General features: G+C 58.8%; 104 protein-coding genes (1 of these 104 only partly in view). 36 read left to right on the top strand and 68 right to left on the bottom strand.

Annotated elements, in window-relative coordinates; translation table 11 throughout:
- The first annotated feature begins 89 nt into the window (after positions 1-89).
- Both ACWGZX_RS20200 and tsaA read left to right on the top strand, forming a co-directional pair.
- A complete protein-coding gene (locus tag ACWGZX_RS20200) occupies positions 90-860 on the top strand; it encodes an SDR family oxidoreductase (RefSeq protein ID WP_140666293.1) in 771 nt (256 codons plus the stop codon).
- Positions 861-1,020: 160 nt separating this feature from the next.
- A complete protein-coding gene (gene tsaA, locus ACWGZX_RS20195; RefSeq protein ID WP_452625150.1) occupies positions 1,021-1,719 on the top strand; it encodes a tRNA (N6-threonylcarbamoyladenosine(37)-N6)-methyltransferase TrmO in 699 nt (232 codons plus the stop codon).
- 172 nt (positions 1,720-1,891) lie between these two features.
- Here tsaA and fpr read toward each other — a convergent pair whose 3' ends face one another.
- Entirely contained in the window at positions 1,892-2,671 is a 780-nt protein-coding gene (gene fpr, locus ACWGZX_RS20190) for a ferredoxin-NADP reductase (protein ID WP_008054100.1), read from the bottom strand.
- 122 nt (positions 2,672-2,793) lie between these two features.
- Between fpr and ACWGZX_RS20185 the strand changes: the two genes are divergently transcribed.
- Positions 2,794-3,720, top strand: a complete 927-nt coding sequence (locus ACWGZX_RS20185) for a LysR family transcriptional regulator (protein ID WP_452625149.1) — start codon at positions 2,794-2,796, stop codon at positions 3,718-3,720.
- Here the strand turns inward: ACWGZX_RS20185 and ACWGZX_RS20180 are convergent.
- From ACWGZX_RS20180 to ACWGZX_RS20170, 3 genes are all read right to left on the bottom strand, one after another.
- Positions 3,717-4,079, bottom strand: coding sequence for a diacylglycerol kinase (locus ACWGZX_RS20180; RefSeq protein ID WP_223512309.1), 363 nt, complete (start codon positions 4,077-4,079; stop codon positions 3,717-3,719). The two genes, ACWGZX_RS20185 and ACWGZX_RS20180, sit on opposite strands and share 4 nt — an antisense overlap.
- Before the next feature lie 75 nt (positions 4,080-4,154).
- Positions 4,155-4,805, bottom strand: coding sequence for a response regulator transcription factor ErdR (gene erdR / locus ACWGZX_RS20175; protein ID WP_452625148.1), 651 nt, complete (start codon positions 4,803-4,805; stop codon positions 4,155-4,157).
- 189 nt (positions 4,806-4,994) lie between these two features.
- Entirely contained in the window at positions 4,995-5,771 is a 777-nt protein-coding gene (locus ACWGZX_RS20170) for a tRNA-uridine aminocarboxypropyltransferase (protein ID WP_452625147.1), read from the bottom strand.
- A 189-nt stretch (positions 5,772-5,960) separates the two neighbouring features.
- Between ACWGZX_RS20170 and ACWGZX_RS20165 the strand changes: the two genes are divergently transcribed.
- A complete protein-coding gene (locus ACWGZX_RS20165; RefSeq protein ID WP_452625146.1) occupies positions 5,961-6,386 on the top strand; it encodes a PA3611 family quorum-sensing-regulated virulence factor in 426 nt (141 codons plus the stop codon).
- Here the strand turns inward: ACWGZX_RS20165 and ACWGZX_RS20160 are convergent, their stop codons facing one another.
- Positions 6,387-6,581: a hypothetical protein gene (locus ACWGZX_RS20160; RefSeq protein ID WP_223512313.1), complete on the bottom strand. Its 195-nt coding sequence runs from the start codon at positions 6,579-6,581 to the stop codon at positions 6,387-6,389.
- A 360-nt stretch (positions 6,582-6,941) separates the two neighbouring features.
- Here ACWGZX_RS20160 and ACWGZX_RS20155 point away from each other — a divergent pair, with 360 nt between their 5' ends.
- Entirely contained in the window at positions 6,942-8,060 is a 1,119-nt protein-coding gene (locus tag ACWGZX_RS20155; RefSeq protein ID WP_452625145.1) for an LOG family protein, read from the top strand.
- Between the two features lie 44 nt (positions 8,061-8,104).
- On the opposite strand, the gene recX is transcribed toward ACWGZX_RS20155, so the two are convergent.
- From recX to ACWGZX_RS20130, 5 genes are all read right to left on the bottom strand, one after another.
- Positions 8,105-8,572 (bottom strand): recombination regulator RecX, encoded by a 468-nt coding sequence (gene recX, locus ACWGZX_RS20150; RefSeq protein ID WP_223512315.1) that lies wholly within the window; start codon positions 8,570-8,572, stop codon positions 8,105-8,107.
- Between the two features lie 8 nt (positions 8,573-8,580).
- Entirely contained in the window at positions 8,581-9,633 is a 1,053-nt protein-coding gene (recA, locus tag ACWGZX_RS20145; RefSeq protein WP_007947175.1) for a recombinase RecA, read from the bottom strand.
- 83 nt (positions 9,634-9,716) lie between these two features.
- Positions 9,717-10,217 carry a CinA family protein gene (locus ACWGZX_RS20140; protein WP_452625144.1) on the bottom strand — a complete coding sequence of 167 codons (501 nt, stop codon included), beginning with the start codon at positions 10,215-10,217 and terminating at the stop codon, positions 9,717-9,719.
- 158 nt (positions 10,218-10,375) lie between these two features.
- Entirely contained in the window at positions 10,376-10,726 is a 351-nt protein-coding gene (locus tag ACWGZX_RS20135; RefSeq protein WP_223512318.1) for a phage holin family protein, read from the bottom strand.
- Positions 10,727-10,995: 269 nt separating this feature from the next.
- On the bottom strand, positions 10,996-11,730 hold the full coding sequence (locus tag ACWGZX_RS20130; RefSeq protein ID WP_452629039.1) for a LexA family transcriptional regulator: 735 nt from the start codon (positions 11,728-11,730) through the stop codon (positions 10,996-10,998).
- Positions 11,731-11,942: 212 nt separating this feature from the next.
- On the opposite strand from ACWGZX_RS20130, the gene mutS reads away from it, so the two are divergent.
- Both mutS and fdxA read left to right on the top strand, forming a co-directional pair.
- The gene (gene mutS / locus ACWGZX_RS20125) at positions 11,943-14,510 is read left to right on the top strand and encodes a DNA mismatch repair protein MutS (RefSeq protein WP_452629038.1); all 2,568 of its coding nucleotides are present in this window, start codon (positions 11,943-11,945) and stop codon (positions 14,508-14,510) included.
- A 142-nt stretch (positions 14,511-14,652) separates the two neighbouring features.
- Positions 14,653-14,976: a ferredoxin FdxA gene (fdxA, locus tag ACWGZX_RS20120; protein ID WP_223512321.1), complete on the top strand. Its 324-nt coding sequence runs from the start codon at positions 14,653-14,655 to the stop codon at positions 14,974-14,976.
- A 472-nt stretch (positions 14,977-15,448) separates the two neighbouring features.
- Here the strand turns inward: fdxA and rpoS are convergent, their stop codons facing one another.
- From rpoS to ACWGZX_RS20080, 8 genes are all read right to left on the bottom strand, one after another.
- Positions 15,449-16,459 (bottom strand): RNA polymerase sigma factor RpoS, encoded by a 1,011-nt coding sequence (gene rpoS, locus ACWGZX_RS20115; protein WP_223512322.1) that lies wholly within the window; start codon positions 16,457-16,459, stop codon positions 15,449-15,451.
- 106 nt (positions 16,460-16,565) lie between these two features.
- Positions 16,566-17,423 carry a peptidoglycan DD-metalloendopeptidase family protein gene (locus ACWGZX_RS20110; RefSeq protein WP_452625143.1) on the bottom strand — a complete coding sequence of 286 codons (858 nt, stop codon included), beginning with the start codon at positions 17,421-17,423 and terminating at the stop codon, positions 16,566-16,568.
- A 211-nt stretch (positions 17,424-17,634) separates the two neighbouring features.
- On the bottom strand, positions 17,635-18,270 hold the full coding sequence (locus ACWGZX_RS20105) for a protein-L-isoaspartate(D-aspartate) O-methyltransferase (RefSeq protein ID WP_172901226.1): 636 nt from the start codon (positions 18,268-18,270) through the stop codon (positions 17,635-17,637).
- A 41-nt stretch (positions 18,271-18,311) separates the two neighbouring features.
- On the bottom strand, positions 18,312-19,061 hold the full coding sequence (surE, locus tag ACWGZX_RS20100; protein ID WP_452625142.1) for a 5'/3'-nucleotidase SurE: 750 nt from the start codon (positions 19,059-19,061) through the stop codon (positions 18,312-18,314).
- A complete protein-coding gene (gene truD / locus ACWGZX_RS20095; RefSeq protein WP_452625141.1) occupies positions 19,049-20,107 on the bottom strand; it encodes a tRNA pseudouridine(13) synthase TruD in 1,059 nt (352 codons plus the stop codon). The genes surE and truD overlap by 13 nt, the downstream gene beginning before the upstream one ends.
- On the bottom strand, positions 20,104-20,577 hold the full coding sequence (ispF, locus tag ACWGZX_RS20090) for a 2-C-methyl-D-erythritol 2,4-cyclodiphosphate synthase (RefSeq protein WP_007949357.1): 474 nt from the start codon (positions 20,575-20,577) through the stop codon (positions 20,104-20,106). Before ispF ends, truD begins: the two co-directional genes overlap by 4 nt.
- A 53-nt stretch (positions 20,578-20,630) precedes the next feature.
- On the bottom strand, positions 20,631-21,476 hold the full coding sequence (gene fghA / locus ACWGZX_RS20085; RefSeq protein ID WP_452625140.1) for an S-formylglutathione hydrolase: 846 nt from the start codon (positions 21,474-21,476) through the stop codon (positions 20,631-20,633).
- Positions 21,477-21,484: 8 nt separating this feature from the next.
- Entirely contained in the window at positions 21,485-22,597 is a 1,113-nt protein-coding gene (locus ACWGZX_RS20080; RefSeq protein WP_007949355.1) for an S-(hydroxymethyl)glutathione dehydrogenase/class III alcohol dehydrogenase, read from the bottom strand.
- Between the two features lie 107 nt (positions 22,598-22,704).
- Here ACWGZX_RS20080 and ACWGZX_RS20075 point away from each other — a divergent pair, with 107 nt between their 5' ends.
- Complete coding sequence (locus ACWGZX_RS20075; RefSeq protein ID WP_452625139.1) at positions 22,705-23,601, top strand: LysR substrate-binding domain-containing protein; 897 nt, start codon at positions 22,705-22,707, stop codon at positions 23,599-23,601.
- Positions 23,602-23,718: 117 nt separating this feature from the next.
- Here ACWGZX_RS20075 and ispD read toward each other — a convergent pair whose 3' ends face one another.
- From ispD to rpsB, 23 genes are all read right to left on the bottom strand, one after another.
- Positions 23,719-24,426 carry a 2-C-methyl-D-erythritol 4-phosphate cytidylyltransferase gene (ispD, locus tag ACWGZX_RS20070; RefSeq protein WP_452625138.1) on the bottom strand — a complete coding sequence of 236 codons (708 nt, stop codon included), beginning with the start codon at positions 24,424-24,426 and terminating at the stop codon, positions 23,719-23,721.
- Complete coding sequence (ftsB, locus tag ACWGZX_RS20065) at positions 24,423-24,701, bottom strand: cell division protein FtsB (RefSeq protein WP_452625137.1); 279 nt, start codon at positions 24,699-24,701, stop codon at positions 24,423-24,425. Before ftsB ends, ispD begins: the two co-directional genes overlap by 4 nt.
- Positions 24,702-24,873: 172 nt before the next feature.
- Positions 24,874-26,163 (bottom strand): phosphopyruvate hydratase, encoded by a 1,290-nt coding sequence (eno, locus tag ACWGZX_RS20060; RefSeq protein ID WP_452625136.1) that lies wholly within the window; start codon positions 26,161-26,163, stop codon positions 24,874-24,876.
- Between the two features lie 172 nt (positions 26,164-26,335).
- The gene (kdsA, locus tag ACWGZX_RS20055) at positions 26,336-27,181 is read right to left on the bottom strand and encodes a 3-deoxy-8-phosphooctulonate synthase (RefSeq protein ID WP_007949350.1); all 846 of its coding nucleotides are present in this window, start codon (positions 27,179-27,181) and stop codon (positions 26,336-26,338) included.
- Positions 27,182-27,186: 5 nt separating this feature from the next.
- Positions 27,187-28,818, bottom strand: coding sequence for a CTP synthase (locus ACWGZX_RS20050; protein WP_452625135.1), 1,632 nt, complete (start codon positions 28,816-28,818; stop codon positions 27,187-27,189).
- Between the two features lie 274 nt (positions 28,819-29,092).
- Positions 29,093-30,406: a tRNA lysidine(34) synthetase TilS gene (tilS, locus tag ACWGZX_RS20045; RefSeq protein WP_452625134.1), complete on the bottom strand. Its 1,314-nt coding sequence runs from the start codon at positions 30,404-30,406 to the stop codon at positions 29,093-29,095.
- Positions 30,407-30,619: 213 nt separating this feature from the next.
- Positions 30,620-31,567, bottom strand: a complete 948-nt coding sequence (locus ACWGZX_RS20040) for an acetyl-CoA carboxylase carboxyltransferase subunit alpha (protein ID WP_223512337.1) — start codon at positions 31,565-31,567, stop codon at positions 30,620-30,622.
- A 153-nt stretch (positions 31,568-31,720) separates the two neighbouring features.
- Positions 31,721-35,242 (bottom strand): DNA polymerase III subunit alpha, encoded by a 3,522-nt coding sequence (gene dnaE, locus ACWGZX_RS20035; protein ID WP_452625133.1) that lies wholly within the window; start codon positions 35,240-35,242, stop codon positions 31,721-31,723.
- Between the two features lie 216 nt (positions 35,243-35,458).
- Positions 35,459-36,085, bottom strand: coding sequence for a ribonuclease HII (gene rnhB, locus ACWGZX_RS20030; RefSeq protein WP_170219102.1), 627 nt, complete (start codon positions 36,083-36,085; stop codon positions 35,459-35,461).
- Between the two features lie 11 nt (positions 36,086-36,096).
- Entirely contained in the window at positions 36,097-37,227 is a 1,131-nt protein-coding gene (gene lpxB / locus ACWGZX_RS20025; RefSeq protein WP_452625132.1) for a lipid-A-disaccharide synthase, read from the bottom strand.
- A gap of 2 nt (positions 37,228-37,229) precedes the next feature.
- Positions 37,230-38,006 (bottom strand): acyl-ACP--UDP-N-acetylglucosamine O-acyltransferase, encoded by a 777-nt coding sequence (gene lpxA / locus ACWGZX_RS20020; protein WP_452625131.1) that lies wholly within the window; start codon positions 38,004-38,006, stop codon positions 37,230-37,232.
- Positions 38,003-38,443, bottom strand: coding sequence for a 3-hydroxyacyl-ACP dehydratase FabZ (fabZ, locus tag ACWGZX_RS20015; protein ID WP_007907157.1), 441 nt, complete (start codon positions 38,441-38,443; stop codon positions 38,003-38,005). The genes lpxA and fabZ overlap by 4 nt, the downstream gene beginning before the upstream one ends.
- 108 nt (positions 38,444-38,551) lie before the next feature.
- Positions 38,552-39,607, bottom strand: coding sequence for a UDP-3-O-(3-hydroxymyristoyl)glucosamine N-acyltransferase (lpxD, locus tag ACWGZX_RS20010; protein WP_223512350.1), 1,056 nt, complete (start codon positions 39,605-39,607; stop codon positions 38,552-38,554).
- A gap of 2 nt (positions 39,608-39,609) precedes the next feature.
- On the bottom strand, positions 39,610-40,113 hold the full coding sequence (locus tag ACWGZX_RS20005; protein ID WP_008028980.1) for an OmpH family outer membrane protein: 504 nt from the start codon (positions 40,111-40,113) through the stop codon (positions 39,610-39,612).
- A gap of 45 nt (positions 40,114-40,158) precedes the next feature.
- Positions 40,159-42,549: an outer membrane protein assembly factor BamA gene (gene bamA / locus ACWGZX_RS20000; RefSeq protein WP_452625130.1), complete on the bottom strand. Its 2,391-nt coding sequence runs from the start codon at positions 42,547-42,549 to the stop codon at positions 40,159-40,161.
- Between the two features lie 75 nt (positions 42,550-42,624).
- Positions 42,625-43,977, bottom strand: coding sequence for a sigma E protease regulator RseP (rseP, locus tag ACWGZX_RS19995; RefSeq protein ID WP_452625129.1), 1,353 nt, complete (start codon positions 43,975-43,977; stop codon positions 42,625-42,627).
- Positions 43,978-44,030: 53 nt separating this feature from the next.
- The gene (gene ispC, locus ACWGZX_RS19990) at positions 44,031-45,221 is read right to left on the bottom strand and encodes a 1-deoxy-D-xylulose-5-phosphate reductoisomerase (protein WP_452625128.1); all 1,191 of its coding nucleotides are present in this window, start codon (positions 45,219-45,221) and stop codon (positions 44,031-44,033) included.
- Positions 45,218-46,024, bottom strand: coding sequence for a phosphatidate cytidylyltransferase (locus ACWGZX_RS19985; protein WP_452625127.1), 807 nt, complete (start codon positions 46,022-46,024; stop codon positions 45,218-45,220). Before ACWGZX_RS19985 ends, ispC begins: the two co-directional genes overlap by 4 nt.
- Positions 46,024-46,779: a polyprenyl diphosphate synthase gene (gene uppS, locus ACWGZX_RS19980; protein WP_223511919.1), complete on the bottom strand. Its 756-nt coding sequence runs from the start codon at positions 46,777-46,779 to the stop codon at positions 46,024-46,026. Before uppS ends, ACWGZX_RS19985 begins: the two co-directional genes overlap by 1 nt.
- A 13-nt stretch (positions 46,780-46,792) precedes the next feature.
- Positions 46,793-47,350 carry a ribosome recycling factor gene (gene frr / locus ACWGZX_RS19975; RefSeq protein WP_033056300.1) on the bottom strand — a complete coding sequence of 186 codons (558 nt, stop codon included), beginning with the start codon at positions 47,348-47,350 and terminating at the stop codon, positions 46,793-46,795.
- The gene (gene pyrH / locus ACWGZX_RS19970; protein WP_003172271.1) at positions 47,347-48,090 is read right to left on the bottom strand and encodes a UMP kinase; all 744 of its coding nucleotides are present in this window, start codon (positions 48,088-48,090) and stop codon (positions 47,347-47,349) included. Before pyrH ends, frr begins: the two co-directional genes overlap by 4 nt.
- A 211-nt stretch (positions 48,091-48,301) precedes the next feature.
- On the bottom strand, positions 48,302-49,165 hold the full coding sequence (tsf, locus tag ACWGZX_RS19965; RefSeq protein ID WP_007949329.1) for a translation elongation factor Ts: 864 nt from the start codon (positions 49,163-49,165) through the stop codon (positions 48,302-48,304).
- Between the two features lie 191 nt (positions 49,166-49,356).
- Positions 49,357-50,094, bottom strand: coding sequence for a 30S ribosomal protein S2 (gene rpsB / locus ACWGZX_RS19960; RefSeq protein ID WP_003219330.1), 738 nt, complete (start codon positions 50,092-50,094; stop codon positions 49,357-49,359).
- Positions 50,095-50,466: 372 nt separating this feature from the next.
- Between rpsB and map the strand changes: the two genes are divergently transcribed.
- The 9 genes from map to ACWGZX_RS19915 all read left to right on the top strand — a co-directional run bounded on the left by map (position 50,467) and on the right by ACWGZX_RS19915 (position 60,677).
- On the top strand, positions 50,467-51,249 hold the full coding sequence (map, locus tag ACWGZX_RS19955) for a type I methionyl aminopeptidase (RefSeq protein ID WP_046029187.1): 783 nt from the start codon (positions 50,467-50,469) through the stop codon (positions 51,247-51,249).
- A 49-nt stretch (positions 51,250-51,298) separates the two neighbouring features.
- Positions 51,299-54,001: a [protein-PII] uridylyltransferase gene (locus ACWGZX_RS19950; protein ID WP_452625126.1), complete on the top strand. Its 2,703-nt coding sequence runs from the start codon at positions 51,299-51,301 to the stop codon at positions 53,999-54,001.
- Positions 54,002-54,152: 151 nt separating this feature from the next.
- Positions 54,153-55,352, top strand: coding sequence for a succinyldiaminopimelate transaminase (gene dapC, locus ACWGZX_RS19945; RefSeq protein ID WP_452625125.1), 1,200 nt, complete (start codon positions 54,153-54,155; stop codon positions 55,350-55,352).
- Positions 55,353-55,514: 162 nt separating this feature from the next.
- A complete protein-coding gene (locus ACWGZX_RS19940; protein WP_452625124.1) occupies positions 55,515-56,249 on the top strand; it encodes a M12 family metallopeptidase in 735 nt (244 codons plus the stop codon).
- Between the two features lie 51 nt (positions 56,250-56,300).
- Entirely contained in the window at positions 56,301-57,047 is a 747-nt protein-coding gene (locus ACWGZX_RS19935) for a hypothetical protein (RefSeq protein ID WP_452625123.1), read from the top strand.
- A gap of 500 nt (positions 57,048-57,547) precedes the next feature.
- Positions 57,548-57,856 (top strand): arsenate reductase, encoded by a 309-nt coding sequence (locus ACWGZX_RS19930; RefSeq protein ID WP_238542515.1) that lies wholly within the window; start codon positions 57,548-57,550, stop codon positions 57,854-57,856.
- 34 nt (positions 57,857-57,890) lie between these two features.
- The gene (gene dapD / locus ACWGZX_RS19925) at positions 57,891-58,925 is read left to right on the top strand and encodes a 2,3,4,5-tetrahydropyridine-2,6-dicarboxylate N-succinyltransferase (RefSeq protein WP_452625122.1); all 1,035 of its coding nucleotides are present in this window, start codon (positions 57,891-57,893) and stop codon (positions 58,923-58,925) included.
- A gap of 145 nt (positions 58,926-59,070) precedes the next feature.
- Positions 59,071-60,276: an aminotransferase class V-fold PLP-dependent enzyme gene (locus tag ACWGZX_RS19920; protein WP_452625121.1), complete on the top strand. Its 1,206-nt coding sequence runs from the start codon at positions 59,071-59,073 to the stop codon at positions 60,274-60,276.
- Positions 60,273-60,677: a SufE family protein gene (locus ACWGZX_RS19915; protein ID WP_452625120.1), complete on the top strand. Its 405-nt coding sequence runs from the start codon at positions 60,273-60,275 to the stop codon at positions 60,675-60,677. The genes ACWGZX_RS19920 and ACWGZX_RS19915 overlap by 4 nt, the downstream gene beginning before the upstream one ends.
- An 86-nt stretch (positions 60,678-60,763) precedes the next feature.
- On the opposite strand, the gene tcdA is transcribed toward ACWGZX_RS19915, so the two are convergent.
- Positions 60,764-61,576 (bottom strand): tRNA cyclic N6-threonylcarbamoyladenosine(37) synthase TcdA, encoded by an 813-nt coding sequence (tcdA, locus tag ACWGZX_RS19910; protein WP_452625119.1) that lies wholly within the window; start codon positions 61,574-61,576, stop codon positions 60,764-60,766.
- Positions 61,577-61,808: 232 nt separating this feature from the next.
- On the opposite strand from tcdA, the gene ACWGZX_RS19905 reads away from it, so the two are divergent.
- The 4 genes from ACWGZX_RS19905 (at position 61,809) to ACWGZX_RS19890 (ending at position 67,055) form a co-directional block, all read left to right on the top strand.
- Positions 61,809-64,400, top strand: coding sequence for a glycosyltransferase (locus ACWGZX_RS19905; protein ID WP_452625118.1), 2,592 nt, complete (start codon positions 61,809-61,811; stop codon positions 64,398-64,400).
- A 219-nt stretch (positions 64,401-64,619) separates the two neighbouring features.
- On the top strand, positions 64,620-65,771 hold the full coding sequence (dapE, locus tag ACWGZX_RS19900; RefSeq protein ID WP_077430794.1) for a succinyl-diaminopimelate desuccinylase: 1,152 nt from the start codon (positions 64,620-64,622) through the stop codon (positions 65,769-65,771).
- Positions 65,771-66,580: a putative RNA methyltransferase gene (locus ACWGZX_RS19895; RefSeq protein ID WP_452625117.1), complete on the top strand. Its 810-nt coding sequence runs from the start codon at positions 65,771-65,773 to the stop codon at positions 66,578-66,580. Before dapE ends, ACWGZX_RS19895 begins: the two co-directional genes overlap by 1 nt.
- A gap of 97 nt (positions 66,581-66,677) precedes the next feature.
- The gene (locus tag ACWGZX_RS19890; protein WP_007947690.1) at positions 66,678-67,055 is read left to right on the top strand and encodes a hypothetical protein; all 378 of its coding nucleotides are present in this window, start codon (positions 66,678-66,680) and stop codon (positions 67,053-67,055) included.
- Positions 67,056-67,176: 121 nt separating this feature from the next.
- Here the strand turns inward: ACWGZX_RS19890 and ACWGZX_RS19885 are convergent, their stop codons facing one another.
- The gene (locus ACWGZX_RS19885; RefSeq protein ID WP_010462862.1) at positions 67,177-67,386 is read right to left on the bottom strand and encodes a cold-shock protein; all 210 of its coding nucleotides are present in this window, start codon (positions 67,384-67,386) and stop codon (positions 67,177-67,179) included.
- A 166-nt stretch (positions 67,387-67,552) separates the two neighbouring features.
- On the opposite strand from ACWGZX_RS19885, the gene plsB reads away from it, so the two are divergent.
- From plsB to ACWGZX_RS19870, 3 genes are all read left to right on the top strand, one after another.
- Positions 67,553-70,036 carry a glycerol-3-phosphate 1-O-acyltransferase PlsB gene (gene plsB, locus ACWGZX_RS19880; RefSeq protein ID WP_452625116.1) on the top strand — a complete coding sequence of 828 codons (2,484 nt, stop codon included), beginning with the start codon at positions 67,553-67,555 and terminating at the stop codon, positions 70,034-70,036.
- 111 nt (positions 70,037-70,147) lie between these two features.
- The gene (locus ACWGZX_RS19875; protein ID WP_452625115.1) at positions 70,148-70,750 is read left to right on the top strand and encodes a hypothetical protein; all 603 of its coding nucleotides are present in this window, start codon (positions 70,148-70,150) and stop codon (positions 70,748-70,750) included.
- 100 nt (positions 70,751-70,850) lie between these two features.
- Positions 70,851-71,540, top strand: coding sequence for a DUF4197 domain-containing protein (locus ACWGZX_RS19870; RefSeq protein ID WP_452625114.1), 690 nt, complete (start codon positions 70,851-70,853; stop codon positions 71,538-71,540).
- 64 nt (positions 71,541-71,604) lie between these two features.
- Here the strand turns inward: ACWGZX_RS19870 and ACWGZX_RS19865 are convergent, their stop codons facing one another.
- The 3 genes from ACWGZX_RS19865 to ACWGZX_RS19855 all read right to left on the bottom strand — a co-directional run bounded on the left by ACWGZX_RS19865 (position 71,605) and on the right by ACWGZX_RS19855 (position 77,241).
- Complete coding sequence (locus ACWGZX_RS19865; RefSeq protein ID WP_452625113.1) at positions 71,605-72,972, bottom strand: Fic family protein; 1,368 nt, start codon at positions 72,970-72,972, stop codon at positions 71,605-71,607.
- A gap of 96 nt (positions 72,973-73,068) precedes the next feature.
- On the bottom strand, positions 73,069-76,134 hold the full coding sequence (locus ACWGZX_RS19860; RefSeq protein WP_452625112.1) for an efflux RND transporter permease subunit: 3,066 nt from the start codon (positions 76,132-76,134) through the stop codon (positions 73,069-73,071).
- 6 nt (positions 76,135-76,140) lie between these two features.
- On the bottom strand, positions 76,141-77,241 hold the full coding sequence (locus tag ACWGZX_RS19855) for an efflux RND transporter periplasmic adaptor subunit (RefSeq protein ID WP_452625111.1): 1,101 nt from the start codon (positions 77,239-77,241) through the stop codon (positions 76,141-76,143).
- A 93-nt stretch (positions 77,242-77,334) separates the two neighbouring features.
- Between ACWGZX_RS19855 and ACWGZX_RS19850 the strand changes: the two genes are divergently transcribed.
- A complete protein-coding gene (locus ACWGZX_RS19850) occupies positions 77,335-77,979 on the top strand; it encodes a TetR/AcrR family transcriptional regulator (protein ID WP_452625110.1) in 645 nt (214 codons plus the stop codon).
- Between the two features lie 108 nt (positions 77,980-78,087).
- Here the strand turns inward: ACWGZX_RS19850 and ACWGZX_RS19845 are convergent, their stop codons facing one another.
- Positions 78,088-78,870: a class I SAM-dependent methyltransferase gene (locus ACWGZX_RS19845; protein ID WP_223511952.1), complete on the bottom strand. Its 783-nt coding sequence runs from the start codon at positions 78,868-78,870 to the stop codon at positions 78,088-78,090.
- 93 nt (positions 78,871-78,963) lie between these two features.
- On the opposite strand from ACWGZX_RS19845, the gene ACWGZX_RS19840 reads away from it, so the two are divergent.
- Entirely contained in the window at positions 78,964-79,584 is a 621-nt protein-coding gene (locus ACWGZX_RS19840) for an energy transducer TonB (protein ID WP_452625109.1), read from the top strand.
- 20 nt (positions 79,585-79,604) lie between these two features.
- Here ACWGZX_RS19840 and ACWGZX_RS19835 read toward each other — a convergent pair whose 3' ends face one another.
- From ACWGZX_RS19835 to ppc, 6 genes are all read right to left on the bottom strand, one after another.
- Positions 79,605-80,426 (bottom strand): isocitrate lyase/PEP mutase family protein, encoded by an 822-nt coding sequence (locus tag ACWGZX_RS19835; RefSeq protein WP_452625108.1) that lies wholly within the window; start codon positions 80,424-80,426, stop codon positions 79,605-79,607.
- A gap of 33 nt (positions 80,427-80,459) precedes the next feature.
- Positions 80,460-81,320: a DUF72 domain-containing protein gene (locus tag ACWGZX_RS19830; RefSeq protein ID WP_452625107.1), complete on the bottom strand. Its 861-nt coding sequence runs from the start codon at positions 81,318-81,320 to the stop codon at positions 80,460-80,462.
- A complete protein-coding gene (locus ACWGZX_RS19825) occupies positions 81,320-81,625 on the bottom strand; it encodes a hypothetical protein (RefSeq protein WP_452625106.1) in 306 nt (101 codons plus the stop codon). The genes ACWGZX_RS19830 and ACWGZX_RS19825 overlap by 1 nt, the downstream gene beginning before the upstream one ends.
- Before the next feature lie 291 nt (positions 81,626-81,916).
- Entirely contained in the window at positions 81,917-82,591 is a 675-nt protein-coding gene (tsaB, locus tag ACWGZX_RS19820) for a tRNA (adenosine(37)-N6)-threonylcarbamoyltransferase complex dimerization subunit type 1 TsaB (RefSeq protein ID WP_452625105.1), read from the bottom strand.
- Positions 82,592-82,678: 87 nt separating this feature from the next.
- The gene (adk, locus tag ACWGZX_RS19815) at positions 82,679-83,326 is read right to left on the bottom strand and encodes an adenylate kinase (protein WP_223511964.1); all 648 of its coding nucleotides are present in this window, start codon (positions 83,324-83,326) and stop codon (positions 82,679-82,681) included.
- A 287-nt stretch (positions 83,327-83,613) separates the two neighbouring features.
- Positions 83,614-86,244 carry a phosphoenolpyruvate carboxylase gene (ppc, locus tag ACWGZX_RS19810; protein WP_452625104.1) on the bottom strand — a complete coding sequence of 877 codons (2,631 nt, stop codon included), beginning with the start codon at positions 86,242-86,244 and terminating at the stop codon, positions 83,614-83,616.
- Positions 86,245-86,458: 214 nt separating this feature from the next.
- Between ppc and ACWGZX_RS19805 the strand changes: the two genes are divergently transcribed.
- Positions 86,459-86,803, top strand: a complete 345-nt coding sequence (locus ACWGZX_RS19805) for a pilin assembly protein (RefSeq protein WP_223511968.1) — start codon at positions 86,459-86,461, stop codon at positions 86,801-86,803.
- Positions 86,804-86,937: 134 nt separating this feature from the next.
- On the opposite strand, the gene ACWGZX_RS19800 is transcribed toward ACWGZX_RS19805, so the two are convergent.
- The 15 genes from ACWGZX_RS19800 to ACWGZX_RS19730 form a co-directional block, all read right to left on the bottom strand.
- Entirely contained in the window at positions 86,938-87,267 is a 330-nt protein-coding gene (locus tag ACWGZX_RS19800; RefSeq protein WP_223511970.1) for a hypothetical protein, read from the bottom strand.
- Positions 87,264-88,178 carry an alpha/beta hydrolase gene (locus ACWGZX_RS19795; protein ID WP_452625103.1) on the bottom strand — a complete coding sequence of 305 codons (915 nt, stop codon included), beginning with the start codon at positions 88,176-88,178 and terminating at the stop codon, positions 87,264-87,266. The genes ACWGZX_RS19800 and ACWGZX_RS19795 overlap by 4 nt, the downstream gene beginning before the upstream one ends.
- Positions 88,179-88,324: 146 nt before the next feature.
- Complete coding sequence (locus ACWGZX_RS19790) at positions 88,325-89,602, bottom strand: flavohemoglobin expression-modulating QEGLA motif protein (protein ID WP_223511974.1); 1,278 nt, start codon at positions 89,600-89,602, stop codon at positions 88,325-88,327.
- A 36-nt stretch (positions 89,603-89,638) separates the two neighbouring features.
- Positions 89,639-90,193 (bottom strand): hypothetical protein, encoded by a 555-nt coding sequence (locus ACWGZX_RS19785; RefSeq protein ID WP_223511975.1) that lies wholly within the window; start codon positions 90,191-90,193, stop codon positions 89,639-89,641.
- Between the two features lie 190 nt (positions 90,194-90,383).
- Positions 90,384-91,100, bottom strand: coding sequence for a TetR/AcrR family transcriptional regulator (locus ACWGZX_RS19780; RefSeq protein WP_452625102.1), 717 nt, complete (start codon positions 91,098-91,100; stop codon positions 90,384-90,386).
- 99 nt (positions 91,101-91,199) lie between these two features.
- Positions 91,200-92,702: a lysine--tRNA ligase gene (lysS, locus tag ACWGZX_RS19775; RefSeq protein WP_452625101.1), complete on the bottom strand. Its 1,503-nt coding sequence runs from the start codon at positions 92,700-92,702 to the stop codon at positions 91,200-91,202.
- A 114-nt stretch (positions 92,703-92,816) separates the two neighbouring features.
- Positions 92,817-93,912 (bottom strand): peptide chain release factor 2 gene (prfB, locus tag ACWGZX_RS19770; protein ID WP_192417889.1). Its coding sequence is split into 2 segments (ribosomal slippage): positions 92,817-93,839 and positions 93,841-93,912, totalling 1,095 coding nucleotides; the frame shifts between segments, so codons are not numbered across the junction.
- A 277-nt stretch (positions 93,913-94,189) separates the two neighbouring features.
- Positions 94,190-95,191 (bottom strand): diguanylate cyclase domain-containing protein, encoded by a 1,002-nt coding sequence (locus tag ACWGZX_RS19765; RefSeq protein WP_452625100.1) that lies wholly within the window; start codon positions 95,189-95,191, stop codon positions 94,190-94,192.
- 48 nt (positions 95,192-95,239) lie between these two features.
- The gene (cheB, locus tag ACWGZX_RS19760; protein WP_452625099.1) at positions 95,240-96,250 is read right to left on the bottom strand and encodes a chemotaxis-specific protein-glutamate methyltransferase CheB; all 1,011 of its coding nucleotides are present in this window, start codon (positions 96,248-96,250) and stop codon (positions 95,240-95,242) included.
- Entirely contained in the window at positions 96,247-98,529 is a 2,283-nt protein-coding gene (locus tag ACWGZX_RS19755; protein ID WP_452625098.1) for a response regulator, read from the bottom strand. The genes cheB and ACWGZX_RS19755 overlap by 4 nt, the downstream gene beginning before the upstream one ends.
- On the bottom strand, positions 98,526-99,209 hold the full coding sequence (locus ACWGZX_RS19750) for a chemotaxis protein CheW (protein ID WP_452625097.1): 684 nt from the start codon (positions 99,207-99,209) through the stop codon (positions 98,526-98,528). The genes ACWGZX_RS19755 and ACWGZX_RS19750 overlap by 4 nt, the downstream gene beginning before the upstream one ends.
- Entirely contained in the window at positions 99,206-100,468 is a 1,263-nt protein-coding gene (locus tag ACWGZX_RS19745) for a CheR family methyltransferase (RefSeq protein WP_452625096.1), read from the bottom strand. The genes ACWGZX_RS19750 and ACWGZX_RS19745 overlap by 4 nt, the downstream gene beginning before the upstream one ends.
- A complete protein-coding gene (locus tag ACWGZX_RS19740; protein ID WP_452625095.1) occupies positions 100,465-101,001 on the bottom strand; it encodes a chemotaxis protein CheW in 537 nt (178 codons plus the stop codon). Before ACWGZX_RS19740 ends, ACWGZX_RS19745 begins: the two co-directional genes overlap by 4 nt.
- Positions 101,001-102,623, bottom strand: a complete 1,623-nt coding sequence (locus tag ACWGZX_RS19735) for a methyl-accepting chemotaxis protein (RefSeq protein WP_452625094.1) — start codon at positions 102,621-102,623, stop codon at positions 101,001-101,003. The genes ACWGZX_RS19740 and ACWGZX_RS19735 overlap by 1 nt, the downstream gene beginning before the upstream one ends.
- A gap of 218 nt (positions 102,624-102,841) precedes the next feature.
- Positions 102,842-103,537 (bottom strand): tellurite resistance TerB family protein, encoded by a 696-nt coding sequence (locus tag ACWGZX_RS19730; RefSeq protein WP_452625093.1) that lies wholly within the window; start codon positions 103,535-103,537, stop codon positions 102,842-102,844.
- A gap of 174 nt (positions 103,538-103,711) precedes the next feature.
- Between ACWGZX_RS19730 and ACWGZX_RS19725 the strand changes: the two genes are divergently transcribed.
- The 9 genes from ACWGZX_RS19725 to ACWGZX_RS19685 form a co-directional block, all read left to right on the top strand.
- Positions 103,712-104,626 carry a LysR family transcriptional regulator gene (locus ACWGZX_RS19725; RefSeq protein ID WP_008072897.1) on the top strand — a complete coding sequence of 305 codons (915 nt, stop codon included), beginning with the start codon at positions 103,712-103,714 and terminating at the stop codon, positions 104,624-104,626.
- Between the two features lie 132 nt (positions 104,627-104,758).
- Positions 104,759-106,216: a gamma-aminobutyraldehyde dehydrogenase gene (locus tag ACWGZX_RS19720; protein WP_452629037.1), complete on the top strand. Its 1,458-nt coding sequence runs from the start codon at positions 104,759-104,761 to the stop codon at positions 106,214-106,216.
- An 82-nt stretch (positions 106,217-106,298) separates the two neighbouring features.
- Positions 106,299-107,450 (top strand): putative ABC transporter substrate-binding protein YdcS, encoded by a 1,152-nt coding sequence (gene ydcS, locus ACWGZX_RS19715; protein WP_452625092.1) that lies wholly within the window; start codon positions 106,299-106,301, stop codon positions 107,448-107,450.
- Positions 107,451-107,678: 228 nt separating this feature from the next.
- Complete coding sequence (locus ACWGZX_RS19710) at positions 107,679-108,716, top strand: ABC transporter ATP-binding protein (protein ID WP_452625091.1); 1,038 nt, start codon at positions 107,679-107,681, stop codon at positions 108,714-108,716.
- Between the two features lies 1 nt (position 108,717).
- Positions 108,718-109,665 carry an ABC transporter permease gene (locus ACWGZX_RS19705; protein ID WP_452625090.1) on the top strand — a complete coding sequence of 316 codons (948 nt, stop codon included), beginning with the start codon at positions 108,718-108,720 and terminating at the stop codon, positions 109,663-109,665.
- Entirely contained in the window at positions 109,655-110,479 is an 825-nt protein-coding gene (locus tag ACWGZX_RS19700) for an ABC transporter permease (protein ID WP_452625089.1), read from the top strand. The genes ACWGZX_RS19705 and ACWGZX_RS19700 overlap by 11 nt, the downstream gene beginning before the upstream one ends.
- 176 nt (positions 110,480-110,655) lie before the next feature.
- The gene (locus ACWGZX_RS19695; protein WP_452625088.1) at positions 110,656-112,080 is read left to right on the top strand and encodes a gamma-aminobutyraldehyde dehydrogenase; all 1,425 of its coding nucleotides are present in this window, start codon (positions 110,656-110,658) and stop codon (positions 112,078-112,080) included.
- 242 nt (positions 112,081-112,322) lie between these two features.
- On the top strand, positions 112,323-113,807 hold the full coding sequence (locus ACWGZX_RS19690; RefSeq protein WP_452625087.1) for an APC family permease: 1,485 nt from the start codon (positions 112,323-112,325) through the stop codon (positions 113,805-113,807).
- Between the two features lie 638 nt (positions 113,808-114,445).
- On the top strand, positions 114,446-114,454 hold the 5' end (the start) of the coding sequence (locus tag ACWGZX_RS19685; protein WP_452625086.1) for a BRO-N domain-containing protein. Its footprint extends 498 nt past the window's final position; 9 of the gene's 507 nt are visible here — the first part of the coding sequence; it begins with the start codon at positions 114,446-114,448; its stop codon lies beyond the right edge, outside the window.

The raw sequence follows: 114,454 nt of genomic DNA, 5'->3' as shown, positions 1-114,454 counted from the left end.
TATAGCGCTTCATTCCGCGCAAAAATAGTGGCTCCGCTGACGGCGGCTGACGACTAGGGTGTATTCACCCTCAGCTCTCAGGATTCGCCATGCACCCGTATTTCTCCCTGCAAGGCCGCACCGCACTGGTGACCGGCGGCACCCGTGGTATCGGCAAAATGATCGCCAAGGCTTATGTCGAAGCCGGCGCAACCGTGTACGTCTGCGCCCGGGATGCTGAAGCCTGTCAGCAAACGGCTGACGAGTTGAGCGCATTCGGGCGCTGTCACGGGGTGGCGGCCAATCTGGCGACCGAAGAAGGCGTACTTCAACTGGCTACGCGACTGGGCGAGCAGATCACTCATCTGGATATTCTGGTGAACAACGCCGGCACTACCTGGGGCGCTCCACTGGAGAGCTACCCGGTCAAGGGCTGGGAAAAGGTCATGCAGCTCAACGTGACCTCGGTGTTCAACTGCATTCAGCAGTTTTTGCCGCTGCTGCGAAAAGCCGGTTCAGAGGCGAATCCGGCGCGGATCATCAACATCGGCTCGGTCGCCGGGATTTCTTCCTTTGGTGAACAGGCGTATGCCTACGGCCCGAGCAAAGCAGCCTTACATCAATTGTCGCGGATTCTGGCGCGGGAGCTGGTGAGCCAGCACATCAACGTCAACGTGATTGCGCCGGGACGTTTCCCGAGCAAGATGACGCAGCACATTGGCAATGATGAACAGGCGCTGGCGCAGGATACGGCGTTGATTCCGATGAAGCGTTGGGGGCGAGAGGAAGAGATGGCGGCGCTGGCAATCAGCCTGGCGAGTACGGCGGGGGCGTATATGACCGGGAATATTATTCCTTTGGATGGTGGGTTTAGTCTTTAGATCGGCGGTGTGGCCATCGCGGGCAAGCCACGCTCCCACAGGGGAATGCATTCCAATTGTGGGAGCGTGGCTTGCCCGCGATGACGGACTGACAGGCACCACCGATCCTGTGGCCGCTCGGGTTATCATGCTCGCCCCCTTCCCGCCTCGACCCCAAACCATGACCTACAGCGTTTCCCCCATCGGCTTCGTGCGCTCCTGCTTCAAGGAGAAGTTCGCCATCCCGCGCCAGCCGCAACTGGCCCCGGCCGCTCGCGGTGTTCTGGAGTTGGTCGCACCGTTCGATCAAGGTGATGCGGTGCAGGGCCTGGAGCAAGTCAGTCACGTCTGGCTGCTGTTTCTGTTCCATCAGGCACTGGAAGAAAAACCCCGTTTGAAAGTCCGCCCGCCTCGCCTCGGCGGCAACAAATCCATGGGCGTGTTCGCCACCCGCGCGACGCATCGACCCAATGGCATCGGTCAATCCGTGGTCAAGCTGGACAAGGTCGAAGCCAATCGCCTGTGGATATCCGGCATCGACCTGCTGGACGGCACACCGATTCTCGACATCAAACCCTACGTACCTTACGCCGACATCATCGACACCGCCTCCAACAGCATCGCCAGCGCCGCGCCGCAGCTGATTCCCGTGCAGTGGGCGGATTCGGCGCTGCAACAGGCTCATGACCATGCTCAGCGCCTTGAAGAACCCTTGGTGGCGTTGATCGAGCAATGTTTGGCACAAGATCCACGCCCGGCCTACCAGATTCCTACGCCTGAACGGGAATATGGCGCGCAGTTCTGGGATCTGGATGTGCGCTGGCATTATCCCGAGGCCGGAGTGATACGCGTCCTCGAAGTCATTCCCGCGAAAATCTAAACGCCAATAACAAAAAGCCCGCACTGCCTTTTCAGGCAACGCGGGCTTTTCTTTGCGCTAAAGATCTACTGTAGGAGCCTGGCTTGCCAGCGATAGCGGTTTGTCTGCCTGCATTCTCGCCAACTGACAGACTGTCTTCGCTGGCAAGCCAGCTCCTACAAGTGACCTACGGTCACTTCTCGACGAACGCCCGCTCGATCAGGTAATCACCCGGCTCGCGCATCCGCGGCGAAACTTTCAGGCCGAAGCTGTTCAACACTTCGCTGGTCTCGTCGAGCATGCTCGGGCTGCCGCACAACATGGCGCGGTCGTCCTGCGGGTTGATCGGTGGCAGGCCGATGTCGCTGAACAGCTTGCCGCTGCGCATCAGGTCGGTCAGGCGACCTTCGTTCTCGAACGGCTCGCGGGTCACGGTCGGGTAGTAGATCAACTTGTCACGCAGGGCATCGCCGAAGAACTCGTTCTGCGGAAGGTGCTCGGTGATGAATTCGCGGTAAGCGACTTCGTTGACGTAACGCACGCCGTGGCACAGGATCACTTTTTCGAAACGCTCGTAGGTTTCCGGATCCTGGATGACGCTCATGAACGGCGCCAGACCGGTACCGGTGCTGAGCAGGTACAAATGCTTGCCAGGCTTCAAGTCATCCAGCACCAGCGTGCCGGTAGGCTTCTTGCTGATGATGATCTCGTCGCCTTCCTTCAGATGCTGCAACTGGGAAGTCAGCGGGCCATCAGGCACCTTGATGCTGAAGAACTCGAGATGTTCTTCCCAGTTCGGGCTGGCGATCGAGTAAGCGCGCATAAGCGGGCGGCCGTTGGGCTGTTGCAGGCCGATCATCACGAACTGACCGTTCTCGAAGCGCAGGCCCGGATCGCGGGTGCACTTGAAGCTGAACAGAGTGTCGTTCCAGTGATGAACACTGAGGACACGCTCGTGGTTCATGTTGCTCATGTACGTGGGACTCCTGGAGATTTTGCCTGCGCCAGTGATGTGCGCAATTGCATCGCATTCTAAAGGCAGAGACAATATCTGTTAAATGGATTATTAAGATAAGGGTTATCGGTTATATAGATATGCGATTTACTCTCCGTCAACTTCAAGTATTCGTCGCCGTCGCCCAGCAGGAAAGCGTATCCCGTGCTGCGGGCTTGCTGAACCTGTCGCAATCGGCGGCGAGCACCTCGATCACCGAACTGGAGCGCCAGTCCAGCTGCCAGCTGTTCGACCGCGCCGGCAAACGGCTGAGCCTTAATGCCCTGGGCAAACAGTTGCTGCCACAAGCCGTGGCACTGCTCGATCAGTCCAAGGAAATCGAAGACTTGCTCAACGGCAAGACCGGTTTCGGCTCATTGGCGGTCGGCGCGACCCTGACCATCGGCAATTACCTGGCCACCTTGCTGATCGGCAGCTTCATGCAGCGCCACCCGGAAAGCCAGGTGAAGCTGCACGTGCAAAACACGGCCAATATCGTGCAGCAAGTGGCCCACTATGAAATTGATCTGGGTCTAATCGAAGGCGACTGCAGCCATCCGGACATCGAAGTGCAGAGTTGGGTCGAGGATGAATTGGTGGTGTTTTGCGCCCCTCAGCATCCACTGGCCAAACGCGGTATCGCGACCATGGAGGAGCTGAGTCACGAGGCGTGGATATTGCGAGAGCAAGGCTCTGGCACGCGGCTGACCTTTGACCAGGCCATGCGTCACCATCACAGCGCGCTGAACATCCGCCTGGAGCTTGAGCACACCGAAGCGATCAAGCGCGCCGTGGAGTCGGGATTGGGGATTGGTTGTATTTCGCGGCTGGCGCTACGCGATGCCATTCGCCGTGGCAGCCTGGTGCCGGTGGAGACACCGGACCTGGACCTGGCGCGGCAATTCTATTTCATCTGGCACAAACAGAAATATCAGACGTCGGCGATGCGCGAATTCCTCGACCTGTGCCGCGCTTTTACCGCAGGGGTTCAGCGCAGCGACGAGATCGTTCTGCCGCACATCGCTTAAAGCAGGATGACGGCCCAGACCAACGCGATCATGGTCAACGCCACGAATTGAGCAGCGCTGCCCATGTCCTTGGCGTTTTTCGACAGTGGATGCAATTCGAGGGAAATGCGATCAATGGCCGCCTCTACTGCCGAGTTCAGCAACTCGACGATTAACGCCAACAGGCATACAGCGATCAGCAGCGCTTGCTCGACGCGGCTGACGTTCAAGAAGAACGTAACCGGAATCAGAATGACGTTGAGCAACACCAGTTGCCGAAAAGCCGCTTCACCGGTGAAAGCTGCGCGCAGGCCATCCAGCGAATAACCGGAGGCATTGAGGATGCGTTTTAGGCCGGTTTGGCCTTTGAAAGGTGACATAGAGTGGGCAACTGACCAGATAGGAATGGGAACGCTAGATCAAGCAAAGTAAAAATAACGTGAACATGTAGCCGTTTAGTGGCTCGCAATTGACTCAAGTTGTTGCAAGAGCAACGCCGCCTGAGTCCGGGTTCGCACATTCAGCTTGCGGAAAATCGCGGTAACGTGAGCCTTGATGGTCGCTTCGGAGACGCTCAGCTCGTAAGCAATCTGTTTGTTCAGCAAGCCTTCACAGACCATGGTCAACACCCGGAACTGCTGAGGCGTCAGGCTCGCGAGGCCTTCGCTGGCAGCCTTGGCCTCATCGGAAACACTGACCGCTTCAAACGCCTGAGGAGGCCAGAATACATCGCCGTCGAGCACCGCGCGTACGGCTTTCTGGATGACACTCAGGTCGCTGGATTTTGGAATGAACCCACTGGCACCGAACTCACGGGACTTGACCATGATCGACGCTTCTTCCTGTGCGGAGACCATGACCACTGGAATTTGCGGGTACTGACCGCGCAACAGCACGAGCCCGGAAAAACCGTAGGCTCCGGGCATGTTCAGGTCCAGCAGCACCAGATCCCAATCAGACTTTTCATCCAGGCGGGTTTCCAGCTCGGCAATGCTCGCCACCTCCACCAGACGAACATCCGGGCCCAGGCCCAGGGTCACGGCCTGATGCAGCGCGCTACGAAACAGCGGGTGATCATCGGCAATCAGGATTTCGTATGTGGCCATTTTTCAAATGATCCTGTTTTTCAAACGACTCAAGGCACAGCCACGGAGCTGCACCAATGGGGCACGTTCAACGCCAATAACAGCTAAAAACGGCGCATCAAACCTGGTCGCGCCCCAATCGGCGCCAAGCATGCCCAGCGAAGACTGGGTGGTCAAGCTGCGCGGCCTTATACCAAAGGCCCACAACTTCTACAGTATGGGCGACTCCGGGCCGATGGCCGGCGCGGTGTTTTGCACGAAAGGCATCAGCTCGGCGTGAGCGGGCGTTGCAACGTTCATGTCCAGCTGACGTTTCGCGTCCAGGTAATGCTGGCTGAACACGTCGAAATAAGCGTCCAGCGCCGCTGCCGCTGCGGTATCCCCCGCCAGATCGAGACACAGTGCGGCCACTTCGGCGGTGCACAAATGCTCGCTGCGGGTCGACCTGCGCAACCGGTATCGAGACAGCTTCTCGGGCAGCAGGCTCAGGATCGGCAAGCGATCAAAGTAAGGACTTTTGCGGAAAATCTTCCGGGCTTCTGTCCAGGTGGCGTCCAGCAGAATAAACAGCGGACGCTTCGAACTACCCGTGTCGACGCTGTTGGTGACCCGCTCGGGCTCGACGTATTCACCCGGAAATACCAGATACGGCTGCCACTGCGGGTCGGCCAGCAGCGCCAGCAGTTGTTCATCAACCTCGGTGCGCGACCAGATAAACGCATGGTTATCGTGTACCACATCCGCAATCAGCCAACCGGTGTTACTCGGTTTGAACACTTCCTTGTTGGTCATGATCAGGCACACACCAGAGCGCGCCTCGACTTGCGGGCGCCAGGCGCACAGGCAATGGCTCTCGATCACGCGGCAGGCACGGCAACGCGGTGCCCTCCAGCCTCGGGCCTGAATCGGCTTGATACCCTCTTCCTCTCGCGCATCGCGCAAGCGGGCCACGGCGTTGGAAGCAAAATGTGGGGGGGCAGGGTTCATCGCAGGCAGCGCCGGCAGGAGAAGAAAATCGACACGAAAAGCACTCGGCAGGGCAAAAAGTGGCGCCAGTTTATCAGAGCCGCCAGCGCAAGCCTGTACCGTCCGGAACGCGTCCCCTATAATTCGCCGCCACTGAACGCACAGTCATGTGACGGGTCGAAGCACCAGTCACTGAACCAGGAGAGTTTCATGCTGCGCCTTATCGTCCCCACCGCTGCCATTTTGCTGGCGTCGTCCTTCAGCGCTCAGGCTGCGTCCTTGAGTGAGCAGAATCTCAACAGAGAGCTGCAAAACGTCGCAACACAAAGCAGTGTTGGCACTCCACGGGCGATCAACGAAGACATTCTTGATCAGGGCTACACCGTCGAAGGCAAAACGCTGATCAACCACCTGAGCGTACAGAGCAGCCACGCCAACAAGATGCGTGCTGATCCGAAAGCCGTGTATTTCCAGCTTGGCGCCTCCGTTTGCAACAACCCGTCGTTCCGCAAACTGATGGCCAAGGGCGCGATCATGCGTTACGACTTCACGGAAGTGAAATCCAACAAGGCGGTAGGCTCCGCCAGCTATCAGGAATCGGACTGCCCGAAAGCGGCTCCGACCAAGAAAAAGTAATCACTCGGAATTGGCGCGCCGTTGTTCATCCTCGGCGCGCAGTTCTGCCAGCAATGCCTGCAAGTAACTTGATCGTCGCTTGGTATCCTCCAGGCGTCGGCAGCACTCCTCTTCGAGACTCACATGATGGGTCTCGGCCGATGACTTGAGCAATCGATACAGTTGCGTATCGATCTCCAGAATGACCCTGGTCATAGCGTCCCGCCTCCTTGCTCCTCGCCCTGCTTGAGCGAAAATCCTTCAACTTCTTGAATCGCGCGCCTGCCCTTGACGCAAAGTTGTCGTGTCATACCTGTAGCTTAGTAAATCAGAGCGCCGGAGACTCGGTCTGCGTTCAGACGAACGGTGAAATCACCTTGCAAATCGTCAATAAGCGGTTGCCAGGAAAGACTTTGCGGCGCAATGATCAAAGCAGCGTAAATCTCTGCGAGGGTCTAGATTCATAGTGTTCCCATTCACTTTCCGGGCTGGAAAGGGGCCGCCCGCGACGCGTCTTGTTATGCGAGTGTTTCCTTCATCCAAGGGAAAACAGAGCCAGTATGGAAGGAGAAATTGATGCCTTACCAACCGAATGACCTGCTAAGCCGTCATTTTGAAGAAAGCGGCCACGACCTCACCAGCAAGGTTGAAGAACAACTCAACCTGGTTTCACCCAACAGTCCCAACATCCCCATCTACCGCGACATGATCCTGACCGTGCTACGTATGGCTCAAGAAGATCACAACCGCTGGAATGCCAAGATCACCCTTCAAGCCCTGCGCGAACTGGAGCACGCTTTTCGTGTGCTTGAGCAGTTCCGCGGCCGGCGTAAAGTCACCGTATTCGGCTCGGCCCGAACACCGATCGAACACCCGCTGTATGGTCTGGCCCGAGAACTGGGCGCCGCGCTGGCACGCTCGGACCTGATGGTCATCACCGGTGCAGGCGGCGGCATCATGGCGGCGGCGCATGAAGGGGCCGGCAGGGACCACAGCCTGGGCTTCAACATCACCCTGCCCTTCGAACAACATGCCAACCCCACCGTGCAAGGCACCGCCAACCTGCTGCCCTTCCACTTCTTTTTCACCCGCAAGCTGTTCTTCGTCAAAGAAGCTGATGCGCTGGTCCTGTGCCCAGGCGGTTTCGGCACCCTGGATGAGGCGCTGGAAGTACTGACACTGATTCAAACCGGCAAAAGCCCATTGGTGCCGGTGGTATTGCTGGACGCGCCGGGCGGCAAGTTCTGGCAAGGCGCGCTGGACTTCATTCACCATCAACTGGAGGAAAATCGCTACATCCTGCCTACCGACATGAAGCTCGTGAGCCTGGTTTACAGCGCCGAAGAAGCAGTGGAGCAGATCAACCAGTTCTACAGCAACTTCCACTCCAGCCGCTGGCTCAAGCATCAGTTCGTGATTCGCATGAACCACACGCTCAGCGACCAGGCGCTCGAACACATGCAGGAGGCATTTGCCGACCTGTGCCTGAGCGATCATTTTCATCAGCACGCCTACAGCGGCGAAGAGCACGACGAAGCGCAGTTCAGCCACCTCGCGCGACTCGCGTTCAACTTCAACGCGCGTGATCATGGTCGACTGCGCGAACTGGTGGACTATATCAACCTGCCGGAAAACTGGGCTCACTCCAAACCTCATGCGCAACAGCGCACGCGAGAGCCTTCAAAGGTGACTTGAGGCAAAAAAAATGGCCCGCTATTGAAATAGCGGGCCACTTTTTATCAATCATCCATTCCCCGGCCACTGAACAAGCGGCCGATCATCTCCATGGAATATCCCCGATAACTCAGGAAGCGCCCCTGCTTGGCACGCTCCCGAGCGTCTATCGGCAGATGTCCGGAAAATTTACGCCGCCAGGTATCCTCCAGTTGCTCCTGCCAATTGATACCGCTCTCGCGTAACGCGAGTTCAATATCGGCACGTTGCAGGCCGCGCTGGCCAAGCTCCTCGCGAATACGCAAAGGGCCATAACCGGAACGGGCCCGGTAGGAAACAAAGCTTTCGAGGTAACGGGATTCCGACAGCAGGCCCTCTTCCGTCAAGCGGTCGAGTGCGGTGTCGATCATTTCAGGGAGGGCGCCGCGCTGACGCAGTTTACGCGTCAGCTCGACTCGACCGTGCTCGCGTCGTGCGAGCAGGTCCATTGCGGTTCGCCGCACCGCGACGAGTGTATCGAGTACGGCGGTCATTGGATCAATCAGATATCAGCGTCAGCCAGGTCATCAGCAGTCTCTTTGACTGGCGATGCTTTGACGTCCGGCGCCGGGGTCAGCAACTTGTCACGCAGTTGCTTCTCAAGCGTCGCGGCGATTTCCGGGTTGTCCGCAAGGAACTTGGCCGAGTTGGCCTTGCCCTGACCGATCTTGGTGCCGTTGTAGGCATACCAGGCGCCGGATTTCTCAACGAAACCGTGCAGAACACCCAGGTCGATCATCTCGCCATTGAGGTAGATGCCTTTGCCGTAAAGGATCTGGAACTCGGCCTGACGGAACGGCGAAGCTACTTTGTTCTTCACGACTTTGACGCGGGTTTCACTACCGACGACTTCATCACCTTCTTTCACCGCGCCAGTACGACGGATGTCCAGACGAACCGAAGCGTAGAACTTCAGCGCGTTACCACCGGTGGTGGTTTCCGGGCTGCCGAACATCACGCCGATTTTCATACGGATCTGGTTGATGAAGATCACCAGGCAGTTGGCGTTCTTGATGTTACCGGTGATTTTACGCAGCGCCTGGGACATCAGACGGGCTTGCAGGCCGACGTGCATGTCGCCCATTTCGCCTTCGATTTCTGCCTTTGGCACCAGAGCAGCCACGGAGTCGACGATGATCACGTCAACGGCGTTGGAGCGCACCAGCATGTCGGTGATTTCCAGGGCCTGTTCGCCGGTGTCCGGCTGGGAAACCAGCAGGTCGTCGACGTTGACGCCCAGCTTGCCGGCGTACTCAGGATCAAGGGCGTGTTCGGCGTCGACGAATGCGCAGGTCGCGCCGGCTTTTTGAGCCTGGGCGATCACGGACAGTGTCAGTGTGGTTTTACCGGAGGATTCAGGACCGTAGATTTCAACGATACGACCTTTTGGCAGACCGCCAATGCCGAGCGCGATGTCCAGCCCCAGAGAGCCAGTGGAGATAGCCGGGATCGCCTGACGGTCCTGATCGCCCATACGCATTACGGCACCCTTGCCGAATTGACGTTCGATCTGACCCAGGGCCGCAGCCAAGGCTTTCTTCTTGTTGTCGTCCATTAAAGTCCTCACGTAATCAATAAGGCCTGACGGCCAACACCTGTATAAGTAGCCAGTATTATTCCACAGCGTTTCAGGATCGCCTACCCCTGATTTGAGATTTCTGCGGCGGCATGGCGCAGCAGCCCCTCTAGCGCGGCCTTCACCGTTTGTCGGCGGACCTCATCGCGATTACCGGCGAAGTGCTGCTCTTCGCTGAACACCCGCTCGCCAACCCCCCAGGCCAGCCAGACCGTGCCCACCGGTTTACTCGGAGAACCGCCATCCGGCCCCGCCACACCGCTGACCGCCACGGCGAAATGCGCCCGGCTCTTTTCCTGCGCACCTCGCACCATCGCCTCGACCACCTCGCGACTGACCGCGCCCACGGTCGAAAACAACTCTACCGGAACGTTCAATTGCTGGGTTTTCTGCCGGTTGGAGTAGGTGACATAACCGGCCTCGAACCACGCCGAACTCCCCGGGATGCGAGTGATCGCCTCCGAGATGCCGCCGCCGGTACAGGACTCGGCCGCCGTGACGTGGGCATTGAGAACCTGCATGCGTCTGCCCAGTTCAGCGGCCAGTTGGGTGATTTCTTTCACGGTCATCTCCTGAGCGAACGGAAGTGGAATTAGAACTACCGTACACGAGCGTATCGCGCTTGCAAGGCGCAGGATCAATCAAAATGTGAGGGTGCGAAGGCTCTGATCCAGGCGTGACAAGCCTGCAAGGCAATCAGTCCACGGTCAGCGATGCCCGTTCACTGCTGATCAGGACGAGAATCGCGCGGCGGCACTTCGCAAACGCCAATCCGCTTGGCTGCCCAGCGCTCATAAAGCCCGATGGCGACGTCTGCCCCAGCCATGGCTGTGAGGCATCCAAAAGCCCCAGCGGCCCAGATCGACAAGCCAGCGGCATACAGCAGCATGATGGCCGAAATCCCGCAGATCATGCAGGCCCCCGAGCGCAATGCCAGACGCCGCAGCAGTGACCAGCCGCGAGCACCGTCCTTGTCGGCACGCCACATTTCGCCAGACACCCCGCCCACCAGTGCAAGGACAATGACGAGCCAGCTCGGCATGTCCAGCAACGCTTGTTGCTCGATTGTCATGTCTCGCCTCCTGATGTGAGTGATAAGGGGTTCTTTCAAACGGTCAGTAGCTACCCATCTGAACCGTTGAGGCCGGTTCAGCGCTGCCTTTGTTGAGCGGCTTGAGACCAAGAGTATGCATGAATGCATATACAGTCAATGCACAAATGCATTTTCTTATTCACATAGAATGCATTGACGCATAAAAACACAACAAACAAAGGCGCCGGCGGTTTTCGACAGGCGAAAAAAAACCGCTGGATGGCGGTTTTTGTCTGAAAGCGGTGAGGTTAGCGGGCGTACATACCCCACCAGAAGACGTGACCAAGAATGACAATCTGCTCTTCCTGGATTTCCTGGAAGGTATAGTCCTCATCCGGGTGTTCATCGCGGTTGAAGCTACGCAGGCGGATCCCGATCGGCAGGCGATAAAGCTGTTTCACGCGCAATTGACCGTTATGGTTGATCGCATAAAGGTCGCCATCAACGATGTCGCCAATCCCGCACTTGCCGGCGTTCACGCCAACGGTTGCACCATCGCGCAGCACGGGCAACATGCTGTTGCCGCGCACCGTCACGCATTTTGCCTGATCAAATTGCACGCCATTGTGGCGCAAACTGCGCTTGCCGAAACGCAGACTAGAGCGCTCGCTCTCTTCGATGACGAATCTTCCTGATCCCGCAGCCAATTCAACCTCGCGAAGAAAGGGGACCGACACCTCATCGTCATCGACGGGCGTATCGTCGTCCCACAGACTTATATCCTTGAGTTCGGAATGCACTGCTTCGCGCCCCTTATTGGCGCTGATCGACACATCCGTGCGGCCACGCAACTGATCAGTGCTGACGGCGAAGTACTCGGCAATCTTCGAGATGTGTTTATCCGAAGGATCGACGATCTTCCCGCCGAGGATCCGCGAGAGTGTGGATTGAGGCACGCCGGTGCGACGGTGAAGCTCCGTGGGGGAGATCCCGTGTTGATCGAGCAGCGCTCTTAAGACGGTAGAAACATTGCGTTTTTGCATACTGCGCATAGTGCGTGTTCTTTTTGCCGAAAACAAATGCTGTTTTGCATATCCGATGCATATCCAGCAGAAACGTGCCGCAGGGCTTTCATGCCTGCGTCGAGCGGACCGCCCATGGTAATCTTGCGCCCATTGCGGAAAAGCCGGGCCAATGCCCCTCCTTTGCCCTACACCTTTCAACGAGTTTTCCTGAATTTCCGATGAATAAAGCCATCTCCGATCTGTCTTCCCACACGCCAATGATGCAGCAGTACTGGCGCCTGAAGAACCAGCACCCTGACCAGCTGATGTTCTACCGCATGGGCGACTTCTACGAGATCTTCTATGAAGACGCGAAGAAAGCCGCCAAGTTGCTGGACATCACCCTGACCGCCCGTGGGCAGTCGGCGGGTCAGGCGATTCCGATGTGTGGGATTCCTTACCACGCGGCGGAAGGCTACCTGGCGAAACTGGTCAAGCTCGGCGAGTCGGTGGTGATTTGTGAGCAGGTGGGTGATCCGGCAACCAGTAAAGGGCCGGTGGATCGACAGGTGGTGCGAATCATCACGCCGGGTACGGTCAGTGATGAAGCGCTGCTGGATGAGCGCCGGGACAACCTGATCGCGGCGGTGCTGGGTGACGAGCGTCTGTTCGGCCTGGCCGTGCTGGACATCACCAGCGGCAACTTCACGGTGCTGGAAATCAAGGGCTGGGAAAACCTGCTGGCGGAACTGGAGCGGGTCAATCCGGTCGAGCTGATGATCCCGGACGACTGGCCCAAGGACCTGCCGGCGGAAAAACGTCGTGGGGTTCGTCGCCGTGCACCGTGGGATTTCGAGCGCGACTCGGCGCTGAAAAGTCTTTGTCAGCAGTTCTCTACCCAGGACCTCAAAGGCTTTGGCTGCGAGAACCTGACACTGGCCATCGGTGCCGCCGGTTGCCTGCTCAGCTACGCCAAGGAAACTCAACGCACCGCCCTGCCGCACTTGCGCAGCCTGCGTCACGAGCGCCTGGATGACACCGTGGTGCTGGACGGCGCCAGCCGTCGCAACCTGGAACTGGACACCAACCTGGCCGGTGGCCGCGACAACACCCTGCAATCGGTGGTCGATCGCTGCCAGACCGCCATGGGCAGCCGCTTGCTGACCCGTTGGTTGAACCGTCCACTGCGGGATCTGACCGTATTGCTGGCGCGCCAGACCTCGATCACGTGCCTGCTCGACGGCTACCGCTTCGAGAAACTGCAACCGCAACTCAAGGAAATCGGCGACATCGAGCGGATTCTGGCGCGGATCGGCCTGCGCAACGCGCGCCCTCGCGACCTTGCTCGTCTGCGCGATGCGCTGGGTGCGTTGCCTGAGTTGCAGGTGGCGATGACCGAGCTTGAAGCGCCGCACATCATTCAACTGGCCAAAACCACCAGCACTTATCCGGAACTGGCGGCGCTGCTGGAAAAAGCCATTATCGACAATCCGCCAGCGGTGATCCGTGACGGTGGCGTGTTGAAAACCGGCTACGACAGCGAACTCGACGATCTGCAATCGCTGAGCGAAAACGCCGGTCAGTTCCTGATTGATCTGGAAGCTCGCGAAAAAGCACGCACCGGTCTGTCGCACCTGAAAGTCGGCTACAACCGCATTCACGGTTACTTCATCGAGTTGCCGAGCAAACAGGCTGAATCCGCACCTGCTGATTACATCCGCCGCCAGACGCTGAAAGGTGCCGAGCGTTTCATTACCCCGGAACTCAAGGCGTTCGAAGACAAGGCACTGTCGGCCAAGAGCCGTGCGCTGGCCCGCGAGAAAATGCTCTATGAAGCGCTGCTCGAAGACCTGATCGGCCAATTGCCGCCGCTGCAAGACACCGCGGCTGCGCTGGCCGAGCTGGACGTATTGAGCAACCTGGCCGAACGCGCCCTGAACCTCGACCTGAACTGCCCGCGTTTCGTCAGCGAGCCCTGCATGCGCATTACCCAGGGGCGTCACCCAGTGGTCGAGCAAGTGCTGAGCACGCCGTTCGTGGCCAACGACTTGAGCCTCGACGATAACACTCGGATGCTGGTGATCACCGGCCCGAACATGGGCGGTAAATCCACCTACATGCGTCAGACCGCATTGATCGTTTTGCTCGCGCATATCGGCAGTTTCGTGCCGGCTGCCAGCTGTGAACTGTCCCTGGTGGACCGGATTTTCACCCGGATCGGCTCCAGCGATGACCTGGCTGGCGGCCGCTCGACCTTCATGGTTGAAATGAGCGAAACCGCGAACATCCTGCACAACGCCACCGAACGCAGCCTGGTGCTGATGGACGAAGTCGGTCGAGGCACCAGCACCTTCGATGGTCTGTCCCTGGCCTGGGCTGCCGCCGAGCGATTGGCGCATCTGCGTGCTTACACGCTGTTCGCCACCCACTATTTTGAGCTGACGGTGCTACCGGAGGCGCAACCGCTGGTGGCCAACGTTCACCTCAATGCCACCGAGCACAACGAACGCATCGTGTTCCTGCACCACGTGCTGCCCGGGCCTGCCAGCCAGAGTTACGGCTTGGCCGTGGCGCAATTGGCCGGTGTGCCGAGCGAAGTGATCGTGCGTGCGCGCGAGCACCTCGGTCGACTGGAAGCCACCGCCCTGCCCCATGAAGTTCCTGTGATTGCCAAGGGCAAACTGGCCGCGCCGCAGCAAAGCGACATGTTCGCCAGCCTGCCGCATCCGGTGCTGGATGATCTGGCCAAGCTGGATCTGGACGACATGACACCACGTCGTGCGCTCGAAATGCTCTATGCACTAAAGAACCGGATCTAACGCACTTGCCTACAAGCTGTTAGAATCTCGCGCGGTTTGGGATGCTGCTGGCTAATAGCCTGGCCAGCAGACTATCGCTCCCAAACCTGGCGACCCCAACGTGAAGGGGCTCCGCTGCCGCCGCCTGAGGAGAAAATTAGAAATGACCTTCGTCGTCACCGACAACTGCATCAAGTGCAAGTACACCGACTGCGTAGAAGTCTGTCCGGTGGACTGCTTTTACGAAGGCCCGAACTTCCTGGTGATCCACCCGGATGAGTGCATTGACTGCGCACTGTGCGAACCAGAATGCCCTGCCGTGGCCATCTTCTCCGAAGATGAAGTTCCGGAAGGTATGCAGGAATTCATTCAGCTGAACGTTGAACTGGCGGAAATCTGGCCCAACATCACTGAGAAGAAAGAATCGATGCCAGACGCTGAAAAGTGGGATGGCGTCAAAGGCAAGATCAAAGACCTCGAACGCTGATTTTCCGCGCGTTCCCGAAAAGGCCCCTAGCGGGCCTTTTTGCTTTTCTGAAGGTAAAAAAAGGGGCGGTTTGACCCGCCCACATTTTTCCCTATTCCCTGTGTTCCTTTTCATCGTCCTGATGAATCGCTTCCTGCGATGTCCATTCCCCTCATCCTTGAAGGGCGTGTCTGTCCGTCGACACCGTTCAGATACTAGAGAGTTCCCTACCAAGAGCAATTGGCCTGGGTCGTCAAAAACAGGTGTCATACATTCTTTATAAAATTAAATATGCATATAAATCATGTGGATAGCATGCGACCGCGTAGGAAAATGTACGACTAGCACCTTGCAAAAATAGTGAACACTTACGAAAGAGTAAGCGAAGACCTACAGCGCAAGACGACAAACCTGCGGCAATCCTCACCCACCTTACAGGCAATAAAAAACCCCGAACCAAGCGGGGTCTTTTACTGCCGATTGAGCCTGTCGCTTATTGAAACAGCGACTCACTCGACAGGCCGTTCTTCTCGAGAATCTCCCGAAGACGCTTCAGGCCTTCCACCTGAATCTGTCTGACCCGCTCCCGGGTCAGGCCGATCTCCAGGCCTACGTCTTCAAGCGTGCTGCTCTCGTGTCCGCGCAAACCGAAGCGGCGTACTACCACTTCGCGTTGTTTGTCCGTCAACTCTGACAGCCATTGATCGATGCTTTGGGACAGGTCGTCATCCTGAAGCAGCTCACAAGGGTCGGTTGGACGGTCATCAGTCAGGGTGTCCAACAGGGTTTTATCCGAATCCGGACCCAGCGAGACGTCGACCGAAGAAACCCGCTCATTCAAGCCGAGCATGCGCTTGACCTCTCCCACCGGTTTTTCCAGCAGGTTGGCGATTTCTTCGGGTGAGGGTTCGTGATCGAGTTTTTGCGTCAGCTCCCGTGCAGCCCGAAGGTACACGTTGAGCTCCTTGACCACATGGATCGGCAACCGGATGGTCCGGGTCTGATTCATGATCGCGCGCTCGATGGTCTGACGAATCCACCAGGTTGCGTAGGTCGAAAAGCGAAAGCCGCGTTCAGGGTCGAATTTCTCCACTGCCCGGATCAGGCCGAGGTTGCCCTCTTCGATCAGGTCCAGCAGCGACAGCCCACGATTGACGTAACGACGGGCGATTTTCACCACCAGCCGCAGGTTGCTTTCAATCATGCGTTTGCGCCCGGCCGGATCGCCACTTTGCGACAGACGCGCAAAATGAACTTCTTCTTCCGGGGAGAGCAATGGGGAAAAGCCGATTTCATTGAGATACAGCTGCGTGGCATCAAGTGCCCGCGTGTAATCGATGTACTTGTGTTGTTTTAGCGAAGCGGAGTGTTTGGATTTGGCACGAACGGAAGAAGGTGGAGCTGCCCCTTCATCATTCGACATCGAATCCGTCTCGATACCGGTCTCCATCAGGAGAACCTCATCGTCGATGTCAAACTCCGGCACTTCTTTACTGAGAGCCATTGTTATAGTCCTTTGGTGAGTTCGACCTCAAGCTCAAGCGACGCCTTTATCCTTGGCAACGCTGGAGCTTGTTCCCTCTACGTGACGGAACAAGCTGGCTAACAAATCAACGACGTGGCAGAAATTGCAGCGGATCTACAGGTTTACCTTGGCGGCGAATCTCAAAATGCAGTTTCACCCGGTCTGTACCCGTTGACCCCATTTCGGCAATTGTCTGTCCGACCTTGACCTGCTGCCCCTCCCGAACCAAAAGCCTGCGGTTATGTCCGTAGGCACTGACGTAGGTTTCGCTGTGTTTGATGATGACTAATTCGCCGTAGCCCCTTAAGCCACTCCCGGCGTATACCACCGTCCCATCAGACGCAGCTAAAACAGGCTGTCCCAAATCTCCGGCGATATCAATTCCTTTATTCAAACTACCGTTTGATGAGAACTTTCCAATCAAAATACCATTAGATGGCCATCCCCAGCCGGTCGGGGCGGGACCAGCAGGAGGCAACGGAGCGGGGGTCTGCTTGCTGGCGACGGACGGTGTAACCACCTCTGTAGTCGTGGTTGCGCCATTCGGCTGGCGCCGGATTACCGTGGTTTTCAGCGACGACGAAGGCGCCGAACCGGACGCATTGGCCGCCGCTGTCGGCGTTGATCCGGTGCGACCATCGAAGCGAATTATCTGACCCGGATGGATCGTATAGGGCGTAGGAATGTTGTTGCGTGCGGCGAGGGCTTTGTAGTCCCAGCCGTAGCGAAAAGCGATCGAGAACAGGGTGTCTTTTGGTCGAACGACATACTGACCTGTGGTCACTACCGGACGTTGCGGCGCAGCCTTGTTGCCTTCGACTACGCCTACGCTACTCGATTTGGTGCTGGAGCAACCGACCAGCAAGGTGCTCAAGACGAGGCCAGTCACCAGGCGCTGAAAGCTCGTTGTACTCATACGCTGCGCAATGACTGTGAGACTCACCCGCCGCTCCCTCTGTGGTGGCTGAAATTGTGGATTGCCGTGTTCCGGCTCGAGATGTCGCAAGTATAACGGGCCGAACAGGCTTTACCTTTAATGAAGCAAAATCGCTCCGCGCACACGTTTGCCTACTGACGATAAATACCGTTTAACCAATCGATGCCGCTGTAAGACACGGCCAATCGAAGAGAATTCAGCGCATAAAAACAAATGCTCAGGCCAGTGGCCCGTTGAGCAATGGCACGAAACGCACCGCCCCCAGAACACGTCGGGAAAAGCCTTGTTCTTCTCGGATGATCAGCATCAATTGCTGCACCTCACCGGAGCCGACCGGGATCACCAGTCGCCCCCCCGGAGCCAACTGATCGAGCAACGCCTGGGGCACATCAGTGGCCACTGCCGTGACGATGATGCCGTTGTAAGGCGCCAAAGCTGGCCAGCCCTCCCAACCATCGCCCCAACGAAACACCACGTTGCGCAGGTTCAGTTCCACCAGGCGCTCCTTGGCCCGGTCCTGCAAAACCTTGATGCGCTCTACGGAAAACACCCGCTCGACCAACTGTGACAGCACGGCCGTCTGGTAGCCCGAGCCGGTACCAATCTCCATCACCTTGTCCAAGGGACCTGCCTCCAGCAGCAACTCGCTCATGCGAGCCACCATATAAGGCTGGGAGATGGTCTGGTTATGCCCGATCGGCAACGCCGTGTCTTCGTAGGCGCGGTGGGCCAGCGCCTCGTCAACGAACAGGTGGCGCGGTGTCCGGCGAATGACTTCCAGCACCTTGGCGTTGGAAACGCCCTCTTCATACAGGCGCTGAATAAGGCGCTCGCGAGTCCGTTGAGAGGTCATCCCAATGCCACGGCGCAACATATCGTCATGTTCACGAGTCATTAGCGCAGCCCCTCCAGCCAGCCATCGAGACTTCTGAAGGCATCATTGAAGGTGCGATCCAGTTGCAGCGGTGTGATTGAAACGTAGCCCTGCATGACTGCATGGAAGTCGGTGCCCGGGCCGCCATCTTCTGCATCCCCCGCGGCGGCGATCCAGTAACCGGATTTGCCCCGCGGATCGACCACCTTCATCGGCGCCGCAGCGCGTGCGCGATGCCCAAGGCGTGTCAGCTGAATACCGCGGATATGGTCCAGCGGCAAATTGGGAATGTTCACATTCAGTACCGTGCGCGGCGGCAGGTCGAGATCGCCATGGGCTTCGACCAGCTTGCGTGCAAAGTAGGCGGCTGTGGGAAGGTTCTCTACTTGGCGTGAGGCCAACGAAAATGCAAACGAAGGACGCTCAAGGAAGCGCCCTTCGAGGGCGGCCGCCACAGTGCCGGAATACAACACGTCATCGCCCAGGTTAGCGCCGAGGTTGATCCCCGAGACGACCATGTCCGGTTCGTGTTCCAGCAAGCCGTTCAGGCCCAGGTGCACGCAATCGGTGGGTGTGCCGTTCAAGCTGATGAAGCCATTGGTCAGCGTTTGCGGGTGCAACGGACGGTCGAGCGTAAGCGAGCTGCTGGCGCCGCTTTTGTCCTGGTCCGGGGCGATAACCACACACTCGGTGTAATCCGCCAGCGCAGCATAAAGCGCGGCGAGACCGGGTGCAGTTACCCCATCGTCATTAGAAATCAGAATACGCATGGGCTGTCCGTCTGCCCCACCGGCACCAGATCAACGAGCTCGCGCACCAATACGGTGGCAAAGCATCCGGCCGGGAGGACGAATTCCAGTTGCAGAATGTCAGGCTCGGGATAATGCCACGTCAACCCTCCAATGGGCAGCCGCAGGATGCGACGTTCGTGACTCATACCGGCGTTAATCAACCAATCACGCAAGTCCGCTTCGCGAGCGGCGATGTCCTGCTCCAGTACATGGACAGCGCCGGTCGCTGGCGAGTCACCTTCGCCCCACTGCGGGCCGGTCGGGTGCAGATCGAGAATCGCCAGTCGCGGGTCGCTGCATTCCGCTTCACCGGCCGGAAAGAAACTGCGGCTGTCGGTGAAGGCCAGCAGATCGCCGACCTGAGCACGCTGCCAACTGCCATCGGCAACCCGTGCAGCCAACACCTGATTGAATAGAAAACTGCGTGCCGTGGAGAGCAGACGCGAGCGCACGTTGCGCTGCTCCGGCAACGCTTTGCGCGCCGCCCACGCACGGGCATCGACGACGTTACCGCCGTCAAAGCCGAAACGCTGGGCGCCGAAATAATTGGGAATACCTTGCTTGGCAATCAATTGAAGCCGCTCTTCAATCGCCGCTTTGTCACCAGCGAATTGCGTCAGGCGCAAGGTGAAGCCATTGGCCGAGTGAGCACCGCGTTGCAGCTTGCGTTTGTGTCGACCGGTCTTGAGGATTTTCAGTGTGTCGTTTTCCGCCGCCGACAAATCCGGGTCAGCCTTTCCCGGCAGTTGCACGCTGAACCATTGGCGCGTCAGCGCCTGACGATCCTTGAGCCCGGCATAACTGACGGTGCGCAATGGCACGCCCGCCGCCTTGGCGATCCGCCGTGCCGCTTCCTCGGTATTGAGACCGCGCTTTTCCACCCAGATCCACAAATGCTCGCCATCACCGCTGAGGGGGATGTTGAGCACTTCATCGACCTGAAAATCTTCTGCCGTGGCTTTCAGAACAGCAGTGCCAAGCGCCTCGCCATAGGCCCGCGGGCCGAGCAATTGCGATTCGTTCATGCGCGCAGCAACAAGGCAACGGAGTGCACGGCAATGCCTTCTTCGCGACCGACAAAGCCAAGCTTTTCGGTGGTGGTAGCTTTCACGTTCACTTGATCCAACTCAACTTGAAGATCCGCGGCAATCAGCGCGCGCATCGATTCGATATGCGGGGCCATTTTCGGCGCTTGGGCGACGATGGTGTTATCAACGTTGCCGACTTTCCAGCCTTTGGCGTGAATCAGCGCGACGACGTGGCGCAGCAGCCCCCGGCTGTCAGCACCCTTGAATGTCGGATCGGTGTCCGGGAAATGCTTGCCGATATCACCCAACGCGGCCGCGCCGAGCAAAGCATCGCTCAAGGCGTGCAGCAGGACGTCACCGTCGGAGTGAGCGAGCAGCCCGAAGCCGTGTGCAATGCGCACGCCGCCCAGAGTAATGAAATCGCCTTCAGCGAAACGGTGCACATCATAGCCGTGGCCAATACGCATAAAAAAACGCCCCGATTTTTGTCAGGGCGTGATTCTACCTGCTTTGTCAGTCATTAGGCGCTTAGTGCACGTCCATGATGTTGCAAGTGGTCGTCGATGAAACTGGCGATGAAGAAATAGCTGTGGTCGTAGCCCGGTTGCAGGCGCAACGTCAGTGGATGGCTCGCCAGTTTGGCGGCCTGTTGCAAGGCTTCCGGCTTGAGCTGGGTCGCAAGAAAATCATCACGATCGCCTTGATCGACCAGCAGCGGCAGCTTCTCTTCGGCCTCGGCGATCAGGGCGCAAGCATCCCATTCCCGCCACTTCGAACGGTCCTCTCCCAGGTAACGAGAGAAGGCCTTCTGACCCCACGGGCAGTCCATCGGATTGTTGATCGGCGAGAACGCCGACACCGACTGATAACGACCCGGATTGCGCAAGGCGCAGACCAGCGCGCCATGGCCGCCCATGGAGTGACCACTGATGCCACGCTTGTCCGACGCGGGGAAATGGGCCTCGACCAATGCTGGCAATTCCTGCACCACATAGTCATGCATCCGATAGTGCCGTGACCAAGGCTCTTGGGTAGCATTCAGATAAAACCCGGCGCCGAGGCCGAAGTCCCAAGCGCCGTCTGGATCACCCGGCACATCGGGACCGCGCGGACTGGTGTCCGGCGCAATGATGATCAGCCCCAACTCAGCCGCCATGCGCATGGCCCCGGCCTTTTGCATGAAGTTCTCGTCTGTGCAGGTCAGGCCGGACAACCAATACAGCACAGGCAGCTTGCCGCCCTGCTCCGCTTGCGGCGGCAGGTACACGGCAAACACCATGTCGCAGCCGAGCACGTCGGAGCGATGCCGGTAGCGCTTGTGCCAGCCGCCGAAGCTTTTCTGGCAGGAGATATTTTCCAGGCTCATGACCGACCTCAGAAATGAATGACGGAACGGATGCTTTTGCCTTCGTGCATCAGGTCGAACGCCTTGTTGATATCTTCCAGACCCATGGTGTGGGTGATGAACGTATCCAGCGGGATTTCGCCAGTTGCGGCCATTTCGACGTAGCTTGGCAACTCGGTACGGCCGCGCACACCGCCGAACGCCGAACCGCGCCAGACGCGACCGGTGACCAGCTGGAATGGACGGGTGGCGATTTCCTGACCGGCACCGGCGACACCGATGATCACCGACTCTCCCCAGCCTTTGTGACAGCACTCAAGTGCAGCGCGCATCAATTGCACATTGCCGATGCACTCGAAGGAAAAGTCGACGCCGCCATCGGTCATGTCGACGATGACTTCCTGGATCGGACGATCGAAGTCTTTCGGGTTCACACAATCGGTTGCACCCAGCTGCTTGGCGATCTCGAATTTGGCCGGGTTGATGTCGATGGCAATGATGCGTGCAGCCTTGGCTTTTACCGCGCCAATGACCGCCGACAGACCAATGCCGCCGAGGCCGAAAATGGCCACGGTATCACCAGGTTTCACCTTGGCCGTATTGAGCACCGCGCCAATACCGGTGGTGACACCGCAGCCCAGCAGGCAGACTTTTTCCAGCGGCGCTTCTTTAGCAATCTTGGCGACGGAAATTTCCGGCAACACGGTGTATTCGGAAAACGTCGAAGTGCCCATGTAGTGGAAAATCGGCTGGCCCTTGTAGGAAAAGCGCGAAGTGCCATCTGGCATCAAACCTTTGCCCTGGGTCGCGCGAATCGCCTGACACAGGTTGGTTTTGCCCGACAGACAGAATTTGCACTGACGGCATTCCGGGGTGTACAGCGGGATCACATGATCGCCCACTGCCACCGACGTCACGCCCTCGCCAATCGCCTCAACCACCGCACCGCCTTCATGACCGAGAATCGACGGGAAGATGCCTTCCGGGTCAGCGCCCGACAGGGTGTAGGCATCGGTATGGCAAACACCGGAGGCAACCACACGCAGCAAAACTTCACCGGCCTTGGGCATGGCAACATCGACTTCGACGATCTCGAGGGGTTTCTTGGCCTCGAAGGCAACGGCAGCGCGCGACTTGATCATGTGGATTCTCCAGTGAATAAAAACGAGACAGAGAGTGTAATACAGCGCCTTACGATGAATAATCCGGACAAAAGCAAAACATTATTGCCATACAGGGATAATCATCGATGTCCGAGAGCCGCTGGGAAGGGATCGACGAATTCGTCGCCGTGGCCGAATGCAGCCAATTCACGGCCGCTGCCGAACGCCTTGGGGTTTCTTCCTCTCACATCAGTCGACAAATCGTACGCCTTGAAGAGCGCCTTCAGACCCGCCTTCTTTACCGCAGCACCCGTCGTGTGACGCTGACGGAAGCCGGGCAAACCTTCTTGCAACATTGCCAGCGCCTGCAAGACGGCCGAGAAGAAGCCTTGCGAGCGGTCGGCGACCTGACCAGCGAACCCAAAGGCATGCTGCGCATGACCTGCGCCGTGGCGTACGGCGAGCGATTCATCGTGCCGCTGGTAACGCGCTTCATGGGGCTCTACCCGCAACTGCGTGTCGACATCGAATTGAGCAACCGCCCGCTCGACCTAGTGCATGAAGGCCTGGACCTGGCGATCCGTCTTGGTCGCCTGCAAGATTCGAGACTGGTTGCCACACGCCTGGCACCACGACGCATGTATCTGTGCGCATCACCGTCCTACCTGGAACGCTATGGTCGGCCACACAGCTTGTCGGAACTGAGCCGCCACAATTGCCTCATCGGCAGCTCGGACCTGTGGCAACTGGAACAGAACGGGCGGGAATTTTCGCAGCGGGTCCAGGGAAACTGGCGCTGCAACAGTGGGCAAGCGGTGCTGGATGCCGCGCTACAGGGAGTGGGGTTGTGTCAGTTGCCGGACTATTACGTGCTGGAGCATTTGAAAAGCGGCGCATTGATTTCACTGCTGGAGGCGCATCAACCGCCGAATACCGCTGTTTGGGCGCTTTATCCGCAGCAACGGCATCTGTCGCCCAAGGTGCGCAAGTTGGTGGATTATTTGAAGGAGGGGTTGGCGTTAAGGTCGGAGTACAGGGTGTGAAGGTTTGAAGATCAAAAGATCGCAGCCTCGTTTCACTCGACAGCTCCTACAAGATCAAGATATTGCGGTGAATACGGACAATGTAGGAGCTGTCGAGTGAAACGAGGCTGCGAACGTTTACCGACGGTTCGCCCAGCGCTGACGCAACCATTCGAGGTCTTCCGGACGCGTAACCTTGAGGTTGTCGGACCGGCCTTCAATCAGACGCGGCGACATGCCTGCCCATTCCATCGCTGATGCTTCATCGGTAACGACCGCATCCGCCACCAGACTGTCCGCCAACGCCCGATGGAGCGCGCCAAGGCGAAACATCTGCGGCGTATAAGCCTGCCAGATCACGCTGCGGTCTACGGTTTCGACGACACGACCGTGCTTGTTGACCCGCTTGAGGGTGTCGCGTGCCGGAACCGCCAGCAAACCGCCGACGGGATCATCAGCCAGTTCGCTCAGCAACTTGTCCAGATCATCACGGCTCAGATTGGGCCGCGCGGCGTCGTGAACCAGCACCCAGTCTTCATCGTCAGCACCCAACGCATGCAAATGCAGCAACGCATTGAGCACGGACCCGGAACGCTCGTCGCCGCCATCAACCCGCTGAATTCGCGAATCGGCAGCGCAGGCCAGGTTCGGCCAATAAGGATCATCAACAGCAAGACTGACCACCACCCCCTTCAGGGAAGGATGATCAAGGAAACAGCCGAGGCTGTGTTCGAGAATAGTGCGTCCGCCCAGTTGCAGGTATTGCTTGGGACGGTCTGCAGCCATACGGGCACCAACGCCCGCAGCAGGAATCACGGCCCAGAAGGCCGGTAATGAGGAGTTCATTGAGCCAACTGGTAAAGGGTTTCGCCGTCCTTGACCATGCCCAGCTCATGGCGAGCCCGTTCTTCAACGGTCTCCATACCTTTTTTCAGCTCGCTGACTTCGGCGTCCATGACCCGATTGCGCTCCAGCAACCCTTCGTTCTCAGCCTGTTGATCCTTGATCTGCTGAGTCAGCTCAGCCACTTGCGCCAGACTGCCATTACCCACCCACAGGCGGTATTGCAGGCCAGCCAGCAACAAGAGCAAGACGAGGAACAACCAATTGGGACTGCGCATCGAATATCAGGTTTCCAGTGAAAAAAGACAGCCATGCAAAAACTTTGAAGCTTCTGATAGCACGAAGCCTGGAAGAACCAGGCTTCGTGCTGATAAGGCATCAGATTAGTGGCAAATTGATCGCTGTAGCGATTTTTTCGACACAATCCGGTGTCTTTTTACCATGTAGCAATTAACCGCGGAACTCGCTGCGGCCGTTGTACTTGGCTTTACCGTTCAACTGCTCTTCGATACGCAGCAGTTGGTTGTATTTGGAAACGCGGTCCGAACGGCACAGGGAACCGGTTTTGATCTGGCCAGCCGACGTGCCCACAGCCAGGTCGGCGATGGTCGAATCTTCGGTTTCACCGGAGCGGTGCGAGATCACAGCCGTGTAACCAGCGGCCTTGGCCATCTGGATGGCTTCCAGGGTTTCGGTCAGGGTGCCGATCTGGTTGAACTTGATCAGGATCGAGTTGGCGATCTTTTTATCGATGCCTTCTTTCAGGATCTTGGTGTTGGTCACGAACAGGTCGTCGCCAACCAATTGGACTTTCTCGCCGATTTTGTCGGTGAGGATTTTCCAGCCAGCCCAGTCGGACTCGTCCAGGCCGTCTTCGATCGAGATGATCGGATAACGCTCGGTCAGACCTTTCAGGTAGTCAGCGAAACCTTCAGCGGTGAACACCTGGCCTTCGCCGGACAGGTTGTACTTGCCGTCTTCGTAGAACTCGCTAGCGGCGCAGTCCAGTGCCAGGGTCACGTCGGTGCCCAGCTTGTAACCGGCGTTGGCCACGGCTTCGGAGATCACTTTCAAAGCGTCTTCGTTGGAGGCCAGGTTCGGTGCGAAACCACCTTCGTCACCAACAGCAGTGCTCAGGCCACGGGCCTTCAGCACAGCTTTGAGGTGATGGAAAATCTCGGTGCCCATGCGCAGACCTTCCGAGAAAGACTTGGCGCCAACCGGCTGAACCATGAATTCCTGGATGTCGACGTTGTTATCGGCGTGCTCGCCACCGTTGATGATGTTCATCATCGGAACCGGCATCGAGTAAACACCCGGGGTGCCGTTCAGGTTGGCGATGTGAGCGTACAGCGGCAGGTCCTGGTCCTGTGCTGCTGCCTTGGCCGCAGCCAGGGAAACGGCGAGGATCGCGTTGGCGCCCAGGGAGCCTTTGTTTTCGGTACCGTCGAGCTTGATCATCGCGTGATCCAGCGCTTTCTGGTCGCTTGGGTCCATGCCTTTCAACAGGTCACGGATCGGACCGTTGATGTTGGCGACGGCTTTGAGCACGCCTTTGCCCAGGTAACGGCTCTTGTCGCCATCACGCAGCTCGAGCGCTTCACGCGAGCCAGTGGAAGCACCGGACGGCGCGCAGGCGCTGCCGATGATGCCGTTATCGAGAAGCACATCCGCTTCCACGGTGGGATTGCCACGGGAGTCGAGAACTTCACGACCTTTGATGTCGACGATTTTTGCCATTGTTGTAAACACTCCAAAGTTGACGAAAACGCTTTGTACCGCTCGATTTATAACTTGTGGGTCATATTGCTTTTGGCAGGCGCTGGCTTGCCAGCGAAGGCGACCTCGAAATCGCTGCGAGACTTGAGGGCCTCTTCGCTGGCAAGCCAGCTCCTACACGGTGAAATGAAGTTTACGCGGTTTCTACCGTCGGAAAACTCTTCACCAGTTCGTCCAAAGCTTTGAGCTGGGCCAGAAATGGCTCCAGTTTGTCCAGACGCAAGGCGCAAGGGCCGTCGCATTTGGCGTTGTCCGGGTCTGGGTGGGCTTCGAGGAACAAGCCGGCCAGGGACTGGCTCATGCCAGCCTTGGCCAGGTCAGTCACCTGGGCACGACGACCACCGGCGGAATCGGAGCGACCACCGGGCATTTGCAGCGCGTGGGTCACGTCGAAGAACACCGGGTATTCGAACTGCTTCATGATGCCGAAGCCGAGCATGTCGACGACCAGGTTGTTGTAGCCAAAGCTCGAACCACGTTCGCAGAGGATCAACTGATCGTTGCCCGCTTCCACGCACTTGCTCAGGATGTGTTTCATCTCGTGCGGTGCGAGGAACTGGGCTTTCTTGATGTTGATCACCGCGCCGGTCTTGGCCATCGCGACCACGAGGTCGGTCTGGCGCGACAGGAACGCCGGCAACTGAATGATGTCGCAGACTTCAGCGACGACCGCGGCCTGATCAGGCTCGTGGACGTCGGTGATGATCGGCACGCCGAAGGCTTGCTTGATGTCCTGGAAAATGCGCATGCCCTCTTCCAGGCCGGGGCCACGGTAAGAGGTCACGGAGGAACGGTTGGCCTTGTCGAAGCTGGCCTTGAACACATAAGGGATACCGAGTTTCTCGGTGACCTTTACATACTCTTCGCAGACCTGCATCGCCATGTCGCGGCTTTCCAGCACGTTCATGCCACCGAACAGCACCATTGGCTTGTCGTTGGCAATCTCGATATCGCCTACGCGGATGATTTTCTGCGCCATCAAATTTACGCCTTCTTCTGGTGTTGAACCAAAGCTGCTTTAACGAAACCGCTGAACAACGGGTGACCGTCGCGTGGCGTCGAGGTGAACTCAGGGTGGAACTGGCAAGCGACGAACCATGGATGATCCGGGGCTTCAACCACTTCAACCAGCGCGCCATCACCGGAACGACCGGAGATTTTCAGGCCGGCTTCCATGATCTGCGGCAGCAGGTTGTTGTTCACTTCGTAGCGGTGACGATGACGCTCGACGATGACGTCTTTGGCGTAGCAGTCGTGCACCAGCGAACCCGGTTCCAGCAGGCAATCCTGAGCGCCGAGGCGCATGGTGCCGCCCAGGTCGGACGACTCGGTACGGGTTTCGACCGCGCCGGTAGCGTCTTCCCACTCGGTGATCAGACCCACGACCGGATGGCCGCTGGCACGATCGAACTCGGTGGAGTTGGCATCTTTCCAGCCCAGCACGTTACGAGCGAACTCGATCACGGCCACTTGCATGCCCAGGCAGATGCCCAGGTACGGAATCTTGTTTTCGCGAGCGTATTGAACGGCGGTGATCTTGCCTTCCACGCCACGCAGACCGAAGCCGCCCGGCACGAGGATCGCGTCAACACCTTCCAGCAGCGCAGTGCCCTGGTTTTCGATGTCTTCGGAATCGATGTAGCGCAGGTTGACCTTGGTGCGGTTGCTGATGCCGGCGTGACTCATCGCTTCGATCAGCGACTTGTAGGCGTCCAGCAGCTCCATGTACTTGCCGACCATCGCGATGGTGACTTCGTGCTCCGGGTTCAGCTTGGCGTCAACCACGGCTTCCCACTCGGACAGGTCGGCGCTACCGCATTGCAGGCCGAAACGCTCGACGACGAAATCATCCAGGCCCTGGGAGTGCAGAATGCCCGGGATCTTGTAGATGGTGTCGGCGTCTTCCAGCGCGATCACCGCACGTTCTTCAACGTTAGTGAACTGTGCGATCTTGCGGCGCGAAGAGATGTCGATCGGGTGATCGGAGCGGCAAACCAATACGTCTGGCTGCAGGCCTATGGAACGCAGTTCCTTGACCGAGTGCTGAGTCGGCTTGGTTTTGGTTTCACCGGCCGTGGCGATGTACGGCACCAGTGTCAGGTGCATCAGCATCGCGCGCTTGGCGCCGACTTCGAAACGCAATTGACGGATCGCTTCCAGGAACGGTTGCGATTCGATGTCACCCACGGTGCCACCGATCTCGACCATCGCCACGTCGGCATCGCCGGCGCCCTTGATGATCCGGCGTTTGATTTCGTCGGTGATGTGCGGGATCACCTGAATGGTGGCACCCAGGTAATCACCACGGCGCTCTTTGCGCAGCACGTGCTCGTAGACGCGGCCAGTGGTGAAGTTATTGTTCTGGGTCATGGTCGTGCGGATGAACCGCTCGTAGTGGCCCAGGTCCAGGTCAGTCTCGGCGCCGTCGTGGGTGACGAACACTTCACCGTGCTGGAACGGGCTCATCGTGCCCGGGTCAACGTTGATGTACGGGTCCAGCTTCAGCATGGTGACCTTAAGTCCCCGCGCCTCCAGGATGGCCGCCAATGAAGCCGAGGCAATGCCTTTCCCCAATGAAGAAACAACACCGCCCGTGACGAATATGTAGCGCGTCATGAAAAACCCTAGAAGTCTGCGTTAAAGCGGTCCGAGCCGCCGGGGAAAGCGAAGGAAGGCCGAAGCCCCCGATCACCTGCATTAATCACAGTGCACCTTTCAAAAAAACCGCCGCGTTGGGACAGACCGGCAGATGAAACACCGGTACGTTGCTCGCTACACATTTTTTGGAATCGCCCAGCAAAGACTGCTTGGTAATCGGCAACTCCTGCAATTCAGGCGAATCCACAGAAGTTGTATCAAGAAGGGAGCGTAGTCTACCGGAAAGCCCCTTTCAGCTCAAACCTTGATCTTCGCTCGGTGGCAGCCAATGCAAATGCCAGCCTTCCTGCCCACTGCCATTCAAGCTCCGTACGTTGGCCACTGCTAGCAATTTCTCGCCGTGATAGAGCAGCGGCAATCTGCCACGGGCGAAGCCTGGGACCCCGCGTTCATTGAGCAAACGCTTCAGGTCGCGGTGGCCGCGACCAGTTAGATCCATGACCTCACCTCCCTCACGATAGCGGACTTGCAGCGGACCATCGGGGATTTGCCCGGTGAGCGTGAGCACGCCATTCTCCGGCAACACCAGCGACTTCGAAGGATCAGCCCATTGGACGGCAGGCGGCGGACTGCATAGCCAATAGCCCGACAGCCACCAAATCCGCCCCGCCGAACGATGCAGTTCGCCATCCGCCAATCGCCAGACCGGGCGAGCATCACCAGAGGCATCGCGCAAATCCTCCCAACCCGACCAATGGTCGCTGTCAGGCAATCTCGTCAGCGATGCGAGCCAGTGGCTTAGCGCATTGCGTTGGCGCGCAGCGGAGCGTTTTGCGAGGGAAGCCAACTCCAGAGAGGGCAAGCCCAGCCAGTCAAAATCATTGACCGTGGTCGCTTCGGCCAGATCGATCTGTGCCAACTCATCAAGCAATGCCTGCGCTTCGCTCAAGTGCGCAGCGCTACGGGCCATGGTCGCCACTGCTTGAGGCCAGCGCTCGGTCAACACCGGGAACACCTGATGCCGCAGGTAGTTGCGAGAGAACTGCCGATCCTGGTTCGAAGGATCTTCGATCCAGCTCAGCTGATGGGCTGTTGCATAGGCTTCAAGTTCGCCGCGACTGACGTCCAGCAATGGGCGCAGCAGATGGCCCCGGCCTAACGGACGCTGGCTCGGCATCCCCGACAAACCTCTCACCCCTGCCCCACGCAAAAGTCGAAACAACAGGGTTTCTGCCTGATCGTCACGGTGCTGGGCGGTCAGCAGCAGTTCATTGGCCTGAGTGGCTTCAACGAATGCGCCGTAACGCGCATCCCGAGCGGCACGCTCAAGGCTGGCGCCGGGCTGAACTTGAACGTGAATCACCTTTAACGGCACACCCAAGGCATCACAAACGGCCTGACAATGTTCCGGCCACGCATCAGCCGCAGCTTGAAGGCCGTGATGGACATGGATGGCGCTGAGCGCTGGCAGGGATTGGTTTTTTGCGAGATGGGCGAGCAGGTGCAGCAGGACAGTGGAATCGAGGCCACCCGAGAAAGCGACTTGCCAGGTTGCGGCGTTGCGCCACGGTGCAAGTTGCTTGAGAAGTGTTGCGCAAAGAGTCATGTACGCACCAAAACCTGTAGGAGCAGAGCTTGCTCGCGATGACCTGTGGCGAGGGGGCTTGCCCCCGTTCGACGGCGGAGCCGTCGCAAAAAAGTCGATGCGTTCTGACCGACCGAACGTATCGACTTTAATTGGGGACTACTTCGTAGTCCAACGGGGGCAAGCCCCCTCGCCACAACAAGCCTTGCTCCTACAGGATGCAGGAGCGTTCGATCAGAGACCGTAGCTCATCAATCGCGCGTAACGACGGGCCAGCAGCGCGTCATTGTCGAACTTTTTCAACATCGCCAATTGCGAGGTCAGCTCGGCACGGATCGATGCCGCCGCCGCCGCTGGATTGCGGTGTGCGCCGCCCAATGGCTCGCTGATCACCTTATCCACAATGCCCAGGCCTTTCAGGCGCTCGGCAGTGATGCCCATGGCTTCAGCGGCATCCGGCGCTTTATCGGCGGTTTTCCACAGGATCGATGCGCAACCTTCCGGCGAGATTACCGCGTAGGTCGAGTACTGCAACATGTTCAGTTGATCGCAAACACCGATTGCCAGAGCACCACCGGAACCACCTTCACCGATCACGGTGGCGATGATTGGGGTTTTCAAGCGAGCCATGACACGCAGGTTCCAGGCAATCGCCTCGCTCTGGTTACGCTCTTCAGCGTCGATACCAGGGTAGGCGCCGGGGGTGTCGATAAAGGTCAGGATCGGCATCTTGAAGCGCTCGGCCATTTCCATCAGGCGGCACGCCTTGCGGTAGCCTTCCGGACGCGGCATGCCGAAGTTGCGGCGAACTTTCTCGCGCACTTCACGGCCTTTCTGGTGACCGATGATCATCACCGGCTGGTCGTCCAGACGAGCGATACCGCCAACGATGGCCGCGTCATCAGAGAAGTGACGGTCGCCGTGCAATTCGTCGAACTCGGTGAAGATGTGCTCGATGTAGTCCAGGGTATACGGACGTTTCGGGTGACGCGCCAGACGTGCGATCTGCCAGCTGGTCAGCTTGCCGAAGATGTCTTCGGTCAGCGTGCTGCTTTTGTCCTGCAGGCGGGAGATCTCATCGCCGATATTCAGCGAATTGTCGTTACCGACCAAGCGCAACTCTTCGATCTTGGCTTGCAGGTCGGCGATCGGCTGTTCGAAATCTAGAAAATTCGGGTTCATAGGCGTCCGTCTTGGGTCGACGTCCAAGAGAGCTTGGGCCGGCCGGTTGTCTATTCGCGCCCTACCTTAAGGGAGAGGCGCGTTCAGGTCGAGATTAAAAATTCAGGTCGAGATCAGGGCGCACTCTTCATGACAAAAAATGGCACCTGACCGTCAACGGTATTGGAGGAAGACGTTGTCTCGCCCGAACTGGTCACGCAAGGCTTGAATCAACGCATCCGCCGGGTCGATTCGCCAGGTCTCGCCGAACTGCAGCAAGGCCTTCGCATCGGGGCTCGTGTACTCCATGGTGATCGGGCACGCGCCGCGGTGACGCTTGAACAATTCACCCAGCCAGCGTAGCTGATCGTTCTTCAAATCCTTGGTATGCAGCTTCAGGCGCAGGCTTTCGGCAAGGTTGGTGCGTGCATCTTCCATGCTCATCACCCGCTTGACCCGCAGCTTCAGACCTCCGGAGAAGTCGTCATTACTGACCTCACCTTCGACCACCACCATCGCATCAGTCTGCAACAGCGACTGCGCAGAATGGAACGCCTCGGCAAACAGCGAAGCCTCGATCCGTCCGGAACGATCATCGAGGGTGATGAACCCCATCTTGTCGCCCTTTTTGTTCTTCATCACCCGCAGGGCGATGATCATGCCGGCGACCGTCTGGGTGTCGCGTGCCGGCTTCAGATCGATGATGCGCTGACGGGCAAAGCGACGGATTTCACCTTCGTATTCATCTATCGGGTGACCGGTCAGGTACAGGCCCAGGGTGTCTTTCTCCCCTTTCAGCCGCTCCTTGAGTGTCAGTTCCTTGGCCTTGCGATGGCTGGCATAGACGTCCGCGTCTTCCTCGACAAACAACCCGCCAAACAAGTCGGCATGGCCGCTGTCCTGGGTGCGTGCGGTTTGTTCAGCGGCCTTGATCGCCCCTTCCATCGCGGCCAGCAACACAGCGCGATTCTGGTCAATGCTCGCTTGATAAGCCTTCGGCTCGTCATGGAAATATGGCCCCAGACGATCCAGCGCACCGCTGCGGATCAACCCGTCCAGGGTGCGTTTGTTGATACGTTTGAGATCGACACGGGCGCAGAAATCGAACAGATCCTTGAACGGCCCATCCTGGCGCGCCTCGGTGATCGCTTCCACCGGACCTTCGCCAACGCCCTTGATCGCGCCAAGGCCGTAAATAATCCGGCCTTCGTCATTCACCGTGAACTTGAACTCGGAGGCATTCACATCCGGCGCGTCGAGACGCAGCTTCATGGTGCGAATTTCTTCGATCAAGGTCACGACCTTGTCGGTGTTGTGCATGTCCGCCGACAGCACCGCCGCCATGAATGGCGCCGGGTAATGCGTTTTCAGCCAGGCTGTCTGGTACGACACCAGGCCGTACGCAGCGGAGTGGGATTTGTTGAAACCGTAACCGGCGAATTTCTCTACCAGGTCGAAAATGTTACCTGCCAGGTCGGCGTCGATATTGTTGCTCGCGCAACCTTCAATGAAGCCGCCACGCTGCTTGGCCATTTCTTCGGGTTTTTTCTTACCCATGGCGCGACGCAGCATGTCCGCACCACCGAGGGTGTAACCGGCCATGACCTGGGCAATCTGCATCACCTGTTCCTGATACAGGATGATGCCGTAAGTCGGTGCCAGTACCGGTTTGAGGCCTTCGTACTGGTAATCCGAGTGCGGGTACGCAAGTTCGGCGCGACCGTGCTTACGGTTGATGAAGTCGTCCACCATGCCCGATTGCAATGGGCCCGGACGGAACAGGGCCACCAGTGCGATCAAGTCTTCCAGGCAGTCAGGCTTGAGCTTTTTGATCAGCTCCTTCATGCCGCGGGATTCGAGCTGGAACACCGCCGTGGTTTCGGCTTTTTGCAGCAGCGTGTAGGTTGGCTTGTCGTCCAGCGGAATGAACGCGATGTCCAGCGGCGGTTGATCGACCTTGGCGCGGTCGCGGTTGATGGTTTTCAACGCCCAATCGATAACTGTCAGGGTCCGCAGACCCAGGAAGTCGAACTTCACCAGACCGGCCGCTTCAACGTCATCCTTGTCGAACTGGGTGACCAGACCGTCACCGGCCTCATCGCAATAGATCGGCGAGAAGTCGGTCAGTTTGGTCGGCGCAATAACCACACCACCGGCGTGCTTGCCGACGTTTCGCACAACACCTTCGAGCTTGCGGGCCATTTCCCAGATTTCGGCGGCTTCTTCATCGACCTTGATGAAGTCACGCAGGATCTCTTCCTGCTCATACGCCTTTTCCAGGGTCATGCCGACTTCAAACGGAATCATCTTCGACAGACGATCCGCCAGACCGTAGGACTTGCCCTGCACCCGCGCCACGTCGCGGACCACAGCCTTGGCTGCCATGGAACCGAAGGTGATGATCTGGCTTACCGCGTTGCGACCGTATTTCTCGGCCACGTACTCAATCACCCGATCACGACCGTCCATGCAGAAGTCGACGTCGAAGTCGGGCATCGATACCCGTTCCGGGTTAAGGAAACGTTCAAACAGCAGGTCATATTCCAGCGGATCGAGGTCGGTGATCTTCTGTACATAGGCCACCAGCGACCCGGCACCCGACCCCCGGCCAGGACCTACCGGTACGCCGTTGCTCTTGGCCCACTGGATAAAGTCCATCACGATCAGAAAGTAACCGGGGAAGCCCATCTGGATGATGATATCCAGCTCGAAATTCAGCCGGTCGACGTAGACCTGACGCTTGGCTTCATAGTCTTCTGTGGTGTCCTTGGGTAACAGAACGGTCAGACGCTCTTCCAGGCCATCGAAGGACACCTTGCGGAAATACTCGTCGATGGTCATGCCATCGGGAATCGGGAAGTTGGGCAGGAAGTGCTTTCCGAGCTTCACTTCGATGTTGCAGCGCTTGGCGATCTCGACTGTGTTTTCCAGCGCCTCGGGCAGGTCACTGAACAGCTCAGCCATTTCCTCGGCGCTTTTGAGGTACTGCTGATCGCTGTAATTCTTCGAACGCCGAGGATCGTCGAGGGCACGGCCCTCACCAATGCACACGCGGGTTTCGTGCGCAGCGAAGTCTTCCTGCTTGATGAAACGCACGTCGTTGGTTGCGACCAGTGGCGCGCCGATTTTCTCGGCCAAGGCCACGGCACCGTGCAGCTGCTCTTCGTCGTTGGGGCGATTGGTGCGCTGGATTTCCAGATAGAAACGATCCGGGAACACCGTCATCCATTCGCGTGCGAGGTTTTCAGCCTCGGCCGGGTTGCCGCTGAGCATGGCCAGGCCGATTTCGCCCTCTTTCGCCGCCGACAGCATGATCAAGCCTTCGCTGGCTTCGGCCACCCATTCGCGCTCGATGATGACCGAGCCATTGCGCTGGCCGTCAATGAAGCCACGGGAGATCAGTTCGGTCAGGTTGCGATAGCCGACAGCGTTCATGGCCAGCAGACTGATCCGGCTCAGGGCATTGTCCGGATCCTTGTTCGACAGCCACAAGTCGGCACCGCAGATCGGCTTGATCCCGGCACCCATGGAGGCTTTATAGAATTTGACCAGGGAACACATGTTGTTCTGGTCGGTGACCGCTACGGCGGGCATGTTCATGCCGACCAGGGTCTTGACCAGCGGTTTGATCCGCACCAGACCGTCGACCAGGGAATACTCAGTGTGCAGGCGTAGGTGAACGAATGAAGCCGGCATAGTGATCCTGTCTGTGAACGTGAAGACAACAAGGCCCGGAAATCCGGCGTTTAAAGCTACTGCGCTTGGTAAGCCTGCGTTGAACGGCAACTCGAAATGCTCATTGACTAAAGTCAACTCCGCTTTCTCGCTGCCGTTCGCCTTGTCTTACCTGCACTCGCTACGCTTTAAAACGCCGGATTGTACCGGGCCTTGGCAAAAACATCAGCCTTGCGACTAACTCTCGATCAGACTTTCCCGCGCCTCGTACGCCAGGCGGACCGGGGCGAACGAGCGGCGGTGAATCGGCGTCGGCCCCAAGCGGGCCAGCGCTTCCAGATGAACGGGCGTCGGGTAGCCTTTGTGCCCGCCGATGCCGTAACCCGGGTAAATCAGTTCAAACGCCGCCATTTCGCGGTCGCGGCTGACCTTGGCCAGAATCGATGCCGCAGCAATGGCCGGGACCTTGCCGTCGCCCTGCACTACCGCTTCAGCGCGCATGGACAGTTTCGGGCAACGATTGCCGTCGATCATCGCCAGTTTCGGCTGAATGTGCAGGCCTTCGACCGCGCGCTGCATCGCCAGCATGGTGGCGTGCAGGATGTTCAGCTCGTCGATTTCTTCGACTTCGGCCCGAGCGATGCACCAGCTCAGGGCTTTTTCGCAGATTTCGTCATAGAGTTTTTCGCGGCGGGCTTCGGTGAGCTTCTTTGAGTCATTCAGGCCGAGGATCGGTCGATTTGGATCGAGGATCACTGCAGCCGTGACCACTGCACCGCAGAGCGGGCCGCGACCGACTTCGTCGACACCGGCCACGAGGTCTTCGACTTCGGCGACCAGGGTGAAGTCCAGGCCCATCTGAATGCTGGTTTTGCTCATTGTGGTTTGCCGATCAGGTTCAGTACTGCATCCGCCGCCTGATTGGAGGCGTCCAGGCGCAAGGTACGGTGGATTTCGTCGAAGCCGCGAGTCTGTTCCTCGCCACCTTCGATCAAGGGTGAAAGTGTTTGAGCGAGGGCTTCGACCGTCGCATCGTCCTGCAGCAACTCGGGCACCAACAAGCGCTGGGCCAGCAGGTTCGGCAACGAAACGTAAGGACTTTTCACCATCCGTTTGAGAATCCAGAACGTCAGGGGTGCCAGTCGATACGCCACCACCATCGGCCGCTTGTACAGCAACGCTTCAAGGGTAGCCGTACCGGAAGCGATAAGCACCGCGTCGCAGGCTGCCAATGCCAGATGGGATTTGCCATCGAGCAAAGTCAGCGGCAGATCGCGACCGGCCAGAAGGTCTTCAAGCTGTGCGCGGCGTTCAGGGCTGGCGCACGGCATGACGAATCGCACGCCCGGGCGCAGGGCGCGCAGGCGTTGGGCGGTGTCGAGGAACAACGCGCCGAGCCGGCCCACTTCACCGCCACGACTGCCAGGCATCAGTGCAACCAGCGGACCGTCCGGCAAATCAAGCTCAGCCCGTGCGGCGGCTCGATCAGCCTCAAGCGGAATCGCATCGGCCAGGGAGTGCCCGACAAACCGCACCGGCACGCCTTTCTCTTCATAGAATTTCGCTTCAAACGGGAACAGCGTCAGCATCAGGTCGCAGCCTTCGCGAATCTTCAGCACACGCTTCTGCCGCCACGCCCACACCGACGGGCTGACGTAATGCACGGTCTTGATTCCGGCCTGACGCAGCTTGAGTTCGATGTTGAGATTGAAGTCCGGGGCATCGATCCCGATGAACACGTCCGGCTTTGCGGCGATCAGGTCGGCGATCAGCTTTTTGCGACGCGCCAGCAATTCACGCAGTCGCCCCAACACTTCCACCAGGCCCATGACCGATAGCCGTTCCATGGGGAAGTATGAGACCAGCCCTTCAGCCTGCATCAACGGGCCACCGACACCAATGAATTCCACCGCCGGATGCTGAGCCTTGAGTGCGCGCATGAGGCCCGCGCCCAGAATGTCACCGGAAGCCTCACCCGCTACCAGCGCAATACGCAGATTAGCCATGATTAACGGGTGATGCCGCGAGTCGAAGACTGGATGGAGTCACGGAATACCGCGACCTCCGGGAACTGGTCAGAGGGTTCGGCGAGTTCGGTGAGCGCTTGCTCGATCGTCAGGCCCTGGCGATAAACCACCTTATAGGCACGACGCAGTGCGTGGATCGCGTCTTCGCTGAAACCACGACGACGCATGCCCTCGAAGTTCATGCTGCGGGCCTCGGCGGGGTTGCCGAATACCGTGACGTATGCTGGAACGTCCTTGCCGATGGCAGTCCCCATGCCGGAAAAGCTGTGGGAGCCAATGTGGCAATACTGATGTACCAGGGTGAAACCGGAGAGGATCGCCCAGTCTTCAACGTGCACATGCCCGGCCAACGCAGTGTTGTTGACCAGGATGCAGTGGTTACCGATAACGCTGTCGTGGCCGATGTGGGCATAGGCCATGATCAGGTTGTGATCGCCCAGGGTCGTTTCCGAACGGTCCTGAACCGTCCCGCGATGAATCGTCACGCCTTCACGGATGACGTTGTGGTCACCAATGACCAGACGGGTTTCTTCGCCTTTGTATTTCAGATCGGGCGTGTCCTCACCTACCGACGAAAACTGGTAGATGCGGTTGTGCTTACCGATTCGGGTCGGGCCTTTGAGAACCACGTGCGGCCCGATCACTGTTCCCTCGCCGATTTCCACACCTGCGCCGACGATCGACCACGGGCCGACCTCGACGTCGTCGGCCAGAACGGCCGTCGGATCGATGATTGCGCGAGGGTCAATCAAACTCATAGCTTGCGTTCCGCACAGATGATTTCAGCGGAGCAGACTGGTTTGCCGTCGACCGAAGCCTGGCATTCGAACTTCCAGATCTGACGCTTGCAGCTCAGGAACTTGGCTTCAAGGATCAACTGATCGCCCGGCAGCACTGGCTGACGGAAGCGCAGCTTGTCAGAGCCCACGAAGTAGTAAAGGGTGCCGTCCGCCGGTTTCACGTCGAGCATTTTGAAACCAAGGATCCCGGCAGCCTGAGCCATCGCCTCGATGATCAGTACGCCCGGCATGATTGGATGCGCAGGGAAGTGACCATTGAAGAACGGTTCGTTGATGCTGACATTCTTGTAGGCGCGAATGCGCTTGCCTTCCACATCCAGATCCACGACCCGGTCCACCAGCAGGAACGGGTAACGGTGAGGCAGGTATTCGCGAATCTCGTTGATGTCCATCATTTCGGGGGGAAGCCTATGTAAAGATTGGGAGCGCGCGACTGACACGCGCCCCTCTAGCAAATCAAGCAGGCAGTCTAACGGCTGTGCATACTTGATATGGAAATGGTATCAGCCATCTGATGAAGCATTACCGTCAGGGGTCACTTCCCCTACACGCTTTTCCAGCTGTCGCAGACGCCGCGCGATGTCATCGAGCTGACGGATGCGAGCCGCGCTTTTGCGCCATTCGGCTGCTGGCTGCATTGCCGTACCGGAAGAATAGGAACCCTTTTCGGTAATCGAGTGGGTCACCATGGTCATCCCGGTGATGAAAACGTTGTCGCAAATTTCGATATGTCCCACCAGCCCTACGCCACCAGCGAGCATGCAATGCTTGCCGATTTTGGTGCTGCCGGAGATCCCCACACAGGCGGCCATGGCGGTGTGATCACCGACCTGAACGTTATGGGCGATCTGGATCTGGTTGTCGAGCTTCACACCATTGCCAAGAATGGTATCGGCCAACGCACCGCGATCAATAGCGGTGTTCACACCAATTTCCACATCGTCACCGACCAGCACACCACCAATCTGGGCAATTTTCTGCCAGACACCTTTCTCGTTGGCAAAACCGAAACCTTCGCCACCAAGCACGGCACCTGACTGAATGACCACTCGTTTGCCGATGCGTACGTCGTGATACAGCGTGACCCGCGGGGCCAGCCAGCCACCCTCACCAATCTCGCAGCGGGCACCGATGAAGCAATGAGCACCAATGGTCACACCCGCGGCAATACGCGCGCAGCTTTCGATCACGGCAAAGGCGCCGATGCTCGCCGCTGGATCAACCACTGCGTCCGCTGCCACTACCGCTGTCGGGTGAATACCGGCAGCCGCTTTCGGCTTTGGATCGAACAGGTGGGAAATACGCGCGTAGGCCAGATACGGATCAGGCACCACCAGCGCATTACCGGCAAAACCTTCGGCATCAGCGGCCTTCAGCAACAGTGCTGCGGCCCGGCTGTCTGCCAGGTATTTGCGGTATTGAGGGTTTGCGAGAAAGCTCAACTGAGCTGGGCCAGCCTCTTGCAAAGTGGCCAGCCCAGTAATTTCTTTCTCCGGGTCGCCACGTAGCGTGGCGCCGAGGAACTCGGCCAACTGACCGAGCTTTATAGTCGCTGTCATGATTACTTCAGCTGATTCATGCGCTCGATAACCTGGCGAGTGATGTCGTACTGAGGCTTGACATCAATCACTGCGCCACGCTCGAAGACCAGGTCAAAAGCACCTTTCTTGATAACTTCTTCCACAGCGCTGTCCAGTTTCGGCTTGAGCTGCTTCAGCATTTCACGGTCGGCAACGGCTTTGGCTTCGTTCAGTTCCTTGGACTGGAACTGGAAGTCACGAGCCTTTTGCTTGAACTCGAGTTCAAGGCGCTCACGCTCGCCTTGCTGCATCTTGTCGCCACCGGCCATCAGACGATCCTGAATGCCTTTGGCACTGCTTTCCAGCGTCTTGAGCTTGGTCAGTTGCGGGCCAAATTTTTTCTCGGCATCCACGGCATATTTCTTGGCCGCGTCGGATTCCAGCAGAGCCATCTGATAGTTCAGAACGGCGATTTTCATGTCGGCAAAAGCCGGACCTGCTACCAGTACGGTGGCGAGGAGAACCAATTGAGTCAACTTACGCACGATGCACTCCTACAAAATCCATTGTCGTTATTCTGGAGCAGACGCTTAGAACGTCTGGCCAAGAGAGAATTGGAACACTTGAGTTTCAGCGTTATCCGGTTCTTTTACCGGCATTGCCAGTGCGAAACTCAGCGGCCCCAGCGCTGTTACCCATGTAACACCAACACCCACGGAGCTGGCCATGTCGCTGAAGCTGATATCGTTACATTGCGTATTGGACTTCGACTGAGGGTTGGTATTGGTGGTTTGCTCGCACTTGGAGTCAAACACATTACCCACATCCCAGAATACCGAAGTGCGCAGGGAACGTTGATCCTTGACGAACGGCAGCGGGAACAGAAGCTCTGCACCACCTTGAATCAGGACGTTGCCGCCGAACGGCAGTGGATCCTGATCCGGGTCTGCAAGAGTACCCTGGTTACCAGTAACGCCCTGGCCACGGCTCGGCGTACTGCGCGGGCCCAACGTACTGTCCTTGAAGCCACGAACCGAATTGAAACCACCAGCGAAGTAGTTTTCGTAGAACGGCAAGCCGTCCGTCGAGCCGTACCCATCGCCATAACCCAATTCAGTATGCAGGCGCATGGTGTAGTTTTCAGACAATGGCTGGAACAACTGGCCACGGTAATCGAGTTTGAAGAACGACAGATCGCTACCCGGTGTGGTGACTTCCGCCGTCAAACTTTGAGAATGACCACGGGTCGCCAATACGCCTTTGTTCAGGGTGGACTCGGACCAGCCAGCTGAAGCCTTGAAGTTCAGGTATTCGTCGCCTTCACGGTTAACAAAGTCGAAAATCTCGTCGACGGTGTATTGACCGGTCTTGATCTTGTCTTGCTGTCCAGTCAGACCAAAGGTCAGACGCGATGTTTCGCTGATCGGGTAACCGACGCTCACACCAGCACCCAAGCTGTCTACGGCATAGCTTGCTACGTCGACATCAAGATCATCGTAGTTGGTGGTGCGATAGAAAGCGTTGTAACCCAGGCTCACACCGTCAGCAGTCCAGTACGGGTCGACATAACCGAAGTTATAGCGGCTCTGGTATTCGCTTTTGGTCAAGCCGATGCTGACCTTGTTACCGGTACCCAGGAAGTTGTTCTGGGTGATCGAACCACCGAGGATCAGGCCGGCACTTTGTGCGAAGCCAATGCTGGCAGTGATCGAACCGGAAGCCTGTTCTTCAACGCCGTAGTTCACGTCAACCTGGTCATCGACACCTGGCACAGCCGGGGTTTCGACGTTCACTTCTTTAAAGAAGCCCAGGCGTTCAAGACGCGTCTTGGATTGATCGATCAGGTAGGTCGAAGCCCAACCACCTTCCATCTGACGCATTTCGCGGCGCAGCACTTCGTCTTCGGACTTGGTGTTGCCACGGAAGTTGATACGGTTAACGTAAGCACGTTTGCCCGGATCCACAGCGAAGGTGATGTCGACCGTGTGGTCTTCATTATGGGGCTGAGGCACACCGTTGACGTTGGCGAAGGTGTAACCCTCGTTACCCAGACGGCGGGTGATCAATTCCGAGGTGGTGGTCATCAGCTTGCGCGAGAACACCTGGCCTTTCTGAACCAGCAGCAGGGACTTGATCTGATCTTCAGGGACTTTCAGGTCACCGCTCAGCTTGACGTCACGAACGGTGTACTTGTCGCCTTCGTTGATGTTGACAGTGATGTAGACGTGTTTCTTGTCCGGGGTGATGGACACCTGCGTCGAAGCGATATCCATATTGATATAGCCACGGTCCAGGTAGTAGGAGCGCAGACGCTCCAGGTCACCGGAAAGCTTTTCACGCGCGTACTTGTCGTCGTTCTTGAAGAACGACAGCCAGTTGGTGGTCTTCAGTTCGAACAGGTCGATCAGGTCTTCTTCAGGGAAAACGGTGTTACCCACCACGTTGATGTGCTGGATAGCCGCGACGGTGCCTTCGTTGATGTTGACCTTCAACCCGACACGGTTACGGGGTTGCGGCACTACCTCGGTGTCGACGGTGGCGGAGTAGCGACCCTGGGCGACGTATTGGCGCTGCAGTTCGTTGCGCACACCTTCGAGCGTGGCACGCTGAAAGATCTCGCCTTCAGCCAGACCGGATTGTTTGAGGCCTTTCATCAGGTCTTCAGTAGAGATCGCCTTGTTACCCTCGATCTCGATACTGGCGACCGACGGGCGCTCGACTACCGTGATGACCAGGACGTTGCCATCGCGGCCCAGCTGGATATCTTGAAAGAACCCGGTTTTGAACAACGCACGAGTGGATTCCACCAGGCGACGATCATCCGCCTGTTCACCGACGTTCAACGGCAAAGCACCAAAGACGCTACCCGCGGAGACCCGCTGGAGGCCATTGACGCGAATATCAGAGATAGTGAAGGACTCGGCGTGAACTTCGGCGATCATCAATACGGTGAGAACCGCAGTTAGCAGCAGACGTTTCATGAAGTCCTTTCTTATTCCAACTGGCAATAAACTAACTGCCGCAAAATGCGGCAGATTCGCAATTCAGCGAAGTTGTTACAGACGGCCCAAATCATTGACCAGAGCGAGCAACATCACCCCGACCACCAAACTGATACCGATCTGTATCCCCCAACCCTGCACCCGATCTGACAAGGGACGACCACGCGCCCACTCAATCAGATAAAACAACAGATGCCCCCCATCCAGTACAGGAATGGGCAACAAATTCAGAACCCCCAGGCTAATACTCAGATATGCAAGGAAATTCAGGAAGTCAGCAACGCCCGACTGGGCAGAAGCGCCCGCCACTTTAGCAATGGTTATCGGTCCACTCAAGTTTTTTACCGAGAGCTCGCCGAACAACATTTTCTTGAGTGAATCGAGGGTCAGTACGCTCATGGTCCAGGTGCGGCGTGCACCCTCTCCAATTGCCGCCACCGGGCCGTAACTGACTTCGCGAATCATCTCTGGCGGCCAATCGACCGCTTTCACTCCGCCCCCCATATAACCGGTAGGCGCCTTGCTCTCGCCGCGAGCGGCCAACGTAACAGGGACGTCGATTTGAGCACCATCACGCTCAACGCGCAGCATGATTTTGGTATCCGGATGCATACGAACGATGTCGACCACTTGCTGCCAGTCATCCAGCGCCTTGCCATCAAGAGCAAGCAACCGGTCACCGGTTTTCAGACCCGCGGCGTGCGCCGGCCCTTTCGGATCAATCTCGGCCAACACAGGAGGCAGCGCCGGACGCCAGGGACGAATACCCAACGAACGAATCGGATCCGGCTCGTCAGCACCCTTGAGCCATTTATCCAGCGCCAGTTCGCGAGGAGAGTCCGTCGTGGAGCCCTGCTCACGCACCAATAATTGAAGTGAACCACTCTCACCAAGACGACGAACCAGCTGCAGATTCACCGCCGCCCAGCCGGAAGTTGGCTCGCCATCAATGGCAATGATTTCCTGACCAGCGCTCAAACCGGCCCTGGCGGCAATACTGCCGGACTCGACTGCGCCGATGACTGGCCGCACCTGCTCGCTGCCGAGCATCGCCAACACCCAGAAAAACACCATTGCCAAGAGGAAATTGGCGATCGGACCTGCGGCCACGATGGCGATACGCTGACGGACAGATTTGCGATTGAAGGAATGCTCGAGCTGATCGGCCGGCACTTCGCCTTCCCGCTCATCGAGCATCTTCACGTAGCCGCCCAATGGAATGGCAGCCACGACGAACTCAGTACCTTTCTTGTCGTGCCAGCGTAGCAGCGGCATGCCGAAGCCTACGGAGAAACGCAGCACTTTGACCCCACAGCGACGTGCGACCCAGAAATGGCCGAATTCGTGGAAGGTAACCAGCACACCCAAAGCCACCAGGGTGCCGACAATCATATAGAGCGCGCTCATCTACTTTCTCCGCAATCCTATTCAGTGCCGCATGGGCCAACGTATTGCAGCACTTATCGCCCGTGACGACTCAACCATTGCCCGGCCAGAACTCGCGCTTTCGCGTCGGCCGTGAACACCGCCTCGAGATCTTCCACCACAACGACAGGCTCGAGGTTCAACACTTCCTCGATAATACTCGCGATTTCCGGGTAGCGAACCCGCCCGTCGAGAAACGCCGCGACAGCCACTTCATTCGCAGCATTGAGCATCGCCGGTGCACTATTGCCAGCCTCCGCAGCCTGACGCGCAAGGCGCAGACAAGGGAAACGCTCTTCATCGGGGGCCTGGAAATCCAGACGCGCAATGGCAAACAGGTCCAGCGGCGCCACGCCCGAGTCGATACGCTCCGGCCAGGCCAGGGCGTTTGCGATCGGCGTGCGCATATCCGGATTGCCCAACTGGGCCAGCACCGAACCATCGATGTAGTCGACCAGAGAATGAATCACGCTCTGAGGGTGAATCACGACTTCGACTTGGGACGGCCTGGCGTCGAACAGCCAGCAGGCCTCGATCAACTCGAGCCCCTTGTTCATCATGCTGGCGGAATCGACCGAAATTTTGCGCCCCATTGACCAGTTCGGGTGAGCACACGCCTGGTCAGGCGTAACATGCGCCAGTTCGGCCATTGGTGTCTGTCGGAACGGACCACCAGAGGCGGTAAGAAGAATCCGACGCACGCCGACCGCGCCAAGCCCACGGGCGAAATCCTGTGGCATGCACTGGAAAATCGCGTTGTGCTCACTGTCGATCGGTAGCAGTACCGAACCGCTTTTGCGCACAGCCTGCATGAACAGCGCCCCGGACATCACCAGAGCTTCTTTGTTAGCCAGCAGAATTTTCTTGCCGGCCTCGACTGCCGCCAGGGTCGGACGCAAACCCGCCGCGCCAACGATCGCCGCCATGACTGCATCGACCTCAGGATCAGAAGCAACCTGACACAGCCCCTCCTCCCCTACGAGCACACGAGTCGACAGGCCAGCCGCGCGCAAATCGTCCTGCAGGGTTCGGGCGGCGCTCGCTTGCGGCACAACAGCAAACCGTGGCGTATGACGCACGCACAAGGCCAACAACTCGCTCAGGCGAGTGAACCCGCTCAAGGCGAAAACCTGGTAACGCGTCGGATGACGAGCAATCACGTCGAGGGTGCTCAGACCAATCGAACCGGTCGCCCCCAAGACAGTAATCTGTTGTGGGCGGCTCACGGTGCGGCCATCCACAACAGCACAGCGAATACTGGAATCGCAGCCGTCAGGCTGTCGATTCGATCCAGGACACCACCATGCCCCGGCAGCAGGTTGCTGCTGTCCTTAATGCCCGATTGACGCTTGAACATGCTCTCGGTGAGGTCGCCCACCACCGAGATGAAGACGATCACTGCCGCACCGATCAACCCCATCAGCATCTGGGCAAAACTCCAGTCGCGCACTAAACCGACAATCGCCGTGATCAGCAGACTCAGCAGCAAACCGCCGTACACGCCTTCCCAGCTCTTGCCAGGGCTGACCTGCGGCGCCAGCTTGCGCTTGCCGAAGGCCCGGCCGGAAAAGTACGCACCGATATCGGCACCCCAGACCAACACCATCACCGCCATGATCAACCAGTTCCCCAAGGGCGCCTGCTTGATCTGGACCAAGCCTTGCCAGGCCGGCAACAGGATCAGTAAACCGATCACCAGTTTGCTGGCGGCGCTGGCCCAGTGCTCGCTGGAGCGCGGGTACGTCAGCACCAGATAAGTCGCCACACCCCACCAGAGCACTGAAGCGCCCAGCACCCAAGGCGCCAACCCCGGCAGGATGTACATGACAAACAGCATCAACGCGACGACAACGGCATAGGCAACGCGAATCGGCTGAGCAGTGAAGCCGGCCAGCCGAGCCCATTCCCAAGCGCCGAGCGTCACTACAAACCCGATGAACAGCGCAAAGCTGGAACCTTCAAGCAGGAAAAACCCGCACAAAGCGATCGGCAGCAGGATCAGTGCGGTGATGATTCGTTGTTTAAGCATTAAACCCGGGCTCCATTCTCGACCTGCTCGCTCGTTTTACCGAAGCGGCGCTGGCGAGAAGCGAAATCGGCCAGCGCGTTTCGCATGGCGTCGTGTTTGAAGTCCGGCCAGAACAGGTCGGAGAAGTACAACTCAGCGTAAGCCAGCTGCCACAGCAGGAAGTTGCTGATGCGGTGCTCACCACCTGTACGGATGCACAAGTCCGGCAACGGCAGATCGCCGGTGGCCAGACAGGTTTGCAGCAATTCAGGGGTGATGTCTTCCGGACGCAGATGTCCGGCCTGAACTTCCCGTGCCAGACGCTGAGCGGCCTGCGCGATGTCCCACTGACCACCGTAATTGGCGGCGATCTGTAAGACAAAGCGGTTGGCACCGGCGGTCATCGCCTCAGCTTCACGCATGGCAGCCTGAAGCTCGGGATGAAAGCGCGAGCGATCACCGATGATCCGCAGACTGATGTTGTTGTCATTGAGGCGCTTGGCCTCGCGACGCAATGCCTTGAAGAACAAATCCATCAAGGCACTGACTTCATCTGCGGGACGCTGCCAGTTCTCACTGGAGAAGGCAAACAGGGTCAACACTTCGACCTTGGCCTCGGCGCACACCTCGATCACCGCACGAACTGCATCCACGCCCGCTTTATGCCCGGCGACACCCGGCATAAAGCGCTTCTTCGCCCAGCGATTATTACCATCCATGATGATCGCGACATGGCGCGGCACCGCGGACGGCACAGTCTGCTTGGTCTTTTCCATGAAAACGCGACCCTTATACGGCCATCAGGTCTTTTTCTTTCTGAGCCAGATTCGCGTCAATTTCTGCCACGAACTTTTTGGTCAAATCATCGATCTCGCCAGTGGCGCGACGTTCTTCGTCTTCACTGATTTCCTTTTCCTTGACCAGATCCTTTAGCTGGCTATTCGCATCACGACGGATGTTGCGCACCGCAACACGGGCGTCTTCAGCGACATCGCGAGCCTGCTTGGTGAAGCCCTTGCGGGTTTCCTCGGTCAGGGCCGGCATGGAGATCAGCAACAACTCACCCAAGTTGGTCGGGTTGAGGTTCAGACCAGCACTGCCGATGGCTTTGTCGACGGCACCCAGCATGTTGCGTTCAAAGGCGACGACTTGCAGGGTACGGGCGTCTTTGACGGTGATGTTCGCCACCTGCTTGATCGGGGTGTCGGAACCGTAATACGGCACCATCACGCCTTCAAGAATGCTTGGGTGCGCCTGGCCGGTACGAATACGGCCGAAGTTGTGCATCAGCGATTCGACGGATTTCTGCATACGCTCTTTAGCGTCTTTCTTGATTTCATTGATCATTGTTGGCCTTCCTCGATCAGGGTCCCTTCAGCGCCGCCATGCACGATATTCAGCAGGGCGCCGGGCTTGTTCATGTTAAAGACGCGCAGCGGCATCTTGTGGTCGCGGCACAGGCAAATGGCCGTCAGATCCATCACGCCCAGCTTGCGATCCAGCACTTCATCGTAAGTCAGATGATCGAACTTCTCGGCATGCGGGTCTTTGAACGGGTCAGCGGTGTAGACGCCATCGACCTTGGTCGCCTTGAGCACGACATCGGCATCGATTTCGATTGCACGCAAGCAAGCCGCCGAATCCGTGGTAAAGAACGGATTACCTGTACCGGCTGCGAAAATCACGACTTCCTTGGCGTTCAGGTGGCGCATGGCTTTGCGACGATCATAGTGATCGGTCACGCCCACCATGGAAATCGCCGACATCACGATGGCCGAGATATTGGCACGTTCCAGCGCATCGCGCATGGCCAGGGCGTTCATCACAGTGGCCAGCATGCCCATGTGGTCGCCCGTCACCCGATCCATGCCGGCCGCGCTCAGCGCAGCACCGCGGAACAGGTTGCCACCACCGATCACCAGACCGACCTGAACACCGATACCGACCAGTTGGCCGACTTCCAGCGCCATGCGATCCAGAACTTTCGGATCGATCCCGAACTCTTCCGAGCCCATCAGGGCCTCGCCGCTAAGCTTGAGTAGAATGCGTTTATAGCGAGCCTGATAACCACTGCCCTGCTGAGCCATTGCGAATCTCTCCTGCGGCGTATTTTAAAAATTCTGTGCGAGCTGTTTACAGCTGCGCTCACTCTAGCTTGGCGCTGCTTCAACGCCATCGGAACATGGCTTTGTAAGCCAGTTCCAAAGGGAAACCAATTAAAAAATTGGCAGCCCATCTGAAAAGAGGCTGCGCGCGTAAGCGGGCAGCCTCTTCAGGGCGACAGTTTAAAAAACCGTCTTACGACTTGGCAGCAGCCAGCTGGGCAGCAACTTCTTCAGCGAAGTTGTCTACTGGCTTCTCGATGCCTTCGCCTACTTTGAAGTAGGTGAAAGAAACGATTTCAGCACCGGCTTTCTTGGCCAGTTCGCCAACCTTGATTTCAGGGTTCTTGACGAACGCCTGCTCAACCAGGCTCGCTTCGGCCAGGAACTTGCTGATACGGCCTTTGACCATATTTTCAACAATGTTTTCTGGCTTGCCTTTGATTTTTTCTTCGTTCAGCTGCAGGAACACAGCTTTTTCACGCTCGATCGCTTCGGCAGAAACTTCCGAAGGCAGCAGGAACTCAGGGTTGCTGGCCGCTACGTGCATAGCGATGTCTTTGGCCAGTTCAACGTTGCCGCCTTTCAGGACAACTGCAACACCGATCTTGTTGCCGTGCAGGTAACCACCAACAACATCACCTTCAACGCGTACCAGGCGACGGATGTTGACGTTCTCGCCAACCTTGCCAACCAGTACCAGGCGATCAGCCTCTTGAGCGGCGATCAGCGGAGCGACGTCAGTCAGTTTGTCGGCGAACGCTTTTTCAACGCTAGCAGCAACAAATGCCTTGAAGTCGTCCTGCAGGGCCAGGAAGTCAGTCTGCGAGTTTACTTCCAGCAGAACAGCAGATTTGCCGTCTTCTTTCAGAGCGATAGCGCCTTCAGCAGCCACGTTGCCTGCTTTCTTGGCAGCCTTGATTGCGCCGGAAGCACGCATATCATCAATGGCTTTTTCGATGTCGCCGTCAGCCTTTTCCAGGGCTTTCTTGCAATCCATCATGCCTTCGCCGGTACGCTCACGCAGTTCTTTAACCAACGCTGCAGTAATTGCTGCCATTTTCAAAATCCTCTTGGATAGGTTTTCAACCATTCCACCCGATCGAACGGGCGATCAATTCTTCCCGAACCACCGTTGTAAGCCGCTGCACGTTACAGCTCTGCAAGTGCGGGGCCGACAAACGGTTTTCGAGGTGGCAAAAAGGGGGCCAAGCCCCCTTTTTGCTTACTGAGTCAACGCCAAGGCGTCAGTTACTCAGCTGCTGCTACCGGAGCTTCTTCAACAAACTGCTCGGTGCCGCCAGCAACGTGGTTGCGACCGCGGATTACAGCGTCAGCCATCGAACCCATGTACAGCTGGATAGCGCGGATTGCGTCATCGTTGCCTGGGATGATGTAGTCAACGCCTTCCGGGCTGCTGTTGGTATCGACTACGCCGATAACCGGGATGCCCAGCTTGTTGGCTTCGGTGATCGCGATGCGCTCGTGATCAACGTCGATAACGAACAGAGCGTCTGGCAGACCGCCCATGTCCTTGATACCACCCAGGGAACGGTCCAGCTTTTCCAGGTCGCGAGTGCGCATCAGCGCCTCTTTCTTGGTCAGCTTGGCGAACGTACCGTCTTCGGCTTGCACTTCAAGGTCACGCAGACGCTTGATGGAAGCACGGATGGTTTTGAAGTTGGTCAGCATGCCGCCCAACCAGCGGTGATCGACGTACGGCGAACCGCAACGTGCTGCTTCTTCAGCAACGATCTTGCCAGCGGAACGCTTGGTGCCGACGAACAGAATCTTGTTTTTGCCCTGGGCCAGACGCTCTACGAAAGTCAGAGCTTCGTTGAACATTGGCAGGGTTTTTTCAAGGTTGATGATGTGGATCTTGTTACGCGCGCCGAAAATGTATTTACCCATTTTCGGGTTCCAGTAACGGGTTTGGTGACCGAAGTGCACACCGGCCTTCAGCATATCGCGCATGTTGACTTGGGACATGATAGTTCCTTAATAAGTCGGGTTTGGCCTCCACGTATCCCAATGACCAACCAGCAGCATCAGCTGAAGGCACCCAGGTCATCGTGTCGACACGTGTGTGGATTTAAGCCTTTCGGGGTATCCCCGGAAAGCGGCGCATTTTATACCACAAGGCTGCAAAAAACGGAACCCGGATTCTCAAAACCTGACACGCGTCTTTAATCGCCCCTTGGAATCGCTCAAGAATGCGCCAATCTATAGAGAGATGCGACGCACAGAGGCTCAGATTTGCGCTGATCGTCTGATAGAATCAGGTTTTTCAGGGCCGCGAAGATCGATCGCACACCGCCCATTTCGTTTCAACAAGCGCCATCGAGCGCAAAGAGAGCCTGTATGACCGTCACCCTCAAAACCCCAGAGGACATCGCAAAAATGCGCATCGCCGGCAAACTGGCCGCCGATGTGCTGGAAATGATTGCCGAACATGTCAAACCGGGTATCACCACCGAAGAGCTGGATCGCATCTGCCACGATTACATTGTCAACGAGCAGAAAGCCATTCCTGCCCCGCTCAACTACAAGGGCTACCCGAAGTCGATCTGCACCTCGATCAACCACGTGGTTTGCCACGGCATTCCGAACGAGAAGCCGTTGAAGGATGGCGACACGCTGAACATCGACGTCACCGTCATCAAGGACGGCTACCACGGTGACACCAGCCGCATGTTCCACGTCGGCACCGTGCCGGTCTGGGCCGAGCGCCTGTCGCAAGTGACCCAGGAATGCATGTACAAGGCGATTGAAATCGTCAAACCCGGCTGCCGCCTCGGCGACATCGGCGAAATCATCCAGAAGCACGCGGAAAAGAACGGCTTCTCGGTGGTTCGCGAGTTCTGCGGTCACGGCATTGGCAAGGTGTTCCACGAAGAGCCGCAAATCCTGCATTACGGCCGCGCCGGCACCGGCATGGAACTCAAGGCCGGCATGACCTTCACCATCGAGCCGATGATCAACCAGGGCAAAGCCGACACCAAGGTATTGGGCGATGGCTGGACCGCGATCACCAAGGACCGCAAGCTGTCGGCCCAGTGGGAGCACACCCTGCTGGTCACCGAAACCGGTTACGAGATCTTTACCTTGCGCGCCGACGACACCATCGCGCGCGTCTCGGCCTGATCCGGACTGCACCGCTCTCAGCCTTATAGATAGACAGGAAAGCCAATCGATGCCGCAGGTGGATCCCGAACTCTTCGATCGCGGCCAGTTCCAGGCTGAACTGGCCCTGAAAGCAAGCCCGATCGCGGCCTTCAAGAAGGCGATCCGCCAGGCCCGCGAGGTACTCGACGGGCGCTTTCGCAGCGGCCGCGAAATTCGCCGGTTGATCGAGGATCGCGCCTGGTTCGTCGATAACATCCTGCAAAAGGCCTGGGAGCAGTTCAATTGGAGTGCAGACGCCGACATCGCTCTGGTCGCGGTCGGCGGCTACGGTCGCGGTGAGTTACACCCGTATTCCGACATCGATTTGCTGATCCTCCTGGACAGCGCCGACCACGAAGTTTTCCGCGATTCCATCGAGCGTTTTCTGACGTTGCTGTGGGACATCGGCCTGGAGGTGGGTCAGAGCGTTCGCTCGGTGGACGAATGCGCCGTTGAGGCCCGCGCCGACCTGACGGTTGTTACCAACCTGATGGAAAGCCGCACCATCTGCGGCCCTGAACGCCTGCGCCAGCGCATGCTGGACGTTACCAGCACCGCGCACATGTGGCCGAGCAAGGACTTCTTCCTGGCCAAGCGCGCCGAGCAGAAGGCCCGTCACCACAAATACAACGACACGGAATACAACCTGGAACCCAACGTCAAAGGCTCGCCCGGCGGGCTGCGGGATATCCAGACAATTCTGTGGGTGGCCCGTCGTGAATACGGCACCCTTAACCTGCGTGCACTGGCCGGCGAAGGTTTTCTGGTAGAGAGCGAAAACGCGCTGCTGGCCTCATCCCAGGAATTTCTGTGGAAGGTCCGTTACGCGCTGCACATGCTCGCCGGCCGTTCCGAGGATCGCTTGCTGTTCGATCACCAGCGTTCGATTGCCGGGCTGCTGGGGTTCGTCGGTGATGACGCCAAGCAAGCCATCGAAAACTTCATGCAGCAGTATTACCGGGTGGTCATGAGCATTGCGCAGCTCAGCGACCTGATCATCCAGCATTTCGAAGAAGTCATCCTCGCCCCGGATGATGAAGCGCCGCCACAGCCCATCAACTCGCGGTTCCAGTTGCACGACGGCTACATCGAGGCACGCAACGACAACGTATTCCGTCGCACGCCCTTCGCCATGCTCGAAATCTTCGTGCTGATGGCCCAGCAGCCGGAAATCAAAGGCGTGCGCGCCGACACCATCCGTCTGCTGCGCGAAAACCGTCACCTGATCGACGACGAATTCCGTAACGACATTCGTAATACCAGCCTGTTTATCGAGCTGTTCAAGTGCAAGATCGGCATCCACCGCAACCTGCGCCGGATGAACCGTTACGGCATTCTCGGGCGCTACTTGCCTGAATTCGGCTTGATCGTCGGGCAGATGCAACACGACCTGTTCCACATCTATACGGTCGACGCGCACACCCTGAACCTGATCAAACACCTGCGTAAGCTGCAGTACACCCAAGTGTCGGAAAAATTCCCGCTGGCCAGCAAGCTCATGGGCAAACTGCCCAAGCCCGAGCTGATTTACCTGGCCGGCCTGTACCACGACATCGGCAAGGGCCGGCATGGCGACCACTCGGAAATCGGCGCGGTGGATGCCGAAGCTTTCTGCCAGCGTCATCAATTGCCGGTGTGGGACAGCCGCCTGATCGTCTGGCTGGTGCAAAACCATCTGGTGATGTCGACCACCGCTCAGCGCAAGGACTTATCCGACCCGCAGGTGATCCACGATTTTGCACAGGCTGTCGGTGACGAAACCCGCCTCGATTATCTGTACGTGCTGACCGTGGCCGACATCAACGCGACCAACCCGACCCTGTGGAACTCGTGGCGCGCCAGCCTGTTGCGCCAGCTCTACACCGAGACCAAGCGCGCCCTGCGCCGCGGCCTGGAAAACCCGGTGGATCGCGAAATGCAAATCCGTCAGACCCAGAGCGCCGCCCTGGACATCCTGGTGCGCGGCGGTAACGATCCGGACGACGTCGAACAGCTGTGGTCGCAACTGGGTGATGACTATTTCCTGCGTCACACCGCCGGCGATGTCGCCTGGCACACCGACGCGATCCTGCAACAACCTGCCGACGGCGGGCCGCTGGTGCTGATCAAGGAAACCACGCAGCGCGAATTCGAGGGCGGCACGCAGATCTTTATTTATGCGCCGGACCAGCACGATTTCTTCGCCGTGACCGTGGCCGCGATGGACCAGCTCAACCTGAACATTCACGACGCCCGAGTGATCACCTCCAGCAGCCAGTTCACCCTCGACACCTACATCGTGCTCGACACTGACGGCGACTCGATTGGCGACAACCCGGCGCGGGTCAAACAGATCCGCGACGGCCTGACCGAAGCCCTGCGCAACCCGGCTGACTACCCGACCATCATCCAGCGCCGTGTACCACGCCAGCTCAAGCATTTCGCCTTTGCGCCACAGGTGACGATCCACAACGACGCCCAGCGTCCGGTGACCGTGCTGGAACTCACGGCTCCCGACCGTCCGGGCCTGTTGGCGCGCATTGGCACGATTTTCCTGGAGTTCGACCTGTCGCTGCAAAACGCCAAGATCGCTACGCTGGGCGAGCGGGTAGAGGACGTTTTCTTCATTACCGACGCCAACAACCAGCAACTGTCCGACCCGCTGCTGTGCAGCCGCTTGCAGGATGCAATCGTTGAGCAGCTGAGCGTCAGCCACGAACCCGATATTAAACTGTCACGACTCAGTATCTGAATTAACAAATTTCCCTGTGGGAAAGCGCTTATGTAGGAGCCGGGCTTGCCCGCGATAGCATCACCTCGGTGCACCTGACAACCCGAGGCGCATGCATCGCGGGCAAGCCCGGCTCCTACAAAAGCCAGCTCCCACATTGAACGAGGCCCCCATGAACAACGCTCTGAACCAGTTGCAGCCTTACCCGTTCGAGAAGCTCCGCGCCCTGCTCGGCAGCGTCACGCCAAACCCGGACAAACGCCCTATTGCGCTGTCTATCGGCGAGCCAAAGCACCGCTCGCCGAGCTTTGTGGCCGAAGCCCTGGCCAGCAATCTGGATCAGATGGCCGTGTACCCGACCACCCTCGGCATCCCGGCGCTGCGTGAAGCCATCGCCGCCTGGTGCGAACGCCGCTTCAGCGTCCCGAGCGGCTGGCTCGACCCGGCGCGTAACGTGCTGCCGGTCAACGGCACTCGCGAAGCGTTGTTCGCCTTTACCCAGACTGTGGTCAACCGTGGCGAAGACGCCTTGGTCGTCAGCCCGAACCCGTTCTATCAGATCTACGAAGGCGCGGCCTTTCTCGCCGGAGCCAAGCCGCACTACCTGCCCTGCCTGGATGAAAACGGCTTCAACCCGGACTTCGACGCCGTTTCGCCGGACATCTGGAAGCGTTGCCAGATCCTGTTCCTGTGCTCGCCAGGTAATCCGACCGGCGCACTGATCCCGGTCGAGACACTGAAGAAGCTGATCGCCCTGGCCGACGAATACGACTTCGTGATCGCCGCTGACGAGTGCTACAGCGAACTGTATTTCGACGAGCAAACCCCGCCGGCCGGCCTGCTCAGCGCCTGCGTGGAACTGGGTCGCAAAGACTTCAAGCGTTGCGTGGTGTTCCACAGCCTGTCCAAGCGTTCCAACCTGCCAGGCCTGCGCTCGGGTTTTGTGGCTGGCGACGCCGATATCCTCAAAGGCTTCCTGCTGTACCGCACCTATCACGGTTGCGCGATGCCGGTTCAGACCCAACTGGCCAGCGTTGCTGCATGGAATGACGAAGTGCATGTGCGCGCCAACCGTGTGCTGTACCGCGAGAAGTACGATGCCGTGCTGGAAATTCTCGGCCCGGTGATGGACGTGCAGCGTCCGGATGGCGGCTTCTATCTGTGGCCGAATGTTGAAGGCGATGACGAGGCGTTCTGCCGCGATCTGTTTGTTGAAGAACATGTGACGGTGGTGCCGGGTTCTTATCTGTCCCGTGACGTCGATGGCGCTAATCCGGGTGCCGGTCGAGTGCGCATGGCACTGGTTGCGCCGCTGGCTGAATGTGTCGAAGCGGCCGAGCGTATTCGCGCCTTTATCAAACGCCAAAAGTAATATCACAAACTTGCCCCCTTGCAACGAGGGGGCAAGCTCAACTAGCGAACACCCTGAAACAACCCACGCAAAATACCGCCTTGATAAACTTACTCGCCAGACTTAGTATCATCACACGTTAAAAACATCACACTAAAACAATCCAGAACAAGGAAGTTCGACATGTGCAAACTATCATCCTGCATAGTATTTAATCCTGTCAGCGAACAAGCATCATACGAAGCAGCCATTAAAGTAAACCCGGACAACGCACCTAAACATGCACCCGGAGAATTCACTATTAGTGCAATAGCCAACCACACAAAACTTTGGCCAAAACATCGCTGGCTAACAATAGCTTTTATCGACAACCCACCCGAGGCACTACAAGACGCCATCGAACAACTGATTTGGCAATGGGACCCACACGTTAGTCTGATTTTCGGATTATCCAAGGAAGCCAATGCGGACATCCGGATTTCGACAAACACGACACTGAACGGCTCCAGTATTGGCACCGACGCCCTGACCGTCGAGGCAGGCCAACCCACTATGTACATAGGTCTAAAACCTTCAGACCCTGACTTCAAGGTGACTGTTTTACATGAGTTCGGTCATGCGCTGGGCCTGGAGCACGAACACCAGCACCCTCAAGCGAACATCCCCTGGAACAAACCAAAAGTCTATAAAGCTTATGCTACGCAATTCGGCTGGGATAAAGAACTGGTAGACGATCAGTTATTTACAACAAAAGGAACAGACAGTTCGCGAGTCGCTCCTTACGACAAAACTTCGATTATGCACTACCCCGTAGACAAGGAGCTTACAGATGGCATCTGGGAAGTAGGCACCTATTCGGAACTGAGTGAACAAGATATAAAATCCATCGGCGAATTCTATCCAAAAAATATTAACTGACTTCAGCCCACCTGATTCACATTCAAACAAACCAAACACGGATGTTTAATTATGAATGATGTACCCTATTGCTTCTCCGAACACTCGGTAGACCCGACTACCTCCTACGAGGTGGCAATTACTGAAAACCCAGCGAACCGCCAAAGCACTTCTTCCAGTCGAAAAAAAAGAGCAGTAGCCCGACACACCAAATTCTGGGCGCCAGGCCGTACATTGCGCATTGCTTTTTTGAACGGTGGTCAAGCGTTCAAGGATGGGGTCAAGGCTGCCGCAAGTAACTGGTTACCTCACATCAACCTCAAGTTTGACTTCGTCGAAGGTGAAGAAGGTGATATCCGTATCCGCACCGAGCCTGCAACCTATTGGTCCAATATCGGGACAGACGCGCTATTGACGGAAGATGGACCCACCATGGTGATCGGAGACTGGATGCTCCATATCCCACTTTTCAACCACTATGTCATGCACGAGTTCGGCCATGCACTGGGTGCCGAACATGAACACCTGCACCCCGAGATGACTATTCCGTGGAACAAGAAAGCTGTCTATGCAGCACATGACGTACCCGAAGACGCTAGCGAAGACAATTTCCAACGGCGTGAGGTTGACCAACGCTACTTCAATCTCCTCGACGCGAGCGAGGTCAATTACTCACCCTACGATCCGCTTTCGATCATGCACTATCCCATCCTTCAGCAATGGACCGAAGGTGACTTCCAGATTTGGCACAATTTTAGCCTCAGCGAAAAGGATAAAGCCTTTATGTCCAAGGCTTATCCGTATCCCGAAAGCGAGTGAATCCAGCGTCCCCCCTAACACCTCTCGCGACACGTCATCGCCAATCGGGTGACGACGGCTGAGGCTATACAACTCAAGGCGTCGTGCCCGCGGCGCCTTGAGCCACAAACGTCGCACCAGAAGATCCATCTGAAATGCCAGCGCTTGGGCTTGCGCCGGCGACAATACTGCCGCAACGGCGAAGGCAATCGACAGCATCGAAATGCCACATTTGTGGCTTAGACTGCACGAAGCCCCTTACACCAATGTCGCACACCGCTGCGGACCGCTCTGAAGCACCGCAATACCTGTGGGAGCCGAGCTTGCTCGCGATAGCAGACTGTCAGCCAGCAAAAATGTTAAATGCTAAAACGCCATCGCAAGCAAGCTCGGCTCCCACAGGTTTTGCGCTTCCATGGCATAATCCGTCACCATTTTTTTCCAGCACCTGCAAAGGGGGCAATTCCTTGACCGTTTCAAGCAAAACGTTGCACCTTTTCGGCATCAAAGCCTGCGACACCATGAAAAAGGCGCGCACCTGGCTCGATGAACACGCTGTCAGCTATGACTTTCATGATTACAAAGCGGTCGGAATTGACCGTGAACACCTGTCCCAATGGTGCGACGAGCACGGCTGGCAAGTGGTGTTGAACCGTGCAGGCACGACCTTTCGCAAGCTCGACGACGAACGCAAAGCCGATCTCGACCAACCGAAAGCCATCGAACTGATGCTCGCACAACCCTCGATGATCAAGCGCCCTGTGCTCGATCTCGGTGACCGAACCCTGATTGGCTTCAAGCCAGATATCTACGCGGCAGCGCTCAAGTAAGCCAGCCCGTTCAATTTTGTTAGAGGTTATTTACATGTCCACTACCCTGTTTAGCCTGGCCTTTGGTGTTGGTACTCAAAACCGTCAAGGCGCATGGCTGGAAGTGTTTTACGCACAGCCACTGCTCAACCCGTCGGCCGAACTGGTCGCGGCCATCGCGCCGGTACTGGGCTACACCGAAGGCAATCAGGCCATCGCGTTCAGCACCGCTCAGGCGTCGCAACTGGCTGAAGCACTGAAAGGCGTCGACGCTGCCCAGGCCGCGCTGCTGACCCGTCTGGCCGAGAGCCACAAGCCGCTGGTCGCGACCATTCTGGCCGAAGACGCTCAGCTGACTTCCACGCCTGAGGCTTACCTCAAGCTGCACCTGCTGTCCCACCGTCTGGTCAAGCCGCACGGCCTGAACCTGGCCGGCGTGTTCCCGTTGCTGCCGAACGTGGCCTGGACCAGCCAAGGCGCGATCGACCTGGCCGAACTGGCCGAGCATCAACTGGAAGCCCGTCTGCGTGGCGAACTGCTGGAAGTGTTCTCGGTGGACAAGTTCCCGAAAATGACCGACTACGTGGTTCCGGCTGGCGTGCGTATCGCTGACGCGGCACGTATCCGTCTGGGCGCTTATGTGGGCGAAGGCACCACCGTGATGCACGAAGGTTTCGTCAACTTCAACGCCGGCACCGAAGGCCCGGGCATGATCGAAGGTCGTGTATCGGCAGGTGTTTTCGTCGGCAAGGGTTCGGACCTGGGCGGCGGTTGCTCGACCATGGGCACGCTGTCGGGTGGTGGCAACATCGTGATCAAGGTCGGCGAAGGCTGCCTGATCGGCGCGAACGCCGGTATCGGTATCCCGTTGGGCGACCGCAACACCGTTGAGTCGGGCCTGTACGTGACCGCTGGCACCAAAGTGGCGCTGCTGGACGAACACAACAAGCTGGTCAAAGTCGTCAAGGCACGTGAACTGGCCGGTCAACCCGACCTGTTGTTCCGCCGCAATTCGGAGACCGGAGCCGTGGAGTGCAAAACCCACAAATCGGCCATCGAACTGAACGAAGCGCTGCACGCTCACAACTAAGCGTCGAATGCTCACCTGTGGGAGCGACGGTGCGACGATTCGACCTGCTCGCGAAGGGGTCCTTGAGGCCGCAAAAGCTTCGCGGGCAAGCCCGCTCCTACAGGGTCAGGCGTACACCCGCCCATGTTTACCAGGGCCCGACAGCATGATGATTTCCTCTCCCTGGCGCGCCGATTTTCCGGCCATCGCCGCTCTGCAACGGCAAGGCCAGACCTATCTGGACAACGCCGCCACCACGCAAAAGCCTCAAGCCCTGCTGGATGCCCTGACGCATTACTACGCCAATGGCGCAGCCAATGTGCATCGGGCGCAACACTTGCCCGGCGCCCATGCCACCCAGGCGTTCGAGGCCAGCCGCAGCAAGGTCGCCCAATGGCTGAATGCCGGCGATGGCGGGCAGATCATTTTTACTCACGGCGCGACTTCTGCGCTGAACCTCCTGGCGTATGGCCTGGAACCTCTTTTCAATCCGGGCGATGAGATTGCCATCAGCGCCCTGGAGCATCACGCCAACCTGCTGCCATGGCAGCAACTGGCCCAGCGGCGCGAGCTGAAACTGGTGATCCTGCCGCTGGACGCCGACGGTTTGATCGATCTGGATGCCGCCGCGCAGTTGATCGGTCCGCAAACCCGCCTATTGGCGGTTAGTCAGCTGTCCAACGTGCTTGGCGCCTGGCAGCCGTTGCCCGCTTTATTGGCGATGGCCAAGGCGAACGACGCATTGACTGTGGTCGATGGCGCTCAAGGCGTAGTGCATGGTCGGCATGACGTGCAGGCGCTGGGTTGCGACTTTTATGTATTTTCCAGTCACAAGCTCTACGGTCCCGATGGACTCGGCGTGTTGTACGGGCGCAATGACGCGCTGAAACAACTGCGCCACTGGCAGTTTGGCGGCGAAATGGTGCTGGATGCGGACTACCAAAGTGCTCGCTTTCGCCCTGCCCCGCTGGGTTTCGAGGCAGGAACTCCGCCGATTGCCAGTGTGATTGGTTTGGGGGCGACGCTGGATTATCTGGCGGCCCTCGATCAGGAAGCAGTGTCTGCGCATGAAGCGGCGTTGCATGATTATTTGTTGAAAGGTCTTGAAGCGCGCAATGGCATTCGGCTGCTGGGCAAGCCGCAACTGGCGCTGGCCAGTTTTGTCGTCGAGGGTGTGCATAACTCTGATCTGGCGCATCTGCTGACCGAACAGGGCATCGCCGTGCGTGCGGGTCATCACTGCGCCATGCCGTTGCTCAAGAGCTTCGAGCTGGCCGGGGCGATTCGGGTGTCGCTGGCGCTGTACAACGATTCCGAAGATCTGGAGCGGTTTTTTGAAGCGCTGGATCAGGCGTTGGAGCTGTTGCGATGAGCTTGCCTGTCGACGCGGTGACGGCGCTGGATACGTTTCAAAACGCGGCGGGCTGGGAACAGCGGGCGCGGCTGTTGATGCAGTGGGGTGACCGCCTGCCTGCGTTGAGTGATGTGGATAAAGTCGACGCCAACCGGGTGCATGGCTGTGAAAGTCAGGTCTGGTTGGTGGGCTCGCTGCAGGATGGCCATTGGCAGTTTGCGGCGAGCAGCGATGCGCGGTTGATTCGCGGGTTGGTGGCGTTGTTGTTGGCGCGGGTCAACGGGTTGTCGGCGGTTGAGTTGCGGCAGGTGGATTTGCCGGAGTGGTTCAATCAGTTGGGGCTTTCGCGGCAGCTCTCACCTTCGCGCAGTAATGGCCTCAACGCCGTATTGCAACGCATGCGCGAATTAGCTCTGTAGGAAGCCGGCTTGCTGGCGATCCAGACACCGCGGTGTGTCAGGGATGCCGCCATCGCTGGCAAGCCAGCGCCTACAGTGGATTGTGTTCAAACCTCAGGTTTAACCCGATCCGAGGGGCGCCGAACCCCAGCAACAATCTTATCCACAGCCTTGGTCGCCGCGACCATGCCGAACGTCGCCGTCACCATCATCACCGCGCCAAACCCGCCGGCACAGTCCAGCTTCACGCCATCCCCGACAAAACTCTTCTGCAAGCAAATGCTGCCATCGGGTTTCGGGTAGCGCAGTTGCTCGGTGGAAAACACGCACGGCACGCTGTAATGGCGGGTCACGGTGCGGGAGAAGCCGTAATCGCGACGCAAGGTCGAGCGCACTTTCGACGCCAACGGATCGTTGAACGTACGGTTCAAATCGCACACCTGAATCAGCGTCGGATCAATCTGCCCACCCGCCCCGCCGGTGGTGATGATCTGGATCTTGCGACGCTTGCACCAGGCAATCAGCGCAGCCTTCGCGTTGACGCTGTCAATGCAATCGATCACGCAGTCAATGTTCGGCGTGATGTACTCGGCCATGGTCTCGCGGGTGACGAAATCCGCCACCGCGTGCACCGTACAATCCGGGTTGATCCCGCGCAGGCGCTCGGCCATCACGTCGACCTTGGGTTTGCCGACGGTGCTGTCCAGCGCGTGCAACTGACGGTTGACGTTGCTGACACAGACATCGTCGAGGTCAAACAGCGAAATCTCGCCCACGCCACAACGGGCAACAGCTTCCGCCGCCCACGAACCGACGCCGCCGACGCCAACAATCGCCACATGCGCCGCGCGCAGGCGCTCCAGCCCCTCGATGCCATACAAACGGGCGATGCCTGCAAACCGCGGATCTTCTGTGCTCATGACCAATACCCCAAAAACCGGCGCGCATTATAGGGCTACAGCGCGAGAACTTTTAACCTTCTGGCTACAAGTGTAAGAACTTATGTGAAACGGAATTGCCCAACGTCAGACTTTTCCCTGCCTGATGTACGGTAAGTGAAAGCACGGTGTAGGATGCGCGCCCTCCAAGTCCTTTGGCAGCCGTCCTGCCGACCGTTCCTTCGTTCCACTGCCTCCGGAACCCGAAATAGCTATGTCATCGCGTAAATTTGGACTCAACCTGGTCGTGGTGCTCGCCATCGCAGCCTTGTTTACCGGCTTCTGGGCGCTGATCAATCGCCCGGTCACCGCCCCCAACTGGCCTGAACAGATCGCCGGCTTCTCGTACTCGCCGTACCAGCAAGGTCAGTACCCACAAAAAGAGCAATACCCGACCGACGATCAAATGCGTCGCGACCTGGAGATCATGAGCAAGCTGACGGACAACATCCGTACTTACTCGGTCGACGGTACGCTGGGAGATATTCCCAAGCTGGCAGAAGAATTCGGCCTGCGCGTGACACTGGGAATCTGGATCAGCCCGGACCAGGAGCGCAATGAGCGCGAAATCACTCGTGCCATCGAAATCGCCAACACGTCCCGCAGCGTGGTCCGCGTGGTTGTAGGCAACGAGGCGATCTTCCGTAAGGAAATTACCGCCGCTGAACTGAGCGTACTGCTGGATCGCGTCCGCGCGGCCGTGAAAGTGCCGGTTACCACCTCCGAGCAGTGGCACGTCTGGGAAGAACACCCGGAACTGGCCAAACACGTCGACCTGATCGCCGCGCACGTATTGCCTTACTGGGAATTTATCCCGGTGGACAAGGCCGGTCAGTTCGTCCTCGACCGCGCCCGTGACCTGAAAAAGATGTTCCCGAAAAAACCGCTGCTGCTCTCGGAGGTTGGCTGGCCGAGCAATGGCCGTATGCGTGGCGGCACCGATGCCAGCCCGGCGGATCAGGCGATCTACCTGCGCACGTTGGTCAACAAGCTCAACCGCCAGGGTTTCAACTACTTCGTGATCGAAGCGTTTGACCAGCCGTGGAAGGCCAGCGACGAAGGCTCTGTGGGCGCGTATTGGGGCGTGTTCAACGCCGCGCGCCAGCAGAAATTCAACTTTGAAGGCCCGGTCGTTGCGATCCCGCAATGGCGGGTGCTGGCGATCGGCTCGGCCGTGTTGGCGTTGCTATCCCTGACCCTGTTGATGATCGACGGTTCGGCCCTGCGTCAACGTGGCCGTACCTTCCTGACCTTCATCGCGTTTCTGTGCGGTTCGGTGTTGGTGTGGATCGGTTACGACTACAGCCAGCAATACAGCACCTGGTTCAGCCTGACGGTCGGATTCCTCCTGGCCCTCGGTGCACTCGGGGTCTTTATTGTTTTGCTGACCGAGGCCCATGAACTGGCCGAAACGGTCTGGACCCACAAGCGCCGGCGCGAATTCCTGCCGGTGGTGGGCGATTCGGACTACAGACCGAAAGTCTCGATCCATGTGCCGTGCTACAACGAGCCACCGGAGATGGTCAAACAGACCCTCAACGCCCTGGCCAACCTCGACTATCCGGACTTCGAAGTCCTGATCATCGACAACAACACCAAGGACCCGGCGGTCTGGGAACCGGTGCGCGATTATTGTGAAACCCTCGGTCCGCGCTTCAAGTTCTTCCACGTTGCGCCGCTGGCCGGTTTCAAGGGTGGCGCGCTGAACTACCTGATCCCGCACACCGCCAAGGATGCCGAAGTGATTGCGGTGATCGACTCGGACTACTGCGTCGACCCGAACTGGCTCAAGCACATGGTGCCGCACTTCGCCGACCCGAAAATCGCCGTGGTGCAGTCGCCGCAGGATTACCGCGATCAGAACGAAAGCACCTTCAAGAAGCTTTGCTACGCGGAATACAAAGGCTTCTTCCACATCGGCATGGTCACCCGTAACGACCGTGACGCGATCATCCAGCACGGCACCATGACCATGACCCGGCGCTCGGTGCTCGAAGAGCTCGGTTGGGCCGACTGGTGCATCTGTGAAGACGCCGAGTTGGGTCTGCGCGTCTTCGAAAAAGGCCTGTCAGCGGCGTATTACCACACCAGCTATGGCAAAGGCTTGATGCCCGATACCTTTATCGACTTCAAGAAACAGCGTTTCCGCTGGGCCTACGGAGCGATTCAGATCATCAAGCGTCACACCGCCAGCTTGCTGCGCGGCAAGGACACAGAACTGACCCGTGGCCAGCGTTACCACTTCCTTGCGGGCTGGTTGCCGTGGGTCGCGGATGGCATGAACATCTTCTTCACCGTCGGCGCGTTGTTGTGGTCGGCGGCGATGATCATCGTGCCGCAGCGGGTCGATCCGCCATTGCTGATTTTCGCGATCCCGCCGTTGGCGCTGTTTGTGTTCAAGGTTGGCAAGATCATTTTCCTTTATCGCCGTGCCGTCGGTGTGAACCTGAAAGATGCATTCTGCGCGGCACTGGCCGGGCTGGCGTTGTCGCACACCATTGCCAAGGCAGTGTTGTACGGTTTCTTCACCAGCAGCATTCCGTTCATCCGCACGCCCAAGCACGCCGATAGCCATGGCTTTTGGGTAGCAATTGCAGAAGCCCGTGAAGAGCTGTTCATCATGCTGCTGTTGTGGGGCGCGGCGCTGGGGATCTTCCTGGTGAACGGCTTGCCGAGCAACGACATGCGCTTCTGGGTGACCATGTTGCTGGTGCAGTCGCTGCCGTACCTGGCGGCCCTGATCATGGCGTTCCTGTCTTCGCTGCCGAAACCGGCCGCCGAGCCTGAGCCGGCACCAGCCGTCTAAATCTGTACAGATGCACTAAACGGCGGCCAATGGTCGCCGTTTTGCTTTAAGATAACCGCCATTTTGCAGGCCTTGGCGGGACTCGGTTTAACGGCCGAACTCAATACCTGTAGGAGCGGGCTTGCCCGCGAAGCTTTTGGCGTCAGTAATGACGCCTTCGCGGGCAAGCCCGCTCCCACATTTAAACCGCGCCCATATTCAAGTTTTCCGGAGTTTTCCATGACGGCCCACGCCGACCTTTCGCCGACCCTTCAACTCGCCATCGACCTGATCCGCCGTCCGTCCGTGACGCCGGTCGACGCCGATTGCCAGAAGCAGATGATGCAGCGCCTGGGCGATGCCGGTTTCATGCTGGAACCGATGCGCATCGAAGATGTGGATAACTTCTGGGCCACCCACGGCAAACACGACGGTCCGGTATTGTGCTTCGCCGGTCACACCGACGTGGTACCGACCGGCCCGGTGACTGCCTGGCAGATCGACCCGTTCAACGCGCTGATAGACGAACACGGAATGCTCTGCGGCCGTGGCGCGGCGGACATGAAAGGCAGCCTCGCGTCCATGACCGTGGCCGCCGAGCGCTTTGTCGCCGACTACCCGGATCACAAGGGCAAGGTCGCTTTCCTGATCACCAGTGACGAAGAAGGCCCGGCGCATCACGGCACCAAGGCTGTGATCGAACGCCTCGCCGCCCGTAAGGAGCGTCTGGACTGGTGCATCGTCGGCGAGCCGTCGAGCACCACGCTAGTGGGCGATGTGGTCAAGAATGGCCGTCGCGGCTCCCTCGGCGCCAAACTGACCGTTCGCGGCGTGCAAGGTCATGTGGCCTATCCGCACCTCGCCAAGAACCCGATCCACCTCGCCGCCCCGGCCCTGGCCGAACTGGCCGCCGAGCATTGGGACCACGGCAACGATTTCTTCCCGCCGACCAGCTTCCAGATCTCCAATGTCAATTCCGGCACCGGCGCGACCAACGTGATTCCGGGCGACCTGGTGGCGGTGTTCAACTTCCGCTTCTCCACCGAGTCCACCGTTGAAGGCCTGCAAAAGCGCGTCGCCGACATCCTCGACAAGCATGGCCTGGACTGGCATATCGACTGGGCGCTGTCCGGTCTGCCGTTCCTCACCGAGCCGGGTGCGTTGCTGGACGCGGTCGCGTCGAGCATCAAGGACATCACCGGTCGTGAAACCAAGGCATCCACCAGCGGCGGCACCTCCGACGGTCGCTTCATCGCGACCATGGGCACGCAAGTGGTTGAATTGGGCCCGGTCAACGCGACGATCCACCAGGTTAACGAGCGCGTACTGGCCGCTGACCTCGACGTGCTGACCGAAATCTACTACCAGACCCTGATCAAGTTGCTCGCCTGATGCTCGCCTGCCCGATCTGCAGTGAACCGCTGAACGCGGTGGACAACGGCGTGGCTTGCCCCGCCGGGCATCGGTTCGACCGCGCGCGCCAGGGTTATCTGAACCTGTTGCCCGTGCAGCACAAAAACAGCCGCGACCCTGGGGATAACCTGGCCATGGTCGAAGCCCGTCGCGACTTCTTGAACGCCGGCCATTACGCGCCGGTGGCCAAGCGTCTGGCCGAACTGGCAGCGCAATTCGCGCCGCAACGCTGGCTCGACATCGGCTGTGGCGAGGGTTACTACACCGCGCAAATCGCCGAGACCTTGCCAAACGCCGACGGTTACGCGCTGGACATCTCCCGGGAAGCGGTGAAACGCGCCTGTAAACGCAATCCGCAGTTGACCTGGTTGATCGCCAGCATGGCGCGGGTGCCGTTGGCCTCGGGCAGTTGCCAGTTTCTCGCCAGCGTCTTCAGCCCATTGGATTGGGAAGAAGCCAAACGTCTGCTCAGCCCCGGCGGCGGCTTGATGAAAGTCGGTCCGACCAGCGGCCATCTGATGGAATTGCGCGAGCGGCTGTACGACGAAGTTCGTGAATACACCGACGACAAGCATCTGGCGTTGGTGCCGGAAGGCATGGCGCTGGCGCACAGTGAAACCCTTGAATTCAAACTGACGCTTTCAAAGGGACAGGACCGCGCGAACTTGTTGGCCATGACACCCCATGGCTGGCGCGCCAGTGCCGAACGCCGCGCGGCGGTCATCGAACAGGCCGAGCCGTTCGAGGTCACTGTGTCGATGCGCTACGATTATTTCGTACTGCAGTAGTAGTCAGAGAAGCAATCTTAATTTTTTGGTCTTGAGCAACGGCTTGAGGCCGGCTAAATCCGCGAATGGATTTTTCAAACCCGCAGTGAGGACATCCATGCGCCAACCCGATATCGAGATTTACCTGAAAGACGCCGACGTCGACTACAAGGCCATCGCGGCCTGGCTCGGCACTGCTTTGGGCCCATGCACCGATTGGGTTCAGAAGGGCCAGACGTACAAGTGCAAGGCCGGCAATGTGCCCGTCACCTGGCTACCCAAAGCCGTGGGCAAATGGAACAGCCTGTTCCTGGACAGCGATCAGACCCCATGGGAAGACGACATCGCCTGCGCCCGCGCAGCCTTTGCCGCGCTGAACGTCGAAGTGCGTTGCGCGCCGGGTACGTGGGTCGAGGAAGAAGGGGAAGAAACTGCAGATCGCTGGATGCGTATCAGCGCGGATGGTGAAGAAGAGATCACCTGGAAAACTGCGTAGTCAGCGACACCACAAACCTGTAGGAGCAAGGCTTGCCCGCGATGAATGGCAACGCGGATTACCTGATACACCGCGTCGCCTCAATCGCAGGCAAGCCTTGCTCCTACAGGTTGCGTCGCGGTTACAGACCTACAACATCCTCAGCCTGCAGCCCCTTCTCCCCCGTCACCACGGCATATTCAACCTGCTGACCCTCAGCCAGCGAACGGTGCCCTTCGCCGCGAATCGCGCGGTAGTGCACGAACACATCCACCCCGTCCTCGCGTTGAATAAAGCCGTAGCCCTTGGCGTCGTTGAACCACTTCACGTTACCGGTTTCGCGCGTAGCCATGAATCAGTACCCCCCTTGTTTTTATTTTGAACGGCCGAGTATATGACAGCCGTCAAAACTCTCAACTCACTTTACTTAGCCGCTTTTTTGCCGATTTTCGATGAATCCGGCACACTGTCGCCCTCCCGAGCAACTGCTCGGTTTTATCCACTCACGCAGAAGCCGTATGACCCGCTCCCCGTTCCGCCGTCTTGTGTTTGGCACCCTGCGCCGACTGTTGTATCTCTGGGTTCGCTCGGAGACGATCAACCAGTCGTCGTTCACCCTTGACCTCGACCGCAGTCGCCCGGTGTTCTACGTCCTGCAAAACCCTTCGCTGACCGACCTCGCCGTGGTCGACACCGAATGCAGCAAGGCTGGCCTGCCCCGCCCGGTACTGCCGGTTTCAGTGGGTAATCTTGTGGAACCCGCCGCGTTCTTTTACCTGACGCCAGAGCCCGACTGGCTCGGCCGTCAGGACAAACGCGGCGCGCCGCCGACCCTCACCCGGTTGGTCAGTGCCCTGAGCCAGAACGCCGCCGAAGATGCGCAAATCATTCCGGTCAGCGTGTTCTGGGGTCAGTCACCGGACAGCGAGTCGAGCCCGTGGAAACTGCTCTTCGCTGATAGCTGGGCCGTCACCGGTCGCCTGCGTCGCTTGCTGAGCATCATCGTGCTGGGGCGCAAGACGCGCGTGCAGTTCTCTGCGCCGATCCACCTGCGCGAGCTGATCGATCACAACAAGGGCCACGAGCGCACCGTGCGCATGGCCCAGCGGATCCTGCGGGTGCACTTTCGCAACCTCAAAGCCGCCGTTATCGGTCCGGACATCTCCCACCGACGTAACCTGGTCAAAGGCTTGCTCAACCAGCCGCTGGTCAAACAAGCGATCCTCGACGAAGCCGAGCGCGAGAACATCTCCCCGGAAAAAGCCAAGGCCCAGGCCCTGCGTTACGGCAACGAGATCGCCTCGGACTACACCTACACCGCGATCCGTTTTCTGGAAGTGGTGCTGAGCTGGTTCTGGAACAAGATCTACGACGGCATCAAGGTCAACCACATCGAAGGCGTGCAGAAGGTCGCCCAAGGTCACGAAGTGATCTACGTGCCGTGCCATCGCAGCCACATCGATTATTTGCTGCTCTCGTATCTGCTGTTCCGCAATGGCCTGACCCCGCCGCACGTTGCAGCCGGGATCAACCTCAACATGCCGGTGATCGGCAGCCTGCTACGCAGGGGCGGTGCGTTTTTCATGCGCCGCACGTTCAAGGGCAACCCGCTGTACACCTCGGTGTTCAACGAATACCTGCACACGTTGTTCACCAAAGGTTTCCCGGTCGAGTACTTCGTCGAGGGCGGCCGTTCGCGCACCGGGCGCATGCTGCAACCGAAAACCGGGATGCTCGCAATCACCCTGCGCAGCTTCCTGCGTTCGTCGCGCATGCCCATCGTATTTGTGCCGGTGTACATCGGTTACGAGCGCGTGCTCGAAGGCCGGACCTACCTCGGCGAACTGCGTGGTGCGACCAAGAAAAAAGAATCGATCTTCGATATTTTCAAAGTCATCGGCGCACTCAAGCAACGCTTTGGCCAAGTGGCTGTGAACTTCGGCGAGCCGATCAAACTGGCGGAATTCCTCGACAGCGAACAGCCGGACTGGCGCCAACAGGAACTCGGTCCGCAATTCAAACCGGCCTGGCTCAACGAAACGACAAACCGCCTGGGCGAGAAAGTCGCGCAGCATCTGAACGAAGCGGCAGCGATCAACCCGGTGAACCTGGTGGCCCTGGCGTTGCTCTCCACCAGCCGACTGGCGCTGGACGATCGCGCCATGGCGCGGGTGCTCGATTTGTATCTGGCGCTGTTGCGCAGGGTTCCGTATTCGTCGCACACCACGCTGCCCGAAGGTGACGGCCGCGCGCTGATCAAGCATGTGAAGGACATGGATCTGCTGTCTGAACAAAACGATGCCCTGGGCAAAATTTTGTATTTGGACGAGCAAAACGCCGTCCTGATGACCTACTACCGCAACAACGTGCTGCACATCTTTGCGTTGCCGGCGCTGCTGGCGAGTTTCTTCCAGAGCGCCTCGCGCATGAGCCGCGAACAGATCCTGCGCTACACCCGCGCGCTGTATCCGTACCTGCAATCGGAACTGTTCATTCGCTGGTCCATGGATGAGCTGGACGCCGTGATTGACCAATGGCTGGAAGCGTTCGTCGAACAGGGTCTGCTGCGCTTCGAAAACAATGTCTACCTGCGTCCGGCACCAAGTTCGCGGCATTTCGTGTTGCTGACCTTGCTGTCGAAGAGCATTGCCCAGACCTTGCAACGCTTCTACATGACCGTTTCTTTACTGCTCAACAGCGGCCAGAACAGCATCAGCGCCGAAGAGCTGGAAGACCTGTGCACGGTCATGGCCCAGCGCCTGTCGATCCTGCATGGCCTGAACGCCCCGGAGTTCTTCGACAAGAGCCTGTTTCGGCACTTCATCCAGACCATGCTTGATCTCGACGTGCTCAAGCGCGACGAAACCGGCAAGTTGAGCTATCACGAATTGCTCGGAGAACTGGCCGAAGGTGCGGCCAAACGGGTGCTGCCAGCGGAGATTCGCTTGTCGATCCGTCAGGTGGCATTGCATCGCAGTGAAGACGCGGCGGATCAGGCTTAGTTTCGCCGCCTGTAACTTCCTGACAATGACTATAAGAACAAGGATGTTCTTATCTTCGCTCGGTTATGGATTAATAGATCCCCCACAACCAATCCCGATATGGATATCGCGATGAACCCATCAGAAAACAACAACGCTTACATCACCCTCACTTTTAGTTTGCCTGAAGACTTTCTACAGCCCATCGGTGGCGAAGGTGAAACGTATATAAGTGTTCAAACTGCAAACTCTTCTACGCCTGTAAAAGTCGCACACTCCCGAGAACCGGTGTTGCGTAGCGGGCGCTGGAATTTTTCATTTGCACACAACTATACCGATGTAAGCGTCAAATACCGCGTGACGGTCAGCATGACCCACAACGGCGTTCCACTGCTGATTGACCTGGACCACTTCGTCATTGTCCACCGCGCACCACACCGACAAACCCTGCACCTGAGCCCTATCGGTCGTCTTTACATTCAGGCGCAAGAACCTCAAACGGTAGAACCCGAGCACGCGGTGACCATCGTCGCGCATGAGCACGACAATGCGGCGGTCCAACTGACTCAAGTGCATATCAGTGAACAAATGGCAGAGGCGTTTTATCTGGAATACGACCCAGACACTGTCGTACCGGGCAAGCGCTATACCCTGACGGCCACTGAAAATGAATACCGCAACTCAATCGAGGTGTATCCCGTCTCCGTTGTATTGAAACCCTTCAGCAAAGTCTGAAAAAGCGCTTATCAACAATACGCGGGCGAAACTGTTGTAAAAATCCGTTAGATTGTCGCCAGCGTTTCACTAAACTCCTCTTTCGAACAAGGAAGTTGCCATGCTCCGCCCTACCCTTCGCTTCGCCGGCCTCTGCGCAGGCCTGATGATTTCCGCCAGCGCGCTGGCGCTGTCGCTCAGCGACCTATCGCAAACAGACGCCACCGGCGGCCTGAAGGACGCCCTCACCCAAGGCGCGCAATTGGCGGTCAAACAACTCGGCACACCGGGTGGCTTCAGCAACAACCCGGACGTGAAAATCGGTTTGCCGGGCAAGCTCGGTAAGGTCGCCAGCAAAATGAAGCAGTTCGGCATGGGCGATCAGGTCGACGAGCTGGAAATCAGCATGAACAAAGCGGCTGAAATCGCCGTGACCCAAGCCCAGCCGATCCTCGTGGACGCAGTAAAGAAGATGAGCGTGGAAGATGCCAAAGGCATTCTCAGCGGCGGCAACGACTCGGCCACTCAATACCTGAACAAAACCAGCCGCGAACAGATCCGCGCGAAGTTCCTGCCCATCGTCAAGCAAGCCACCGACCAGGTCGGCCTGGCCAAGCAGTACAACACCTTCGCGGGTCAGGCGGCGACCATGGGAGTGCTGGATGCCAAGAACGCCAACGTCGAAAACTACGTCACCGAGCAGGCCCTGAACGGTTTGTTCGAGATGATCGGCAAACAGGAAGAAACGATCCGCCAGAACCCTGCGGCGGCGGCGACCAGTTTGGCGAGGAAAGTGTTTGGGACGTTGTAGTTTTTAGCGGCCATCAAACGACAAAAAGCCCGCTGACCTTTACAGGTTCAGCGGGTTTTTTAATTTAAATGGCTTCCATGATGGATGAGGCCACGGGTGCGGCCCGTAAAAAGAACACCCACTCCCGACCCATCTTCCGCTTCTCGAATACCTTCAGATCAACCAACCCGTTCAAGGTCGCCGAAGCGGTGTTGTAGGAGCAGTCGAGGTTTTCCTTCACATTGACGGCCGTGAACTCCTTGGCCATCCCGCTCTTGGCCACTTGATAGACGGCGCGCTGCTTCTCGGTGAGCCGGTCGAAAAAACCCGATGCCATCAACCAGCGATCAAAGCGTTCGGCGTAGTCCAGACTCTTGCGATAGACCTCGGTAAAACCACTGACAGCTCTCAGGATCACCGAACACTGGAAATCGATGAAGTAAGTCAGGTCCAGTTCATCGGCTTCAGTATTCAAATACGACCGTCCGTATTTCACCGGCGCGTTGCGCAGCAAAACGCTGATCGCAATGTACCGAAAGGCCGAGAAGTCATTCTTGAACATGAACCAGTAAAACAGCGCCCGCGCGACACGACCATTGCCATCTCGGAAAGGATGCTCGTACCCCAAAGCAAAATGCAGCGCGATACCTTTGACCAGAGGATGAAGGTAGTCCCCGCAGTTGAGATCGTTGTGGGACTGATTGATCCACTTCGACAACACCTGCAATCGTGACACCAGTCCTGCTGCGGGCGGCGGTGTATGCACGGTATTGCCCTCGCCGTCCTGCACCACCACATCATCGTTGCCACGTAATTCCCCCGGCGAGTACTGCGCATCATCAATGCCCTCGATACCCACACGATGCATCGCGGTGATGAGCTCCACACTCAGTGGTTCATAACGCTGTTCCCAGGCAAAGTTCATCATTCGGTAGTTACCAATGACCATACGCTCATCAGGCGTACGCGGCAGGCGATGACGCTTGAGCATGTCCTTGGCCACTCGTGTGGTGGTTGCGGCGCCTTCGAGCTGGCTGCTGCTGATGGCCTCGTCTTCGATCAGGTCATTGAGCAGATAGCTGAAATGTGCGCGCTCACCGATCTGGCTGGTCATGTACTCCAGCGCGGCGGTGGTGGCTTGCCGATCGACTGCCGAAATGGCTTTCTGCGCCAGCGGCGTCAGAATGAAGTTGCCCCACTGGACCGGCTCGCCCAAGGGCAGAAGGCAGGAGTACTGCGCTGTCCGGGCCTTTTTGACCAAGGCCCAGCACAATCTGGAATCCAGTCCCGGCGCCCAGCGGTAACGCAATTCATCAAATGGAAGATAACGCCCCTGATCATCCAGAGGCTTCAGCAGGGCCAGGTAGTCCGGGAGGCGTTCCTTGTGGGGCGATTTCATCAACAGGTCGAAGACCGGATCGGTCCTTCCCGTTAAAGCAGGCGGCTTTTTCATGACGACTGTCTCAAAAACTCGTGAAACTGAGTCTTGAGTACAGCATTCAGATTCCCCTGACTCAATATCAGAGGGATCTGAAATACATGTAGGAAGTCAGACCGGCTCTTTCTTGACCCTGAACCACGCCGCATACAGCGCCGGCAAGAACAGCAATGTCAGCGCCGTCGCCACAATCAACCCGCCCATGATCGCCACCGCCATCGGCCCGAAGAACACGCTGCGTGACAAGGGGATCATGGCCAGCACCGCCGCGAGCGCGGTCAACACAATCGGGCGGAAGCGGCGCACGGTCGCCTCGATAATCGCTTGCCAGGGCTTGAGGCCTGCCGCGATGTCCTGCTCGATCTGGTCCACCAGGATCACCGAGTTACGCATGATCATTCCGGACAACGCGATGGTCCCGAGCATGGCGACAAAACCGAACGGCTGACGGAACACGATCAGGAACAACGTCACGCCGATCAGCCCCAGCGGCGCGGTCAGGAACACCATCACGGTGCGTGAAAAGCTGCGCAGCTGCAGCATCAGCAACGTCAGTACCACCACGATGAACAGTGGCACACCGGCCTTCACCGAGTTCTGTCCGCGAGCGGAGTCTTCTACCGTGCCACCGACGTCCAGCAAGTAACCGTCCGGCAACTCGGCGCGAATCGGATCGAGCGTCGGCATGATCTGTTTCACCAGCGTTGCCGGTTGTTCCTTGCCATAGATGTCGGCGCGAATGGTCACGTTGGGCTGGCGATTACGGTGCCAGATGATGCCTTCTTCGAAGCCGTATTCCAGCGTGGCAATCTGCGACAGTGCAACGCTGCGGCCATTGTCGGTGGGCACGGCCAGGCTCGGCAGCAACGACAGTTCGGTGCGCTCGTGCAAGGTGCCGCGCAACAGGATCTCGATCAACTCGTTGTCTTCGCGGTACTGGCTGACGCTGGATCCGGTCAGCGAGCTTTGCAGGAACTTCGACAGGTTCGCCGTGCTCACGCCAAGCGCTCGGGCGCGGTCCTGATCGACATTCAGGTACACCACTTTGCTCGGCTCTTCCCAGTCCAGGTGCACATTGACCACGTGCGGATTCTCGCGAACCTTGGCCGCCACTTTACGGGCCAGTGCGCGGACTTCGTCGATGTGCTCACCGGTCACCCGGAACTGCACCGGATAGCCGACTGGCGGGCCGTTTTCAAGACGCGTGACCCGCGCACGCAGGGCCGGGAATTGTTCGTTGAGGGCTTCAATCAGCCAGGTGCGCAGGGCTTCGCGATCCTCGATGGTCTTGGCCAGGACCACAACCTGCGCGAAGCTCGCTGCCGGCAGTTGCTGATCGAGCGGCAGGTAAAAACGCGGTGAACCGGTGCCGACGTAGGCCACGTAATTGTCGATACCGGCGCGATCCTTCAGCAAACTTTCAAGTCGTTTAACTTCATCGGCGGTGTTGCTCAGGGACGCGCCTTCGGCCAGTTTCAAATCGATCATCAGTTCCAGCCGGCCCGACGCCGGGAAGAATTGCTGCGGCACGAAGCGGAACAGCGCCACCGAGGCAATAAACATCAGGATCGTCAACACGATCACCGTTTTGCGTCGTCGCACGCACCACTCCACCAGACGTCTTACACGTTGATAAAACGGTGTACCGTAAGGATCGGGCTGACCCGTACCATGTTTGGCGGCATGAATCTTCGCCAGATCCGGCAGAAGTTTTTCCCCCAGATACGGCACAAAAACCACCGCTGCCACCCACGAGGCCAGCAACGCGATGGTCACCACCTGGAAGATCGAGCGGGTGTATTCACCAGTGCTCGATTGCGCAGTGGCAATCGGCAGGAACCCGGCGGCAGTGATCAGCGTACCGGTGAGCATCGGGAATGCCGTACTCGTCCAGGCGTAGCTGGCCGCCTTGACGCGGTCGAAGCCCTGTTCCATTTTGATCGCCATCATTTCCACGGCGATGATCGCGTCGTCCACCAGCAAGCCCAACGCCAGCACCAACGCGCCGAGGGAGATCTTGTGCAGGCCTATCCCCAAGTAATACATGCTGGCAAAGGTCATCGCCAACACCAGCGGAATCGCCAGCGCCACCACCATGCCGGTGCGCACGCCGAGTGAGAAGAAACTCACCAGCAACACAATCGCCAAGGCTTCTACCAGCACCTGTACAAATTCGCCGACCCCGGTTTTCACCGCGGCAGGCTGATCCGATACCTTGCGCAGTTGCATGCCGGCCGGGAGGTTTTTCTGGATGCGGTCGAACTCGATTTCCAGCGCCTTGCCCAGGACCAGAATGTCGCCGCCGCCCTTCATCGCGACGGCCAGACCGATAGCGTTTTCGGCCATGAAGCGCATGCGCGGCGCGGGCGGATCGTTGAAACCACGGCGAACGTCAGCCACATCGGAAATGCGGAACGTGCGATCACCGACGCGGATCGGGAAGTTCTTGATCTCATCGACAGTCTGAAAATTCCCCGAAACCCGTAGCTGCAATCGCTCACTGGTGGTTTCGAAGAACCCGGCTGTCGACACCGCATTCTGTTCTTCAAGCGCTTGCTGCACGGCGGCCAACGGCAAGCCCAGGGTGGCGAGTTTGACGTTGGACAGTTCGATCCAGATCTTCTCGTCCTGCAGCCCGAGCAGATCAACCTTGCCCACATCCTTGACCCGTTGCAGCTGGATCTGGATACGGTCGGCGTAATCCTTCAACACCGCGTAATCAAAACCGTCGCCGGTCAGTGCATAGATGTTGCCGAAGGTTGTGCCGAATTCATCGTTGAAAAACGGCCCCTGAATGCCCGGTGGCAAGGTGTGACGGATGTCGCTGACCTTCTTGCGGACCTGATACCAGAGCTCGGGAATGTCCACCGAGTGCATGGCATCGCGCGCGATAAACGTTACCTGGGACTCCCCCGGACGGGAAAACGAGACGATGCGCTCGTATTCGCCGGTTTCCATCAGCTTCTTTTCGATGCGTTCGGTGACCTGGCGCGACACTTCCTGAGCCGTGGCACCCGGCCAGTTGGTTCGAATTACCATCGCCTTGAAGGTAAACGGAGGGTCTTCGCTTTGGCCGAGCTTGGTGTAGGAAAGTGCTCCGACAACGGCCAGCAGGAGCATCAGGAACAGTACGATCTGGCGATTACGCAACGCCCATTCGGAAAGATTGAAACCCATCGGGAATTACTCCTTGTCCGCCAGATTGACCACGCGGTTGGAGCGATCCACCGGACGCACTTGTTGCCCGTCATGCAGCACATGAACACCGGCTGCCACGACCCAGTCGCTGGCGTTCAGGCCTTCGAGCACCGGTACGGTTTTCTCGCCGAATGCACCGATGCGGACCGGGGCTTTTTTCAAGGTGTTGTTGGCGCCGAGCACCCAAACGTACGTTGCACCGTTTTCCGCTGTGACGGCCGATAAAGGCACCGACAGCGCGATGGTTTCTGCGGTCTGGATGAACACCCGGGCACTTTGGCCGAGTTCCGCCGGGACTTTGCCGGCGGTGAACGCGATGCGAGCGGCGAAGGTGCGCGATTTTGGATCGGCGGCAGGCGACAGTTCGCGGATGCGTCCGGCAAAGCGCTGATCAGGTTGGGTCCAGAGTTCTACCAACACCGGTTGACCGACCTTGAAGCGGCCGAAGCTCTGTTCCGGCAGGCTGATCAATACTTCACGTTCGCCATCGGTGGCTATGGTGAACACGGTTTGCCCGGCGGCCACCACTTGCCCGACTTCCACGGCCCGCTTGGCCACCACGCCATCCTGAGGCGCACGCAGCACTGCGTAACTCGCCTGATTGGTCGAGACATTGAATTCGGCTTTGATTTGCTTGAGGCGTGCTTCACCGGAGCGGTAAAGGTTTTCGGTGTTGTCGTACTGCGAACGGCTGACCATCTGACGGTCCATCAGGGTCTTGTAGCGATCCCGCTCGGCACGTACCAGACTCAAGTTGGCCTCGGCGGCGGCGACTTGGGCGCGGGCGGCTTCCAGTTGCAGGCGCACGTCTTGTGGATCGAGCTCTGCCAGAGGCTGGTCAGCCTTGACCCGCTGCCCTTCTTCGACCAGTCGTCGGCTGACTTTACCGCCAATGCGAAACGCCAGGTCCGGCTCATAACGAGCGCGCACTTCACCGGGATAGCTTTCCATCGTCTGCGCCGAAGGCTCTGGCTGAACCACCATGGCCGGACGAATGGTGGCTTGAGGCGCCTCTTCGTGACCACACGCAGACAGAAAAAAAGCCAGGGAAACTGGCAACGCGAGGGGCAAGGCATAGCGGAACATGGTGAAGGACCTTTCGCTAATGGTGCTCGGAATAATTATACTGACGAGTATGTTATTAATAGCAAACTCACCAGTCCAGTAATAAAAACGAATATGCCAAACAATCTTTCAGCACCCAATGGCCCAGGCAGACCCAAGGATTTGGCCAAACGCCAAGCCATTCTCGATGCGGCGAAAACGCTGTTTTTGAGTAAGGGGTATGCCAATACCAGCATGGATGCCGTCGCAGCCGAGGCCGGTGTGTCAAAGCTGACCGTCTACAGCCACTTCAACGACAAGGAGACGCTGTTCTCCGCCGCCGTTGTCGCCAAGTGCGAGGAGCAGCTACCAACGCTGTTTTTCGAATTACCGGAAGGCATTGCGGTAGAAACGGTGCTGCTGAACATCGCGCGCGGCTTTCATCATCTGATCAACAGCGATGAATCGGTGAACCTGCATCGCCTGATGATTACCCTGGGCAGCCAGGACCCGAAACTCTCGCTGATCTTCTTCGAGGCCGGGCCGCAACGCATGCTGCATGGCATGGAGCGCTTGTTGGCCAAGATTGATCAAAGCGGTGTGTTGAGCATCGATAAACCGCGCAATGCAGCTGAGCATTTCTTTTGCCTGCTCAAGGGCGCGGGGAATTTTCGGCTGTTGTATGGCTGCGGCGACCCGGTGACCGGGGATGCGGCCGAGGAACATGTGCGGGAAGTGGTGGGGTTGTTTATGCGGGCTTATCGGCCAGAGACAGCCTGATAGCAATTGAGTGTCTGGTTTGGCGCCTTCGCGGGCAAGCCCGCTCCTACAGGGATGGCGGGGCTTCTGTAGGAGCGAGGCTTGCCCGCGAAGGGGGCGCCACGGTCTTTAAGGCTTCAGCGCTTTCTTGGGATAAATGTCATACCGGCTGGATTTGCCATCCAGCGCATGGCTCGGCTTGGGCCCGGCAATGCACGGCGCCTTGCGCGGGCGCTTGACCACTACCCGGTGACTGGCCAACGCCAACGCGGCTTCCAGCAGTGCTGGCGCATCCGGGTCATCACCCACCAATGGCCGGAACAGGCGCATTTCCTTTTTCACCAACGCGGTTTTCTCACGATGGGGAAACATCGGGTCGAGGTAGATCACCTGCGGCGGCTCCCCTTCCCAATTGCGCATCACCTCGATTGAGTTGCCCTTGAGTAATTTCATCCGCGCAACGATGGGCGCCACGTCGAAATCTTCCGCGCCGCGCGCCAGGCCATCCTCAAGCAAGGCGCCGATCAGCGGCTGACGCTCGATCAGGCTCATCTCGCAGCCCAGGCTCGCCAGCACGAACGCATCCTTGCCCAGCCCCGCCGTGGCATCCAGAACACGCGGACGCACGCCCTGCGCGATGCCAACGGCCTTGGCGATCATCTGCCCCGTGCCGCCACCGAACAACCGCCGATGCGCCGCTCCACCTTCGACGAAGTCCACCCGCACCGGCCCCGGCGCATCCGCCCCAAGCTGTTGCAACTGCAAACCCTGCTCGCCGACCTGCAAGGCAAATTCGCCGTCATCCACCTGCAACGGCAAGCCCAGGCGCTCGGCCCATTGCTCGGCTTGTGGCTGAAAGGTCGTGCCCAGGGCCTCGACATGGATGCGGCAAACTGCCGGTTGATCAGTCATCGGAAAACACGCTCAAAAAATTAATGATCGGCAAAAACGGCCGATAACAAAACTGATAGGCATTTTGCCAGAGCTGAGCGTCGACCGAGAGAAATGTCAGACTTTCAAACCACAATCACAGGTTTTATCTCGCCCTACGGCAATTACAACCTGCGAAATACCCAAGCGCTGGGCGGTGTCAGTCACCTGTGGCAAGATTTTTTTGCCCGGGCGCTGGCCGATCAGCCGGGTGATGGGGTACCAGAGTCGCTCAAATTTCCACCGGTCGATCTCAACAGCCCGGTCGAACCGATGGTTGGCAGCGAGCTGCTGGCGCACATCGTCTCCCAGCGCGAATGCAACGTGACCGAAACCGTGGTTCGCCCGCCCGAGCCGCTGTTTTTGCCGATTGCCGAGTTCGAAATGGACCTGGCCGACAAACCGGCCCCACCGTTCCCGGCGGAAGAAATCGTCGCTCAGCAAAAACAGCAGGACTTCGAAAGCGGCTGGGTCCGCCCCATCGTGCTCACTGCCGGTCAACCCATGCCAGAAGCCGGTCCGGCGCCGCAACCGCGTCCGCTGCACCTGCCGATCGCCGAATTCGAATTGGACCTGCTGGACAAGCCGTTCCCGCCGTTCTCCCCCCAAGAGCTGGTGGAACAACAGAAACAACTCGACTTCGATAACGGCTGGGCTCGCCCGATCGTTCTGCAAAACCTGCGCATCGCTGCGTAATCCTTAGCGCAACCGCATCGTCAGCCTTTGAACAGTTGATTGGCCTTCGCGTACGGCATGGACCGCGAGGTAAACCCAAAGGTGCCCGAGGTCTTGATCTCTTCGGCCGCGCGGAAAAACTCTCCATACGCCGCCAGGGCCAGCGCCGAACCGACGCTGATGCGTTTGACGCCCATTTCGCTCAACTGCTCGACCGTCAACTTGAGCCCACCAGACATCAACACATTGACCGGTTTGGGTGCCACTGCACGGACCACCGCCAACACCTCTTCAGCACTGCGCAGCCCCGGCGCATAGAGCACGTCGGCACCCGCCTCGGCGAACGCCTGCAAGCGGCGGATGGTGTCGGCGAGATCGGGATTGCCGTGCAGATAGTTCTCGGCACGCGCGGTCAGCATGAAGGGGAACGGCAAGCTGCGCGCCGTCGCCACCGCCGCTTCAATGCGCGCCACGGCATGTTCGAAGCAATAGATCGGCGCCGCTTCACGGCCCGTGGCATCTTCAATAGAGCCGCCGACAGCACCGGCCTCGGCCGCGCGCAAAATGCTCTGGGCGCACTCGGCGGGGTTATCGGCAAAACCGTTTTCCAGATCCACCGCCACGGGTAGATTCGTCGCTGCGACAATCGCCCGAACATTCGCCAGCGTATCGTCCAGGGTCATCGCGCCGTCGGGGCGTGCATTGGAAAAGGCGTAACCGGCGCTGGTGGTCGCCAGCGCCTCGAACCCCAGGCTGGCGAGCATCTTCGCCGAGCCGGCGTCCCACGGGTTGGGAATGACAAAAGCGCCGTCGCGTTCGTGCAGTGCTTTGAACGCCTGGGCTCGAAGGGTTTGCGCATCCATTGGCAGGCTCCTGAAAAGGGGAACGAATCCGCCTCAGAGCAAGCCAAGTTGCTCCGCTGCGGGTTCTCTGTATAGCTCAGGCAGCGGCGGCAGGCCAGGCAAACGCAGCATCAGTTGTGCGTGAAAGCGTTGCGCCAGTTTGGCAGCCAGCAGGTTGTCGGCGGTGTGCAGGAAGATGTAGGGCCTGCGACCCTCTTCGATCCACACGGCGATTTTCTCGACCCACGGCAGCAGAAACGGATCGTTGGCTTCCAGCAGGGGATGGCCGATGAAACGCACTTGCGGGAACTGAGTGAACGCCGCCGGACGCGGCGGTACTTTGGGCTTTTTCGATTGGGCGTGGAGTACTGACGAATCGGTAGACGTGCAGCTAAACAGCGCGCGCGGATCGAGGCAGATGCGCTCGACACCGCGATCCAGCAGCAGGCGATTGAGCATTCGCTCGGCATCACCCTTGGCAAAGAACGCGTCGTGGCGCACCTCGACGGCCAACGGCCGCTCCAGCGCATCAATGAAAGCGGCCAGTTCGGGCAATCGTTGCGGTGTGAAGCTTTTCGACAATTGCAGCCACAACGGCGAAACCCGCTCACCCAAGGGGCTGAGCAATTGCACGAAGGTTTCGGCGGCTGTCAGTTGCTCGCGCAGGTCACCGCCGTGGCTGATGTCACCGGGGAACTTGGCCGTGAAACGAAAGTGTTCGGGCATGGCCTGCGCCCAACGCTGCACCGTGGCGGCAGCCGGGCTCGCGTAGAAGGTCGTATTGCCTTCTACGGCGTTGAATACTTGGGTATAGAGATTTAGAAATTCGGCGGGTTTCGCGTCGGGCGGATAGAGATAATCACGCCAGGCGTTTTCACTCCAGGACGGGCAGCCGAGGTAGTAAGGCAGCCGCATCAGATGTACAGGTCGAGGCCCAGCACATCCGTATCCCAATCGACAAAAGTGGCCGTGCTCAGGTAGCTGGCCAGAGCCGTGGCGACGCTTTTGCTCATGGCGCGCTGGTAGATCATGTCTTGCTGACGAGCCGGGAGATTGCTCAGGCGTTGCGCAGAGGCTTTGGCAGCACGGGCAGCCATTTGCTCTTCGGAGGGAGTTTCCAGCTCACCGTCGATATCGACGTAATCGTCTTCCGCCACAGGGCCTTTGCGAGGCTTGCGCTTGATGGGATAGGACTGAGAGGAAACGCCGTCTATACGCATGAGTACATGTCCGGTATCAATGATGGCAGTCTAGTGGCGCACTACCCACTTCGCAAACCGCTCGGTGATAACTAGAACACAGAAATGGGAAAAGGTTTAAAAGCCGGGGGTATAAATCGACGATTGGCTGGATTGGAATACTTTGTGGTGAGGGGGCTTGTCGGAACGCCGCACCGCCCCGTTGGGTTGCGAAGCGACCCCAAGATTTCATCAGTCACACCGAGTCGGCAGGTTTGCGACTGCTTCGCAGCCGAACGGGGGCAAGCCCCCTCACCACAAAAGCTCTGTGGATTAACGCGCCTTAGGCGTGGCCACTTTATCGCGCAGGTAAACCGGCTGAGCCTCATCCGCGACAATCGCCTCACCGCGCTCCCAAGCAAATCGAGCCAGTGTCAGCAGGTCTTCGGCATGCGGCAACATGCCCGCGTCGTGCCCGGTCAGGTTCACGGCAATGCGCTCGGCATACCCCCAACCCGTGCCCGCACCGAACCACTCGCCGCTGGCATCCGCCGGCAATGCCGCCACTTCCGGGGGCAACACGGCTTCTTTGCCAACCAGGCGCATCTCCCCCGCCGTTTCGCGGTAGCAACCCCAATACACTTCATCCATCCGTGCATCGATGGCGGCCGCCACCTGGCTCACACCGTGTTCGCGATACGCGCGTTGCGCCAGTACCGCCAGGTTCGACACCGGCAACACCGGACGATCCAGCGCAAACGCCAAGCCTTGCACCACACCAATGGCGATCCGCACACCGGTAAACGCGCCCGGCCCGCGGCCAAACGCGATGGCATCAACCGCTTGCAGGGTAGTCCCGGCATCGGCGAGCAATTGCTGAATCATCGGCAACAGCTTCTGCGCATGCAGGCGCGGGATCACCTCGTAATGGCTCGTGACTTTGCCGTCATGCAGCAAGGCAACGGAGCAAGCTTCAGTCGCGGTGTCCAGGGCCAGCAAGGTGCTCATCGATGTTTCCGTAAGAGAGGTCAGAAAAAGTGCGCCAGTATAAACAACTACGGCCCGCAAGCGGGCCGTAGAAGATGAAGCGTTTGTTTAGCTCAGTGCTTCAAGCACTTTGCCGGTGATCGCTTCAACCGAGCCAACACCTTCGACGTGGCTGTACTTCGGTTTGCCTTGAGCGGCGGACAGCTCCTGGTAGAACTTCACCAGAGGCTCGGTCTGTGCGTGGTAGACCGACAGGCGATGACGCACGGTTTCTTCGGTGTCGTCTTTGCGCTGTACCAGCTCTTCACCGGTGATGTCGTCTTTACCGGCAATTTTCGGCGGGTTGTAGACGATGTGGTACACGCGGCCGCTGGCCTCGTGAACACGACGACCAGCGATACGCTGGACGATGTCTTCGTCTTTAACGTCGATTTCCAACACGTGGTCCAGTTCGACGCCAGCCTTCACCAGAGCTTCAGCCTGAGGAATGGTGCGCGGGAAACCGTCGAACAGGAAACCGTTGGCGCAATCGGCCTGGCTGATGCGTTCCTTGACCAGGTTGATGATCAGGTCATCGGATACCAGGCCGCCGCTGTCCATGACGCTCTTGGCGATCAGGCCCAGCTCGGTGCCCGCCTTGACGGCTGCACGCAACATGTCGCCGGTGGAGATTTGCGGAATGCCGAATTTCTCGGTGATGAACTGTGCCTGAGTACCTTTACCGGCCCCGGGAGCTCCCAGCAGAATGACGCGCATCGATGTGCTCCTCAATTTTTATATGGATAACGTCAGATTCGCCTCGTGGGGCCAATCTCAAAATAGGGTCGTGGCCGCCCAAACGGCCAAAGGCTGATCAAGATACACAGCAGATCCTGCCCACACAAGCCGCCGAAAGTCGGAGAAACCGCCGCCTGATGTGACCTTTCGATGGAGTGCCCCAAGTCGCAACCCCATCATTAACTGTCGCCTGACCGACCTTTTCCGGCCCTCGCCCACAGGCACTCGACGCCCGCGCCGAGTGCCTCGCCCCACGGCAAAAAACCTTAGCCAGTATTTCGCAAACCCGCGGCAATCCCCGCCACAGACACCAGCAGCGCCTGTTCTACCGGGCTGCCCTGTGCCACGTCCTGTTGTCGAGAACGGGCCAGCAACTCCGCCTGCAATAGATGAAGCGGGTCGAGGTAGGTGTTGCGCAAACGGATGAACTCAAGGGTGTCTGGGCTATGTGCCAGTAGCTGAGACTGACCAGTCAACCCCAGGACCACGGCACACGCCTGCGACAATAGGTCGCGTAAATGCACACCTAAAGGAAGCAAATCCGGCTCGACCAAGCGCTCATCGTAGGATCGGGCGATGTCGGCGTCCGCTTTGGCCAGAACCATTTCCAGCATGTCGATGCGGGTACGGAAGAACGGCCATTGTTCGCGCATCTGCCCCAACAGCTCGCCTTCACCGCGTTCCAGCGCCTTGCTCAACGCGGCTTCCCAGCCCAACCAGGCCGGCAACATCAGGCGTGTCTGGGTCCAGCCGAAGATCCACGGAATGGCGCGCAGGCTTTCGATCCCGCCGGCACGACGCTTGGCCGGGCGACTGCCCAGCGGCAAACGCCCCAGCTCCTGTTCCGGCGTCGACTGACGGAAATACTCGACAAATTGCGGGTTCTCACGCACCACGGCGCGGTACGCCTCGACGCCATCGGCGGCCAGTTCGTCCATCAAATGGCGCCAGGCAGGCTCCGGTGGCGGCGGTGGCAGCAGGGTCGCTTCCAACACCGCGGCCAGGTACAGATTGAGGTTTTGCTCGGCGATGTCCGGCAGGCCGAATTTGAAACGAATCATTTCCCCTTGTTCGGTGGTGCGGAAGCGCCCGGCGACCGAACCCGGTGGTTGCGACAGAATCGCCGCGTGCGCCGGACCGCCGCCACGCCCCACGGTGCCGCCCCGACCGTGGAACAACAGCAGTTCCACTTGCTGCTCGCGGCAGATATCGACCAAGCGTTCCTGCGCCCGATACTGCGCCCAGGCCGCCGCTGTCGTGCCGGCATCCTTGGCCGAGTCGGAGTAGCCGATCATCACTTCCTGCGGGCCTTGCAAGCGCGAACGATAGCCCGGCAGCAGCAACAGTTTTTCGATCACCGGGCCAGCGTTATCGAGGTCCGCCAGGGTTTCGAACAGCGGCACCACGCGCATTGGCCGCAGCACGCCAGCCTCTTTGAGCAACAATTGCACGGCAAGCACGTCGGAGGCGGCACCGGCCATGGAGATCACATACGAACCGAGCGATGCGCCGGGCGCGGCGGCAATTTCCCGACAGGTTGCGAGCACTTCGGCGGTATCGGCCGACGGTTTGAAATACGCTGGCAGCAACGGCCGACGGTTGTTCTGTTCGCGCATCAGGAATGCGATGCGCTCGTCCTCGCTCCAGTCTTCGTAGCGACCGAGGCCCAGGTAATCGGTGATTTCGGTCATGGCCGCGGTGTGCCGCGACGAATCCTGACGCACATCGAGGCGCACCAGAAACAGGCCGAAGGTCACCGCCCGACGCAGGCAATCGAGCAACGGGCCGTCGGCGATCACGCCCATGCCGCATTCATGCAACGAGTGGTAGCACAGCTCCAGCGGATCCAGCAGGTCGCGGTTGTTTTGCAGCACATCGGCCGGTGCCGCAGTGGTCGTCGTCAAGGACGCGTGCGCCCAGTTACGCGTCGCCCGCAGGCGTTCGCGCAGCTGTTTAAGCACGGCGCGATACGGTTCAGCGCTGTCCCCGGCCTTGGCTTTTAACGCCTCGCTGGCTTGTTGCATGGACAATTCGGCCGCCAGTTGATCGACATCTCGCACATACAAATCGGCAGCCATCCAGCGCGCCAGCAGCAACACTTCGCGGGTGACGCTAGCCGTTACGTTGGGATTGCCGTCGCGGTCGCCGCCCATCCACGAGGCGAAACGAATCGGCGCGGCCTCCAGCGGCAAGCGCAGGCCAGTGGCGTCATGCAGGGCTTTATCGGCCTTGCGCAGGTAATTGGGAATGGCCTGCCACAGCGAATGTTCGATCACCGCGAACCCCCACTTGGCTTCGTCCACCGGCGTGGGACGGGTGCGGCGGATTTCTTCGGTGTGCCAGGCTTCGGCGATCAGGCGCTGCAATTTCGCGTGGATCTGCTCACGTTCGGCCGGGGTCAGGTCGCGGTGGTCTTGTGCGGCCAATTGCGCGGCAATCGCGTCGTACTTCTGGATCAGCGTGCGGCGCGCGACTTCGGTCGGGTGCGCGGTCAGCACCAACTCGATCTCCAGTCGCCCCAATTGCCGGGCCAAGGCATCGGCGCTGTGGCCTTCGGCGCGCAAGCGAGCGAGCAGTTCCGGCAACACGCGCGCCTCAAACGGTGCGGGTTGCGAGGCTTCGCGGCGATGAATCAGCTGATATTGCTCGGCGATGTTGGCCAGGTTGAGAAACTGGTTGAACGCCCGCGCCACCGGCAGCAACTCGTCTTCGCTCAATTGGTTGAGGCTGGCGCTCAGTTCGGCGTCCATCGAGCCGCGACGATCGGCCTTGGCGCCCTTGCGGATCTGCTCGATCTTGTCGAGAAAGCCGTCCCCGTACTGTTCACGAATGGTGTTGCCCAACAACTCACCCAACAGGTGAACGTCTTCGCGCAAGCGTGCATCAATATCGGTCATCAGCAGTTCTCCAGCAAAAAATCCGGGCGGCCATGAACATCATGCTTTGACCCCAAGAGTGCCGCCGTAAAGCCGTTCTTACAAGCAAACGACGAAGCGACTTTAAACTCCGTGCGTAGAGGCTAGTCTGAAGAGAAAGCTGCACAACGGCTTTCGCCGGCCACTGCCGGTCACTGACATGGCCTGCCACGAGCAGGAACGCACTGAGGTCATTATGAAAATTCGCGAGCTTGCCCAGCATTGGGAAGAAAACGCCAAGGGTCGTCTGACCGAGACGGGCTACACGATTCATCTGGACGTGGAAGCCGCCGCACGGCTGGCGGCCATTACTGAAATGTACCCCAAACGCCAACCCGAAGAGCTTCTGGGCGAATTGATCGGCGCCGCCCTGGAAGAGCTCGAAAAAAGCTTTCCCTACGTGAAAGGCTCGACCGTTGTGGCCACTGACGAAGAAGGTGATCCGCTGTACGAAGATGTCGGTCCCACGCCGCGTTTTCTCGCCTTGTCCCGTCGTCATTTGCACGATTTATCGGCGGGTAGCGACAAGCAAAAACACTGATCCAACCGATATAAAACTGTGGGAGCGAGCCTGCTCGCGATGGCGGTGTGTCAGTCAACACCAATGGGACTGAACAATCGCATTCGCGAGCAGGCTCGCTCCCACAATGGATTATTGGCGACTTCTGGAAAGGCCTACTGCTCCAGCTTCTGCGGCGTTTCCTGCCCCATGCAGCGCACGGCTTTTTTCTTGTTGTTGACCAACACGCCGGTCAGGCCTTTTTGCTCGGTATCGAACAGCACCAGCACGCCATCGATGCACTGGGCCACTTGCGCGGCCGGCTCCAGGGAGACTTTGTAGTCTTCGCCCGGCACGGTCTTGAGCATGGTGAAGTCGCTGAGCAGCAACGCATCCTCAGGCTTGGCGAAATGCAGGTAGCCGTAGTACCACAAGGCGCCAACGGTGCCGAGGATGCTGCAGATACCAGTGATGATCATTGGGATGGCGTTACGTTCTTCACTCATTGCGGGCTCTCTGGTGGTTCATCTTCTGAATTCGGGGGTGCCGGGTAATTGGGGATTTCACCCAGGCGGCGCAGACCGTTGAAATGCTGCGGGTCGTCGAGATAACGCAGCATGACTTTCTGCCAGACCGGGTCGACGAACGTCTGCACATGACCGCCTCGGGTCAGTTGCAGCACGCGTGGCGGCGGCGCAGCTTGATACAGTCGGATGCCGTTGGAAAGGGGCACGATCGGATCGTCGATGCTGTGGTAGATCAGTTTCGGCACATCTTTGATCTGCTCCATCGAGTTGATTGCGCTGTCACCGTCCGGCACCAGCCAGGATAACGGCACCTGGAACGGCCAGGTCAGCCATGAGGTGCTCAAGACATATTGGCCGACACTGCGATAGCTGGCGGGCGCGCTGTCGAGGACCAACGCCTTGAGTTGTTTCTGGCGCTCGGGGTGTTGAGCCAGATAGTGCACGGCCATCGAGCCACCGAGGCTTTGGCCGAGCAGGATCAGCGGCTTGCCTTTGACCTCTGGTGCCTGATCGAGCCATTTGAACGCTGCGTCAATGTCCTGATAGATCGCCGGCAGGCTCGGCTTCCCTTCGGATAAACCGTAGCCGCGATAGTCGATCAGCAGCACTTGATAGCCGTGCTTGGGCAACCAATAGCTCCCACCCAGGTGCATCGGCAAGTTGCCGCCGTTGCCGTGCAAGTGCAGCACCGTACCTTTGACTTCGACACCTTTCTTGGCTGGCAACCACCAGGCATTGAGTTTGAGGCCGTCAGCGGTGACAAGGGTGACGTCACGGTATTCGAGATGAGCTTTTTCCGGGGTGAACAGCTGACCGGGCTCGGGGTAGAACAGCAGGGAGCTGCAACCGCCGAGGGTCAGAAGCAGGCAACAAATGCCGAGGAATCTCATCCGTTGAATCCTCGCGAAAACAGGGGTTGGAACACCGTACCTGTAGGAGCCGAGCTTGCTCGCGATAGCGGTATGTCAGGCGATATAAATGTTGAATGTAATTGCGCCATCGCGAGCAAGCTCGGCTCCTACAGGGCCCTTGTTGTTCACAGGATGTTTGAGTAATCCGCTTCGATCCGGTCCAGGCTCAGGTGATTGAGGAAGTTGGAGAAGCACATCCACGCCGACAGCGCGTTCAGGTCGCGGAACTGATCCGGCAGATACTTTGGCGGCACCACCAACCCCTCATCAACCAACTGACGCAGCGTGCGCATGTCTTCCAGCGTGGTCTTGCCGCAAAACAGCAGCGGAATCTGCTCAAGCTTGCCTTTACGCACGGCCAACTGAATGTAGTTGTAAACCATGATAAATCCCTTGAGGTAGGACAAGTCTTTGGTAAATGGCAGGCCATTTGGCACTGAACCGCGGAACACCCGACTGGCGTTGCCGTAGCTTTCCGCCATCTCGAAGCCTTGCTCGCGGAAGAATTCGAAGATCTGCAGGAAGTCCGCGCCCTCTTCCACCATGTGAATGGCGCGGGTGCGATTGGTCAGTTTGCGCAAGCGACTCGGGTAGGAAGCGAACGTGATGATTTCCATCAGGATCGCCAGGCCTTCCTGCGTCACCGTCGACGACGGCGGCCCCTTGGACAGGAAGGTGCAGATCGGCTGGTTCAAACCGTTGAGCGTGGTGCCGACATGCACCAGCCCTTCGTGCACTTCCAGGGCACGCACGTCGCGATCGTTGAACATCGCATCGGCGCGGATCTTGATGTAGTCGGCGCCGGCTGCTGCATCGGCGACGATCCCGTCGGACTCGAACACCCGAATGGTCTCTTCGGCCTCGCCAAACACCTTGTTCAATCGGGTTTGCAACAGGTGCACGGCTTCCTTGGCCGTGAGGATTTTTGGCTCATCCTTGAGATCGCCACGGCCGTCGATGTTGTTCAAGTAATCGGAAAGCATCAACCCCAGATCGGCCAGGGTCGGATCGCCGGCGTGAAACGCGTCGGACGCGGCGCCGTACAGCTCCTGGGAAATCAGGCCGAAATCCTCAGTGCCGCGCGCTTCAAGCATGCGCACCACCATCCGGTATTCCTTGCACATGCGGCGCATGATCTGGCCAACCGGGTTGAACTGGCCGAGCTGACGGGTGATGTCGCGTTCGATGTTCTGGAATTCCAGTTTCACTTTGCTGGAGTCGAACGACAGTGGCCGATTGAGGTAGTAATCGCGGTCTATGGCCGGCATTTCCTTGCCCTTGGCCTTGAGGAACCCTTGGCGGATGCTGTCGTCCCATTTGACCGCATCAAGGACGCGAATCGGCGTCTGCGCCAGCACAATGCGATCGGACAAAATGCGTATCGTCTGCTGGTATTCGTCCACCCGTAACTCCTGTAGAAAAACCGTTATGTGCTGGGTTTATTTGCTTTTGGCCAAGCGCTGATAACGCACGGCTTCGACGAAGACATCGGAATTGGCCGGATCGTCGAGGTAGCTGAAGACCTGATCCATCGCATTGTTGACCAATACGCCGTCGCCGTCGTCGGTCTGGAAGCCTTCGCCGCTCAAGACGTTTTGTCCGCGGGCCTGGTTGATCTGCTCGATATCGAGGTTGTAGACCACCAGTTCATGCTTATCCGTGATCTCGAAACCGGCAATGGTGAAATGGCCGCCGAATCTGGCGGGTACCTTCGCCGACAGATACCAGCGGCTGCCATGACGCGAGACGGTGAAAGGATATGCTTCACGTTCGCCGGGTTTGGCCTTGAAGTAGCTGACGGCCTGATAGCGATTGTCGCCGATGCGCCTCAGCTCCAGGTTCATCGGCTCGCCCCACGCGTTGGTGCTGGTCCATTTGCCGAGCAAACCTTTGGGCGCGGGCTCGCTTGCGGGCAGAGGCTCCTTGAAGGTCACCAGGCAGCCACTGAGCAGCACAAACGACAAGGCGATCACCACGACGCGCCAGGCTTTCATTCAACACTCCCTATGAACACGCAGTCCTGTAGCAGCTGCCGAAGGCTCGGGCCGCGTTCGGACGTTCGGCTGCGAAGCAGTCGTAAAATCTGAATCCCGAATAAACCCTTAAGGAACACGGTGGCAGGTTTTACGACGACTTCGTCGCCGGACGCAGCCTTCGGCAGCTGCTACAGGGACCGCGCTCAACTCACACCGACGCGAGTACCAAGTGCATGTAACGATTGAGGATACCGAGCATTTCCACTTCACCCACAGGCTCGGCGTCGTTGAGCAGGCCCTGATATTCCATCCGTCCGATAATCGCCGTCAACACTTTGGCATCCTCTTGTGGCTCACGCGAACCCAATACCTCGAAAAGCTGGAGCGTACCCTGGAGAAGAATTTGCTGATGCGCGCGCACCAACTCCGCCAGACGCGGGTTCAACAAAGCTTCCTGACGGAACGCCTGTTCCGCCATCAAGTGTTCGCGACGGCTGATCAGTTGGCGGTGAACATAGTCCGTCATCAACCGTGCAATATCGTCCGCCAGTTTCGAACGCGCCTGCGGGCTGCCGTCGCCACTGACCACCATCTCGCGCAGCAGGCCTTCGTTGTTCACCCACAGCTTGGCCATGAACGCCGCACTGCGCTCCACGTACTGAGCGAAGGTATCGGTGAGCAAGTCATCGATGTCCTTGAAATAGTAGGTGGTCGCTGACAGCGGCACACCGGCCTCGGCCGCCACCGCGCGGTGACGCACGGCCCGCACGCCATCGCGCACGACAATGCGCATCGCCGCATCGAGAATGACCTGTCGACGCTGCTCGCTGCCCTGTCGGCTGGCCTTGCGGCCCTGGTACTGAACACTTTCAGCGACCGCAGTGGCGATACCCGCTGCACCTTCTTGAGCCATTGCATGATTCACGACAGGTCTTTCCTTTCAGATGAAAGCAACAAATTGATACGTTTGTACCAGACAGGCAATAAAAAGCCGCCTGAAAAGGCGGCTTTTTAATTGAAACACTTACGCTTGCGGCCGCATGTGCGGGAACAGGATCACGTCACGGATCGACGGAGAGTTGGTCAACAGCATCACCAGACGGTCGATACCGATGCCTTCACCCGCCGTTGGCGGCATGCCGTACTCCAGCGCGCGAACGAAGTCGGCGTCGTAATGCATGGCTTCGTCGTCGCCCGCGTCCTTGTCGGCGACCTGAGCCATGAAACGCTCGGCCTGGTCTTCCGCGTCGTTCAACTCGGAGTAGGCGTTGGCGATTTCACGGCCGCCGATGAACAGTTCAAAACGGTCGGTGACGTTCGGGTTGTCATCGTTGCGACGGGCCAGCGGCGACACTTCGAACGGGTACTGGGTGATGAAGTGCGGCTGTTCCAGCTTGTGCTCGACCAGTTCTTCGAAAATCATCACTTGCAGCTTGCCCAGACCTTCGAAGCCCAGCACCTTGGCGCCGGCCTTCTTGGCGATGGCGCGAGCCTTGTCGATGTCGTTCAGGTCGTCAGCGGTCAACTCAGGGTTGTACTTGAGGATCGAGTCGAACACCGACAGACGCACGAAGGGCTCACCGAAGTGGAACACTTTGTCGCCGTAAGGCACGTTGGTGCTGCCCAGAACCAGCTGCGCCAGTTCACGGAACAGTTCTTCGGTCAGGTCCATGTTGTCTTCGTAGTCGGCGTACGCCTGGTAGAACTCCAACATGGTGAATTCAGGGTTGTGACGAGTCGAAACGCCCTCGTTACGGAAGTTGCGGTTGATCTCGAACACCTTTTCAAACCCACCAACAACAAGCCGCTTGAGGTACAGCTCAGGCGCAATGCGCAAGAACATGCCCATGTCCAGCGCGTTGTGGTGAGTCTCGAACGGCTTGGCCGCTGCGCCACCCGGGATGGTTTGCAGCATCGGTGTTTCGACTTCCAGGAAGTCACGCTGCATCAGGAAGCTGCGGATGTGCGCAATCACTTGCGAACGCACGCGGAAGGTCTGGCGCACGTCTTCGTTGACGATCAGGTCAACGTAACGCTGACGGTAGCGCTGCTCGGTGTCGGTCAGGCCATGGTGCTTGTCCGGCAGAGGACGCAGCGACTTGGTCAGCAGGCGCACGCTGGTCATTTCGACGTACAGATCGCCCTTGCCGGAACGGGCCAGGGTGCCTTCGGCGGCAATGATGTCGCCCATGTCCCAGGTTTTCACCGCGGCCAGGGTGTCTTCGGACAGGGTTTTACGGTTGACGTAAACCTGGATGCGACCGGTCATGTCCTGGATCACCATGAACGAGCCACGGTTGAGCATGATGCGACCGGCAACCTTGACCGGGATTGCAGCCTCTGCCAGCTCTTCCTTGGTCTTGTCCGCGTACTGTTTCTGCAAGTCATCGCAGTAGTTGTCGCGGCGGAAGTCATTCGGGAAGGCATTGCCCTTGGCGCGCTCGGCAGCAAGCTTTTCCTTGCGCAGGGCGATCAGGGAGTTTTCTTCCTGTTGCAGGGCTTGCGGGTCGAGTTCTAGGTCGCTCATGTCTTTAAATATTCCATCACGGGTTCGTTGCCCCCAGGCCTGCGGCCTGGGGATCGCCGGCAAGCCGGCTCCTACAGGGGATCGCGTGGGTCAGGCGATCCGGTATTGCATGGCTTACAGGCCTTGTTTCAGGCTGGCCACCAGGTATTCGTCGATGTCGCCGTCGAGCACCTTGTCGCAGTCGCTGCGTTCGATGTTAGTGCGCAAATCCTTGATTCGCGACGCATCGAGTACATACGAGCGGATCTGGTGACCCCAGCCGATGTCGGACTTGGTGTCTTCCAGGGCCTGGGAAGCGGCGTTGCGTTTCTGCACTTCCTGCTCGTACAAGCGCGCCCGCAACATTTTCATCGCGGTGTCTTTGTTGGCGTGCTGGGAGCGTTCGTTCTGGCAGCTGACCACGGTGTTGGACGGTACGTGGGTGATACGTACGGCCGAGTCGGTGGTGTTTACGTGCTGACCACCGGCACCCGAGGAGCGGTAGGTGTCGATGCGCAGGTCCGACGGGTTGATGTCGATTTCGATGTTGTCATCGATTTCCGGCGACACGAACACGGCCGAGAACGAGGTGTGACGACGGTTGCCGGAGTCGAACGGGCTCTTGCGTACCAGACGGTGAACGCCGATTTCGGTACGCAACCAGCCAAAGGCGTATTCGCCCTTGATGTGCACGGTAGCGCCCTTGATCCCGGCGACTTCACCGGCCGACAGCTCCATGATGGTCGCGTCGAAACCGCGTTTGTCAGCCCAGCGCAGGTACATGCGCAGCAGGATGTTGGCCCAGTCCTGAGCCTCGGTGCCACCGGAGCCGGCCTGGATGTCCAGGTAGGCGTTGTTGGCATCCATTTCACCGCTGAACATACGACGGAATTCGAGTTTTTCCAGCGACTCGCGCAGGCGCTCGACTTCGGCAGCGACGTCATCGACGGCAGCCTGGTCTTCTTCTTCGGCGGACATCAGCAGCAGGTCTTTGGCGTCGGCGAGGCCGGCGTGCATTTCGTCGAGGGTTTCGACGATCTGCGCCAGCAAGGAGCGCTCGCGGCCCAGTTCCTGAGCGTACGACGGGTTGTTCCAGACAGACGGATCTTCAAGCTCGCGATTGACTTCGGTCAGACGCTCATGCTTTTGATCGTAGTCAAAGATACCCCCGAATAGTTTCGGAGCGCTCGGACAGGTCCTTGATACTGTTAAGGATCGGGTTGATTTCCATGGCGGGCAGCACTCGTTGGCGAACTTTTGAAAGCCGGCGAGTATAACGTAATCAGGCCTTCACGGCAGCCCGCCTGGCGGCTTTAGGCGCGAATGACTGAAACAATGGAACATCCCTGTAGCAGCGGTCGAGCCCCGCGAGGCCGCGTCCGAGGACAAAGTCCTCGCCAATCCTGCTCACGCGGTTTGTCAGGAGGACCGCGTTGATGGTTTTACGACGGCTTCGCCGCCGGACGCAGCCTCGCAGGCTCGGCAGCTGCTACAGAAAGCGTATTACCTCACTCGATCCCCACCTGATTACGCCCATTGTTCTTCGCCAGGTACAGCCCCTTGTCCGCCGCCGAGATCAATTGCCGGCAATTGCTGCCCGGTTGCGGGATCACGGTGGACAGGCCAATGCTGATGGTCAGGCTTGAGCCTTCGGTCGGTGCAATATGCGCAATCTTCAGCGCGGCCACGGTTTGGCGGAGTTTCTCCGCCACCAGACGTGCGCCGCCCAGCGTGGTATTGGGCAGCACCAACGCAAACTCTTCGCCACCGTAACGGGCCGGCAGGTCGGACGGGCGAGAGCCGGCGTCGCGGATCGCTTCAGCCACCTTGCGCAAGGCTTCATCGCCCTCCAGATGGCCGAAGCTGTCATTGAAGGACTTGAAGTAATCGACATCGATCATCAGCAACGACAGTTGGCTCTGGTCACGTTGCGAACGTCGCCATTCCAGCTCCAGGTACTCATCGAAATGCCGGCGGTTCGACAGCCCGGTCAGGCCATCGGAGTTCATCAGTCGTTGCAGCACCAGGTTGGTGTCGAGCAGTTGCTGCTGGCTGACCCGCAGCGCACGGTACGCCGCATCGCGCTGCAACAGCATCGTGTAGGAGCGCGAATGATAGCGGATCCGCGCCACCAGCTCGATGTTGTCCGGCAGCTTCACCAGATAGTCATTGGCGCCGGCTGCAAACGCCGCGCTCTTGATCAGCGGGTCTTCCTTGGTCGACAGGACAATGATCGGAATGTCCTTGGTCGCCGGATGATTGCGGTACTCGCGCACCAGGCTCAGGCCGTCCAGGCCGGGCATCACCAGATCCTGCAGGATCACCGTCGGCTTGATACGGATCGCCTGGGCGATGGCCTGATGCGGGTCGGAGCAGAAGTGGAAGTCGATATTGTCTTCGTTCGACAACCCGCGACGCACCGCTTCGCCGATCATCGCCTGATCGTCCACCAACAACACCATGGCGGCGTTTTCGTTGGTTTTGTAATCGTCGAGCTGTAACTCATTCATGTGCGGTCACCTGAGTACTACTTGGGCCAGGATTGCTGCTAATGGTGGTCACTTCGCAAAAATCTCCAGCAATCGTGGCGCTATCTTGTCCAGTGGGCGAATTTCCATGGCTGCGTCGATGGCCGCGGCCGCTTTGGGCATCCCGTATACCGCACTGCTTTTTTGGTCCTGAGCGATGGTCAGGTAGCCTTGTTCGCGCATGAGTTTAAGCCCCTGCGCGCCATCGCGCCCCATGCCCGTCAACAAGACCCCTACGGCGTCACCGTTCCAGTAATTGGCCACACTCTCGAAAAACACATCGATCGAAGGCCGGTAGATTTCGTTGACCGGTTCGGCGGTGTAGGCCAGCGTGCCATTTTTCAACAATCGAATATGATGGTTGGTGCCGGCCAGCAACACCGTACCGGCTTGAGGCGGTTCGCCTTCCTGGGCCAGACGCACGTCCAAGCCACTGGCGCTGCCGAGCCATTCGGCCATGCCGGCGGCGAACACCTGATCCACATGCTGCACCAGCACGATGGCGGCCGAAAAATCTCGCGGCAAGCCCTTGAGCAGAATTTCCAGCGCTGCCGGCCCGCCAGCGGATGAACCAATGGCGATCAGGCGTTGGCGCGAGGCGGAGTGACGCAGCGGGCTCGGCACCGAACGTTCCTGATTACCCCGCTCGCCGATCAGCCAGCCAATGTTCAGGATCTTGCGCAACAACGGCGCCGCCGCTTCCTGGGCATTCCCGGCACCGAGCGCCGGGGTATCGACCACATCCAGGGCGCCATGGCCCATGGCCTCGAACACCCGGTGCACGTTCTGTTGGCGATCGACGGTGACAATGACAATGGCACACGGCGTTTCGGCCATGATCCGCCGGGTGGCCTCGACCCCGTCCATCACCGGCATGATCAAATCCATCAGAATCAGGTCCGGCGTCTGTTCGGCACACTTTTGCACCGCTTCCTTGCCATTGCCGGCGACCCAGATGACCTGGTGCGCTGGCTCAAACGCCAGGGCCCGGCGCAAAGCCTCTACCGCCATGGGCATATCGTTGACGATTGCGATTTTCATGTCCTTGCTCCTCCGATGAGCTCAACCACTGCATCAAGCAGGGCATCGTCATGAAAACTGGCTTTGGCCAGATAATAGTCGGCCCCGGCGTCCAGTCCACGACGACGGTCCTCTTCACGATCCTTGTACGACACCACCATCACCGGCAGGGATTGCAGGCGAATATCACGGCGCAACAACGACACCAGTTCGATGCCATCCATGCGCGGCATATCAATGTCGGTGATCAGCAGATCGAAATCCTCGGAACGCAAGGCGTTCCAGCCATCCATGCCGTCGACTGCCACCGCCACATCGTAGCCGCGATTAAGCAGTAGCTTGCGTTGCAACTCGCGAACCGTCAGTGAGTCGTCAACCACCAGAATTCGTTTACGTGCCGCTTCAACCACCTTATTGCTGTGGCGGGCAATGCGCTCCAGGCGTCCAGTGTTGAGCAGTTTATCCACAGAACGCAGCATGTCCTCGACGTCGACGATCAGCACCACCGAGCCGTCGTCGAGCAAGGCCCCGGCGGAGATGTCCTGGACCTTGCCCAGTCGTTCGTCCAGGGGCAATACGACTAACGTGCGCTCGCCGATAAAACGCTCGACCGCCACGCCGTAGATCGCATCGCGCTCACGGATAACCACAACTTTAAGGGTTTGCTGACTGCTCTGGCTGACCGGGCGCTGTAACAGCTGACTGGCCGCCACCAGCCCGACATGCCGACCTTCGTGCCAGAAATGCTGACGCCCTTCGACTTGCACAATGTCTGCCGGCTCCAGGTCGCACATGCGTTCGATGTGGGCCAGCGGAAATGCATAAGCCTCGTCACCGACTTCCACCACCAGGCTGCGGACCACCGACAACGTCAGCGGCACTTCGAGGTGGAAACGACTGCCCTCGCCCGCCGTCTGCTCCAGCACCACCGCACCGCGCAATTCGCGGACCATGTGCTGAACCGCATCCAGGCCCACGCCGCGCCCGGACACTTCGGTGACCTTGTCGCGCAGGCTGAAACCCGGCAAAAACAAAAACGTCAGCAGCTCTTCTTCGCTCAGTTGAGCGGCGGTGTGCGCTGGGGAAAGCTGGCGCTCGACGATGCTGCGGCGGACCTTTTCCAGATCGACGCCCTGGCCGTCGTCGCTCAACTCCAACACCAGCAGACCAGCCTGGTGGGAGGCACGCAGACGAATCAGCCCTTGCGCCGGTTTGCCGGCCAGCAGCCGTTGTTCAGGGGATTCGATGCCGTGATCCACGGCGTTGCGCAGTAAATGAGTCAGCGGCGCTTCGAGTTTTTCCAGGACGTCGCGGTCGACCTGGGTTTTCTCGCCCTCGATTTCCAGCCGAACCTGTTTGCCCAGGTCCCGGCCCAGATCGCGGACCATGCGCACCTGCCCGGTCAATACATCGGCAAACGGCCGCATGCGACAGGCCAGCGCGGTGTCGTACAACACCTGCGCCCGTTGACTGGCCTGCCAGGCGAACTCATCCAGCTCGGTGTTTTTCTCGATCAGCAGTTGCTGGGATTCCGCCAGCAACCGCCGCGCATCTTCGAGCGCTTCCTGGGCTTCCAGACTCAGGGCGTGATCCTTGAGATGCACGTTGAGGTTTTCCAGCGCCCGCAGACCGTTGTTTTGCATGCGCTTGAGGCGTTGCATGGTCGCCAGGTGCGGTTTGAGACGCTGGGTTTCCACCAGGGATTTGCTCGACAGGTCGAGCAGGCTGTTCAAACGCTCGGCCGTCACGCGCAGCACGCGCTCACCGTTTTCGGTGGTGCGTTTAGCCTGGCGTGGAGGCTCGACCGGCGCAGCGATAGGCAGCTCAACGACCGGGACTGGCAGCTCGACGCGAGGCTGTTCTAGCTGACGCTCGGGCATGACGGGCATGCTGATCGGCGCGGCGGGCGCCAGCGGATCGAGCAACTGCGCCATCAACGCCACATAGCTGTCGATATCCGCCGGCGTCAGGCTGTTGTTGGGCGTGGCGATGCGCATCAACAGGTCGGTGCCTTGCAACAACGCATCGATGTGCTCGGGTCGCAGGTACAAACGCCCTTCCTGTGCACTGACCAGGCAGTCTTCCATCACGTGCGAAACGCTGACCCCGGCGTCGACACCGACGATCCGCGCCGCGCCCTTGAGCGAGTGCGCCGCGCGCATGCAGGATTCGAGTTGATCGGCCTGGGTCGGGTCGCGCTCCAGTGCCAACAGACCTGCGCTTAACACTTGGGTCTGGGCCTCGGCTTCGAGGCTGAACAGCTCCAGTAACGAGGCGTCGCGCATTTGCTCGGGGGTCATGTGAGGCTCCGGGTCACGGCGGATAGCAGCTGTTCTTCATCCAGCCAACGCAAGCTGCGACCTTTGAAGGGCAACACACCTCGGGTGTATTTGCCGCTGGCCTGAGTGCCGGATTGTGAGGCGGCATCGAGAATCCGCTCGTCGATGGCATGAATCCCGTCGACCTCGTCCACCGGCACCACCACCGGCCCACCGTGGGCGGCGATGATCAGCATGCGCGGCATGACCCGCGCGCTGGATGCCACGTTATTGGTCGCGTCGAGCCCAAGCAGCTCCACCAGCGACAGGCATGCGACCAGCGCACCGCGCACATTCGCCACGCCGAGCAAGGCTCGGGAGCGCTGATGCGGCAAGGAGTGAATGGCTTGCAGCGGCGCCACTTCCACGAGGCTGCGAGTGGCCAGCCCCAGCCACTCTTCACCGAGCCGAAACATCAGCAGCGAACGGGTTTTTACCTCCGTTTCGACCGTTGCCGAGTGTTGTACGCGGTCGTCCTGCTGCAAGGCATAACGGTCGAGCAAGCGCGTGGCGGCAGCCGAGTACACCGCGCAGTTACGGCAATGAATGTGCTCGGTCAGTAGCGGGCAGGACTTGTCGCCGTGGACACCGATGCGGTTCCAGCAATCGTCGATGGCCTGGGCATCTTCGTGGGTGACGCTATAGCTGTCGGAGGCGTTCATCGTTTGCGCTCACTGTCAGCGCGCTCGCTGCGGGCGGCGCGGTCCTGCAATCGTCTGGCACCCGCCGTATCACCCTGGGATTGCAGCAAGGCTGCCAAGTGCATCAACGCGTCGGGATGTTGCGGTTCAAGGTACAACGCCTTGCGATAAAAACCTTGGGCTTCAAAGGCGTTTGCGCTGACATCGCTGAGCAATCCCAGCCAGTAAAACAACTGCGCGACCGGTTCGTGGCTGCGCAAATACTGTTCGCAGGCAGCGCGGGCTTCAACACTTTTGCCTTCGTTGGCCAGCACGGCGATGTTCGCCAGCAACGCGGTGGCGCCCGAGGCTTTCGCCGTGTCGGGTGGCCGCGTAACAGTGGCGAATGGGCGAATGCGCACGGGTGGCGGTGGCGCACTGCGCGCCGGTTGGCGCACCGGCAGCGGTGCCGGCACGAATGCTGGAAACGGTTCCGGCTCCGGCACACTCTGACGACTGAACGCAAATGACTGCGCAATGCCAATCGAGCGCATGCCAAAACGCCCCAGCAAACTGCCCTCGGCCGGGCCGATAAACAGCACACCGTCGACATGGGTCAGGCGCTTGAGCACCTCGAACACCTGCTGCTGGGTCGGCTGATCAAAATAGATCAGCAGGTTGCGGCAGAACACAAAATCATACGGCGGCTCGCTGGCCAGCAACGCCGGATCGAGCAGATTGCCGACTTGCAAACGCACCTGTTCAAGCACGCGATCGCTGAGGCGATAGACTTCATCTTCGGCGCTAAAATGCCGCTCACGATAGGCGATGTCCTGACCGCGAAATGAGTTTTTGCCGTACAGCGCACGCCGGGCTTTTTCCACCGACAGCGGGCTGACGTCCATGCCTTCCACCTTGAATTGATGCGGCTTGAGCCCGGCATCGAGCAAGGCCATGGCGATGGAATACGGTTCCTCGCCGGTAGAACACGGCAGGCTGAGAATCCGCAGTGCGCGCATGTTGTTGATTTCAGCCAGGCGTTTGGTGGCCAGTTTCGCCAGCGTCGCGAACGATTCCGGGTACCGGAAAAACCAGGTTTCGGGCACGATCACCGCTTCGATCAGCGCCTGTTGCTCATCCTGCGAATGTTGCAGTGTGTGCCAATACTCGTCGGCCGTCAGTGCATTGGACGCGAGGCTGCGCTGGCGCACCGCGCGCTCGATGATCGCAGGTCCCACCGACGTCACGTCGAGGCCGATGCGCGCCTTGAGGAAATCGAAAAACCGTTGATCGCTGCTCATGCCTGCTCCTCAAGCAGCGCCGGATCGAGTGGCGGCGACGGGAACAACAGCGCGCGAACGTGCTCATCGAGCAAATCGGCGACCCGCACCCATTGCAGCAGTCCCTGCGCATCTTCGCGCACCGGCCCCAGGTACGGCGCCTGACGATTGTCGAGGCCGTACGGCTGAAACTCCGCCGGGTGGCAGCGCAACGTGTCAGTCGCCTGCTCTAGAATCAGCCCAAGCCATTGCGTCGGGATCGTTTCATCCGGGCGGTAATTGACCAGCACCAGCCGCGTGCTGGTGCGAGCTTGGGCCGGTTGCCCGAAGGTCAGTGCACTGAGGTCGATCACCGGCACCACCGCGCCACGATAAGCAAATACCCCGGCAACCCAGTGCGGCGCTTGGGCAATCGGCTTCAACGGCAGGCGCGGCAGCACTTCCGCCACCTCGATAGCCTGCAAGGCAAAGCGTTCGCTGCCGATGCGAAACACCAGATACAACGATTGTTTGACCGGCACCACGGCGCCGCGTTTGGCCGCGAGTTCGTTCATCAGACTTTGAATCGCGAAACGCCGCTACGCAGCCCGACAGCCACCTGGCTCAGCTCGTCAATGGCGAAGCTGGCCTGGCGCAACGACTCAACGGTCTGGCTGCTGGCATCGCCCAATTGCACCAGCGCGTGGTTGATCTGTTCGGCACCGGTGGCTTGAGCCTGCATGCCTTCGTTGACCATCAACACCCGCGGCGCCAGCGCCTGAACCTGGTGGATGATCTGCGACAACTGTTCGCCGACCTGCTGCACTTCGGACATGCCACGGCGCACTTCTTCAGAGAATTTGTCCATGCCCATGACCCCGGCGGATACCGCCGACTGAATCTCGCGCACCATTTGCTCGATGTCGTATGTGGCCACAGCGGTCTGGTCCGCCAGACGCCGCACTTCAGTGGCGACCACGGCAAAACCGCGCCCGTATTCACCGGCCTTCTCGGCCTCGATGGCGGCGTTCAACGACAGCAGGTTGGTTTGGTCGGCGACTTTGACGATGGTCACCACCACCTGATTGATGTTACCGGCCTTCTCGTTGAGGATCGCCAGCTTGGCATTGACCAGATCGGCCGCGCCCATCACCGAATGCATGGTTTCTTCCATGCGAGCCAGGCCTTGCTGCCCGGAACCGGCCAGCACCGACGCCTGATCGGCGGCGGTGGAGACTTCGGTCATGGTGCGCACCAGATCACGGGACGTCGCGGCAATTTCGCGGGACGTCGCGCCGATTTCGGTGGTGGTGGCGGCGGTTTCGGTGGCGGTGGCTTGTTGTTGCTTGGAAGTGGCGGCGATCTCGGTGACCGACGTGGTGACCTGCACCGACGAGCGCTGGGCCTGAGAGACCAGGGACGTCAGCTCGGTCATCATGTCGTTGAAGCCGGTTTCCACGGCACCGAATTCGTCCTTGCGCTCCAGGTTCAAGCGACCACTGAGGTCGCCGGTGCGCATGATTTCGAGGATTTTCACGATACGGTTCATCGGCGCCATGATGGCGCGCATCAACAATAGACCGCAGAGCGCGGCAGCCAGTACGGCGATCAGCAAGGAAATGCCCATGACTAATTTGGCGGTGACGACGGCGTCATCGATGGCGGCTACGTCCTGGTCTGCCACCGCTTTGTTGTGGCGCAAAATGTCAGAGAGTTTCATCCGACCCGCCGTCCAGGTCGGGGTCAGCTCTTCTTTGAACATCTTGATCGCTTCGGCGCCCTGGTTGCGTTTGTACAACTCGATCACGGCTGACAGGATCCGGTGGTAATCCTCATGAAGTTTTTCGAAGTCGGCGTACTCGACTTTGTCTTGATCGGTTGTGACCGTCTCGCGATAGAGCTCCATTTGCTCTTGCAGACGAGTGGCGTAGCCCTTGAACTCCGAGACATCCTCAGCGCTGATGCCCTGCCCTTGCTCCAGGCCAAGCATGTCCAGCATCCGTAGATAACTGTCGGACCATGCACCGCGAACCATCGAACTGTAATACAGCCCGGGAAGCGCATCTTCGCGAACACTGGCTTCGCTGGACTCGATCTTCAACAGCCGTGAATACGAGACGACAACCATCAACAGCATGATGGCGATGATTACCGCAAAACTCGCCAAGATGCGTTGGCGCAACGTCCAATTCTTCACAGTCAGTCCTCGGGGTGGCTCAAATGCTGGGGAGTATAGCCGAGGGCGGTGTTTCATTTTTAAGACTATTGCCGGTGGTGAATCGGAAGAAGCGGACCGTGGATTGGCAATGAGATCTGTGGTGTTGCTGAAATGCCATCGCGAGCAGGCTCGCTCCCACCCTGGATCGAGTCCGTTTGGACAACTCGCCCCCCACATTAGATTTGCTCTGGATAGGCCTACATAGAAGCCTGATGCACCTGCTTCTCCAACTCTGCCTTCAACCCCGGCTCCAGCTTCAACTGTCGCGCCAGTTCATCGAGGTAGGATTTCTCCATAAAGTTCTGCTCATCCACCAGCATTACACTGGCGATGTACATCTCGGCGGCCATTTCCGGTGTGCTGGCAGCGCGGGCAACTTCCGTCGGGTCAAGTGGCTTGTTGAGTTCGGCATGTAGCCAGTGCTGCAACGCCTGATCGTTGTCGAGCTTGGTGAACTCACCTTCGATCAACGAACGCTCACGCTCATCAATGTGGCCATCGGCTTTTGCCGCCGCGATCAACGCTCTGAGTATTGCCTGGCTGTGCAGTTCGACTTGTGCCGGGGGCAAGCGGTCGAGGGTTTGTGGTTCACTTCTTGTGTTAGAAAGCGGCGCAACGCCCTGCTGCGCCTGCCAGTTGCCATAGGCTTTGTAGGCAACCACTCCCAATGCCGCAAGGCCGCCGTAGAGGGCGACTTTGCCGCCGACGTTGCGGGCCTTTTTGCTACCGAGCAACAGGCCCATTGCCCCCGCCGCCAACACACCACCGCTCGCGCCCGAGAGCAAACCACCCAAGCCACCGCTGGACGCCTTGTTCTGATGACCACTGGCTTTGTTCTTCAGCAGATCCTGACCGGACTTGAGAAGTTGATCGAGCAAACCACGGGTATTCATTTTGCCGCCTCCACCAAGGGTTAACCGGCCACCAGCCTAGATCGAAAGTGCCCGGCTTCTCCCGACGAGAGTGCTTCCAGATGTTGCTCATCTCTTGTAACGCCAACGAGTCCATCGATTAAAACGATATACACTCAAGCGAATCTATAAAAACAGCCCACCGGGTACTTTCCCATGATGACCCTGCGTCAGATTCGTCATTTCATCGCCGTGGCCGAGACCGGTTCGATCTCCGCCGCCGCACAAACCGCATTCATTTCCCAATCGACACTGACCCTGGCCATCCAGCAGCTGGAACAGGAAATCGGCGTCGGCCTGTTCAATCGTCACGCCAAGGGCATGACGCTGACCCACCAGGGTCATCAATTCCTGCGCCAGGCGCACTTGATCCTGGCCACGGTGGACAACGCCAAGCGCAGCCTGCAACAGAGCACCGATCAGGTGGCCGGCCAGTTGATCATCGGTGTGACCAGTCTGGTCGCCGGTTACTACCTCGCCGATCTGCTTACCCGCTTTCAGCGCGCTTACCCCAACGTCGAGATCCGGGTGATGGAGGATGAGCGGCCATACATCGAGCATTTACTGGTCAGTGGCGAGATCGATGTCGGCGTGCTGATCCTGTCCAACTTAGAAGATCGTCATGCCCTGCAAACCGAAGTCCTGACGCATTCGCCCCATCGCTTGTGGCTGCCCGCCCAGCATCCGTTGCTGGAACACGACAGCATCAACCTTGCCGACGTGGCGCGAGAACCGCTGATTCAATTGAACGTCGATGAGATGGATCGCAACGCCCAGCGCATGTGGTCCGCGGCATCACTGCAACCGCGCATCACCCTCAGAACGGCTTCAACAGAGGCAGTACGAAGCCTGGTAGCCGCCGGTTTGGGCGTGTCGATCCAGCCCGACATGACCTATCGCCCATGGTCACTGGAGGGCGACATCATCGAAGCTCGGCCGATTGCCGACCTGAGCCAGACCCTCGACGTCGGCCTGGCCTGGCGCCGTGGCACTGCGCGCCCGGCGCTGGTGGACCCGTTCCTGACCGTCGCCCGCGAGCAACCTCACGGCGGGCGCAAGCCATCTATTTAATCGAACGCTACCTTCAGTATTTAGAATTTGTCGACCTCGGGTCCGCGCACTAGTCTTAATGCATCTATATAAGACGGCCGGGCCCCAGTCACAGGGAGCAGCATGGCCACACAAGAAAAGAGAACCCGCAAAATGGCTGGTGCGCAGACCCCGTTGTTTACCGCATTGTTGATCGATGGCGAATTGGTCGCAGGCCAGGGTTTTGTCGAACCGATCCTCAACCCCGCCACCGGGGAAGTGCTGACGCATATCGCCGAAGCCAGCACCGAGCAAGTTGAAGCCGCCATCCTCGCCGCCCACCGCGCCTTCGCCGGTTGGTCGCGGACCACACCGCAGCAACGTTCAAACCTGCTGCTGGACATCGCCAACGCCATCGAAAAACAAGCCGACCTCCTCGCCCGTCTTGAATCCCTGAACTGCGGCAAGCCGTTGCACCTGGCCCGCCAGGACGATTTGAGCGCGACGGTCGATGTGTTCCGCTTCTTCGCGGGCGCCGTGCGTTGCCAGACCGGCCAGCTCAGCGGCGAGTACCTGCCGGGCTACACCAGCATGGTGCGTCGCGATCCAATCGGGGTTGTCGCGTCCATCGCGCCGTGGAATTACCCGATCATGATGGCCGCGTGGAAAATCGCCCCGGCCCTCGCCGCCGGCAACACGCTGGTGTTCAAGCCGTCCGAACACACCCCGCTGTCTATCCTGGCCCTGGCGCCTGCGCTGGCCGAGATCCTGCCGCGCGGCGTGATCAACATCATCTGCGGCGGCGGCGAAGGCGTCGGCAGCCATTTGGTCAGTCACCCGAAAATCCGCATGGTGTCGTTGACCGGGGATATCGTCACCGGGCAAAAAATCCTCCAGGCCGCCGCCAAAACGTTGAAACGCACGCACCTCGAACTTGGCGGTAAAGCGCCGGTAATCGTTTGCAACGATGCTGACATTCAAGCGGTGGTCGAAGGTGTGCGCACTTACGGTTACTACAATGCCGGTCAGGATTGCACCGCCGCGTGCCGGATTTATGCACAGGCCGGGATTCATGACCGTTTGGTGGCCGAACTCGGCGCGGCGGTCAGCAGCCTGCGCTTCGCTGGCAAACGCGATGCCGACAACGAAATCGGGCCGCTGATCAGCACTCGCCAGCGCGACCGCGTGGCCAGTTTCGTCGAACGCGCCCTCGGTCAGCCGCACATTGAACGGGTGACCGGCGCGGCAGTGCACTCCGGCGCCGGCTTCTATTACCAACCGACGTTGCTGGCCGGCTGCAAACAAAGCGATGAGATCGTTCAGCGTGAAGTGTTCGGGCCGGTGGTCACCGTGACCCGTTTCGACGAACTCGAACAAGCGGTGGACTGGGCCAACGACTCCGAATACGGCCTCGCCTCCTCGGTCTGGACCCAGAATCTGGACAAGGCGATGCAGGTCGCGGCGCGCTTGCAGTACGGCTGCACCTGGATCAACAGCCATTTCATGCTGGTCAGCGAAATGCCCCATGGTGGCCTGAAGCGTTCGGGCTACGGCAAAGACTTATCCAGCGATTCGCTCCAGGACTACAGCGTGGTGCGGCACATCATGGCGCGCCACGGACAGCATCTCTGACTACGCTAATAACTAGCCGCTAACGGCATGCTTCACCGCGTTCACAACTGCCCCGACCATAATTAAAGAAGAGGGATTTCCCATGTTCGTGCACAAGACCGCACTGCTCAGTGCAATCACTACAGCGCTGTTGGCCAGCGCCAGTATCCAGGCCGCCGAACCGCTGAAAGCCGTCGGTGCCGGCGAAGGTCAGCTGGATATCGTGGCCTGGCCCGGTTACATCGAACGTGGCGAAAGCGACAAGGCCTACGACTGGGTGACCGGTTTCGAGAAGGAAACCGGCTGCAAGGTCAATGTAAAAACTGCCGCCACCTCCGATGAAATGGTCAGCCTGATGGCCAAGGGCGGTTACGACCTGGTGACCGCGTCGGGCGATGCCTCGCTGCGGTTGATCGTGGGCAAGCGCGTGCAGCCGATCAACACGGCATTGATCCCGAACTGGAAGAACATCGATCCCCGTCTCAAGGATGGCCCGTGGTACGTCGTCAATAAACAAACCTACGGCACCCCGTATCAGTGGGGCCCGAACGTGTTGATGTACAACACCAACGTGTTCAAGACCGCGCCGACCAGTTGGGCCGTGGTGTTCAACGCGGAAAACCTTCCGGACGGCAAGCCGAACAAGGGCCGCGTGCAGGCCTATGACGGCCCGATCTACATCGCCGACGCGGCGCTGTACTTGAAAACCGCCAAGCCGGAACTGGGCATCCAGAACCCGTACGAACTGACCGAAGCGCAGTACAAAGCCGTGCTGGATCTGCTGCGCGCCCAGCAGCCGCTGATCCACCGCTACTGGCACGACACCACCGTACAAATGAGTGACTTTAAAAACGAAGGCGTGGTCGCGTCCGGTGCCTGGCCGTATCAGGTCAACGGCCTGATGAACGAGAAGCAGCCGATCGCTTCGACCATCCCGAAAGAAGGCGCCACCGGTTGGGCCGACACCACCATGTTGCACGCCGAAGCCAAGCACCCGAACTGCGCTTACAAGTGGATGGACTGGTCGCTGCAACCGAAAGTCCAGGGAGACGTTGCGGCCTGGTTTGGTTCTTTGCCAGCGGTGCCAGCGGCGTGCACCGACAGTGAACTACTCGGCGCTGAAGGCTGCAAAACCAATGGTTTCGACCAGTTCGAGAAGATCGCCTTCTGGAAAACCCCACAGGCTGAAGGCGGCAAGTTCGTGCCGTACAGCCGCTGGACCCAGGATTACATCGCGATTATGGGCGGCCGCTAGTCTGTGGAATGACACAGATCCCTGTGGGAGCCGGGCTTGCCCGCGATAGCGGAGTGTCAGTGGTAGATGTGTTGCCTGACACACCGCTATCGCAGGCAAGCCAGCTCCTACATTTGATCAGCGCTGTTGCCACTGACGAGTTCGACTTTAAAAACAACCGATACCTCGTTTTTCAGAAGTCCAGGCAGGGCCGCCGCGACGGCCCTCGCCTTTTTGGAGCACCGCACCATGACGCTTGCAGTCCAGTTCACCAACGTTTCCCGTCTTTTCGGCGAAGTGAAAGCCGTAGACCGGGTTTCCATCGACATCCAGGACGGCGAGTTTTTCTCCATGCTGGGCCCTTCCGGCTCGGGCAAAACCACCTGTTTGCGCCTGATCGCCGGTTTCGAACAACCGAGCGCAGGCTCCATCCAAATTCATGGCGAGGAAGCCGCCGGGCTGCCGCCGTATGAGCGTGACGTCAACACCGTGTTTCAGGATTACGCCCTGTTCCCGCACATGAACGTACTCGACAACGTCGCTTACGGTTTGAAGGTCAAAGGCGTCGGTAAAGCCGAGCGTCAGAAACGCGCCGAAGAAGCCCTCGACATGGTCGCCCTTGGCGGCTACGGCGAGCGTAAACCGGTGCAACTGTCCGGCGGTCAGCGCCAGCGTGTGGCCTTGGCCCGCGCCTTGGTCAATCGCCCGCGCGTGTTGCTGCTCGACGAGCCGTTGGGCGCCCTCGACTTGAAGCTGCGTGAGCAAATGCAAAGCGAGCTGAAGAAACTGCAACGCCAGCTCGGCATCACTTTCATCTTCGTCACCCACGACCAGACCGAAGCGCTGTCGATGTCTGACCGCGTGGCCGTGTTCAACAAGGGGCGCATCGAGCAGGTCGACACGCCGCGCAACCTCTACATGAAACCGGCGACGACCTTTGTCGCGGAATTCGTCGGCACCTCCAATGTGATTCGCGGCGATCTGGCGAAGCAGTTGAGCGGCAACCCACAACCGTTTTCGATTCGCCCGGAACATGTGCGATTCGCCGAAGGACCGCTGGCCAGCCACGAGATCGAAGTCAGCGGTTTGCTGCACGACATCCAGTACCAGGGCAGCGCCACGCGTTACGAGATGAAACTGGAAAACGGCCAGACCCTGAACATCAGCCAGGCCAACAATCAATGGCTGGACATCAGCGCCCAGCACCAGACCGGGCAACGCATCAGCGCGCGCTGGGCACGGGAAGCGATGATCCCGTTGCACGACACCGTTGCCGGCGGGGTGTGAGATGAACACCGTGGCTATCCCTCAAACTCCAGCCAGCGGTTCGCCGTTGCGCAGGTTTTCCAACCTGCTGTATCGCCGGCCCAACCTGTACCTGTCGATGCTGCTGGTGCCGCCGCTGCTGTGGTTCGGCGCGATCTATCTTGGCTCGTTGCTGGTGCTGCTGTGGCAAGGTTTTTACACCTTCGATGACTTCACCATGGCGGTCACGCCTGACCTGACTCTGGCGAACTTTGCTGCGCTGTTCCAGCCGTCGAACTTTGACATCATCCTGCGCACCTTGAGCATGGCGGTCGTCGTCTCCATCGCCAGTGCCATCGTCGCGTTCCCGATTGCCTACTACATGGCGCGCTACACCACCGGCAAGACCAAGGCGTTTTTCTACATCGCGGTGATGATGCCGATGTGGGCCAGTTACATCGTCAAGGCGTATGCCTGGACCTTGCTGCTGGCCAAGGGCGGCGTCGCGCAGTGGTTCGTTCAGCACTTGGGACTGGAGCCGGTGTTGCAGTTCGTGCTGGGCATTCCGGGCGTGGGCGGCAGCACCTTGTCGACTTCGCACCTGGGCCGCTTCATGGTGTTCGTCTACATCTGGCTGCCGTTCATGATCCTGCCGATTCAGGCATCGCTGGAACGTCTCCCGCCGTCCCTGTTGCAAGCATCGGCCGACCTGGGTGCCAAACCGCACCAGACTTTCATGCAGGTGATTCTGCCGTTGTCGATTCCGGGCATTGCCGCCGGTTCGATCTTCACCTTTTCGCTGACTCTGGGTGACTTCATCGTGCCGCAACTGGTGGGCCCGCCGGGCTACTTCGTTGGCAGCATGGTGTACGCCCAGCAAGGTGCGATCGGCAACATGCCGATGGCCGCAGCCTTCACGCTGGTGCCGATTGTGTTGATCGCCATTTACCTGACTATCGTCAAACGACTGGGGGCCTTCGATGCACTCTGACTCTTCATCACAGGGGCAGGCTTCTATCGGATTAAAAATCGCGGCCTGGGGCGGGTTGGTGTTTCTGCACTTCCCGATCCTGATCATCTTCCTGTACGCCTTCAACACCGAAGACGCGGCGTTCAGCTTTCCACCCAAGGGTTTCACCCTGAAGTGGATCGGCGTGGCGTTTTCGCGGCCGGACGTGCTGGAAGCGATCAAGCTCTCGCTACAGATCGCCTCCGTCGCGACGTTGATTGCCATGGTCCTTGGCACGCTCGCCTCGGCGGCGTTGTACCGCCGGGATTTCTTCGGCAAGCAAGGCATCTCGCTGATGCTGATCCTGCCGATTGCGTTGCCGGGGATCATCACCGGGATCGCGTTGCTGGCGACCTTCAAGACATTGGGGATCGAGCCGGGGATGTTCACCATCATCGTCGGTCACGCGACCTTCTGCGTGGTGATCGTCTACAACAACGTCATCGCCCGTTTGCGTCGTACTTCGCACAGTTTGATCGAAGCTTCGATGGACCTTGGCGCCGATGGCTGGCAGACCTTCCGATACATCATCCTGCCGAACCTTGGCTCGGCGTTGCTGGCCGGGGGCATGCTCGCGTTTGCGCTGTCGTTCGACGAGATCATCGTCACCACCTTCACCGCCGGCCATGAACGCACCCTGCCGCTGTGGCTGCTCAACCAGCTCAGCCGCCCCCGGGACGTGCCGGTGACCAATGTCGTCGCGATGCTGGTGATGATAGTGACCATGCTGCCGATCCTCGGCGCTTATTACCTGACCAGGGGTGGTGAGAGTGTTGCCGGGAGTGGCGGTAAGTAACTGACAACCCTTTCTTACTGTGGAAATGGGCTTGTGTAGGAGCTGGCTTGCCAGCGAATGCGGTGGATCAGCCAACATCGTTGTTGAATATGATGCCCCCTTCGCTGGCAAGCCAGCTCCTACAAGGAACCGGTTTCCACAGAGAACAAACAACAGTTCCGAAGAGGACAAATGCCATGCAAACCAAACTCTTGATCAACGGCCAACTGATTGACGGCGAAGGCCCCGCCCAACCTGTGTTCAACCCGGCCCTCGGTAGCGTGTTGGTGGAAATCAACGAAGCCAGCGAAGCCCAGGTCGATGCTGCCGTCCGTGCCGCCGACAGTGCCTTTGAAGGCTGGTCGCAAACCCCGCCGAAAGAACGCTCGCTGCTGCTGCTCAAACTCGCCGACGCGATCGAAGCCCATGGCGAAGAGCTGGCGAAACTGGAATCGAACAACTGCGGCAAACCCTACAGCGCCGCGCTGAACGACGAGATCCCGGCGATTGCCGACGTGTTCCGTTTCTTCGCTGGCGCCAGCCGTTGCATGAGCGGCTCGGCGGGTGGCGAGTACCTGCCGGGCCACACCTCGATGATCCGCCGCGACCCGGTCGGCGTGATTGCCTCCATCGCACCGTGGAACTACCCGCTGATGATGGTCGCCTGGAAAATCGCCCCGGCCCTGGCCGCCGGTAATACCGTGGTGCTCAAGCCGTCGGAACAAACCCCGCTGACCGCCCTGCGCCTGGCTGAACTGGCGTCGGACATCTTCCCGGCTGGCGTACTCAACCTGGTGTTTGGCCGTGGTCCTAGCGTGGGCAGCCCGCTGGTGAACCACCCGAAAGTACGCATGGTGTCGCTGACCGGCTCGATTGCCACCGGTTCCAACATCATTTCCAGCACCGCCGACAGCGTCAAACGCATGCACATGGAACTGGGCGGCAAAGCCCCGGTGATCATCTTCGACGACGCCGACATCGATGCCGCCGTGGAAGGCATCCGCACCTTCGGTTTCTACAACGCCGGCCAGGATTGCACCGCCGCGTGCCGCATCTATGCGCAGGCCGGCATCTACGAAAAATTCGTCGAGAAACTCGGCGAGGCGGTCAGCAGCATCAAGTATGGCGTGCAGGATGATCCGTCGACCGAACTGGGGCCGCTGATCACCGCGCAACACCGCGACCGTGTGGCCGGTTTTGTCGAGCGCGCCATCGCGCAACCGCACATTCGCTTGATCACCGGTGGCAAGGCCGTGGACGGCGATGGTTACTTCTTCGAGCCGACCGTATTGGCCGACGCTCAGCAAGATGACGAAATCGTTCGCCGTGAGGTGTTCGGGCCGGTGGTTTCCGTCACGAAGTTCACCGATGAAGCGCAGGTGCTGGGCTGGGCCAACGATTCGGACTACGGCCTGGCGTCGTCGATCTGGACCTCGGACGTCGGTCGCGCGCATCGCCTGTCGGCGCGGCTGCATTACGGCTGCACGTGGGTGAACACGCACTTCATGCTCGTCAGCGAAATGCCGCATGGCGGTCAGAAATTGTCCGGTTATGGGAAGGACATGTCGATGTATGGGCTGGAGGATTACACCGTCGTTCGGCATGTGATGTTCAAGCATTAAAAGCTTCGCTGGCAAGTCGGATCGCCGCACCGCAGCTCCTACACGGATTGCGCTGAACTTGTAGGAGCCGGGCTTGCCCGCGATGGCCTCACCGCTACATCAAGGAAGAAACCGGTACAAGGCACCACCCAGGTTCCACCCCAAAAAAGCCAAAACAATAACCACCGATCCGGGCAGCGCCTCACGGCCCCGCCACGGTTTCGGACATCCGAAATCTGCCGATTTTCCGGAGCTGACACACTATGAGTACAACACCCGAACTCGCTGCAGCCGTCGCCGACAGCGACACCGAGCAGTTACGCAAGCTGGGTTACACGTCGAACTTCAATCGCAGCATGAGCCTGTGGGAAAACTTCGCCCTGGGCTTCACCTATCTCTCCCCGGTCGTAGGGGTTTATACCCTCTTCGGCCTGTGCCTCGCCGCTGGCGGGCCACCGATGTTCTGGGCTTATTTGTTGGTCGGTTGCGGCCAGTTGCTGGTGTGCCTGATCTTCGGTGAAGTGGTTTCGCAGTTCCCGATTTCCGGTGGCGTCTACCCATGGGCTCGCCGCTTGGTGGGCAAACGCTGGGCGTGGATGGTCGGCTGGATCTACTCCATCGCCCTGTGCGTGACCATCGCCGCCGTTGCAGTGGGTGCCGGTCCGTACCTGGCGGCCATGATGGGCTTCGAACCGAGCAACAACACCAACATCATCATCGCTCTGTTCCTCACGCTGTTCGCCACCTTGGTCAACCTCAGCGGCACCAAGGTACTGGCACGCATCGCTATGTTCGGCTTTCTGTGTGAACTGGTCGGCGCGGTGATCGTCGGCGTTTACCTGCTGGTCTTCGAGCGTCATCAACCGCTCAGCGTGTTGTTCAACACGTTCGACATAAGCGTCGACGGCTCGTACTTGCCAGCCTTCCTCACGGCCTCGCTGGCGGGGATGTTCCTGTACTACGGCTTCGAAGCCTGTGGCGATGTGGCCGAAGAAACCCCGAACCCCAGCAAGAAAATCCCGGTGGCCATGCGCATGACCATCTACATCGGCGGCATCGCAGCGATGTTCGCTTGCCTGGCGCTGATCCTCGCTGTGCCGGACATGCAAGCTGTCATCAACGGCACCGACAAGGACCCGGTCACCACCATCCTCAACAACGCCTTCGGCCCGGTCGGTTCGAAAGTGGTGATGGGCGTGGTGATGATTTCCTTCATCTCCTGCGTCATCAGCCTGCAAGCGGCAGCGAGTCGCCTGCTGTATTCCTACGCTCGCGACGAAATGGTCATTGGCAGTTCACTGCTGAAGAAGATCTCGCCTGCTACTCAGGTGCCGGTGGCTGCGCTTTTCGTCTCCGGCATCCTGCCGGCGCTGATCATCATCCTCGGCTTCTTCCTGCAAGACGCCGTGGCAACTATCGTCAGCTTCGCGGCGATCGGCATCTACCTGGCCTTCCAGATGATCGTCCTCGGGGCACTCTATGCACGGATGAAAGGCTGGAAACCAAGCGGCAAATTCACCCTCGGTGCGTGGGGCTGGCTGGTGAACATCGGCGCGCTGGTCTACGGCGTCGGCGCAATCATCAACATGGCCTGGCCACGTACGCCGGATGCGGCGTGGTACATCAACTACGCCATGGTGCTGAGCACTGCGATCGTGATTGGCTTGGGGTTGTTGTACATGTGGATTGCCAAGCCGTATGACCATGGCACCGCGCCTGCGGGGGATGCCTGGAAGGTTAGTCGGTAAGGCTGATTGCCCCGGGATCCAGTGAGTTCCCGGGGCAAATCCTGCCCGTCAAACAGCATCTGTCGTCATCCCGCAGCTCAGACATCAATTCCCCGTACGCCCTTTGATATCAGCCTTGCCACGTACCGCTTCGAAGCGATCGTGGACATAAGCCTCAGGTTTCGCGTTGCTACCGTCAGTCATAGCAATCCTCGTCAAACCGTGAAGCCTTTGCCGCTGATTCCATGGATTTGAATAAATAAAGGAAAAACTGCATCTCGGGTGCCGGATTTCTGCATGCAGTGCAAAAACTGGAAAATCCTACAGACCATGCCTTCTAGCAAAGACTCCGATTCCTACGACAAGCGTCGCCAGAGTAGACTTGGCACCGCGAGCGCCTGACCGATAGGCTTTATCCCGTCGCTTTAAAACCAGCGATCCGGAGTCGAAGCCGGGAAATGTCAAAACGGTGCTTGCGTGTCCCCATAGAACTGCGGCTGTTTTCTGCTTTCAGTTCTGCTTTATGGCGGGCCGTGTGGTGCGGGCCTTCCGGCTTACGTTTTGATTGGAAGTGTCCCGACTTCGAACGCCACTCGGTTCGCCACCCAACCAGTCGAAGGGTTGCTGGCGACTTTCCTAATCAAAACGGAATACACGTCATGTCAGAG

It is taken from the genome of Pseudomonas sp. CLCA07 (assembly GCF_053615335.1).
Note: the sequence above shows the minus strand (reverse complement) of the source record. Positions and strands in the feature narration are given on the sequence as shown.

Excerpts from the sequence above, each read along its gene's own strand:
- ACWGZX_RS19695 (WP_452625088.1), top strand. The coding sequence starts at position 110,656 with ATGCAAACCAAACTCTTGATCAACGGCCAACTGATTGACGGCGAAGGC.
- ACWGZX_RS19710 (WP_452625091.1), top strand. The coding sequence starts at position 107,679 with ATGACGCTTGCAGTCCAGTTCACCAACGTTTCCCGTCTTTTCGGCGAA.
- ACWGZX_RS20185 (WP_452625149.1), top strand. The coding sequence starts at position 2,794 with ATGCGATTTACTCTCCGTCAACTTCAAGTATTCGTCGCCGTCGCCCAG.
- ACWGZX_RS19725 (WP_008072897.1), top strand. The coding sequence starts at position 103,712 with ATGATGACCCTGCGTCAGATTCGTCATTTCATCGCCGTGGCCGAGACC.
- fpr (WP_008054100.1), bottom strand. The coding sequence starts at position 2,671 with ATGAGCAACATGAACCACGAGCGTGTCCTCAGTGTTCATCACTGGAAC.
- ACWGZX_RS19740 (WP_452625095.1), bottom strand. The coding sequence starts at position 101,001 with ATGAACGAACTCGCGGCCAAACGCGGCGCCGTGGTGCCGGTCAAACAA.
- ACWGZX_RS19690 (WP_452625087.1), top strand. The coding sequence starts at position 112,323 with ATGAGTACAACACCCGAACTCGCTGCAGCCGTCGCCGACAGCGACACC.
- ACWGZX_RS19850 (WP_452625110.1), top strand. The coding sequence starts at position 77,335 with ATGCCAAACAATCTTTCAGCACCCAATGGCCCAGGCAGACCCAAGGAT.
- ACWGZX_RS20075 (WP_452625139.1), top strand. The coding sequence starts at position 22,705 with ATGTCCGAGAGCCGCTGGGAAGGGATCGACGAATTCGTCGCCGTGGCC.
- ispD (WP_452625138.1), bottom strand. The coding sequence starts at position 24,426 with ATGAACTCCTCATTACCGGCCTTCTGGGCCGTGATTCCTGCTGCGGGC.
- fabZ (WP_007907157.1), bottom strand. The coding sequence starts at position 38,443 with ATGATGGACATCAACGAGATTCGCGAATACCTGCCTCACCGTTACCCG.
- dapD (WP_452625122.1), top strand. The coding sequence starts at position 57,891 with ATGTCCACTACCCTGTTTAGCCTGGCCTTTGGTGTTGGTACTCAAAAC.
- kdsA (WP_007949350.1), bottom strand. The coding sequence starts at position 27,181 with ATGGCGCAGAAAATCATCCGCGTAGGCGATATCGAGATTGCCAACGAC.
- ACWGZX_RS19705 (WP_452625090.1), top strand. The coding sequence starts at position 108,718 with ATGAACACCGTGGCTATCCCTCAAACTCCAGCCAGCGGTTCGCCGTTG.
- ACWGZX_RS19935 (WP_452625123.1), top strand. The coding sequence starts at position 56,301 with ATGAATGATGTACCCTATTGCTTCTCCGAACACTCGGTAGACCCGACT.
- ACWGZX_RS20160 (WP_223512313.1), bottom strand. The coding sequence starts at position 6,581 with ATGACCAGGGTCATTCTGGAGATCGATACGCAACTGTATCGATTGCTC.
- ACWGZX_RS20130 (WP_452629039.1), bottom strand. The coding sequence starts at position 11,730 with ATGCAAAAACGCAATGTTTCTACCGTCTTAAGAGCGCTGCTCGATCAA.
- ACWGZX_RS19840 (WP_452625109.1), top strand. The coding sequence starts at position 78,964 with ATGTCAGACTTTCAAACCACAATCACAGGTTTTATCTCGCCCTACGGC.
- eno (WP_452625136.1), bottom strand. The coding sequence starts at position 26,163 with ATGGCAAAAATCGTCGACATCAAAGGTCGTGAAGTTCTCGACTCCCGT.
- tsaB (WP_452625105.1), bottom strand. The coding sequence starts at position 82,591 with ATGAGCACCTTGCTGGCCCTGGACACCGCGACTGAAGCTTGCTCCGTT.
- ACWGZX_RS19920 (WP_452625121.1), top strand. The coding sequence starts at position 59,071 with ATGATGATTTCCTCTCCCTGGCGCGCCGATTTTCCGGCCATCGCCGCT.
- rpoS (WP_223512322.1), bottom strand. The coding sequence starts at position 16,459 with ATGGCTCTCAGTAAAGAAGTGCCGGAGTTTGACATCGACGATGAGGTT.
- ACWGZX_RS19870 (WP_452625114.1), top strand. The coding sequence starts at position 70,851 with ATGCTCCGCCCTACCCTTCGCTTCGCCGGCCTCTGCGCAGGCCTGATG.
- tsf (WP_007949329.1), bottom strand. The coding sequence starts at position 49,165 with ATGGCAGCAATTACTGCAGCGTTGGTTAAAGAACTGCGTGAGCGTACC.
- bamA (WP_452625130.1), bottom strand. The coding sequence starts at position 42,549 with ATGAAACGTCTGCTGCTAACTGCGGTTCTCACCGTATTGATGATCGCC.
- ACWGZX_RS19745 (WP_452625096.1), bottom strand. The coding sequence starts at position 100,468 with ATGAGCAGCGATCAACGGTTTTTCGATTTCCTCAAGGCGCGCATCGGC.
- adk (WP_223511964.1), bottom strand. The coding sequence starts at position 83,326 with ATGCGCGTCATTCTGCTGGGAGCTCCCGGGGCCGGTAAAGGTACTCAG.
- ACWGZX_RS19950 (WP_452625126.1), top strand. The coding sequence starts at position 51,299 with ATGCCGCAGGTGGATCCCGAACTCTTCGATCGCGGCCAGTTCCAGGCT.
- ACWGZX_RS20165 (WP_452625146.1), top strand. The coding sequence starts at position 5,961 with ATGCTGCGCCTTATCGTCCCCACCGCTGCCATTTTGCTGGCGTCGTCC.
- ACWGZX_RS20180 (WP_223512309.1), bottom strand. The coding sequence starts at position 4,079 with ATGTCACCTTTCAAAGGCCAAACCGGCCTAAAACGCATCCTCAATGCC.
- ydcS (WP_452625092.1), top strand. The coding sequence starts at position 106,299 with ATGTTCGTGCACAAGACCGCACTGCTCAGTGCAATCACTACAGCGCTG.
- ACWGZX_RS19875 (WP_452625115.1), top strand. The coding sequence starts at position 70,148 with ATGAACCCATCAGAAAACAACAACGCTTACATCACCCTCACTTTTAGT.
- ACWGZX_RS19905 (WP_452625118.1), top strand. The coding sequence starts at position 61,809 with ATGTCATCGCGTAAATTTGGACTCAACCTGGTCGTGGTGCTCGCCATC.
- ACWGZX_RS20040 (WP_223512337.1), bottom strand. The coding sequence starts at position 31,567 with ATGAACCCGAATTTTCTAGATTTCGAACAGCCGATCGCCGACCTGCAA.
- ACWGZX_RS19830 (WP_452625107.1), bottom strand. The coding sequence starts at position 81,320 with ATGCGGCTGCCTTACTACCTCGGCTGCCCGTCCTGGAGTGAAAACGCC.
- ftsB (WP_452625137.1), bottom strand. The coding sequence starts at position 24,701 with ATGCGCAGTCCCAATTGGTTGTTCCTCGTCTTGCTCTTGTTGCTGGCT.
- ACWGZX_RS20170 (WP_452625147.1), bottom strand. The coding sequence starts at position 5,771 with ATGAACCCTGCCCCCCCACATTTTGCTTCCAACGCCGTGGCCCGCTTG.
- ACWGZX_RS20135 (WP_223512318.1), bottom strand. The coding sequence starts at position 10,726 with ATGACAATCGAGCAACAAGCGTTGCTGGACATGCCGAGCTGGCTCGTC.
- ACWGZX_RS19765 (WP_452625100.1), bottom strand. The coding sequence starts at position 95,191 with ATGAATGAGTTACAGCTCGACGATTACAAAACCAACGAAAACGCCGCC.
- ACWGZX_RS19915 (WP_452625120.1), top strand. The coding sequence starts at position 60,273 with ATGAGCTTGCCTGTCGACGCGGTGACGGCGCTGGATACGTTTCAAAAC.
- ACWGZX_RS19825 (WP_452625106.1), bottom strand. The coding sequence starts at position 81,625 with ATGCGTATAGACGGCGTTTCCTCTCAGTCCTATCCCATCAAGCGCAAG.
- lpxB (WP_452625132.1), bottom strand. The coding sequence starts at position 37,227 with ATGGCTAATCTGCGTATTGCGCTGGTAGCGGGTGAGGCTTCCGGTGAC.
- ACWGZX_RS19835 (WP_452625108.1), bottom strand. The coding sequence starts at position 80,426 with ATGGATGCGCAAACCCTTCGAGCCCAGGCGTTCAAAGCACTGCACGAA.
- ACWGZX_RS19720 (WP_452629037.1), top strand. The coding sequence starts at position 104,759 with ATGGCTGGTGCGCAGACCCCGTTGTTTACCGCATTGTTGATCGATGGC.
- ACWGZX_RS19940 (WP_452625124.1), top strand. The coding sequence starts at position 55,515 with ATGTGCAAACTATCATCCTGCATAGTATTTAATCCTGTCAGCGAACAA.
- ACWGZX_RS19750 (WP_452625097.1), bottom strand. The coding sequence starts at position 99,209 with ATGAACGCCTCCGACAGCTATAGCGTCACCCACGAAGATGCCCAGGCC.
- ACWGZX_RS20050 (WP_452625135.1), bottom strand. The coding sequence starts at position 28,818 with ATGACGCGCTACATATTCGTCACGGGCGGTGTTGTTTCTTCATTGGGG.
- ACWGZX_RS19700 (WP_452625089.1), top strand. The coding sequence starts at position 109,655 with ATGCACTCTGACTCTTCATCACAGGGGCAGGCTTCTATCGGATTAAAA.
- rpsB (WP_003219330.1), bottom strand. The coding sequence starts at position 50,094 with ATGTCCCAAGTCAACATGCGCGATATGCTGAAGGCCGGTGTGCACTTC.
- map (WP_046029187.1), top strand. The coding sequence starts at position 50,467 with ATGACCGTCACCCTCAAAACCCCAGAGGACATCGCAAAAATGCGCATC.
- plsB (WP_452625116.1), top strand. The coding sequence starts at position 67,553 with ATGACCCGCTCCCCGTTCCGCCGTCTTGTGTTTGGCACCCTGCGCCGA.
- ispF (WP_007949357.1), bottom strand. The coding sequence starts at position 20,577 with ATGCGTATTGGCCACGGCTATGATGTGCACCGTTTCGCTGAAGGCGAT.
- dnaE (WP_452625133.1), bottom strand. The coding sequence starts at position 35,242 with ATGCCGGCTTCATTCGTTCACCTACGCCTGCACACTGAGTATTCCCTG.
- erdR (WP_452625148.1), bottom strand. The coding sequence starts at position 4,805 with ATGGCCACATACGAAATCCTGATTGCCGATGATCACCCGCTGTTTCGT.
- ACWGZX_RS19930 (WP_238542515.1), top strand. The coding sequence starts at position 57,548 with ATGAAAAAGGCGCGCACCTGGCTCGATGAACACGCTGTCAGCTATGAC.
- tcdA (WP_452625119.1), bottom strand. The coding sequence starts at position 61,576 with ATGAGCACAGAAGATCCGCGGTTTGCAGGCATCGCCCGTTTGTATGGC.
- truD (WP_452625141.1), bottom strand. The coding sequence starts at position 20,107 with ATGAACGAATCGCAATTGCTCGGCCCGCGGGCCTATGGCGAGGCGCTT.
- rseP (WP_452625129.1), bottom strand. The coding sequence starts at position 43,977 with ATGAGCGCGCTCTATATGATTGTCGGCACCCTGGTGGCTTTGGGTGTG.
- ACWGZX_RS19730 (WP_452625093.1), bottom strand. The coding sequence starts at position 103,537 with ATGAATACCCGTGGTTTGCTCGATCAACTTCTCAAGTCCGGTCAGGAT.
- lpxD (WP_223512350.1), bottom strand. The coding sequence starts at position 39,607 with ATGACAGCGACTATAAAGCTCGGTCAGTTGGCCGAGTTCCTCGGCGCC.
- recA (WP_007947175.1), bottom strand. The coding sequence starts at position 9,633 with ATGGACGACAACAAGAAGAAAGCCTTGGCTGCGGCCCTGGGTCAGATC.
- tilS (WP_452625134.1), bottom strand. The coding sequence starts at position 30,406 with ATGACTCTTTGCGCAACACTTCTCAAGCAACTTGCACCGTGGCGCAAC.
- ACWGZX_RS19985 (WP_452625127.1), bottom strand. The coding sequence starts at position 46,024 with ATGCTTAAACAACGAATCATCACCGCACTGATCCTGCTGCCGATCGCT.
- recX (WP_223512315.1), bottom strand. The coding sequence starts at position 8,572 with ATGACCGCCGTACTCGATACACTCGTCGCGGTGCGGCGAACCGCAATG.
- ACWGZX_RS19755 (WP_452625098.1), bottom strand. The coding sequence starts at position 98,529 with ATGACCCCCGAGCAAATGCGCGACGCCTCGTTACTGGAGCTGTTCAGC.
- ACWGZX_RS19865 (WP_452625113.1), bottom strand. The coding sequence starts at position 72,972 with ATGAAAAAGCCGCCTGCTTTAACGGGAAGGACCGATCCGGTCTTCGAC.
- fghA (WP_452625140.1), bottom strand. The coding sequence starts at position 21,476 with ATGAGCCTGGAAAATATCTCCTGCCAGAAAAGCTTCGGCGGCTGGCAC.
- uppS (WP_223511919.1), bottom strand. The coding sequence starts at position 46,779 with ATGGAAAAGACCAAGCAGACTGTGCCGTCCGCGGTGCCGCGCCATGTC.
- fdxA (WP_223512321.1), top strand. The coding sequence starts at position 14,653 with ATGACCTTCGTCGTCACCGACAACTGCATCAAGTGCAAGTACACCGAC.
- cheB (WP_452625099.1), bottom strand. The coding sequence starts at position 96,250 with ATGAAAATCGCAATCGTCAACGATATGCCCATGGCGGTAGAGGCTTTG.
- tsaA (WP_452625150.1), top strand. The coding sequence starts at position 1,021 with ATGACCTACAGCGTTTCCCCCATCGGCTTCGTGCGCTCCTGCTTCAAG.
- ACWGZX_RS19860 (WP_452625112.1), bottom strand. The coding sequence starts at position 76,134 with ATGGGTTTCAATCTTTCCGAATGGGCGTTGCGTAATCGCCAGATCGTA.
- ACWGZX_RS19895 (WP_452625117.1), top strand. The coding sequence starts at position 65,771 with ATGCTCGCCTGCCCGATCTGCAGTGAACCGCTGAACGCGGTGGACAAC.
- ppc (WP_452625104.1), bottom strand. The coding sequence starts at position 86,244 with ATGACCGATATTGATGCACGCTTGCGCGAAGACGTTCACCTGTTGGGT.
- ACWGZX_RS19805 (WP_223511968.1), top strand. The coding sequence starts at position 86,459 with ATGAAAATTCGCGAGCTTGCCCAGCATTGGGAAGAAAACGCCAAGGGT.
- ACWGZX_RS19795 (WP_452625103.1), bottom strand. The coding sequence starts at position 88,178 with ATGAGATTCCTCGGCATTTGTTGCCTGCTTCTGACCCTCGGCGGTTGC.
- pyrH (WP_003172271.1), bottom strand. The coding sequence starts at position 48,090 with ATGGCTCAGCAGGGCAGTGGTTATCAGGCTCGCTATAAACGCATTCTA.
- ACWGZX_RS20200 (WP_140666293.1), top strand. The coding sequence starts at position 90 with ATGCACCCGTATTTCTCCCTGCAAGGCCGCACCGCACTGGTGACCGGC.
- ACWGZX_RS20105 (WP_172901226.1), bottom strand. The coding sequence starts at position 18,270 with ATGACCTCTCAACGGACTCGCGAGCGCCTTATTCAGCGCCTGTATGAA.
- ACWGZX_RS19855 (WP_452625111.1), bottom strand. The coding sequence starts at position 77,241 with ATGTTCCGCTATGCCTTGCCCCTCGCGTTGCCAGTTTCCCTGGCTTTT.
- lpxA (WP_452625131.1), bottom strand. The coding sequence starts at position 38,006 with ATGAGTTTGATTGACCCTCGCGCAATCATCGATCCGACGGCCGTTCTG.
- ACWGZX_RS19845 (WP_223511952.1), bottom strand. The coding sequence starts at position 78,870 with ATGACTGATCAACCGGCAGTTTGCCGCATCCATGTCGAGGCCCTGGGC.
- ACWGZX_RS20080 (WP_007949355.1), bottom strand. The coding sequence starts at position 22,597 with ATGATCAAGTCGCGCGCTGCCGTTGCCTTCGAGGCCAAGAAACCCCTC.
- dapC (WP_452625125.1), top strand. The coding sequence starts at position 54,153 with ATGAACAACGCTCTGAACCAGTTGCAGCCTTACCCGTTCGAGAAGCTC.
- lysS (WP_452625101.1), bottom strand. The coding sequence starts at position 92,702 with ATGAGCGACCTAGAACTCGACCCGCAAGCCCTGCAACAGGAAGAAAAC.
- ACWGZX_RS19890 (WP_007947690.1), top strand. The coding sequence starts at position 66,678 with ATGCGCCAACCCGATATCGAGATTTACCTGAAAGACGCCGACGTCGAC.
- ACWGZX_RS19885 (WP_010462862.1), bottom strand. The coding sequence starts at position 67,386 with ATGGCTACGCGCGAAACCGGTAACGTGAAGTGGTTCAACGACGCCAAG.
- ACWGZX_RS19785 (WP_223511975.1), bottom strand. The coding sequence starts at position 90,193 with ATGAAAGCCTGGCGCGTCGTGGTGATCGCCTTGTCGTTTGTGCTGCTC.
- surE (WP_452625142.1), bottom strand. The coding sequence starts at position 19,061 with ATGCGTATTCTGATTTCTAATGACGATGGGGTAACTGCACCCGGTCTC.
- ACWGZX_RS20155 (WP_452625145.1), top strand. The coding sequence starts at position 6,942 with ATGCCTTACCAACCGAATGACCTGCTAAGCCGTCATTTTGAAGAAAGC.
- dapE (WP_077430794.1), top strand. The coding sequence starts at position 64,620 with ATGACGGCCCACGCCGACCTTTCGCCGACCCTTCAACTCGCCATCGAC.
- ACWGZX_RS19800 (WP_223511970.1), bottom strand. The coding sequence starts at position 87,267 with ATGAGTGAAGAACGTAACGCCATCCCAATGATCATCACTGGTATCTGC.
- frr (WP_033056300.1), bottom strand. The coding sequence starts at position 47,350 with ATGATCAATGAAATCAAGAAAGACGCTAAAGAGCGTATGCAGAAATCC.